Raw genomic sequence first — 115,343 nt, 5'->3', positions numbered from 1 at the left:
GGTCGAGGCGGCGTCGAAGCCGATGTAGGAGAAGAACAGCGAGGCGCCGGCCGCGCTCACGCCGGCGATGCCCAGCGGCATGAACGGGCTGTAGTTGCCCGCGTCGATCGCGGTGAAGGCGACGGCGCAGAACAGCACCAGCGTGCCGACCTTGATGACCACCATGACGCTGTTGATCCACGCGCTCTCCTTGGCCCCGCCGAGCAGCGCGACCATGGCCAGCAGGACGACCGCCGCGGCCGGCAGGTTGACGACCCCGCCGTCCCCGGGCGGCTGGCTCAGCGCCGCCGGGATGGTCAGCCCGATCGTCAGCGACAGCAGTTCGTTGAGGTACTGCCCCCAGCCCACCGCGACGGCGGCCACCGAGACCCCGTACTCCAGCATCAGGCACCAGCCGCACGCCCACGCGACGATCTCGCCCAGCGTGGCGTAGGTGTAGGAGTAGGAGGATCCGGAGGCCGGGATCATGCCGGCGAGCTCGGCGTAGGCGAGCGCGGAGAACAGGGCCGTCAGGCCGGCGAGGACGAACGCCAGCACCACGGCGGGCCCGGCCATCGGGACCGCCTCGCCGAGGACGACGAAGATGCCGGTCCCCAGCGTCGCGCCGATGCTGATCGCGGTGAGCTGCCCCAGCCCGAGCGAACGGCGCAGCCGCCCGCCCTCGCCCTCGCCGCTCTCCTCGACCAGCGCGCCGACCGGCTTGCGGCGGGTGAGCCGCTCGGCCAGCCGCGGCGCGGCGGTCGCGGGCCGGGCGCCCTGACCTGCGGGTCCGGGGGGCGCCTCGGATGTCCCGTGCTGCTCCACTCCTGCTCCTCACGTGAAAAAAGGCATGACGAAGGCACGTCCGCAAGGCCGGCACTCCCCCTGCGCCGTGTGACCCGGAACGCACCGGAGCAAACGCTAGCGACCGCCGACATCGGACATAAGACCGTTTTCTTGCGCATCAGCAGCAAAAATGTGCGTCTATCACGATACGGCGCACGAAACCCCGAACCCGGCCACGCCGAGGAGCCTCCACTCCAACGCGCTCCGCCGACCTTCCCCTCCTGAAGGAAGGATATGGACAAGACCTCTCGCCCAACGCAACTGAAACAGCGCAAAAATGAGTTGAAGACAACGGAAACAGTCGGTGATCGATTTCGCTCCCCACGCAGGACCGACGCATCGAACTCAACGTGCCGAACACCACTCGCCACCGACCGGGAGGAGCGCCGATGTTGTAGTCTAGTCAGACCAGACAGACAGGACTGTTTCCATGCACTGGCAGATCCAAGAGGCCAAACAGCGGTTCAGCGAACTCGTACGCTCAGCCAAGAACGACGGTCCCCAAATCGTCACCCGCCACGGTGATGAAGAAGTCGTCGTCATCGACATCACCGAATACCGACATCTCACCGAGCCCTCCATGACCTTCAAGGACTACCTGCTCTCCGGCCCGAAGGTCGATGACCTGGAAATCCCGCGCTCTCCAGACCTTCCGCGCACGATCGAACCGGGACCCTGAGGATGAGCTACCTCCTCGACACCAACGTCGTGTCGGAACTCCGCAAGAAGCGGCCGGATCCGCACGTCGCCGACTGGATTCAGACGGTTCCGAACAATGAGATCCGGGTCAGCGTGCTCGTTCTGGGGGAGCTCCGGCTCGGTGTGGAGCAGAAGCGGCGCCGCGATCCGGCGCAGGCGGAGGCGCTGGAAAGATGGCTCGACGGCATCGAGACGGCCTATGCCGATCGCATCGTGCCGATCACCGCTGACGTGGCCCAGGAATGGGGCCGGTTGAACGTGCCCGATCCGATCTCGACGGTCGACGGTCTCATGGCGGCCACCGCCAAGGTCCACGGCTGGACGCTCGTCACCCGCAATACCAAGGACGTCGCGCACAGCGGTGCGAAGGTCATCGATCCCTTCACGCCCGAAACGTAGGAGGGGGGAGCGCCGCGGCGCTCCCCCCTCCTCGTCGTGTGTGCCCGTGGGCCGCTAGCCGGCCACGGAGACGGTGGGCTCGCCGGATTCGGTGCCCGCGTCCTGCATGTCCTCGGCGATGCGCATGGCCTCTTCGATCAGGGTCTCCACGATCTTGGACTCGGGCACGGTCTTGATCACCTCGCCCTTGACGAAGATCTGACCCTTGCCGTTGCCCGAGGCCACCCCCAGATCGGCCTCGCGGGCCTCACCCGGCCCGTTGACCACGCATCCCATCACCGCCACCCGCAGCGGCACGTCCATGCCCTGCAGGCCCGCGGTGACCTCCTCGGCCAGCGTGTAGACATCGACCTGGGCCCGCCCGCAACTGGGGCACGACACGATCTCCAGCCCCCGCTCGCGCAGCCCCAGCGACTCCAGGATCTGGTTGCCGACCTTGATCTCCTCGGCCGGCGGCGCCGACAGCGACACCCGGATGGTGTCGCCGATACCCTCGGCCAGCAGCGCACCGAAGGCCACCGCGGACTTGACGGTGCCCTGGAAGGCCGGACCGGCCTCGGTCACCCCCAGGTGCAGCGGGTAGTCGCACTGCTCGGCCAGCAGCCGGTAGGCGTTGATCATCACCACCGGGTCGTTGTGCTTGACCGAGATCTTGATGTCGCGGAACCCGTGCTCCTCGAACAGCGAGCACTCCCACAGCGCCGACTCCACCAGCGCCTCGGGCGTGGCCCTGCCGTGCTTCTCCAGCAGCCGCTTGTCCAGGGAGCCGGCGTTGACGCCGATGCGGATCGGCACGCCGGCGTCACCGGCGGCCCGGGCGATCTCGCCGACCTTGTCGTCGAACTTCTTGATGTTGCCCGGGTTGACCCGCACCGCCGCGCATCCGGCGTCGATCGCGGCGAAGACGTACTTGGGCTGGAAGTGGATGTCGGCGATCACCGGGATCTGCGACTTCCTGGCGATGATCGGCAGCGCCTCGGCGTCGTCGGCGCTGGGCACCGCCACCCGCACGATCTGGCAGCCCGACGCGGTCAGCTCGGCGATCTGCTGCAGCGTGGAGTTGACGTCGGCCGTCAGCGTCGTGGTCATCGACTGCACCGACACCGGAGCGTCCCCGCCCACAGGGACGTTGCCGACCATGATCTGCCGGGATCTACGCCGCTGCGCCAGCGGGCGCGGACGGGCAATCGGCATTCCAAGATCGACGGACACGCGGTTTCACCTCGCCGGCCGCCGGGGTCGGCCGGCGGCGTCATTCGGAGTCATGTGTACCAGGCGGCCGCGATGGGACACGCGGCACCACAACGGGGAACGCGTGACGCGGGCCTCGCGATTCCTTGCGGGCTTAAGGCTACCCGCACCGGTCGGGCCCGCGTGCCGTGTTCGCCGGATTCACCGGCTGTTCAGACACGATGGGGCCTTTTCCGCCGGTCCGCCGCCGCGCCTGCTACGGCGGGCGGGGACCCGGCAGGGTCACTGCATCAGGCGCACCGGGTTGACGATGTCGGCGACCAGCAGCATCAGGCTGAAGCACAGGAAGCACGCGACGACCACGTAGGCCACCGGCATCAGCTGCGCGACGTCGAAGGGACCCGGGTCGGGGCGCTTGAACAGCCTGGCCAGCCTGCGCCGGATCGACTCCCAGACGGCGCCCACGATGTGCCCGCCGTCCAGGGGCAGGATCGGCAGCATGTTGAAGGCGAACAGGAACAGGTTGATCCCGGCGACCAGGTTGACCACCATGGCGAGCCGGTCCACCAGCGGAGCCTCCATGGTCATGATCTCGCCGCCGATGCGCGAGGCCCCCACGATGCCGACCGGCGAGTCCGGCGTCCGCTCGGCACCGAGGAACGCCGCGCCGAAGACGTCGTCGATCTTCGTCGGCAGGGTCACGATCGCCTCGCCGACGGCGAGCACGGTGTCGCCCATGAACACGGCGGTCTCGCCCGCGCTCAGCGGCTGGCGCGCGTCCATCGGCACGAACCCGGCGAAGCCCGCCGGCACGGTCTCGGGGATCTGCCGGCCCTGGGAGTCGAGCACCGGTTCGCCGTCGGCGTCGGTCTTGACGACGGGGTCGCCGTCGGCGTCCAGCTTGACCACCTGGTTCTCGATGAACTCGGTGCGCAGCGTCATCGACTCGCCGTCGCGCACGACGCCGATCGTGCCCGGGCCGATGTCGGCCCGGATGGCGTCCTGCAGCGAGCGCCAGTCGGGGGTCTCCTCGCCGTTGATCGATACGATCCTGTCGCCGGGCAGCAGCCCGGCCTGCGCCGCGGGGGACGGCTCGGCGTCCTCGGGGCAGGTGTCGTCGATCGTCGCCGCGGGCACCACGCACTCGTGCACCGCCCCGACCGTCGTCGTGGGCTGGTAGAGGCCGAGCCCCATCAGCAGGATGACGAACAGCACGACCGCCAGGACGAGGTTCATGAACGGGCCGGCGAACATCACGATCAGCCGCTTCCACGGCGCGCGCTGGTAGAACTGCCGGTCCTCGTCGCCGGGTTCGAGTTCGACGTTGTTCGCCTCGCGCGCGTCCTCGATCATGGCGCGCCAGCGCGACATCGGCTTGCCCGAGGTGTCGTCGCGCTTCTTGGCCGGCGGGATCATGCCGACCATCCGCACGTACCCGCCGAGCGGCACCAGCTTGACGCCGTACTCGGTGTCGCCCTTCTTCGTCGACCACAGGGTCTTGCCGAAGCCGACCATGTACTGGGTGCACCGGATGCCGAACATCTTGGCGGTGCTCAGGTGCCCCAGCTCATGCCAGGCGATGGAGAAGAGCAGGCCCAGGACCATGAGAAGGATCCCGAGTGCGGTCAGTAACGCGACCATCTAGACGTCCCCTTAAACCTGCCGGGCGATCAGCTCCCTGGCGCGGATCCGGGCCCATTCGTCGGCCGCGTGGACCTCGGCCGGCGTGAGGACGGACCCCGTGTCCGCATCCGGATGTTCTGAGACTACCTGGGACACGGTGTCCACGATCGCGGGGAATGCCAGCCGGGAGTCCAGGAAGGCGGCCACGGCCTCCTCGTTGGCCGCGTTGTAGACGGCGGGCGCGGTGCCGCCGGCGGCGCCGACCCGGCAGGCCAGCTCCACAGCGGGGAACGCCTCGTTGTCCAGCGGTTCGAACGTCCAGGTGTGGGCCTTCGTCCAGTCCACTGCGGGCGCCACGGCGGTGGCCCGATGCGGCCACCCCATGCCGTAGGCGATCGGGATCCGCATGCTGGGCGGGCTGGCCTGGGCCAGCGTCGAGCCGTCCACGAACTCCACCATGGAGTGGATCACCGACTGCGGATGCACCACGACCTCGATGCGGTCGAACGGGACGTCGAACAGCAGGTGCGCCTCGATGACCTCAAGGCCCTTGTTGACCAGCGTGGCCGAGTTCACCGTGATGACCGGGCCCATGCTCCACGTCGGGTGGTTGAGCGCGTCGGCGGGGGTGACCCCGGCGAGCTCGGCGCGGGAGCGGCCGCGGAACGGGCCGCCGCTTGCGGTGATGACCAGTCGGCGCACCTCCTCCGGTCGCGCCTGCACCTGGCCCTGGGCGAGGCTGGTCAGCCGCTCCTCGGGCACCCGGGGGAAGCACTGGGCGAGCGCGAAGTGCTCGGAGTCCACCGGCACGATCTGCCCCGGCCGGGCGACCTGGCGGACCAGGGGACCGCCGACGATCAGGGACTCCTTGTTGGCCAGCGCGAGCAGCCGGCCGGCCCGCAGGGCCGCCAGCGTCGATTCCAGGCCGAGCGCCCCGGTGATGCCGTTGAGCACGACGTCGCACCGCCAGGCGGCGAGCTCGGCGATCCCTTCGGGGCCGGCCAGCACCTTGGCCGCGCTGCCGCGCTCGGCCAGGCGGCGGCCCAGCTCGACCGCCCTGGCCCGGTCGGCCACCGCCACGGCCTCGACGCCGAGCGCGCACGCCTGGTCGACGAGCAGGTCGAGGCGGCCGCCCCCGGCCGCGAGCCCCACGACCCGGAAGCGGTCGGGGTTGCGGGTGGCGACATCGATGGCCTGGGTCCCGATCGAACCGGTGGACCCGAGGATCACGACCTCACGGCGCGTGGGAGAGGACACGGTGGTGGACACCTCGTCAGGCTGTTCCGCGATATGCACGCCCCCATTGTCGCGCACCTCGTCGGCCGGAAACGGCCACAATCGGTCCCGCCGGGTCCGGCGGCCCGGAGGCGGCCGCGGCGGGCACGTTGACCGCGCCCTTCGGCCCGTTCCGCGGTTTCCGCGCCGGTGGAGCGGCCGCGCCGACGACACAAAGGCAGCCCCGCCGCCACTACCGGTGGGCAGCGCGGGGCGGTGAGACTACGTGGGCGGCCCGACCGCACCCGCGGTCCCCGCCGGGACAGCCGCAGCGACGACGATCAGCGAGGACATCCATGCGCCGGACGCCGCTGGTGACACTGCTCACCGCCCTGTTCATCGCGCTGTGCGCACCGGGGACGGCGTGGGCCGAAGAGGGGGCGGCGGGGACGGCGGGGACGGCGGAAAGCTCGACGGCGGCGGGGGAGGCAGAGGGCCCGACGGCGACCGGGCCGATCGCCCCCGGTCCGCACGCGGACTGCCCGGAGCGCTGGATCGCGGTCGAACTGCCGCCGGAGGTCGTGCGGGAGAGCCAGGAGCGGCTGCGCGAGGAGCGCGCGGAGGAGCGGGCGACCGATCCGCACGCCCCCGCCGCCCGTCGGCCCGGGCCGATGGCATCGCTGCGCGATCTGGCGCGCCTCCTGGCCCTGCGCACCTGCGCGGACGACTGACCCTCCTCGCCCGCTGCCGAGCGGGGCGGAATGCGTCTGGATCCGGCTCCTTACCGAGTTCTGCACGAGGCGGCCGGGCCCGGGCCGCCTGCGGCCACGGTCTGCCGCGCGGCCTTCTCCGCTGCCCGGCAGATTCCGAAGCCCCTTTACAAGCGGGGGCTCCCCGGCTTAACTTGACTCCACAGTAAGTTACTCCCCAGTTAAATAGAGAACGTGACGGTAAGGCGCGGCCGTCCACGGGATCGCGGTCCGGTCCGTTCACTCGGTCACCGACCGCCCGATCGATCCCTCCCCCGCTCACCCCGCTCCCCCAGAGGTCCCCCCATGCAGAAACCGTGGACGGCGCTGGCTGCCGCCCTCGCCTCACTACTCCTCGTGATGCTCGCGCCACCTCTCGCGCACGCCGATGACGTCGGCTCCACCACGGAGTACGTCACGATCTCCGGCGCCGACGACACCGACCTGAAGGCCCTGGTCATCACCCCGACCGGTAGGCCGGGGCCGCACCCCCTGCTGGTGATGCCGTCGGCGTGGGGCACCAACAACCTGCTGTACGTCGGGGCGGCCCGCAGGCTCGCCTACGAGTCCGGCTACCAGGTGGTCAGCTACACCTCGCGCGGCTTCTGGGATTCCGGCGGCGGCATCGAGGTCGCCGGCCCCAAGGACGTGACGGACGCGCGCAAGGTCATCGACTGGGCGCTGGACAACACCGACGCCGACCCCGACCGCATCGGCATGGCCGGCATCTCCTACGGCGCCGGGATCAGCCTGCTGACCTCGGCCGTCGACGACCGGGTGAAGGCCGTCGGCGCGATGAGCGGCTGGAGCGACCTGGCCGCGTCCATCTACCCCAACGAGACCGTCAGCTTCCAGACCGTCGAGATGCTGCTCGCGGTCGGCAGGATCACCGGACGGCTCGGCGACGACCTGGAGCACGTCGAGGACGAGTACCGCAGGGGCAACCTGCAGCCGGCCCTCGACATCGCGCCGGAGCGGTCCGCCGCGACCAAGATCGACCTGATCAACGCGAACGACCCGGCCGTCATGATCGCGCACGCCTGGAACGACGGGATCTTCCCTCCGGGGCCGCTGACCGACTTCTACTCCGGGCTCAGCACCGACAAGCGGCTCATGCTCACACCGGGCGACCACGCCACCCCCGAGGCCTTCGGCGCCTTCGGCCTGCCCAACGAGACCTGGGAGTCGCTCACCCGGTGGTTCGACCACCACCTGCGGGGCGTGGACAACGGCATCGACGCCGAGGACCCCGTGCGCCTGAAGCCCAACAACGGCTCCGGCGGCTGGGTGACCTACCCCGATTGGGAGTCGGTCACCGCGACCACCGACACCCACTACCTGACCGAGCCCAGGCGCTCGTTCGAACGCTGGCAGTCCACCGGCGGCCTGAGCGGCGACCCGGCGACCGGCTGGGACTACGACATCCGCACCGGCGTCGACACCCTGGCCAACAGCGGCACGCTGCTGGCCAGCGGCGCGCTGCAGCAGTTCGCCGACATCCCGACCGGTGTCTCGCTGCCCTTCGTGAACCGCTACCGCGCCGGGGTGTGGACGAGCGAACCCTACGAGGACGGCGCCACGGTCAGCGGTGCGCCACTGGCCCACCTCACCGTGACCCCGAGCAGGGCCGACACCTCGCTGTTCGTCTACCTCTACGCCGTCGACCGCTACGGCACCGGCGCCCTGATCACCCACAAGCCCGTCACGCTGCGCGACGCGGCGCCGGGCGAGCCGGTGGCGATCGACGTGGAACTCGACCCCGTGGTCTGGGACGTCCCGGCCGGGCACGAGCTCACGCTCGTGGTCGACACCAAGGACCCCCGTTACACCAGCGAGAGCCGGATCGGCGGCGAGGTCGAGTTCGGTTCGCCCGAGGACGATCCGTCCTGGCTGAGCGTGCCCATGGCCTGAAAGGACGCGCACGTGGGCTGAGGAGCGCCCGCCGCCGCGGCGCCGTCCCCGTCGACGAGGGGCGGCGCCGCGGCGGCGCGGATCGACTCCCCCACCTGCCCTGCAAACACAAAGTGACTGACCTGCTACTGAAAGTATGGCAGAATTCCGGTCCATGACACCGTCCGTCGCCCACAAGGTCCTCGGTCCGCTCGCCGGGATCGCCATCGCCATGGCCGGCGTCCCCGCCGACGGCGGTGGCGCCGACCGGCCCGCCGCCACCGCGACCCGGGCGCACGAAGGGGTCGTGCGGCAATCGGCGGCCGACGGCCCCGGCGAGCGGCGCGACGTTTTGGCCTACTGGACGGCCGAGCGCATGGCCGCGGCCGAGCCGATCGGGCCGTCCCTCGACGAGGCGCCGGACGCGCGGCCCCTGACGGCCGCCCAGGAGGCGGATTCCCCCGCCTCCCCCGGGCACGGCGGAACCGAGCACCAGGCCGCGCCCCGCTCCGGCAGCACCGGTAAGCGCTGGACGGGGGGCGGGAAGGTCACCAGGACCACCGGCAGGGTCTTCTTGACCATGAACGGCAGGGACTTCACCTGCTCGGCCTCCGTCATCCCCGCTGAGAACAAGGACACGGTCATCACCGCGGGCCACTGCCTCAAGGACGGCACGGGTCCGTGGGCCCGCAACTGGGTCTTCGTGCCCGGCTACGACGACGGCGACCGCCCCTACGGCGACTACACGGCGCGCGAGATGCTGGTCGCGCCGCAGTGGGGGCGCGAGGCCGACGACAGCTTCGACTTCGGGATGGCCGTGCTCGACACCGGCTCGGGCGGCGCCCACGTGGCCGAGAGGACGGGGCACCAGGAGATCGCGTTCGGCACTGGCCACAGTGATCGGGTGTACTCCTTCGGCTACCCCTCGGTGGACCGCTACGACGGCCGCCACCTGCACTACTGCTCCGGCCCGGTCCGCCCCGACCGGGGCGGCACGTCCGCCTCGGGCATGGCGTGCAGGATGAGCGAGGGCTCCAGCGGCGGACCGTGGCTGTCGGGCTTCGACCCCCGCACCGGAACGGGCACCATCACCTCGGTGATCAGCTTCAAGTACGCCGACAACCCCGGCAGGCAGTACGGCCCGCGCCTCGGCTCGGCGGCCGAGCGCGTCTACGACACGGCGCAGGCGCTCTGATCGGCATGTGACGATCGGGGGCGCACAGGGGATCGGCTGCCGCAGTGCGCGCAAGCCGCCGACGGCACAGCGGATCCGCGCCTCGGAAGTCCCGCCTCGCCCCGTGAACTCGACGGTCAGAGCTCGATGAGGGCCGCCGGAAGGTTCTCCGGGGCCTCGGCGCCCCGGGACTCGGTACTCCTCGCGGGGACGGCGAGCGCGAGGACCCGGGAGGGGCGACTCCCGGGTCCTCGCCTTCGCCCGCCGAATCGGGACCGGGGCCGCTACAGCGGGACCCCGGTCACCACCATCACCCGCTCGTAGGTGAGGTCGGCCATCGCCGAGCGCAGGCCCTCCTTGCCGACTCCCGACTTCTTGACCCCGCCGTAGGGCATCTGGTCGGCGCGGAACGACGGGACGTCGCCGATGATGACGCCGCCGACGTCGAGCTCGCGGTGCGCCCGGAACGCGGTCTGCAGGTCACGGGTGAACACGCCGGCCTGCAGGCCGAAGTCGCTGTTGTTGACCTGGGCGAACGCCTCGTCGACACCGGAGACCCGCTGCACCACCAGGACCGGGCCGAAGACCTCCTCCCGAACCACCTTGGAGTCGGCCGGCGCCGCCGCCAGCACGGTCGGGGCGACGGTGACGCCGTCGCGCTTGCCGCCGGCGAGCAGCTCGGCGCCCGCGCTCACGGCCTCCTCGACCCATTCGGTGACGCGGACCGCCGCGGCCTCGTCGATCAGCGGGCCCACGTCGGTCGCCTCGTCGCGGGGGTCGCCGGTCGCCAGCGCCTCCACCTTCTCGACGAGCCGGGCCGTGAACTCCTCGTGGACGGCGTCGTCGACGATGACCCGCTGCACGCCGATGCAGACCTGGCCGGCCTGGTTGTTGCCGAACAGGGCGACCCGCTCGGCGGCCCACTCGACGTCGGCGTCGGCCAGCACGACGGCGGCCGCGTTGCCGCCCAGTTCCAGCGTGACGTGCTTGTGCGGGGCCCGGCGCTGCAGCTCCCAGCCGAACTGGCCGCCGGTGAAGGAGATGACGGGCAGCCGCTCGTCGGTGATGAGGGAGGCCGCGCGCTCGTTGGGCATGGGCAGGACGGAGAACATGCCGGCGGGGAGGTCGGTCTCGGCCAGGATCTCGCCGAGCACCAGCGCCGACATCGGGGTGGCCGGAGCCGGCTTGAGGATGATGGGCGCGCCCACGGCGACGGCGGGCGCGACCTTGTGCGCGACCAGGTTGAGCGGGAAGTTGAACGGCGAGATGCCGAGCACCGCCCCCTTGGGCACGCGGCGGATCACGGCGATGCGTCCGGTGCCGGCGGGGTCGGTGTCCAGGCGCTGCATCTCCCCGCTGTCGCGGCGCGCCTCCTCGGCCGCCCAGCGGAACACCGAGACGGCCCGGCCGACCTCGCCGCGCGCCCACTTGACGGGCTTGCCGCTCTCGTCGGTGATGATCCGCGCGATCTCCTCGGTGCGCTCGGCGAGCCGCCGGGAGACGTGCGCCAGCGCCTCGGCCCGCACGTGGGCCGGCAGCGCCGCCGCCCGGTCGAGCACGCCGTGCGCGGCCGCGACGGCCTCCTCGATCTGGGCCTCGGTGGGCACCGACACCGCTCCCACGACCTGCCCGTCGTAGGGGTGGGTCACCGTGATTTCATCGTCGCCGGTAGCAGCAGTGCCGGCCAGCCAGAACGGACGCGTAGACATGCCAGTGACGCTACTGGCCGCATCCCCGTCCGGCTTTGGCCGAAACGTCCAAATCCGAAGCCTCGGACTGGCCCGGATGGATAAGGCTAGGACCTGCTCCTCCCCCGCCACCAGCGCAGGACGCGGCTGAGCAGGTCGGTGGGGCCGGTCTGGTCCTGCCGTTCCGGTTCGGGGGGCGGCGCAGGGGCCTCCGGGGCCGGGCGCTCGGGGGCCGCCACCGGGGTGAAGGAGACGGGGAGTTCGATCAGGCCGCGGACGAAGACCTCGCGGCGCCAGCGCAGCTCGGCGGGGTCCACCGCCAGCCGGATGCCGGAGAGGCGGTCGATCAGCCGCTCCACCCCGATGCGGACGATCTGCTGGGCCAGCGGCTGGGCCGGGCAGCGGTGCTCGCCGGCGCCCCACATCAGGTGGGCGCTGTTGTGGCCGGTGGGCAGGGCCGAGTCCGGTGCGTGCCGGGTGAGGCCGAGACGGGGGTCGGCGTGCGCGGCGGCGAAGCCGATGACGAGCGGCTCGCCCGCGCCGATCGCGGTGCCGTCGATGGTGACGTCGCGGGTCGGGAAGCGCGCGGCCAGCGCCTGCATCGGCGGCTCGGTCCAGATGACGTGGTTGACGACCTCGTCCAGCAGCACCCCGCCGCTGGCGTACTCGCGTGCGACGCCGGGGTCGGTCAGCAGCAGCCGCAGCACGTTGCCGAGCAGGTTGGAGGTGGGCTCGTGCCCGGCGCCGGCCAGCAGGATCAACTGATCGGCCATCTCGGCGTCGGTCAGCTCGGCCGGGTGGTCCATCATCCAGCTCGTCACGTCCGCGCCGGGCTCGGCGCGCTTGTGCTGCACCAGACCGACGAAGTAGTCGCGCATCCGCGCGACCGCGTCGGCCGCGACCGCGCCGTCGGTGGTCCACAGCGTCGTCGACAGGTGGCCGAGGACGTAGCCGTAGGCGTCCTCCAGGCCGAAGAACCGGTTGATCAGCAGTGGGGGCAGCAGTGCGGCGTAGTCGCCGACGAGGTCGGCCTCGCCCCGTTCGCAGAAGGCGTCGATGAGCTGGTCGGCGACCTCGCCGATGTCCTTGCGGACGCGGGTCTCCGACAGCTTGGACAGCGCGTCGGCGATCGGGGCGATCAGCCGCGCGTGCTCGGCGCCGTCGCAGTAGAGCGCGCTGGAGCGGTAGGCCATGGTGGGCCGCAGCTCGGCGCCGAGTTCACGGCGGCCCTCGCGGATCTCCCGCCACCTGCGGGTGTCGCGGGAGTAGCCGCTCCAGTCGCGCAGCACCGCGAGGTTCTCCTCGTAGCCCAGCAGCAGCCAGGCCGCGAGGTCGGGCTCCAGGCGCACCGGGGCCACCTGGCCGAAGCGTTCGCGCAGGCTCTCCCAGAGTTCGTGGCGGTCGGTCCCCTCGTATCCCTCGTACAACGGGACGGCGGAGTCCTGCCAGGGGCATCGGGAGGCGGCGTCGGCGCGGTTATCGGTCAAGGTTCGCAGTTCCAGAAGGAATAGGAGGTAAACCGGGCTAGATGAGACTAGCGTCACTTTACTCATCTTTGCCAGGGACGGCGCGTCACGGCCATATCACCCTTCGCGGTCCTCCGGGCCCGGAACGGGGGAGACCGCACGGCCGCGAAGGCCCCCGGCCCCTCGCCCCGGGCCGGGGAGGCGCCGCCGCGCCGCTCGCCGTCCGGCCGCATCGCGCCTGGTCACGCCTTCTTCACCCGACGCGGCCGCCCTCCGCGTCCCGGCCTCCGGTGCGCCGGAAACAGGTCGGGCCCCCACGCGGTGGCGTGGGGGCCCGGAACTCACGACCGGGAGTCGCGAGGGATGTCTTAGATGCCGACGACGTTCTCCGCCTGGGGACCCTTGGGGCCGGCGACGATGTCGAACTCGACGCGCTGGTTCTCCTCAAGGTTGCGGAATCCGGCACCCGAGATGGCGCTGTAGTGCACGAACGCATCGCCGCTGCCGTCGTCGGGGGCGATGAAGCCGAAGCCCTTTTCGCCGTTGAACCACTTGACGGTTCCCTGAGCCATGTTCTCTCCTTCAGCTCGGTGGCCCGGACGCGCACGTTGCGGCGTCCGAGAGCTGTCGCGAGCCGATTCCAGAAACAGAAAACGCCCGCCGGCCAAAAACTCCGCGGGCGACAAGAACCATCAACTGCGAAATCAAAGACTAACAACCGATCCTGACATTAGCACACCGCTCCCGCGCCATCCGGCCACCTGGCAGTGTCTTGCGTCGCCTTCCGTCGCCTCCCTTCACCACCGGCGTCATCCGGTGGTGAAGGGAGGCGACGCCGCGGGCGCCCCTCTCCGGGCGCGCGGAAGGTCAGCGCCGCACGGTCCGCATGCCCGCCGGCGCGTAGCGCTCGCCCGTGGTCACGCCGACCGGCGCGACCCTCTCGATGGCCTCGATGTCGGCCCGGGTGAACTCGACGCCGGAGGCTCCGGCGTTCTCCTCCAGGTAGCGGCGGCGCTTGGTGCCCGGGATCGGGACGACGTCCCCGCCCTGGGCGAGCACCCAGGCCAGCGCCAACTGGGAGGGCGTGACGCCCTTGGCCTCGGCGAGCCCGCGGACCTCGTCCACGACGTCGAGGTTCCTGGCGAAGTTCTCCCCCTGGAACCGCGGCGCGTTGCGCCGCCAGTCGTCCTCGGGCAGGTCGTCGATACCGCGGATGTTCCCCGACAGGAACCCGCGCCCCAGCGGGCTGTAGGCGACGAACCCGATGCCCAGCTCGCGGACGGCGGCGAGCACGCCGTCGTCCTCGACGTCGCGGGTGAACAGGGAGTACTCGGTCTGCAGCGCCGAGATCGGGGCGGTCGCGTGCGCGCGCCGGATCGTTTCGGGCGCGGCCTCCGAAATGCCCAGGTGGCGGACCTTGCCCGCCTGGACCGCCTCGGCCAGGGCGCCCCACGTCTCCTCGATCGGCACATCGGGGTCGACCCGGTGCTGGTAGTAGAGGTCGACGCGGTCGGTGCCCAGGCGGCGCAGCGAGCCGTCGAGCGCCCGGCGGACGTAGTCGGGCCGGCCGTTGACCCGCCCGGTCATGGCGCCCCCGGAGTCGACCTCGTTGCCGAACTTGGTGGCGATGACGACCTCGTCGCGGCGCCCCTTGACCGCCCGGCCGACCAGCTCCTCGTTGGCCCACGGCCCGTACATGTCCGCGGTGTCGAGGAAGGTGATCCCCAGCTCCAGCGCCCGCTCGATGGTCCGGAGCGATTCGGCGTCGTCCCCGGTCCCGTAGGCGAAGGACATCCCCATGCATCCGAGCCCCTGCTCGGAGACGGTGAGTCCCTGAGCGCCCAGCTTCCGCTGCTTCATCGCGATACCTCCGCGTCCGGCGTCGTCGGGGCCGACGGCTGTCCGGCCCGCCCGGTCGTCCTGCCCGCGCTGGGCGCGTCGAATCGTGCGCGAGTCGTGCGGGCCGGTGCGGGGAAGTCGGTGTCTTATATACGCAAGGACATCACTCGATCACTCAGAGAGAGGAACTCGCATGATCAGGAAGCGCACCCCGGTGGCCGCTCTGGCCGCCACCGCGCTGGCCCTCACATCCGGCGCGATGGCGGCGGCTCCGGCGGCCCTGGCCGACGGATCGAGCACGCGGCCCTCCGCGTCACCGGCGGTCGAGGCACGGCAATGGCCGGTGCTCGAAGAGGGGCAGGAGGGGTTCCGGGTGAGCGTGGTGGAGTTCCTGCTCTACGAGTACGGCCATTACGACCAGTCGGAGGCCGAAGGGGTCTTCGACGAAGAGGTCACCGCGGCGGTGGAGGACTACCAGAGCGCCAGGAGGCTGCCCATCACCGGCAAGGCCGACGCCGAGACCTGGAACGACATCCGCGACGACTTCGGCCTGATCGGCCCGGGGCACCACGGCCTGAAGGCGAAGGCGGTGCAGGTCGCCCTGATCGACGGGTACGGCTACGACCTCCACCTCGACGGGATCTACGGTCCCGAGACCAGGGGCGCCGTGGCGGAGTACCAGTCGGTGCAGGACATCGACGCCGACGGGTGGGTCGGCCCGGTCACCTTCCGGGCCCTGATCACCGGCGGGGACTGAGCGGACCCGCGGCCCGGCCCGCGCGGGGCCGCCGGGCCGGGACTGCGCATATCCTGGGGCCGATATGAGCATCGGCATCCCCGCGGCCGCCGGGTGGCGGGTCCTGGAGCAGGCGCGGTGGCGGGAGCGCGAGGCCCGGCACCACGAGCGCGCCGACGCGCTGCTGGCCGGCCACCTGGAGCGGCGCCGGCTCGGCGCCGCGCACCCGGTCGAGGACTTCCTGTTCACCTACTACAGCCACAAGCCGGGCCGGCTGCGCCGCTGGCACCCCGGCGCGGGCGCCGTCCTGCTCGGGGAGGCCGCGCTGGACCGCCTCGACCGGCGCTGGTACCGGGAGTTCACCGTGCCGGACCCCCGGGGCGGGTCCGCGCGCGGCGTGGGGTTGGACGCCGAGGCGTTCTACGCCGAGCGCGGGGCGACCGTCGACTTCGTCTCGGCCCTGCTGCGGGCGGTGAACGCCCGCCCGGCGCACCTGGGCTGCTTCGGGCTGCACGAGTGGGCGATGGTCTACCGGCTCTCCCCCGAACAGGTGCGCCACGCCCGCGTGCCGCTGCGGCTGGGCTCCGAGGGCACCGACCGCGTCGTGGAGTCGCACCGCGTCCACTGCTCGCACTACGACGCCTTCCGCTTCTTCACCCCCGAGGCCCGCCCGCTCAACCGGCTCCGGCCCACCAGGCGGGACCAGGTCGACCAGGACCAGCCGGGCTGCCTGCACGCCACGATGGACTGCTACAAGTGGGCCTACAAGCTCACTCCGGCCGTGCCGGGCGAGCTGGTGCTGGACTGCTTCGAGCTGGCCAGGGACGTCCGCGAGCTCGACATGCGCGCCTCCCCCTACGACCTGAGCGGGCACGGCTACTCCCCCGTCCGCATCGAGACGGCCGAGGGCAAGGCCGAGTACATGGCGGCGCAGAAGGAGTTCGCCGAACGCGGCACGGCGCTGCGCTCGCGCCTGCTGGAGGTCTGCGAGGCCCTCGCCGGCGGACCGGCCCGCGGCGGCCGCTCCCGCTGAGACGGCCGGTCCCGCTCGGGCGGCCGTCCCATCCCTCACGCTCGCCCGGGGCGGTGGACCCTACCACCGGAAAAGGGCCGCGGAAAGGCCTGACAGCCCTTTCCAGAATGGATTTCCCGGCCGAAACGCATTTAGGTGGCCCGGTTTACAGCGGGAGCGCCTGAATTCCGTCACCCGGAGGGCGAAGAATGCCCACCCGGACACCTCTGTACGGAACTCCCGGGTTCCATGAGGATGGGTTCCGCCATGCAGGTGAATCGGCGGCCGTACTTACGGTAGGCCACCCATCGAGTCCGCCGGAATCCGGCACCGACATTGAGCGAGAAGCCCATGAGGATCACCTACTGCGAGGCATGGGACGTGCTGTCCCAGCGCCCCCGGACGCCCGTCTCCCCGCAGGAGGCGGAGCGCCGCTACCGCTTCGGAGAGCCCTTCACGGTGCTCATAGGCACGCCGCACTCCTCCGTGATCATCGAGATCGACTGGGAGGAGGGGCGCGCCGGATCGACGTTCATCGGGCGGTACGGGCGCAAGGAGATCTCGTACGGATTTCACTCACTGGGAGAAGACTCCCTTTTTCTCGGCGCCACGACGTCCTGGGACTATCCGCAGAATTCGCGCTCGCGAATGCTGAGTGACACCGTGCGCGTGGAGACCTGCGACTACCATCCCGACGGATACACGAAGAAGACCGTCCGGGACAGCGCGACCCGTGGGGAATCGGTCAGCGAGCACCGGGACGTCCCGGTGGACCTGCACTGGGAGCCCGTCCCCCGGTTCGGGGACTGGGCCTCCCTCGCCCGCCTGCACCGGGACCTGCCCCCGGCGTGGTGAGCGGGGCCCGGCCGGCCCTTCGCGGGGCCGGCCGGGCGCGCCGGTCAGTCCAGGTACACCGCGTCGTGGAACCGGATCTCCTCGCGGAGCATGCCGGTGAACCACTCCGCGAGCGCGGAGTCGCCGACGTCGGCGGGCAGGGCGTCGACCTCGGCCCGCAGGAAGGCCACCTGGTCGGTGAACGGGGCGCGGGCGTGCAGGTCGACCCAGTTCTGCACCGTGGCCGGGCGCGCCGCGCCGGAGGCGGCGGCGGCCGAGCACCAGGTGAGGTAGAGGTGCTCGGCGGCGAACATCGCGGTGACGATCGCCGGGTAGCCGTGGTCGGCCGCGCCGCGCAGCACGTGCTCCGCCAGCCCCTCGGCCTGCCGCAGCCCCGCCGGGCCCGGCTCGGCGCGGACCGGCCAGTCCGCGCGCGCCCGGGCGAAATAGGCCCGCTGCTCGGTGACCAGCCCGTGCAGGGAGCGCGCGTGCCCGACCGTCGCCTCCCAGCTCGGCGCGTGCCACACGGCCGCGCCCAGCACGCGGGCCGCCGCATGCACGAACCCCTCCTCGATGAGCAGGTAGCGCGCGTAGGCGACCTCGTCGACCCGCCCCTCGGTGATCTCGGTGATCAGCCGCGCCGCCGCGGCGTCGGCGAGCGCGCCCCGCGTGGCGGCGAGCAGCCGCTCGCTGCGCGAGGCCGCGGTCAGTTCGCCAGCCATCGCACCAGCCCGTCGAAGAGGCGCCCGTAGCCGCTCCACTGCTCGCAGAACGAGGGCGGCGCCCAGTGCGGCGAGCAGTCGGAGGTGAACACCGCGGTGCGCCCCCGGCCGTGCTCGCCGACGACGACGAGCGGGTCGCCGTTGATCGTGGCCAGCGTCGCGGCGCCGTCGCGGGCGGCGACGCGGTTGTAGCCGAGCAGGTGCGGCCACTGCCCGCCGGCGCCGCCGAGGGCGGGATGCCCGGCGTCGAGCACGGCCGGGTCGGCTCCGGCGGGCAGCTCGACCCGGTCGTCGTCGGGCAGCAGCTCCACCGGCAGGGCCGGGGCGATCGGGGTCTGCCGGAACGCGGCCTTGGCCTGGAAGCCGGTGAAGGACAGGTAGCCGCCGATCATCATCAGCGCACCGCCCTCGGCGACCCATCCGGCGAGGTTGGCCAGGCGGTCCTCGCCGCGCTCGGAGCGCTCGAGGACGGCGGGGTCGAGTTGGATGGAGTTGGCCCCGATGTCGGAGAGCACCACCAGGTCGTAGGCCGAGAGCGCCTCCGCGTCGCCGGGGAACCGCGCGGGGACCAGGTGCGCGGGCAGGTGGGTGACGGTGTGCCCCGCGGCCTCCAGCGCGTCGCGCAGCGGCCCCACCCCCTCCACGTAGGAGTGCACGGTGAATGAGTCGACCCCCTTGACGTGGGTCGATTCGGTCATCCAGCTCTCGCCGGCGATGAGGACGCGGCTCACGACGGCTCCTTCCTCGCGATGGTCGCGTTGTTCGTTGTCGGGTCGGCCGCGGGTCGTGCGCCGCGGCCGCGGGCTGCGGCCTCGAAGAGCCGCCGCGGGTTGCCGGCCAGGAGCAGGTCGACGGTGGCGTCGTCCACGCCCAGCCCGCGCAGCCGGTCGGCGAAGAGCACCGGAACGTAGCCGAAGCCGTTGCCGCCGTGGCGGGTCAGCATGCTTTTGAGGAAGACGTCGTGGCTGAGCAGCAGCCGGCCGGCGTGGCCGGCGCGGACGAGCGTGCGCACGGCTCGGGCGGTGTCGGCCGGCGCCGGCGACTGCCCCTCCCCCGGGTAGCGGAACGGCATGCCGACCATGTCGAACTCCAGCCACGCCCCGCGTTCGGCGACGGCGAGCTGGTACACGGGGTCCTCCCCCGAGGGGTCCATGTGGCACAGCACGACCGCGCCGGGATCGACGCCCTGCTCCTCCAGGACGATGTCGAGCACCTCGAAGGCGCGGCGCCGCCACCCGGGCAGGTGCACGAAGAGCGGGACGCCGACCTCCCGCTGGGCCGCGCAGGCCGCGCGCAGGGCGGTGTGCTCGTCGGCGGTGAAGTCCGGCGACACCCCGATCTCGCCGATGACGCCGGGGCCGGCCGCCCCGGGCCCCTCGGCGCGGAACTCGGCGACGAGCTCGGCGGCGAGGTCGTCGACGCCGGTCCTGGCGAGGTGGGCCGGGTGGAACCGCTGGAGGTACCACCCGGAGCCCATGATGACGTTGAGCCCGGTGCGCTCGGCGATCCCGCGCAGCGCCGCCGGGTCGCGGCCGATGCCGGGCGGCGTGAGGTCGATGACGCTGCGCCCGCCGGCCTCGGCGAAGACCGCGAGGTCGGCCACGACCGCGTCGACGTCGTCGAGCACGCAGTGGTCGCGGCAGGCGTAGGGGTCCTCCCGCAGCAGCCACGCCAGTTCCGGCGTGACCGCGGCGTCGGTGAGGAACGCCCGCTCGGGCCGGGTCGGCGGCACCACGGCGGAGCGCAGATCGTTGACCAGGTGCTCGTGCGGGAGGGTGAGCCCGAGCCGGTCGCTGCCGATCACGCCCGTGACGGTGCCGACCCCGACGGCGCCGCTCACCCGCTCCTCCCCAGCATCCTGGCGGCGAGCTGACCGATGTCGCGCCCGCGCAGGTTGATCCAGATCGCCAGGATGAGCACGCACCCGGTGATGATCGGGGTGAGGAAGGGGCTCATGCCGAGCAGGGTGAGGCCGTTGGCGATCGCCCCGGTGATGACGGCGCCGATGACCGTCCCGACGATCGTGCCGCGCCCGCCGAAGAGGTCGGTGCCGCCGAGCACGACCGCCGCGATGACGGTCAGCTCGAACGCCTGCGCCGAGTTCGCCGAGCCCGAGCCCAGCCGCGCCGCGATGAGCAGGCCGGCGACGCCGGCGGCCATCCCGGTGAGCATGAGCGCGAGCATCTTGATCCGGCGGGTGTTGACCCCCGCCCGGCGCACCGACTCCTCCTGGGAGCCGATGCCGGTGACGTACTGGCCGAAGCGGGTCTTGTGCATCAGCACCGCGCCGAGCACGGTGATGGCCAGCGCGATCCAGGCCAGGGCGGAGAAGCCGAGGAACTCGGCGTTGCCGATCCTGGCGAGCAGCAGCCGGTTGTCGATCGGCACGGAGAAGCCCTCGGTGCGCAGCAGCGCGATGCCGCGGATGACCGACATGGTCGCCAGCGTCACCACGAACGGCGGGATGCGGTTGTAGGCCGACAGCCAGCCGTTGACCAGCCCCCAGAAGGCGCCGGCGAGGATGCCGATCACGATCACCAGGGAGGAGTCGAGCCCGGAGACCAGCAGCTCGGCGCTGACGGCCGCGACGAAGGCGATGGTGGAGCCCACGGACAGGTCGATCTGCCCCGAGGTGATGACGAAGGTCATCGCGACGCCGACGATCACCACCGGGGCGATCTGGGTGGCCAGGTTCGAGAGGTTGTCGAAGGTCAGGAAGGTCGGCGACGCGAAGCCGAACAGGGCGAAGAGCGCGACCGTGACGGCGACCATGAGCAGGGTCGCCTTGTTGGCCTCCTGCCACAGGGCCGCCGTGCGGCCCGGGGGCCGGGGCGGTGCGCCGGTCGCCGTGGAGACGCCGGGGGCGGTGTCCGCGGTCACGAGCGGACCTCCTTGTCGGTGTCGGACCGGGTGATCATCGCGACGAGCCTCTCGATGTCGAGGTCGGAGATCGGCGCGTCGTCGACGCTGCACCCCTCGTACATGACGGTGATGCGGTCGCAGACCCGGAACAGGTCCTGGAGGCGGTGGGTGATGAGGATGACGCCGACGCCCCTGGCCGCGACGTCGCCGATCAGTCGCAGCACCGACTCCACCTCGGCGACGGCCAGCGCGGCGGTGGGCTCGTCCAGGATGAGGACGTCGGGCCGGGTGGAGACGGCGCGGGCGATGGCGACGGTCTGGCGCTGCCCCCCGGAGAGGTGGCCGATCTCCTGGCGGGTGGAGGAGACGCGGACGTGCAGGTCGTCGAGGATCCGGGCGGCCTGGGCGTGCATGGCGGCCCGGTCCAGGAAGGGGCCCTTGCGGGGTTCGCGGCCCAGGAACAGGTTGCTCGCCACGTCGAGGGTGTCGCACAGGGCGAGGTCCTGGTAGACGATGCCGATCCCCTCGCGCCGCGCGCCGGCGGGACTGGCGAAGCGCACGCTGCGCCCGCTGACCAGGATCTCGCCCTCGTCGTGCTGGACGGCGCCGGCCAGGACCTTCATCAGGGTGGACTTGCCGGCCCCGTTGTCGCCGACGAGGCCGAGGACCTCGCCGCGCCCCAGGGTCAGGTCGACGCCGCGCAACGACCTGACCGCCCCGAAGGACTTGCGGATGCCGCGGAGTTCGACCAGCGGCGTTTCGTCGGTCATGGTCACTTCTCCAGGTAGTAGAGGTAGTCCTCGACGTTGTCGGGAGTGACGATCTGGATGGGGACGGGGATGTCCTCAGGGGCCTCCTCGCCGCAGGCCAGCCGGATGGCGGAGGCCATGGACGCGTAGCCGAACTCGAAGGTGTTCTGCTGGACGACGCCGCTGATCCAGCCCTCGCGCAGCCCGTCGACGGCCGGCTCCGACATGTCCCAGCCCACGACGGTCACCCGGTCGGCGGCGTTCTGGCCGCGCACGGCCGCGGCGAGGCCGATGAGGGCCGGTTCCCCGGTGGCGTAGACGTACTCGGTGTCGGGGTCGCCGGTGAGCAGGTTCTCGGCCGCGGTCTGGGCGTCCTCCTGGATGTTGCGGCCGTCCACCACCGTTCCCGCGGCCATGCCGCCGTCCTCGACGGCCTCGGTGAAGCCCTCCTGGCGCTCCAACTGGACGGTGCTGTTGAGGGCGCTGACGACGTGGACGGTCCCCTCGCCGCCGGACTCCTCCAGCAGGTGCTCGCCGATCTGCGCGCCGCCCTCGGCGTTCTCCACGCCGACCTGGGTGGAGACCGCAGGGTCGTCGACGGTGGCGTCGACCGCCACGACCGGCACGCCGGCCGCGTCGGCGCCGCGGACGGCGGGCCTGATGCCCTCGGTGTCGACGGCGTCCACGACGACCGCGTCCACGCCGCTCGCCACCAGGTCGTTGATCGCGTTGGCCTGGGTGACGGAGTCGTCGTCGCCGTTGACCACCTGCAGGTCGGCCCCCGCCTCGTCGGCGACGCGCTGGGCTCCGGTGATGATCTGGTTGAAGAAGAGGGCCTGAAGGTTGATGGTGACCAGGCCGATCTCGACGGGTTCGCCCTCGACCTCGCAGGCGGTGGGCACGTCCGTGGGGGCCGGCGGGCCCTGGGCCGCCGCCTGCTCCTCGGCCGCCTGCTGCTCGCGCACCTCGGCGTCGCAGGCCGCGGTGGCCAGCAGCAGCATGGCGCTCAGCGCGGCGATCCCCGCGTTCTTGGTCATGGTGTGCTCCGAATGGGTGTGGTCCGGGTGGGGCGGTCGGCCGCCCCGGCCGACAGCGCCTCGACGGCACCGCGGTCCGGGGCGCCGCGGGCACCGGTGACGGTGCAGGACAGGGCCGCGGCGGCGGCCGCGGTCCCGGCGGCCGCGACGGGGGCCAGGCCCTCGTCGAGACCGGCGAGGTAGGCGCCGGAGAAGCAGTCCCCGGCCCCGGTGGCGTCGACCGCGTCGACGGGCAGCGCCGCCCCGTGCTCGACCCGACCGCCGGGCTCGGCCAGCCGCCAGCCGTTCGCCCCGTCGGTGGCGAGCAGGACGACGTCGTGCCGCCGGGCGAGCGCGGACAGGGTCTCGCCCGTGGCCCCGAAGAGGGACTCCAGTTGGGCGCGCCCGGCGACGGCGTGCCGGGCGCACGAGAGCGCGACCCGGGCGGCGTCGGGGTCGGCGCAGCCGTCGAGGTCCACGAAGAGCCGGACGGTCCCGGCCGGGTCGGCCTCGGCCAGGGCGTCTGCGGCGTGCGGCCAGCGGTAGCCGTCCAGGTAGAGCCAGCCGCCGCCGCGCGCGGCCAGCCGCCGGACGCCCGCGGCGATGCGCGCCGGGTCCAGTCCGTCGTCGCGGCTGATGATGGCGCGCTCGCCGTCGGGGGTGACGAGGACGATCGCCGTCGCCACGGAGGCGTCGGTGTGGCACCAGTCCGTGTCGACGCCGTCGGCGGCCAGCGCGGCGAGGAACTCCCGGTCCATCGGTGCGGTGCCGACGGCGCCGCCGAAGGCCGCGTCGGCGCCCATGCGGGCGGCGGCGACGGCGGCGTTGGCGCCCATCCCGCCGTGCCGGTACTCGATCGCCGCGGCGTGCACCCGGTCGCCGCCGCCCGGCAGCCCCGGGACGCGCGCCACGACGTCGACGTTGGCGTAACCGCAGAACAGGATCACCGGAGGTCGGCTCCTGCCCGCTCGGCGGCCGCGGCCAGCGCGCGGACCTTCTCCGGGGCCACCCGGCCCCACCAGCGGCCGTTGTCCTTGAGCGATGAGGCGACGATGACGCCGTCGCAGGCGGGCAGCAGGCCGCCGATGTTGTCCGCGTCGATGCCGGAGCCGATGACCACCGGGAGCCGGGTGTGGGCCTTGATGCCCTCGACCTCGTCGGGGGACGCCGCGTCGCCGGTGCGCGAGCCGGTGGCGATGAGCACGTCGGCGTCGAAGAACTCCGCGTCCTCGGTCTGCTCGGCGAGGGTGCGGTCGGCGACGATGGCGTGCGAGCCGTGCTTGACGTGCACGTCGGCGAAGACCCGGACGCCCTCGGCGCCGATGCGGTGCCGGTAGCGGGTGGCGCGGGCGGCCCGGCCCTCGATGATGCCCTCGTTGGCGACGTAGGCGTTGGCCCACTGGTTGACGCGGACGAAGCCGGCGCCGGCGGCGTGCGCCGAGGCGATGGAGCACTCCGCCGCGTTGGACAGCACGCTCACGCCGACGCCCCCGGCCGGGTCCGCGGCAGCGGACTCGCGCACCCGCGCGGTGACGACGGCCATGGCGGCGGCGGTCTCGTACCCGTGCTCGCCGGGCTTGAGGAAGGGGATGTCCCAGTGGTTCTCGACGATCACGCCGTGGCAACCGTTTGCATGGTAGGCGGCGGCCTCCTCGATCGCGAAGCGGGAGATCTCGTCGAGGGACCGCCCGCGGTAGTGCGGGCTGCCCGGCAGGGGCGGCAGATGCACGGCCCCGATGATCACCGGCGACGTCCCGAAGAGTTCGCGGACGGCATCGGGCTTCGGCGGGAAGACACCCGGCTGCTGATGGCTGCTCATGAACCTCTCGCTGATGTAATCGATTGCCGAGAAAGTACCCAGAATGTACGGGCACTCCAACGAGGCGGTCAATACCTATGCTGTAAACCTGCTGTTACGGGGGAGTCTGCATGTCACCAAGGAAGGCAACCGATTGCATCGCATAACGATCGCGCAGGTAGCGGCCAAGGCCGGCGTCTCCACGGCGACCGTGTCGCGGGCGCTCTCCGGCGCCCGCCCGGTCTCGGACGAGATCCGCCGGCGCGTCGACGCCGCCGCCCGGGAGCTCGGCTACTCGGGCAACACCATCGCCAGCGCGCTGCGGCGCAGCCGCACCGACACCGTGGGGATGGTCGTCCCGAGCATCGCCAACCCGTTCTTCACCTCGCTGGTGGAGAGCGTGGAGCACGTGCTGCAGGCGGAGGGCCGGCAACTGTTCCTGTGCGACTCTCGGCAGGACACCTCGGTGGAGGAGGGGCACCTGCGCTCCCTGGCCGCGCGGCAGGTCGACGGCATCATCATCAGCCCGTGCCACGGCACCCGCAGCACGCCGGCGGTCGAGGCCGCGGCCGCCGCGATCCCCCTGGTCCAGCTCGACCGGCACGTCGCCGGCACCAACACCGACTGGGTGGGCGTCGACGACCACGAGTCCATGCGGCTGCTGCTGGAGCACCTGCACGGGACCGGGGCCCGCTCGGCCGCCTTCATCAGCTCCACGCTGACGAACTCCTCGACCGAACTGCGGCTCGCCGGCTTCCGGCTGCAGACGCAGCGGCTCGCGATGCGCACCCGCCCGGACTGGATCCTGCTGGGCGAGTACTCCGTGGACTGGGGCCGGCGGGCGACCGCCGTCCTGCTCGGCGACGCCGACCTGCCCGAGGCGATCGTGTGCGCCGACGACCTCATCGCGCTCGGCGCCCTGCGGGCCTGCCGGGACCACGGGGTGGACGTGCCGGGCGACATCCGGATCACCGGCTACGACGACATCGACTTCGCCGCCCTGTTCGAGCCCGCCCTCACCACGATCAGCCAGCCCCGCGACCGGATCGCGGCCGAGGCGGTCCGGCTGCTGGCGACCGCGGCGCAGGGGGGCGCCGCCGCCGCCCACATCGCGCTCGCCCCGAGCCTGGTCGTGCGCCAGAGCACCGGGGCGGGCGGGCAGACGGGGCCTCAGCCCATGTCGAGCAGGTCCGAACCGGGCGAGCACCAGGAGTCGAGCAGCCGCCCGTAGACGTCCACGGCCTGTTCCAGGCGGGTCAGCGAGCACCACTCGTCCACGACGTGGCACTGGCCGGGCTCCCCGGGACCCAGCACCACCGTTCCCGCGGCGTCCAGCGCCCCGGCGAGGACGGAGGCGTCGGTGAAGAAGCGCGCCGGCGCCGACGGCTCGTCGGCCAGCCCCGCGTCGCGCAGCACGGCGCGCACGGCCGCGACGAGCGGCGAGTCCAGCGGGGTGCTCACCATGGGCAGGTCCACCAGGTCGGCGATCTCGACGTCGGGACCGACGATCGCGCGCACCCGCGAACGCAGCTCCTCCGGCCCGGAGCCGGGGACGGTCCGCAGGTCCAGCAGGAGTTCCGCCGCGTCGGGCACCACGTTGGGCTGTGTGCCGCCGTTGAGCAGCCCCACGTTCGCCGTCACGGCGCCGAACCCCTCGGCCTCGGGCCAGTCGGCGGCGTCGTGCAGCGCGACGGCGGCCCGGGCCAGCGCGACGACCGCGTTGCGGCCGAGTTCGGGGGCCGATCCGTGCGCCGAGACCCCGCGCGCGGCCAGCCGCAGCCACAGCGCGCCCTTGTGCGCCGGGACGACGCGGTTGGCGGTGGGCTCGCCGACGAGCAGCCAGCCGCCCGGGCGGAGCAGGTCGGCGGGGATGCGGGCGGCCCCGTCGCAGCCGGTCTCCTCCCCAGCGGTCAGCACGACCTGCACCCCGCGGCAGCGGTGCGGCCGGGACCGGTGGTCGCGCAGCGCGGCCAGGAACGCCGCGACGCCCGACTTCATGTCGCTGGCTCCGCGCCCCACCAGGTGGTCGCCGTCGAGTTCGGCCAGCCAGGGGTCGGTGCGCCAGTCGCGGGCGTCGGCCGGGACGGTGTCCAGGTGCCCGGTGAAGGTGAGGGGAGGCGTCTCGGCCGGTTCGGGCGTGACCGCCACGACCTGCTCCCGGCCCGGCTCCCAGCCGACCGTGCGGGTGGACAGCCCCGCGTCGTCGAGCAGCCCGGCGGTCAGGGCCGCCGCGGCCCCCTCCCCCGCCGCGACGGTGTCGAGGGCGATCAGATCCCGCAGCAGGTCGTGGGCGTCGCGTCCGTCAATCGCCATGATCTCTCCGTTCAACGCCCGGACCTGCGCAGACCGGGCGAGGGATCATCATAGGGACACCGCGGCGGCCCGAAGGCGGCCGGGCCGCCGACCACGAGGCCGCACATCAGGCCGTAGCCACCGGACGCGGCACACAGACAACGCGAATACCGAGGTCTGCAGGAGTCGCGTCGAGTGATCGGTGGTCAGGCGGCCAAGGTGCGCTGTGCGGCCTTGTCCGCCGCCGAGCGGCGGGTGGCCCGCACCGAAAAAGCAGGAGCAGGGGCAGGCTCGGGTCGGCTGCTCGGGTATCCGTTCTGCAGTGGTTCTCCCGGCGATCTCGACCTTATCGGGCCTGAAAACGCTGCGATAACCCCCACAACGCCAACGTGAGTTTCAACCTCGACCATCGGGGGGTGTGAATCTCAGCCGAAGGACGCAAGCCCGCGGTGACTGGGCGATGGTGCACGCTCCCCGGCCCCAGGGGGTCGAGGTCGAGGGGGCCCACCCGCACGCCTACTCCATTCCATCCCGGGGCCGAGGCGAAAACGCAACGTCAAGATCGGCGAAAGCGCGTCGGCAATGATCTTATATCACCCGACGATGATCATTAATCTAATCTGGAATATCTCACCTGCGGATTCGCGAAGCGAGCAATTAACGCTATTGACACTCCCGAATCCGGTCCGTAATATTCCGGTAACGGAAAGCGCTTTCCCTCTGCGGTGCTCCACGGGCTCGGACCGGTGGGGCACCGCATCCCGCCGTCCCGATTCCCCCTTGGCGGACCACTAAGGAGGTCCGTCATCGGGGCGGCGGGTTCTACGAGAAAGGTGAATTCCTCATGCACGTCCCGACGACCGAATCACCGGCCCCGCGCGCCTCGCGGCGGTGGCGCACCTGGACCGCGATCGCCGCGGCGCCGGCCATGGCACTGGCCGGCGTCACCGCCATCGCCGGGCCCGCACCCGCGGCCGGCGCCGGCGACCCGGTCCCGATGGACTCCCCGATCGGCTGGGCGAGCCAGAACGGCGGCACCACCGGCGGCGCGGGCGGCGACACCACCACCGTCACCAACGGAGACGACCTGGTCTCGGCCATGCAGAGCGACGGCCCCCGCACCGTCCAGGTCAGCGGCACCATCGACCTGTCCGGCATGAACGACGTCGCCTCCGACAAGACGATCATCGGCCTCGGCTCCGACGCCACCATCACCGGCGGCGGGATCGACGTCGACTCCGCGCACAACGTCATCATCCGCAACATCAACTTCCGCGACTGGGACGACGACGCGATCAACATCCAGGACGCGTCCACCAACGTCTGGGTCGACCACAACAGCTTCACCGGCGGCCACGACGGCGCCGTGGACGCCAAGCGCGAGTCGGACTACATCACCGTCTCCTGGAACCACGTGTTCGACCACGACAAGTCCATGCTGCTGGGCCACTCCGACGGCCACACCGAGGACATCGGGCACCTGCGGGTGACCTACCACCACAACTTCTTCGACGGCAGCGACACCCGGCACCCGCGGGTGCGCTTCGGCAACCCGGTGCACGTCTTCAACAACTACTACCGCGACAACGCCGAGTACGGCGTGGCCTCCACCATGGACGCCGGCGTCCTGGTCGAGGGCAACTACTTCGAGGGCGTCGATCACCCCACCCACGTCGGCTACGGCTCCTCCGACGACGGCGCCGTCGTCGCCCGCGACAACGTCTACGACGACTCCGGCGACCCCGAGACCGGCGGAAGCGTCGACCCCATCCCCTACTCCTACTCCCTGGACGACCCGGGCGACATCCCCTCGATCGTCTCCGGCGGCGCAGGCCCCGGCAACATCTGATCCCTTCCCCATGGTGGGCACGGCCCCCTTCCGCGCCCATCAGGTAAGCGCTTGCCCCCGTCCGGACCCGTGCCGGGCGGGGGCGGCGCCCGCGGTCACCGCGCCGGGTCGGGGGCCGTGCGGACCGCCTCGTTGACGCAGCGCAGGACCGGCGGACGCAGCACCGCTTCGGGGTCCAGCGCCGCGCCCCCTTCGATGGTGAAGGTGTGCGACTCCTCCGGCAGCAGCGTGACCAGCGCCTCGTCCACCTCGGCCGCGCCGTCCAGCCGGTCGGGGAAGAGCGCGAGGTCGCGCAGGAGGGTCCGCGCCGTGACGGTGACCCGCAGGTCGCCGCCGCGCACCAGCGCCTCGGCGTCGTACTCCGGTTCGGGCAGGGCCAGGTCGACGTCCTCGGCAAAGAACCACCAGGCGCGGTCGACGTCCCCGTCCGCGGTGACGTCGGCGGTGACCAGTTCGCGCGCGGGGTCCTCGGCCCGGGCGACCGGCTCGGGCACGGCCAGCCGCAGCAGCCCGCGCGGGCCGACCTGGAACCCGGCCTCGACCTCCTCCAGCACGGCCCCGGCGAGGTCGCGGCGGGCCAGGCGCACCCGCCCCTCCCACGTCCGGCCGGTGTCGTTGCACAGCACCACCGACAGGCCGCCGTCGGCTCGCACGGTGACCAGCCGGTCCCGGTGCACCCGGCGCAGCGCGTACCACAGCGGTTTGCGCCGCCCGGCCCCGTCGACGGCCGACCACGAGGTCACCGGCCAGCAGTCGTTGAGCTGCCAGACCACGGTGCCGGCGCACAGCGGCCACTGGGCGCGGAAGTGCTCGATGCCCAGGCTGATGGCCCTGGCCTGATTGACCTGGGTGAGGTAGTGCCAGTCGTCGAATCCGGCGGCCGGGCCGAAGTGCGGGGCGAGGCCGCGCGCGAGCTTGCCGTCGCCGTCCTCGGCCTTCTGATGGTGCCGGACGCCGGGCGAGTCCGGTGCCAGGGGCTCGTCGCCGACCGCGGCCCGCAGCGTGGCGTGGGCCGGCGGGGCCTGGAAGCCGAACTCGGCGACGAAGCGCGGCCGGTAGTCGAGGTAGCCGGTGTAGTCGCGCTCGTTCCACACGTCCCAGATGTGGACGGTGCCGTGGGCGGGGTCGTTGGGATGGCGGTCGGGCCGACCGGAGTAGGGGCTGCCCGGCCAGTAGGGGCGGGTCGGGTCGAGTTCGGCCACGATCCGCGGGAGCAGGTCCAGGTAGTAGCGCTCGCCCCAGGTGCGGGCGCCCAACTCGGCCTTCCAGCCCCAGTCCTCGTGCCCCCAGATGTTCTCGTTGTTGCCGTTCCACAGGACCAGGGCCGCGTGGTGGGCCAGGCGAACGACGGCCTCCCTCGCCTCGGCCTCGACCTCCTCGGCGAGCGGCGGCTCCTCGGGGTAGGCCGCGCAGGCGAACAGGAAGTCCTGCCAGACCAGCACGCCGCGCTCGCCGCAGAGCTCGTAGAGGTCGTCGCTCTCGTAGCGGCCGCCGCCCCAGATCCGGAGCAGGTTCATGTTCGCGCCGACCACTTGGTCGATGCGTTCGGCGTAGCGCTCGCGGGTGACGCGGGCGGGAAAGCAGTCGTCGGGGATCCAGTTGGCCCCCTTGACCAGGATCGGCTCGCCGTTGACCCGGATGGTGAACGGGGTGCCCGCCGCGTCGGGACGGGTGTCGAGCTCGACGGTGCGAAAGCCCACGCGGCGCCGCCACGCGTCCAGCTCCCCGCCGGGACCGTCCAGGCGCAGACCGAGGTCGTAAAGCGGCTGGTCGCCGTGGCCGCGCGGCCACCACAGCCGCGGATCGGGCACTCGCACCTCGACGACGGCCGCGGACTCCCCCGGGGCGACGGCGACCTCGCGCCGCTGTCCGGCGACCGCTGCGGTCAGGGTCAGCGGCGCGTCGGCTCCGGCCCCGGTGCGCTCCAGCTCCACGTGCAGCCGCGCCACGCCCTCGGTCCGGCCGTCGGCCCCGGTGCGCACCGTGATCTCCGGGCGCACCCCGGCCAGGCGGGCGGTGCTCCAGGCGTGCAGGCCGATCGGCCGCCAGATCCCGGCGGTGACGAGGGTCGGCCCCCAGTCCCAGCCGAAGTTGCAGGCCATCTTGCGGATGAACTGGAACGGCTCGGGGTAGGCGCCCGGCCGGTCCCCCAGCCGCAGCCGCAGGTCCTCGGCGTAGCGGTAGGCGGAGGTGAAGGTGACCGCGAGCTCGTTGTCCCCGGCGCGCACCGCGTCGGTGACGTCGAACCGGTAGGAGCGGTGCATGTTGGCGGTGCGGCCCACGACCCTGTCGTTGAGGCGCACCTCGGCGACCGTGTCGAGCCCGTCGCAGACGAGGTCGAGCCGCTCGGCCCCCTCCAGCAGGCCGGTCAGCGCGTCCTCGGCCAGGACGGTCGCGTAGCGCCAGTCGGTGCGGCCGATCCACCCCAGCCGGGTCTCGTTGTCGTCGGCGTAGGGGTCGCCGATGAGGCCAGCGGCCAGCAGGTCGGTGTGCACGCACCCCGGCACCGCGGCCGGGACGCCCTCCGGCGCCGTGACCGCTTCGGCCGCCTCCTCCGGCGGCCCCGCGGGCGGCACGGCCCGCACGGTCCAGTTCTCACGCAGGTCGAAGTGGACTGCCACATTGCTCCAGACGTCGCTCGGATTCAGAACTTGTGCACCGCGGTGGGCGAAGGGGGCGGGCTGCCGCGAGAGTGCGCGCCCGTCATTCAGACCCGTGCCGTCAGGGGCCCGGCGCGCGCCTCGCGGCCGAAGCACGTCGGTGACCGTACGCACCGGACCTCAGCACCGCTTCGGTGTCGAGGCGCGGCCGCGGCCGGTTTGCAGGCCATCCGCCGGCGAAACGGGCCGCGCTCTCGCCACAGCCTCCCTGGCGGGTCACGCCGCCCTCAGCACGATCCGTCCGCGCCGTCCCCCGAGCAGCCCACGAAGTGGCCCTCCTCGGCCTCCACCAGCCGGACGCCGCCGCCGTCGCCGCCGCCCGGCCCGTGCACCGGGCAGCCGCCCTCCGCGTCGGCGGCGCGCTCGGCGTCCGTCTGCGCCCAGGTGCGGTGGAGCCGCGGCACGGAGGCCAGCAGGCGGCGGGTGTAGGGGTGCAGCGGGTTGGCGAAGACCCGGCCGGTCGGCCCCGACTCCGCGATCGCCCCGCGCCGCAGGATCACCGACGTGTCGCTGACGTAGTTGCCCAGCGACAGGTCGTGGGTGACGAACAGGATGCCCATGCCCCGGGCCTTCAGGTCGCCGAGCAGGTTGAGCACGTCGATGCGGGTGGAGGCGTCCAGCATGCTGATGACCTCGTCGGCGACCAGCATCCTGATGTCGAGCAGCAGCGCCCTGGCGATGAGGAGGCGCTGCAGCTGGCCGCCGCTGAGCTGGTGCGGGTACTTGCCCAGGACCTGGGCCGGGCCGAGGCGGACGACGTCCAGGGACTCGGCGATCCTGCGCCGCCATTCGGCGTCGCCCGCCTCGGGGAAGTACTCGGCCCGGATCAGCGCGAAGACCCTGTCGGCGGGGAAGATCGGGTTGAAGCAGCTGAAGGGGTCCTGGAAGACGCCCTGCACCCGCCGGTAGTACTCCTTGCGCCGCCGGTGCCCGCGCAGCCGCGAGACGTCGGTGCCCTCGAAGGTGATGGTGCCCTCGGTGATCGGGGTGAGCCCCAGGACCATCCTGCCGATGGTGCTCTTGCCGCTGCCGCTCTCGCCGATGAGCGAGACCACCTGGCCCGGCCGCACCTCGAAGCCGACGTCGCGGACGGCGCGCAGCCGCTCCCCGCCGAAGGCGCCGATCCGGTAGACCTTGGACACCCGGTCGAGTCTGAGCATCGTCGCTACCCCGCCTTCCAGCAGGCGGCCCAGTGGCCGCGGTCGACTTCGACGAACGGCGGCTCCTCCTCGCACTTGGCGAAGGCCAGCGGGCAGCGGTCCTTGAACCGGCAGCCCTTCGGCGGGTCGAGGAGGCCCGGAGGGCTGCCCGGGATCCCGGCCAGCCGCTGCTCGGTGTAGGTGACGCCGACCTCGGGCAGCGAGGAGATGAGCATCCGGGTGTAGGGGTGGCGGGGCGCCTCGACGACGGAGCGGGCCGGCGCCTTCTCCACCGGCTTGCCCGCGTACATCACCATGATGGTGTCGGCGATCTGGTAGACCAGCGAGATGTCGTGGGTCACGAAGATCATGCCGGTGAGGTAGCCGCGGTCGCGGAACTCCACGAGGGCCTCCGACACCGCGCGCTGGGTGGAGACGTCCAGCGCGGAGGTGACCTCGTCGGCGATGAGCAGCGACGGGTCGAGCAGGGTGGACAGCACCATCACCACCCGCTGCTTCATGCCGCCCGACAGCTCGATCGGGTAGCGCTTGAGCACCTCGGCCGACAGCCCGACCAGGTCCAGTCTGCGGTGCAGCTCGCCGCGCACGGAGGTGAAGCGCACCCCCCGCGATTCGAGGAGTTCGGCGATCATCCTGCCGATCCTGCGGGTGGGGTTGAGCGCGCTCATGGCGTACTGCGGGATGAGGGACACCTTGTGGTAGCGGAAGGGCGCCATCGCGGCCTGGTCGCCGACGGGCAGCTCCTCCCCGTCCAGGCGCACGGTGCCGCGGACGTGCTTCATCCGGGCGTCCATCCGGATGAGGCTCTTGCCCAGGGTGGACTTGCCGCTGCCGGACTCCCCCGCCAGGCCCATGATCTCGCCGTCGGCGAGGCTGAAGCCGACGCCGTCGAGCGCGTGCACGTCACCGCGCAGCGTCCGGTAGTGGACCGTGAGGTCGGATACTTCGAGGCTCACGCCGCTCACAACTCCCTCAGTCGCGGATTGAACACCTCGTCCAGGCCGACGTTCATGATGTAGAGCGACCCGACGATGGCGGTGATGCCGAGCCCCGGGGGCACGAACCACCACCACATGCCCAGTTGCAGGGCGCTCCAGCTCACCCCGTTGTGCATCATCAGCCCGAGCGAGACGCCCTGGGTGGGGCCCAGCCCGATGAAGTCCAGGCCGGCCGCGATCAGGATCGCCCCGCCGAACAGCAGGATGAAGGTCATGAACAGGTAGGAGCTCATGTTCGGGGCGATCTCGCGGAAGATGATCTTCCAGCCGCGCCGGCCGCTCAGCCGGGCCAGGTCGACGAAGTCCCGGGTGGCCAGCGAGAGGGCCTGGGCGCGGATGGCGCGCGCGGCCCACGGCCACGACGTCAGCCCGATGAACAGCGACTGCACCATGATCCCGCGGGCCTCCAGGTAGGCGGCGGCGATGATCAGCACGACCAGGGCCGGCAGCACCAGCACGATGTTGGTGATCATGTTGAGGACCTCGTCGACCAGCCCGCCCCGGTAGCCGGCGGTGAAGCCGATGACCATGCCGACGAGCGCCGCGACCCCGCCGCCGAGCAGGCCGACCAGGAAGGTCGAGCGCAGTCCGTGGGCGAACTGGGCGAAGACGTCCTGGCCGAAGTTGGTGGTGCCGAACCAGAACTCCCCCGAGGGGGGCTGCGCCTGCGGCCCGACGTAGGTGTTGGGCCCCTCCTCGATGAACATCGGGGCGACGACGGCGGTGGCCAGGAGCACGGCGATGACCGCGAGCCCGGCCAGCAGCTTGGGGTTGCGCCGGGCGAAGTAGAGGGTGTCGCCCCGCCCTCGCGCGCCGGCGTCGACTTCGGGGGCCGTCGCCGGATCGGGCCCGGGGACGCGGTCGCGGGGTGCCTGCTCTGCGGTCATGCGGTCCCTCCCTGCATCTGCATCCGGATCCGCGGATCCACCAGGACGTAGAGGACGTCGATGACGAAGTTGGCGATCAGCACGCCGAGGACGATGAACAGGAAGGCGCCCTGGAGCAGGAAGAAGTCCCGGTTGTTCAGCGCCTCCAGGATGAGGTTGCCCAGCCCGGGATAGGAGAAGACGATCTCGGTGAGCAGGGCGCCGGCCACGATGGTGCCCAGTTGCAGGGCCAGCCCGGTGAGCTGGGGCAGCATCGCGTTGCGGAAGGCGTAGCCGCGGATCAGCCGGCGCGGGGCGCCGAGCGCCTCCAGGTAGTTGGAGTAGTCGGCCTCCAGCTCGTAGATGATCATGTTGCGCATGCCGATCGCCCAGCCGCCGAACGCCACGAGGAAGAGCGACAGGAACGGCAGGAACCAGTGCAGCAGCAGGCTGGCGAGGAAGGGCCAGGACCACGACGGCTGCAGCGCGAACCCGTAGGCGCCCGCCGTCGGGAAGATCCCCGCGACGATCCCCAGGCTCCAGGCCAGCAGGATCCCCAGCCACATGTAGGGCGTGGCCGTGAGCAGGTAGCCCACCGGCAGCACGGTGTTGTCGAGCCATTTGCCGCGCGCCGCGAACGCGCCGAACTTGTTGCCGGCGAACCAGCTCAGCAGGATCGCCGGGATCAGCAGCCCGAGCGTGTAGGGGACCGCCCCCATGATCACCTCGGAGACCGGCGCGGGGAACAGCCACACGCTGGTGCCGAGGTCGCCCTGGGCCAGCGAGCCCCAGAAGTTGAGGTACTGCCGCCAGACGGGCTGGTCGAGGCCGAACAGCGAGGAGTAGTAGTCGCGCATCGACTCCAGGGCCTCGGCGTCGCCCACCGAAGCCCGGGCCAGCATGCTGCGCACGGGGTCCCCCGGCATGAACCGCGGGATCATCCAGTTGATCGTCACCGCCACGAAGAAGGTGAGGGCGTAGACAAAGAGCTTCCTACCGAAATAGCGCCACACACGCTCCTCCTGACAACGGAATCCATGCGGACGTCCGCTCCCCTCCCCCGGTCGTGAAACGGGGGGAGGAGAGGGGAGCGGACCGATCGAACGGCCGCACGGGCTATTGGGCCGGTTCGATCTCGGTGAGGGTCAGAATCGCGCCCAACTGGTTGTAGTTGCGCCACGTGGTGGGCAGGTGGTCGGGCGTGTCCTCGGCCGCGGAGGGCCAGTTCGTCCAGGTCCCGTTGTTGACCTGCGACCACAGGCCGTTGTACCAGAGCGGGATCACCGGCATTTCGGTGAGGTGGATCTCCTGCAGTTCGGAGATGATCTCCTGCATTCCCTCGCGGTCCTCGACCGGCGTGCGGGCGAGGTCCTGGACGAGGCCCCACGCCTCCTCGTTCTCGTAGCGGCCGAAGTTGGTCCTCGTCTGCCGCTCCTGGACCGGCAGTTGGAAGAGGTACTCGTAGTAGGTCCACGGCGTGTTGCTGAGTTGGCGCTCGTTGTTGATCAGCATGTCGAACTCGCCGGTCTCCCTGGCGTCCTGCAGCGCCGCCTCGTCGGGGAACTCGGCATCGAGGTCGATGCCGACCTCCTGGGCGCTCTCGCTGATGATCCGGATCGCCTCCATCCAGTCGGTCCAGCCGGAGGGGACGATGATCGTCAGGTCGACGGGGTCGCCGTCGGGGGTCTCGACGAGGCCGTCGCCGTTCTCGTCGGTGTAGCCGGCCTCCTCCAGGAGCCTCCTGGCCTCGTCGGGGTCGTGGGAGAACCCGTGCTCGTCGACCACCGACCGGTCGACGAAGTCCTCCCAGGCCGGGAGCAGGCCGGTGGGGTCGGCCGGCTCCACCAGGTTGCTGTAGGGGCCCTCGACGATCCGCTGCATGTCGATCGAGTGCGCCAGCGCCCGCCGGAACTCCGGATCGTCCATCGGCGCCCGCTCCATGTTCATGACCAGCCATGCGGTGTTGGCCGAGAGCATGTAGGGGGGTTCGGGGTGGTAGCTGGAGATCTGCGGGTCGCCGTCGATGGTCTGGTCGACGCCGGGCAGGAAGTTGTTGCTGATGTCGATGTCGTTCTGGGTGAGCAGGCCCAGCGCGACGTCGTTGCTGGAGTTGACGATGTCGACGATGTGGTCGGGCCGCACCTCGTGGCCGAGGGCCTCGGTGGCCCACCAGTCCTCGTTCTTGGCCCAGACCATGCGGTCCTCGTCGTGGGTCTCGTAGACGTAGGGACCGGTGCCGATCGGGTCCTCGTTGGCGCCGGAGGACACCTCCTCCTCCGAGCGGTCCGCCCACAGGTGCTCGGGCACGATGGCGTTGCTGTAGATCCAGTTCGCCCATTCCTGGCGGCGCGGGTCGGAGAAGGTGAAGCGGACGGTGTGGTCGTCGACGGCCTCGGCGCCGTCCAGCCAGTCCCACAGGCTGCTGTAGGGGACCGAGTCCATCTGGCCGAGCTCGACGGTGAAGACGACGTCGTCGGCGGTGAGCGGCTCGCCGTCGGTCCACTCGACGCCTTCGCGCAGCTTCAGCTCGTAGGTGTCCTCGCCGGTCCAGTCCCCGCTCTCGGCCAGCCAGGGGGTGTACTCGTCGGCGTAGGGATCGTAGAGGAACAGCGTCTCGTAGGCGTATCCCACGGTTCCGGTGGCATAGGTCCAGTTCATGATGGGGTTCCAGTTGGCGGGGGGTCCCCACTGGGTGCCGGTGGTGTAGAGGGTCTCGTTCCTCGGGTAGGCGCCCGCGCCGCCCCCACCGCCGCCCTCGCCGGTGCAGGCCGTCGCCGCCAGGCCGATCGCCAGGAGCGCGGCCGGCGGTTTCATCCGGTTTCGCATTACGACTCTCCCTCCTCCGTCCGGAGCACCCGCTCCCTGACCGCGGATCAAACTCATGCGGTCACTCCTCCGCCCGGGTGCGTGAGAGCGCTCCCAGACACCCGGCGGATCATCGACTTAAGCGGATAAGTTGGGAAGAGTGAAACACGAGGGAGGCATGGCGTCAATGAGGCCTTAACGCGCCGTTACCCCTCTGTGACAAAGAGGAGAAGACCCCCGGTGGCTCGGCCACCGGGGGTCTTGAACCTCAGCCATAAGGGCTCGCGGAGAACGGGCGGCCCGTCGCGTGGCCGAAGGCCCGTGTTCCCGGGGTGCCCGGCTCCGCGCGAAACACATCGGATGCCCTGCGTCCAGACCGAAACCCCCGGTGTCGGCCCGCACCCAAGGCAACAGCTCCGCTTCGCGCACGGGTGCGGCGTTCACCCCCAACGGGCCTGCGGCCACACGAGAGAACCGCACCCGCACGAACCCCCTCCAGGGGCTGAGGTGGCAAACCCCTGAAGCCAAGGTTTCCGCCAAGCCCCTTCCCGGGCCGATCCCACACACGGCGCTATCTCCGCACCGGGCCCGTGCTCGCCCTCGGGAAGAGCTCCGCCGGGGCCGTGGCCTGGTCGGCGACCGGGCTTCCGGCCACGGCCCGCGCCGCCATCCGGGCCGCCTGCCTGCCGTGCCCGGCCACGTCGCGGCCGACCGCCGTCAGCGCGGGGCGCACCAGGCGGCACAGCACCGAGTCGTCCCAGGCGACGATGGAGAGCTCGGCCGGCACCTCCACCCCCATCTCGTGGGCCACGCCCAGCCCGGCCACAGCCATCAGGTCGTTGTCGTAGACCAGCGCGGTGGGCCGCGCGGCCGCGGCCAGGAGCCGGCGGGTCGCCTTGGTGCCGGCCTCGCCCGTGTAGTCGGCGTGTACGATCTCGGCGTGTTCGAGGCCGAACTCCGCCGCGGCCGCGGTGAAGGCGGCCGAGCGCGCCTCGGTGTGCGCGAACTCCGGCGGTCCGGCCACCCTGGCGACGCGCCGGTGCCCCAGCGCGGCCAGGTACTGCACGACCTCGCGCATCGCCGTGTCGTCGTCGGAGTACAGGCAGGGCAGCGGCCCGACGCCGCCGGGCCCGCCGACCACCACGGCCGGCAGCCCGAGCCGGGTGACGACCTCCACCCGCACGTCGTCCACCCGCAGGTCCACCAGCAGCATGCCGTCCACCCTGCGCTCGGCCGACCAGCGCCGGTAGGTCAGGATCTCGGCCTCCCGGTCCTCGCAGACCTGCAGCAGCAGGGCGGTGCCGGTTCCGGCCAGCTCCGCCTGGACGCCGGAGATCAACTGCATGAAGAACGGCTCGACGCCCAGCACCTGGGCCGGCCGGTCCACGATCAGGCCGATCGCGCCCACCCGGCCCTCCGAGAGGGCGCGCGCCGCGGTGCTGGGCGCCCAGCCCATCTCCGCCGCGACGGCCAGGATGCGCTCGCGGGTCGGCTCGGAGACCCCCGGCCGCCCGTTGAGCGCGTAGGAGACCGATCCCGTGGAGACACCGGCCGCCTTGGCGATGTCGACGATCGTCGGGCGTCTCATCGGCGGTCCCCACCTCCATGACCGACCTCCGGCCGGTTAACCGATTAAGTTCCCTCTGAGGATACCAAGCCCCCATCGTCCCCGTTCAACGGGCGAGGTGAGCGGCATCGGGGCCGCCCGATGCGGTAGAACGGCGCCATGACCGAAACAACGGACACCGTGCCGGGCTGGCTCTCCGGCGAGGAAATGGACGCGGCGCGCCAGCGGCTGCCCATCGTCTACGTCAACGCCGTCCCCGTGCGGACCGACGACTCCGGCACGGTCACGCGCGTGGGCCTGCTGCTGCGCGCGGCCCCGGACTCGACGATCAGCCGCGCCCTGGTGGCGGGGCGGGTCCTCTACCACGAGCGGATCCGCGACGCCCTCGTGCGCCACCTGGAGAAGGACCTCGGGCCGGTGGCGCTCCCGCGGATCCCCGCATCACCGCAGCCGTTCACCGTCGCCGAGTACTTCCCGACCCCCGGCATCACCCCGTTCCACGATCCGCGCCAGCACGCGGTGGCCATGGCCTACGTCGTCCCGGTCGCCGGCGACTGCCGGCCCCGGCAGGACGCGCTCGACCTGGAGTGGTTCACCCCCGAGGAGGCGGCGAGCCCCGAACTCCAGCAGGAGATGTCGGGCGGTCAGGGCGTGCTGCTCAAGCAGGCGCTGGCCCACGTCGGCCGGCTGCCCTGACGGCGTGCCGGGGCCGCGGCGCCCGCGAGCAGACGCGGGCGCCGCGGCCCCGGCGCGTTCCTCAGCCGTCAGCGCAGCCCGACCCGCACCCTGCGGGTGCCCGCCTCCACCGCGACGCGGACGCCGGCCTCGGTGTCGGTGACGCGGGAGGCGCCCTCGACCGTTCCCGTGCCGTGCACGCCCACCAGGAGTACGTTCCAGGCGGGCGGGTCCTCGGCGTGGACTTCGACGGTGACGGCGCCGTCGCCGGCCCATGTCCTGAAGGCCGCCGCCCGGTGGCCCTCCGCGGTGGGCACCACGGCCCGCCTCAGCTCCCGCCCGCCGCTCTCCGCGGCCTCGACGGCGCCGTGCACGCGCAGGGTCAGCCCGTCCAGGTAGTCGTAGTCGGGCCGGGTCGCCACCGCGCCGACCGGGAGCACGGCCCCCGGGCGGACCAGCAGCGGCAGGGAGTCGTAGCCGTGCGTCTCGCGCCGCCAGGCCGGTCCCCGCACGGTCTCGCCGGTCAGCAGGCGCGTCCACTCCCCCTCGGGGACGTAGTACTCCACGGACCCGTCCTCGCTCAGCACGGGCGCGACGAGCAGGTCGCCGCCGAGCATGTACTGGGTGTCGAGGTGGTGGCAGGTCGGATCGTCGGGGAACTCCAGCAGCATCGCCCGCATCACCGGCACCCCCTGCTCGTGCGCCTGCACGGCGGCCCCGAACAGGTAGGGCATGAGCTCGCACTTGAGCCGGGTGAACGCGCGGGCCACCGCGACCGACTCCTCGCCGAAGGCCCACGGCACCCGGTAGGAGCGGCTGCCGTGCAGCCGGCTGTGCGAGGAGAGCAGGCCGAAGGCGAGCCAGCGCTTGAACAGGCCGGGGTCGGGGGTGCCCTCGAACCCGCCGATGTCGTGGCTCCAGAACCCGAACCCGGACAGGCCCAGCGACAGCCCGCCGCGCAGGCTCTCGGCCATGGCCCCGTAGGTGGAGCCGCAGTCGCCGCCCCAGTGCACCGGGAACTGCTGGCCGCCGGCCGTGGCCGACCGGGCGAACAGCACCGCCTCGCCCTCGCCGCGCGCCTCCCGCAGCACGTCGAACACCGTCTGGTTGTAGAGCTGGGTGTAGTAGTTGTGCATGCCCTCCGGGTCGGAGCCGTCCGCCCATCGCACATCGGTGGGGATGCGCTCGCCGAAGTCGGTCTTGAAGGCGTCCACGCCCATGTCGAGCAGCGCGCGCAGCTTGTCGGCGTACCACTCGCGGGCCTCGGGGCTGGTGAAGTCGACCAGCGCCATCCCGGCCTGCCACTTGTCCCACTGCCACACGTCGCCGCCGGGCCGCCGCACGAGGTGCCCCAGGCGCGTCCCCTCCTCGAACAGTGCGGAGCGCTGCGCGATGTAGGGGTTGATCCACACGCAGACGCGCAGCCCCCGTTCCTTGAGGCGGGCCAGCATGCCCTCGGGGTCGGGGAACACCTCCGGATCCCACTCGAAGTCGCACCAGTGGAACTCGCGCATCCAGAAGCAGTCGAAGTGGAAGACGCTCAGCGGGATGTCGTGCTCGGCCATGCCGTCGACGAAGGTGCTGACGGTCTCCTCGTCGTAGGAGGTGGTGAACGAGGTGGACAGCCACAGGCCGAAGGACCACGGCGGCGGCAGCGCCGGGCGGCCGGTGAGCGCGGTGTAGCCGGCCAGGACCCCCTTCGGCGTCCCCCCGTAGACGACGTAGAAGCACAGGGACTGGTCCTCGACGCTGAACTGCACGCGGCCCACCGCCTCGGAGCCCGCCTCGAAGGAGACGGCCCCCGGGTGGTCGACGAGGACGCCGTAGCCCCGGTTGGTCAGGTAGAAGGGGACGTTCTTGTAGGCCTGCTCGCTGCTGGTGCCGCCGTCGGCCTGCCAGATGTCCACGGTCTGGCCGTTGCGGACGAACGGGGTGAAGCGCTCGCCCATGCCGTAGACCAGTTCGCGCACGCCCAGGGAGAGCCGGGTCAGCATGTGGTGCGCCCCGTCGTCGGTCTCCACGAACCCCATGCCGCGCTCGTCGACGGAGGTGAGCGTGCGCCCGTTCGCGCGGAAGTCCAGGCGCCAGGGCCCCTCGGTGTCGACCCGCAGCGACAGCGCCCCGCTGGACAGCTCGACGATCGAGCCGTCCCTGGCCGTCTTGGCGACCACACCGGTGCCGGGAGACAGCGCGAAGGCCGGGTTCGGGCGCACCCCTCCGGCCAGGTGGGTGACCCGCACCCCGATCACATTGGGGGCCGGCGACCAGCAGTCGACGGTGAGCAGCGGCGTGTTGAGGGTGTCGCCCCGGTGGGCTGTCTCCCGAACGGGGGCGTAGAGGGTGATCCTGTCGTCGAGGACGCGGGCGTCGCGGGCCTCGCGCGCGTAGTGGGCGCGCACGCCGTCCCGCATCTGCCAGAACCCATCGGTGAACTTCATCGGCCGCCTTCGTGTGGTGTCGCGCGGGTGGTGCGGGCCCGGGCCGAAAACGGCGGCCGGTGGCCGCCGCCCCGACCCGGGCCCCTCTCGTCGGTGCGGTTCCGGCCTTATGAGGCCGTCGCGGCGCCGTGCCGCGCCGCGTGCCGCCCGATGAGTTCCTTGAACCAGTGGTAGCTGTCCTTGGGGATGCGCTCCAGGGTGTCGTAGTCGACCCGGACGATGCCGAAGCGCCGGTCGTAGCCGTAGGCCCATTCGAAGTTGTCCAGCAGGGACCACACGAAGTGGCCGCGGACGTCGACCCCGGCCTCGATGGCCGCCGCGACGGCGTGCAGGTGGTCGCGGACGTAGTCGATCCGGTCGGTGTCGCGGACCCGCCCGTCGGCGTCCACCCGGTCCTCCTCGGCCGACCCGTTCTCGGTGACGAGGACGGGCGGCAGGTTCGGGTAGCGCCGGTGCAGGTCGACGAGCAGGTCGGTGAACGTGGAGGGGACCACCGGCCAGCCCATGGTGGTGTGGCGCACCCCCTCGAAGGGGACCTCCTCGGTCCGGATGTCCATCGCCGTGCGGCGGGCGGGGTCGGGTTCCCGGTGCGGCGCGTCGCGCAGCTTGGTCGGCCGGTAGTAGTTGACGCCGAGGAAGTCCAGCGGCTGGGAGATGGTCGCCAGGTCGCCCTCGGCGCGGTAGGACCCGTCGGCGAGCTCGCCCCAGGTCTCGGCCTCGTTGTCCGGGTAGCAGGCGTTGAGCAGCGGTTCCGTCCAGACGCGGTTGTGCAGCGTCTCGGCCCGGTCCACGGCGGCGCGGTCGGCGGCGGAGTCGGTGGCCGGGACCAGCCGATCGAGGTTGAGCGTGATGCCGACCTCGACCGGGCGCCCGTGGGCGGCGGCCGAGGCGCGCAGCTCCCGGGCCGCCAGACCGTGCGCGAGCAGCAGGTGGTGCGCTGTCGCCAGCGCCGGGGTGCCCTCCCGGGTGCCGGGGGCGTGCCGCCCCACGGCGTGGCCGACGAAGGAGGAGCAGAACGGCTCGTTGAGGGTGATCCAGCGCCGCACCCGGTCGCCGAGGTGGTCGGCGGTGATGCGGGCGTACTCGGCGAAGCGCTCGGCGGTCGCGCGCACCCGCCAGCCGCCGCGGTCCTCCAGCGCCTGCGGCAGGTCCCAGTGGTACAGCGTCACGATCGGTTCGATGCCCGCGGCGAGGAGCTCGTCGACGAGGCGGTCGTAGAAGGCGAGCCCCTCGGGGTTGGCGGGGCCGTCCCCGGCGGGCCTGATGCGCGGCCAGGCGGTGGAGAAGCGGTAGGCGCCCACCCCCAGCTCCTTCATCAGCGCGATGTCCTCGGGGTAGCGGTGGTAGTGGTCGCAGGCCGTGTCACCGGTCTCGCCGCGCGCCACCCTGCCGGGCGTGCGGCAGTAGGCGTCCCAGATGGAGGGCAGTCGGCCGCCCTCGGTGACGGCCCCCTCCACCTGGTAGGAGGCCGTGGCCGTGCCGAAGAGGAAGTCGGCGGGCAGGGCGGGCGGGTCGCTTGCTGTCATGGTGCGCTGTCCTCGTGTCCGTGCTCGATGTGCTCTGTCGAAGGGGGCTGGGATCGTCGATGGGGGTCGGAGTCGTGGCCGCACCTCTCCGTGCACCACTGATGGCGTGGGAAGGCTGCCGTCAGCGCGCCGACGACGGCCTCACCGGGCCGACAGGGGTGCAGCAGGGCCTGTGAACGGCACCCGGCTTCTCCCCGTCGAATGATCCGAGGTGGCCGGCTCACTTGATCGACCCTCCCGATATCCCGGCCGCCACGTACTTCTGCGCGACGACGAGCAGGATCGCGGCCGGGATCGAGGAGAGCGTCGCCACGGCCATCACCGCTCCCCAGTCGCCGACGTGGGCGCCGATGTACTCGTAGATGCCCAGCGTCACCGGCTTCACCGCGTCGGTGGTGTTGAGCGTCAGGGCGAACAGGAAGTCGCTCCAGGCGAAGAGGAAGGTGAACAGCCCGCCGGTGATGAGCGCGTTGCGGCTCATCGGCACGACGACGCTCAGCAGGACGCGCAGCCGCCCCGCGCCGTCGACCATCCCGGCCTCCAGCACCTCCTCGGGGATCGACACCATGAACGCCCGCAGCAGGATGATGGTGAAGGGGATGCCCAGCGAGGCGTCGGCGAGGACCAGGCCGAGGTAGGAGTTGACCAGGTCCAGCTCGACGTAGGCGTTGTAGAGGGCGTTGGCGACGACGATGCCCGGCACCATCTGGGTGATCAGGGTGCCGAAGACGACCGTGCGGGCGCCGCGCAGCCGGAGCCGGGACAGGGCGTAGGCCGCGGGTGCGGCCACGACCAGGCACACGGCGACGGCGCCCAGCGCCACCAGCATGCTGGTGAGCAGGTTCCCCGCCTGGGACTCCCAGGCGCGGCCGAAGTTGCCGAGGTCCAGCGTCTGCGGGACCCACCTGAGTTCGGCCATCGCCGCGCCGGGCTGGAGGGCGGTGTTGATCATCCAGTACAGCGGGAACAGCAGGACGGCCAGGACGATCACGCCGAAGGCGAGGCTGAGGGCGTTCAGCCGGTCGGTGCGCGTCATGCGCATGCTCATCATCTCCCCAGCCCGTCGCGGTTGGCCCGCAGGTAGATCACCGCGAAGACCATGCTGATCAGGATCAGGACGTTGCCGACGACGGCGCCCTGGCCGAAGTCGAGTTGCAGGAAGGACAACTGGTAGGTGTGGGTGCCCAGGGTCTCGGTGGCGTGCGCCGGGCCGCCGTTGGTGAGCGCCAGGATCAGGTCGAGGATCTTGACCGTGGACATGAAGCCCAGCACCAGCACCACGGTCACCACCGGCCGCATCATGGGCAGGGTGACGCCGAAGAACGCCCGCAGCGGGCTCGCGCCGTCCAGGACGGCGGCCTCGCGGATCTCCTTGGGGATCTCCTGCAGCCCGCCGTAGAGGATCACCATGTTGAACGGGATGCCGATCCAGATGTTGACCAGGACCACCGACAGCAGCGCGAAGTCGGGGCTGCTCAGCCACGGGATGGTGGACGAGGTGAGCCGCAGCCCCTGCAGGGCCTCGTTGAGCACCCCGGTCTCCTGGTCGAGCACGCGGCGCCAGACGGTTCCGGCCACCACCATGGGGATCAGCCAGGGCAGCAGGAGCAGCGAGCGCATGATCCCCGACAGCGGGAAGCGGCGGGAGAAGAACACGGCCAGCGCCATGCCGATGGCGAACTGGCCGGCCAGCGAGCCGACCGTGAACAGCAGGGTGTGCCACAGCGACGCGCCGAACAGCGCGTCGGTGAAGACGGCGCGCCAGTTGTCCAGGCCGTTGAAGGGCGCCTCACCGGTGAAGTAGGTGGCCGGCGTGTACTGCTGGAAGCTCATCACGACGTTGCGCACGAGCGGGTAGCCGAAGAAGGCCAGCATGTACAGCACCGCGGGGGCGATGAAGAGCCACTGCGAGAGGATCCGGCGCCGGCGGCGCGCGGCGGCGACGCCGGGGTCCGGGGTCCGGGAGCGCTCCCGGTCAGCGGAGGCGGGCGCGTTGGAGGCGATCGTCGTCATGTCCGGCTCCTCAGCTCCGCCTCGACCTGGGACTGCGCGCGGGCGAGGGCGTCCTCGGGAGCGGCCTCGCCGGTCAGCGCCGCCTGCAGCGCGGTGCCGATGGCCTGCGAGTAGATGTTCCAGTCGGTGCCGACGTACTCGGTCCGGCTGCGCGCGGTCTGCACCTGGTCGGCGAAGGCCGCGAGTCGGGGCACCGCCTCGCGGTACTCCTCGGCCGCGCCCGGGTCGACGGGGACGTTGCTGCCCTTGGTGGACCAGTCCAGTTGCGCCTCGGGGGTGGTCATACAGGCGACGATCCGCGCCGCGACCTCCTCCCGCTCCGGGTGGTCGCGGTTGACCGGGACCGTGAAGGTCACCCCGCCGATGGGGGCCACCGGGGTGCCGCCGGCCTCGGGCACGGGGATCTCCACCACGGCCCAGTCCAGCTCGGGGTGCTCCTTGAGTACCGGCATCTGCCACGGGCCGTTGATCATCATGGCGGTGTTGCCCGCGATGAACTGGTCGTTGACGTCGGCCTGGGTCCAGTTCACGGCCGACCGCGACGCCGAGCCCCCGTCGATCAGCGACGTGACGTACTCCAGCGCCTCGACCGCCTCGGGCGAGTCGAGCTCCCGCTCGTCGCCGCCGTTGGACCACAGCCACGGCAGGAACTGGTAGACCCCGTCCTCGGTGGCCAGGGCGCTGATCGCGAGGCCGTAGCGGTCGCCCTCGGTGAGCCCGGCCGCCGCCGTGCCGAGCTCCTCCCAGGTCTCCGGCGGTTCGACGCCCGCCTCCGCCAGCATCTCCTCGTTGTAGAAGAGCCCCAGCGAGTTCACCGCGCGGGCGGCCCCGTAGTAGGTGCCCTCGTAGCTGCCGAAGGAGACCGCGCCCTCGGACAGCGTCTCCGTCGACAGGCCGAGTTCTTCCAGGGGGACCAGCCCCCCGGCAGCGGCGAACTGGGGCAGGTCCGAGCCGTCGATGGTGAGGACGTCGGGCAGGGACCTCGACGAGGCCATGCGCAGCGCCTTGGGGACGAGCTGGTCGGCCGGGACGCTGATCTGCTGCACGCGCACGCCGATCTCGTCGCCGCAGCGGTCCATGGCCTCCTGGTCCCAGGTGGCGTAGGGCTCGTCGGTGTTGGAGTTCATGACCGTGTAGACGTCGGGGTCGGGTTCGGCGGCGCAGCCCGCGCCGATGAGCACGAGCGCCGCGGCGGCCGCGATGACGGGCGCGGCCGGCGGCGGGCGGAGGGGGCGGTCTCTCATGGGGGTTCTCCGTCGTCGGGACGGGCGGGCGACCGGCGGGCCGCCCGCGTCGACCAGCGGGGTCTCTCGGATCGCGATGGGGGATGGGGGCTCAGGGCGCGGGCGCCACGGTGCCGCCCCGGGTGATCCGGGGCGGGATCAGCACGTGTCCGGCAGAGGAGCGGGCGGCGGGACCGGGGTCGCCGGCCCCCTCGATCGCCGCCACGGCCAGCCGGGTCACGGCGGCCGACATCTCCTGGACGGGGAGTTCGATGCGGGTGACATCGAGCCCGCCGAGGTCTTCGGGGAAGTTGCCGATGGCCACGAGCGAGACGTCCCTGGGGACCTGCAGCCCCCGCCCGGCCAGGTGGCGCAGGATGCCCGGGATCGCCGCGGGGTGCTGGACGGCGAGCGCGGTCGGCGGCCGCTCGGCGTCGAACAGGGCGTCCAGGCGGCGGCGCAGCTCCTCGGGGTCGCCGCTGGAGGGGCACACCGGGATCTGCGCGCCGAGTTCGGCGGCGATCCGGTCGGCGCCGTCGATGCCGCGCACCGAGTAGCTGCGGCGGCTGCGGATGTCGTCCTCGACCGTCGCGAGGTAGCAGATGCGGCGGTGGCCGGCGTCGTGCAGCGTCCGCACCGACGCCGCTGCGGCCTCCTCCCAGTCGAGGTCGGCCCACGGGGCGGCGGACTCGTCAGCGGGGCGGCCGAGGACCGCCACAGGGAAGCCGAGGGCGCGCATGGCGCCGATCCGGGGGTCCTCCATCTCGACGCCCATGAGCACGGCCGCGTCGGCGAGCCTGCTGCGGGCGACCCTCTCCAGGCCGGGCCCCCTTGACCCTCCTCCGGCCGCCGTGATCAGCAGGAGGTCGTAGCCGTGCTCGCCGGCGGCCTCACCGAGGCCGTACGTGAAGCGCCCGCCGACCGGCAGGTAGCCGCGCGAGGGCAGGGGCAGCGCGAGGGCGATGACGTTGGTGCGGGTGCTGCGCAGCGACCGCGCCCCGGCGTTGGGGTGGTAGCCCAGCTCCTCGATCGCGGCCTGCACCGCGACGCGGGTCTCGGCGGAGATCTTCCTCGAACCGCTGAGCACGTAGGAGACCGTGCTCGGCGCCACCCCCGCCGCACGGGCGACGTCCTTGATCGTGGCCACGGCCGCACCTCTCTTCCGCAATCGAATCGATTCGACAGATGCCCGCACGGGTGCGTCGAATCGATTCACCTTGCGTGGAATGTTAAGAACGCGCCGCCACCGGGTCAATCCCCCGCGTCCGGGAGATTTCCGCGGCGGCCGCCGCCGGCCCCGCCCGTGCGGGCCCTGAGACCACCGCCCGATGGCGACGCGCCTCTCCCGCCGCAATCTGTGTCGCGGTTCGGTCTCGGCGTTGAGGCGCGGCACAAGACGTCCGTACCGCCGGCGACCGGCTCCGGCCACCGGGGATCCCGCTGCGGCGGGCGATTGTCGGTGTCGCGTGCTGTACTGGCGGACGTGTTCCCCTTCCCCTGATCGAAGGAGTCCCGCCCGTGCACGTATCGGCCCTGCTCGACTTCGACGTCGTCCCGGTGGACTCCGCCGATGCGGTGACCGCCCTGCTCGGCGTCACCGCCCCGGAGAAGCCGACCGCGAAGCGCCCGCCCGCGACGCTGCAGATCGTTCTGGACCGCAGCGGCTCCATGGGGCGGGGACGCCTGGCCGGCGCGGTCCGCGCCCTGCTGGAGCTGGTGGACCGGCTCGACCCGACCGACGACTTCGGCCTGGTCAGCTTCGACCACCAGGCCCGGGTCGAGGTCCCGGCCGGGCCCCTGACGGACAAGGCCGAGGTCAAGCGGCGCATCCGCGCTCTGCAACCCGGCGGCGCCACCGACCTGTCGAGCGGACTGCTGCGCGGAATCCAGGAGGCCCGGCGCGCCTCCGGTGATCGGGGGGCCACGCTGCTGCTGATATCGGACGGGCACGCCAACCGGGGCATCACCGACCACCGGCGGCTGGCGGAGTGCGCGCGCTCGGCGCACGGGCACGGGGTGGCGACCGGCACCCTCGGCTACGGCCTGGGCTACGACGAGGAGCTGCTGGGCGCGGTCTCCGACGGCGGCACCGGCAGCGCGCTGTTCGCCGAGGAGCCCGACACCGCCGGGGAGCTCATCGCCGGCGAGGTCGACCACCTGCTCGACAAGACCGCCCAGGCCGCGTCGCTGCGGGCAGCACCCGTCGGAGCGGCGCGGTCGGTGTCGGTGGTCGGCGAACTCCCCTCGGCCCGGCTGGACGACGGGTCGGTCATGGTGGAGCTCGGCGACCTCCACTCCGGTGAGCAGCGGCGGCTGCTGCTGCGCGTCGACGTCCCCGGCACGGCGGCGCTCGGTGCGGCGCAGGTGGCATCGGTCGAGGTCACCTACGTCGATCCGGCGTCGCTGACGACGTACACGGTCTCGCTGCCGGTCTCGGTCAACGTGGTTCCCGGTGACGACGCGGCGGGCCGGATCCCCGACCCGACGGTGCGCACCGAACTCGCCTACCAGGAGGCGCAGACCGCCAAGCGCGAGGCGGCCGCCTCGCTGCAGAGCGGGGACAGGGAGGCGGCCGCGGCGAAGCTGGAGTCCGCGCGCCGCAGGCTCGCCGAAGGGCGGCCGAGCGCCCCCGCGGGCATGCGCGACGACGTCGACGCCCAGCTCGACGAGCTCGGTGAACTCGCCCGCCGGGCCCGGCGCGACGACGCCAAGCGCGTCTCCAAGGCCGCCTACTCCAGCCAGTACCAGGCCAGCCGCAAGCGCGGCCGCGCGCAGCAGGGCCCCGAAGTCCGCCCGCCTCAGGCCCCGGGCGGGGACGACCCCGGTCGGCGGCGCTGACCCGCGGTCCTCTCGCCGCTGTGGTCGCGTTCGGGCCGGGCGCGACCACAGCGGCGGAACCGCCGCGGCACACGGGGATCCTCGACCATTATTCTAAAGTTCGTTAGATATATAGCCATGGAATCCGAAGCGCGTGACCGGCCGGTGTGGATCTGCCCGACCTGCGGGGGCCACTCCCCCGAGGCCGAATCGCCGCCCGACACCTGCCCGATCTGCGCGGACGAACGCCAGTGGGTGCCTCCGGCCGGGCAGCGGTGGACCACCATGGCCGAACTCGCCGCGTCCGGATACCGCACCGACATCCGGGAGGTGGAGCCGGACCTGATCGGCATCGGCGTGCGGCCGGACCTGGGCGTCGGCCAGCGGGCGCTGCTGGTCCGCACGTCAGAGGGCAACCTGCTGTGGGACCCGCCCGGCTTTATCGACGACCAGGCCGTCCAGGCGGTGCGGGACGCGGGCGGGCTGCGCGCCGTCAGCTCCAGCCACCCCCACATGTACGGCGCGATCACCGACTGGAGCAGCGCCTTCGACGCCGAGATCCTGCTGCCCGAGGTCGACGTCGCCTGGCTCGGCCGCCCGACCCCCGCGGTCCGGACGTGGTCGGGCTCGCTGCCGGTGCTGCCCGGCGTGACCCTCGTGCAGTGCGGCGGGCACTTCCCCGGCAGCTCGGTCCTGCACTGGGCCGAGGGGGCCGACGGCGCCGGCGCTCTGCTCGTCGGCGACACCGTCTTCGTGACCCCGGGCGAGGACCGGGTCACCTTCGCGTGGAGCGCGCCGAACCGGCTGCCGATGCCGGAGCGCGGGGTGCGCGGCGTGGTCGAGGCGGTGCGCCCCTACCGGTTCGACCGCGTCTACGGCGGCTGGTGGGGGCCGGTGCTGCGCCGGGACGCCAAACGGGTCGTCGAGGCCTGCGCCGAGAGGTACGTCCAATTCCTGCGCGGTGAGGTGCCCATCGACGGCCGGGGTCGCTGAGGAGCCGGTCTACGCCCAGCTCGCGCGGATCGGCAAGGCGCTGTCCCGCCCGGTGCGGCTGCGCCTGCTCGACCAGAAGGAGTACACCGTCGAGCAGTTGGCCGAGGAGGCCGGGATCCCGCTGAAGAACACCTCGGCGCAGTCGCAGCAGCGGCTGCGCGGCACGAACCTGGTGACCGGCCGGAAGGAGGGGACGCGGGTCCACCACCGGACCGCCGACCCCGGGGTGTCGGAGTTCCTCGGCCGGCTCCAGGACTTCGCCGAGGACCGGCTGGCCGACCTGCGCGACGCGGTGGCGGCCCGCCTCGGCGACCCCGCGGTCATGCGCCCGATGAAGGCGGCGGAGCTGCGGGAGCGGTTCGGCGACCCCGGCCTCGTGGTCATCGACGTGCGCCCGGCGGAGGACTACGCGGCGGGCCACGTGCCCGACGCGGCGTCGGTCCCGATGGAGGAGCTGCACGAGAGGCCGGCCGGGCTGCCGCGGGACGCCGAGATCGTCGCCTACTGCCAGGGGCCCTACTGCGTGGTCTCCCCCGAGGCCGTGCGGCTGCTGCGCGAGCACGGCTACCGGGCGCGGCCGCTGGACGGGGGCTTCACCCGCTGGAACCGCGCGTGAACCCGCGACCCGCACCGGCGGGGGCATCGACGCCGACTTCGGGCCGCTCACCCTGGACGGCCTGGCCGACGCGCTCGTGCGCACCGCGGTGGACGCCGGGGCGAGCGCTCCACGATCCCGGGGTACTCGCTGGGCACCCCCGTCGCTGTCCGGGGCTCGGCGGCCGTGCGGTCTGCGCCGTGCTCGCCCCGTCCGGGTGGCACCGGCATCACGGCCACCCGAGGTCTCCGGCTCCCGGCGGCGATCCCTACCGAACCGGCGACCCGGCACATCAGCGGCCGCGCAGCGGGGTCGCGTCGGCGGCGTCCCGGCCCGAGATCCAGCCCTCCCGGTCGTGGACGCCGCGCACCCTGCTGCGCACCGTCTCCGGGAACATCTCCTCGGCGGCCGCCTCGACCGCCCGCTCCCGGACCGCGAGCACCGGCAGCAGGTCCCGTCCGGCCGACTCGGCCGCGGCCTGCTTCGCGGCCGAGTCGGCGGCTCCGGCCAGCCGTTCACCGATCCGCTGGGCGAAGGAGTGCAGGAACGACCGGCGAAACGTCCTGGTCCGCTTGCGTCCTTTGGTCCGCTGCGCGGCCTCGGCCTTGGTCATCGCGGTGGTGGCCTGGACCAGGAGCGAGGTGAACAGCAGCTCCACCGCGTCGGCGTCCTCGGCGAAGCCGATCACGGTGGACAGCCCCAGCCGCTGGTCCCAGACCGCGCGGCACCGGTTCGCCTCGGCCACCGCGTCCAGCAGGACCGCCTTGGACTCGGGGTAGGGGTCGTCGACGGGCACCCGGCGCCCCGCCGGGCCGTCCCCGTCGTCCCCGGCTTCGGCCGCCAGCAGCGCGTGGTCGATGCTGTGCCGCGCCATCAGCTCCTGCGCCCGCGCGGTCAGCGCCTCGGACTCCCGGGGAAACTCGGTGGACTCGGCCTTGGCCAGCAGCGCCCGGACCCGGTCGAGCATCCGCTGCTCCACCGGGGCGCGCCGCGTCGGCTCCGCCGCCGGACTCCGGCGGGCCCTGCCGGGAGGCGGGCACAGCGGGGCGAGCGGAGGGAGCGCGGAGAGCACGTGCAGCGCTTCGAGCGCGTACTCCACCCATTCGGCGCGCCGGGCGCCCTCGCGCACGCTCCACTCCCGCACGTAGTCGTCGTCGGAGGCCCACCACACGCGCGCGTCGAGGGCGGCCAGCTGCGCCTCCCAGCGCTCGTCGACGGTCGCGGCGTCGTAGCGGCGCATCTGCGCCGCGACCGCGTCGGCGGCCACCCGCCCGTGGACGGCCCCGTCGTCGGCTCCGGTGCCGCTCTCCCGCCGGACGTGGCGCACCAGCTCGGCCGGCTGCCACCCGTTGTGCCACGCGTAGCCGACGGTGACGACGAGCCGGGAGAACAGGGCGCGGTCCACGGCGCCGCGCGCCGCCTCATCGGGCCGCGCGACCAACTGGTCCGCCCGCCACCGGAACCCCGCGCCGTCCCGCCGCCCCAACGCCGCCAGCGCCCCGGCGATCAGCTCGTCAACCGAGTCCCCGTGCCGCCCGGCCTCACCCACGACTCCCCCTCGCCCGTTTCCCGCCCCGATCACGCATGGCAGGCCCACCCCATACTCACGCATGCGCGCCCGAAGCGGTCTCGTCACCACGCGAAAAGCTGTGCGAGCCGGCCTGGGCGTCCCCGTCTCCCGACCCCGCCGAGGCGGACGGCCGCCGATCGCCCGTGCACCGCCCCGGCACCTCTGGTCCGCGGCCGCCGTCAGCCCAGTGTCCGCGGCTCCCAGGCGCGGTCGACGACCCGGACCAGGCCTCGGTCGGTGATCTTGACCTGGGGGGACACCGCGAGAGTGAGCGTCGAGACGCTCATGAACACGTTGCGGTTGCGCCATCCCCAGGAACGCAGGGCCGCGCGGACCGCGCCGCAGGCACGGGCGACCTCGTCGGCGGAGCGCTCCGACATCACGCCGCCGATCGGCAGCGGCAGCAGGACGGGCTCCGCCCCGCCGATCGCCGCGCACAGGCCGCCGCCCGCCTCGATGACCGCGTTGACCGCGGTCCGCAGCGCCGCACGGGTGGTGGCGACGGCGGTGAGGTTGTGGCTGTCGTGGGCGTAGGTGCCGGCGTAGGCCCCCTCTCCCAGGTCGTGGCCGACCACCGGGGCCACCGACATCGCGGCGCGGCCGGTGTGGCGCTCCAGCACGGCGACGACCGCGGTGCGCCCCTCCCAGTCCACGACGCCGTCGCGCACGGGCAGCACGACCTCGGCCGGTTCGGTGTAGGTGTCGACCTCGTTGACCCGCAGGGCGCGGAAGACGTGCTCCCCGTCGGGCAGGTCCGCCCGCCAGAGCACGTCGTGCTCGCTCCGCGCCTCCAGGTGCACGGTCGCGGCGAAGGGGTTGCCCGTGGGAGCCGCGGGCGCGTCGTCCACGGGACGTCCGCCGCGGCCGCGCACCGCTCCGCCGGCGATCACAACCGCGGGGGTGAGGTCGGTGAGGGAGCGCAGCAGCACCAGGTCGGCGCGCTTGCCGGGGCTCACCGCTCCGCGGTCGTGCAGGCCGAGCCGGCGCGCGGGGTGCACGGTGAGGGCCCGCAGCACGTCGATCGGCGCCATCCCGCGTTCGAGGGCGACGTGGCCGACGCGGTCGAGGTGGCCGGAGTCGAGGATGGCGTCCGCCGCGACGTCGTCGGTCACCAGGCACAGGTCCGGCAGGTGCGGCAGGGCGAGCAGCGCGTCGACGACCTCGGGGGTCAGGCACTTCTCCTGCAGCATCAGCAGCATGCCCAGCCGGGCCTTCTCCACCGCGACCTCTGCGGTGTTCTTGCAGTGGTCGGAGTCGATCCCCGCCCACAGGTACTCGTTCAGGTCGGCGCCGGAGAGGTTGGGGCAGTGGCCGTCGAGGCGGACCCCGCGGGCACGGGCGACCGCGACGATGTCGCGCATCCGCCGCTCGCCGGAGACGACCGCCCGGTAGTCCATCACCTCGCCCAGGGTCGTCACGCCGTCCCAGCCGAGCATCTCGTCGATGTCCTCGGCGCTCAGCTCGGCGCCGGCGGTCTCGAACCCGGCGAGCGCCGGGACGCACGAGGGGACCGCCCAGCGCATCGTCTGGCCCGTGCCGCGCCCCTGCTCGATCATCCAGGCCTGGGCGTCGCGTCCGGCGACGTTGACGATCTCGTGGGCGTCGGCCAGCACGGTGGTGGTGCCCCGCGGCAGGGTGATGCGCGCGAACTCGCGCGGGGCGAGCATGGAGCTCTCGATGTGCATGTGCGCGTCGATGTAGCCGGGCGCGACGACGAGCCCGGTGGCGTCGAGCACCTCGGCGGCCTCGGCGGGCGTTCCGGGCGGCAGTACGGCCCGGATCGCGTCCGAGACGACGGCGACGTCGGCGGCCCAGACCTCTCCGGTCTGCACCGACAGCACGCTGCCGCCCCGGATGAGCAGGTCGACGGGGGCGGAGTGGGGCACGGCGGGTTCCTCGGTCCTCATGGTCGGTCGGTGGTCGCGGTCGGGTCGGCGTAGCCGGCGAGGCGGTCGGCGAGCAGCCGGGTGAAGCCCTCGGCGTCGACCCCGAGGGCGACGCGCACCGCGCGCGTGCGCTCCGGTCGGCGCAGGTCGGCGACCAGGGCGCCGCGGGAGACCTCTCCGGCGCACTCGACCGTGGCCGCCCCGCTCTCGAAGTCGAGCAGGCCGGGGTGGGTGACGGCGGCGACGGCGAGCGCGTCGTGCACCGGGACGGCGGCGACGCCGAAGCGCTCGCGGTAGCGCAGCACGAATCCGCGCAGCAGCGTCCCCGCGGCCCCCGCCGCTCCCGGCAGCGCGGCGAGCCGGTCGGCCCGCTCCAGCGGGAAGAGCGCGGCCCGCGTGACGTCCAGGCCCACGACCCGCACCGGCAGCCCCGATTCCAGGACGAGGCGCGCCGCCTCGGGGTCGGCGAAGAAGTTGAACTCGGCGGCGGGGGTGATGTTGCCCTGGCAGTGGGCGGCCCCGCCCATGACGACGATCTCGCGCAGCGCCGGCCCCGCCTCGGGGTGCAGGGTGAGCATCGCCGCGACGTTGGACAGCGGGCCCAGCGCCACCAGGGTCAGCTCTCCCGGCGCGGCCAGCGCCTGCTCGGCCAGCCACCCCGGGGCGTGGCCGCTCACGGGGACCCGGCCCGTCTCGGGCAGGTCAAGTCCGCCGAGGCCGCCCTCGCCGTGGATCGGCTCGTCGGGGATGCGCGCGGGCCGGGCGACGGGGCCGGTCAGGCCCGGAACGAGGGGCAGGTCGTCGCGGGCGCCGGCCAGGTCGAGCACCCGGGCGGCGTTGCGGTTGGCGTGGGCCAGGGAGACGTTGCCCGCGACCGTGGTCACGCCGCGCACGTCCAGCTCGGGGGAGGCCAGGGCGTACAGCAGCGCTATGGCGTCGTCGACGCCGGGATCGCAGTCGACGAGGACCGGTGTGCTCATCTGGCGACCTCCTCCACGAAGCGGTCCAGCCAGGCCGTGCGCTCGGCGGCGATGAGCTCCAGGTCGCCCTGGTGGTAGCCGGTCCCGGCCGGGTCCAGGGCCGACTCGCCCGCGACGTCGGTCATCAGGTCGGTGACCTCGGCGTCGGGGTGGACCGGCTTGTCGTAGATGACCTCGGCCACCTCGGACTGGACCTCCGGGTCGAGCAGGAAGTCGACGAACTCCTGCGCGCCCTCCCGGTTCGGGGCGCCGGCCACGATCTGGGCGGTGTTGGCCGTCATCACGCGCCCCTCGTCGGGCACGGCGAATCCGATGGGCTGCCCGGACTCCACCGCGTTCATCGCGAAGTTGTCCAGGCCAGGGGCCATGGCGACCTCGCCCCGCTCCAGGAGGCTGGTGAGCTCGGTGGAGCGGGTGTAGAACTGCAGCGCCTCGGGGCCGATCCCGGCGAGCCGCTCGAACCCGGTGTCGACGTCGGCCGGGCCCGTCCCGTAGGCCTCGGCGGTGGCCTGGACCAGCATGGGGCCGGCCGAGACCGAGATGTCGGGCAGCGCGAATCCGCCGGGGACCTCGGACTCATAGAGGTCGTCCCAGGAGTCGGGCGGCTGCCGCACGGTGTCGGTGCGGTACATCAGGCCGAGGAGCTGGAAGGTGTAGGCGGGGCCGTAGCCGTCGGGGTCGACGGCCCACGGGGCGATCTCGGCCATGGCGGGCACCGCGGTCGGGTGCACCTTCTCGAACAGCTCCATCTCCTTGCCGATCTGGGCGTAGTAGTCGGAGATGAGCACGACGTCGGTGTCGGGCCGCTCCTTGTTGATCCGGAGCTTGGTCAGCCGGGTGGCGTTGTTGCCGGTGTCCAGCACCACCTCGATCCCGGTGGCCTCCTCGAACGGTTCACCGATGACCTGCATGAACTCCTCGGTCGCAAAGGCGAAGGTGCTCACGACGAGGGTGTCGGTGTCGTTCTCGCGGGTGGGAGCGCACGAGGTCAGTGCCATGGTGGCGGCGAGGGCGCCGGACACGGCGGCGACGACCCGCCTCACCGCGCACCCGCCGGCGCGGCGCCGTCGGCCAGTTCCACCAGGCGGTGCCGGGGCAGCAGGACGCGCACGGCGTCGCCCGGCCGGAACTCGTCGCCGGGGTGCACGCAGGTGACGCGGTCCGATCCGGCCGTCACTCCGACCAGGCAGTGGCTGCCCTGGTAGGTGACGTCGGTGACCGTGCCGTCCAGCTCCGCGCCGTCCGCTCCGCCGCCGGTGCCGACCGCGGACAGCACGACGTGCTCGGGGCGGATCGTCACCGGGCCCATGCCGGGCACATCGGGGAAGTTGTCGTAGCCGAGGAACTCGGCGACGAAGCGGTTGGCCGGCGCGGGGAAGACCGCGCGCGGGTCGCCCTGCTGCTCCAGCCGGCCGCTGTTGAGGATCACCATGGTGTCGGAGAGCTGGAGCGCCTCGTCCTGGTCGTGGGTGACCAGGACGGCGGTGACCCCGGTCTCGCGCTGCACCCGCAGCAGCTCCCGGCGCATCTGCACGCGCAGGCGGGCGTCGAGGTTGGACAGCGGCTCGTCCAGCAGCAGCACCGACGGCTCGATGGCCACGGCCCGGGCCAGGGCGACCCGCTGCTGCTGCCCGCCCGACAGTTCGGCGGGCTTGCGGTCGGCGGCGTGGGACAGGCCCACCAGCTCCAGTGCCTCGCCCGCGCGCCGCCTGACCTCGGCGGAGGGGAGCCTGCGGGCGCGCAGGCCGAAGCCCACGTTGTCGGTGAGCGACATGTGCGGGAACAGGGCGTAGGACTGGAACACCATGCCGATGTTGCGGCGTTCGGGCGGCGTGCTCGTGGCGTCCTCGCCCTCCAGCAGGATGCGCCCCGAGGTGGGCCGGATGAATCCGGCGATCATGCGCAGTGTCGTGGTCTTGCCGCACCCGCTCGGGCCGAGGAGCGTCGTGAAGCTGCCGCGCTCGACGGTGAGGTCGAGGCCGTCGACCGCCGCGACGCCGTTCTTCGCGCCGCCGAACCGCCGCCCCACGCCGTCGAGCCGGACTACTGGTGTCATTTCGCGATGCCTCCTTGAACCCGGCCGCTAGCGGCCGAAGACCTTGTTGAACCCGACGAGGCGCTCGGTGAGCAGTGCCACCCCGACGCTGAGTGCCAGCAGGATGACGCTGACCGCCGCGACCACCGGATCGAACGAGGACTGCACGTAGTTGAGCATCTCGACCGGGAGCGTGGCCACGCCCGGGCCGGTCAGCAGCAGCGACAGCGGGACGTTGTTGAGGGAGGTGATGAAGGCCAGGATCGTGGCCGAGATGATCCCGGGGCGCATGACCGGCAGCGTCACCGTGAAGAAGGTGCGGACCGGGCCGGCGCCGAGGCCGCGGGCGGCCTCCTCCAGCTTCGGGTCGGCCAGGGCCAGCGAGGCGCCCACGACCCGGACCGCATAAGGCAGCAGCAGGACGGTGTGCCCGATGATCAGCGTCCCCAGCGCTGTGATGTGCAGCCCCACCATGAACTGCTGGAACAGCGCCAGCCCCAGGACGAGCTCGGGCACGATGATCGGGGTCATGAACAGGTTCTCGACCACCGCCCGCCCCGGCACGGCCCCGCGCTGCAGCGCCAGCGTGGCGGGCACGCCCAGCACCAGCGCGGCGAGCGTGGAGGCGACCGCGACGACGAGGCTGGTGCCCAGCGTGTCGATGAAGGGCCGGTACTCCACCGCGGCGGCGAACCACCGCAGGGACAGGCCCTCGGGTGGGAAGGTCAGGGTGCTGCCGGCGGTGAACGCCACCCCCAGCAGGATCACCACCGGGCCGAGCATGACGGTGAACGCAATCGCGCTCAGCAGGGACAGCAGCGGGCGTCTCAGGATCATGAGGTGGTGCTCCCTCGCTTGCTCAGCCGGCCCGACAGCGCCGCCACCGCGAGCACCAGCACCGTCATGACCAGCGCGACCGCGCTGGCCGAGGGCCAGTCGAGGCTCACGTTGACCCTGCTGTAGAGCAGGGTGGACAGGATGCGCTCGCGCGAGCCGCCGAGCAGCTGCGGCGTGGTGAAGGCGGTGATCGATCCGGCGAACACCAGGGTGCAGCCCACGAGGGCGCCGGGGAGCGCGAGCGGGAACACGACCTGGCGGAACACCCGGCCGGGTCCGGCTCCCAGGCCGCGCGCGGCGTCCTCCAGCCGCGGGTCCTGCTGGGAGAGGCTGGAGTAACTGGACAGGATCATCAGCGGCAGGAAGAGCTGCACGAGGCCGAGCACGATCGCGGTCTCGGTGTAGAGCAGCTGGACCCGGCCCAGCCCCAGGGCCTGGGACGCGGTGCTGAGCACGCCGTTGCCGCCGAGCACGGCGATCCAGCCGTAGGTGCGCACGACCGTGTTGAGCATCAGCGGGAAGATCGCCAGCGCCAGCAGCTTGCCGGACCAACGGGCCGGCGCCCTGGAGACGAGGTAGGCGGTGGGGAAGCCCAGGAGAAGGCAGATCAGCGTGGTCATGACCGCCACGCGGATGCTGCGGGCGATGACCGGCAGCAGGTGGGGGTCGCTGAGCAGGGTCCCGGTCTCGCGGGCGACCGTCGCCGGGTCGCCGTCGGGCGGTGCCGCGAGTGTGAGCGCCACCGGGTAGAGGAAGGCGAACAGCAGCACGGCCAGACCGGGGAGCAGCAGTACGCGCATGGTGACGCGGCGGGTCACATCCACCCCCGGGAGGTCGGCGTCCGGCCGCACCGATACGCAGATTGCAAATTACATCCCTGTCGAACAGGCGAAATACGTGCAAGCGCTTCTGCAAGCGCTTGCAGCATCGTAGCCTGTGACCGCACCCCCGGCCAGGGGTGGCCGTGTTAAGAACCGATGACGCCGTGCCGAGACGAGACGAAGGAGCCGGAGTGGCCGGACTTGAGGAGGTGGCGCGGATCGCCAAAGTGTCCGCTTCAACGGTGTCCCGGGCCATGAGCCGGCCCGACATGGTCTCCCCCCGCACGCTGGAGCGCGTGCGCGCCGCCGCCGAACAGGTGGGGTTCCGCGCCAACCCCGCGGCCCGCGCGCTCACCACCGGGCGCACCGGGTTCCTGGCCATGCTCGTCCCCGGCCTGGACAACCCCTTCTACGCCGGCAGCATCGCCGGCGCCCAGGCCATGGCCAAGGAGACCGGGCGGTGGCTCATCATCGCCGTCACCGACGGCTCGCCCGAACGCGAGGCCGCCGCCCTCGGTGAACTCGAAGGCCAGGTCGACGGGTTCGTGCTGCTGATGCCCGTGGGCACGGCCGCGGAGCTGAAGAAGGTCCACGACCGCAGGCCCGTGGTGGTCGTCAACCGCAAGGTCCCCGGCCTCACCTCCTACACCGTCGACACCCCCGGGGGGCTGGCCCGCGTCTACGACCGCCTGGTCGAACTCGGCCACACCGACGTCGCCTACCTCGCGGGGCCGCCCGGCTCCTGGATGGACCGGCGCCGACAGCAGACCCTCTCCGACCATGCGAGCCGCCCCGACCTGCGAATCCGGGTCCTCGGGCCGATGCCGCCGGAGTTCACCGAAGGCGCGGCGGCCGCCGACGCCGTCCTGGCGTCGGGATGCACGGCGGCACTCGCCTACAACAGCTCGGTGCTGCTGGGCCTGGTCTTCGAACTGAGCCGCCGCGGCGTGCGCGTCCCCGAGGACATCAGCGTGGCCGCGGCCGACGACATGGCCTTCGCCGACCTGCCCGGCGCACCCCTGACCGCCGTCCGCGTCCCGGTCGCCGAACTGGGCCGGCGAGCGGTGTCGGCCCTGGCCGACATCATCGAAGCCACCCCGGAGACCCCCCGCCCGCCCAGCCGAACGCTCCCGACGACCGTCCACCTCACCGGCTCCCTGGCAGCGCCGCGGAGAGAGTGAGAGCCGGAGCCGCTCATTCTCCGCCGCGGTGCTGATCGCGTGTACGAGACGGCGAGCGGGCCGGTGCGGGCACGGTCGACGGCGCAGTCTGCGGTACGCGTGCAGACCGTAAGGTGGCCTTGTCTCGGGTTTCCCCTCCCCGTAGGAAACCCGGCGTTCTTCCGCGACCGCGTTCCAGACGCCTGGAGAGGACTTCCCCCATGCCTCAGCTCGCGATCGACAAGGACTTTCTGACCCGATACGCGAAGCTGGAGAAACGGGTTCAGAAGGCCGTCGACGAGGCGCTCGACAAGTTCGCCGACACCTACTACGCCGGGGGCCACCTGGAGAAGGTCGCCGACGCGCGTGATCCCCGTGCCCGTTCCCTGCGCATCACCCAGAACTATCGAGGAGTCGTGCTCGCTCCCGAGCAGGGTGACACCTATCTACTGGTGACGGTCCTGCCGCATGACGAGGCCTACGCCTACATCCGCAACAAACGCTTTTCCGTCAACCGGGCGCTGGGTGTGCTGGAGATCCGTGACGAGGCGCAACTGCAGACCATGAGCGATGTTCTCGCACCGGTCGCCGCAGCGGCCGAGAGCAGACTGTTCGACCACGTTCCGGACAAACACCTGACCCAGCTGGGCATCGACGACCGGACTCTGTCGATCGTGCGGTTGCTTCCCGACGAAGGCCATCTCGACGCCATCCAGTCGATGATGCCCGCTGCGCAGCACAACGCCCTGGTGGCGCTGGCCTCCGGTATGACCCCGGAAGAGGCTTGGGCCGAGGTCAGCAAGGATCTGGTGGAAGCGGTCGCACCTGAGGAGATCGACCCGGAGGACCTCACCGCGGCGATCCGCCGCACCCCCGGCCAGGCGGTCTTCGTGGAAGGCCCCGAAAGCCTGCGCGAGATGCTGGACACCCCGTTCGATCTGTGGCGGGTGTTCCTGCACCCTCAACAGCGCAGGATCGCCTACCGCCGGAGCTACAACGGGCCGGCGATGGTGACGGGGGGCGCCGGCACCGGTAAGACGGTGACCGCAGTACACCGCGTCGCCCACCTCGCCGCCGGATACGACTCCGGCCCACCACAGATCCTGCTGACGACGTTCACCAAGACGCTCGACGCGGCACTGCGCTCACAGATGGAACTGCTGATCAAGGATCCGGGACAGCGTGATCGCATCGATGTGCGCAACCTCGACAAGGTCGCCTACGAGGTGGTGAGCCGGGAGCGGGGAACGACGCTGAAGTTTCCCCGCTCCCGTGAGCTGGAACGACTCTGGGACGAGGCCGGCGCGGACAGCGGTTTTTCCGGGGCCTTCCTGCTGTCCGAATGGGAGCAGGTCGTCCTCGCCCAGGATCTGCGTACCGAACGCGGTTATCTGGAGGCCCAGCGGCGCGGACGCGGCAATCGGCTCAGCGCCGACCAGAAGCAGAGGGTATGGCGCGCCGTCCTGGCCGCCACCGAGCGGATGGCACAGGCGAACCAGTGGACGTTCACTCAGGTGGCCGCCGAGGCCGCCGACATTTTGAACCGCACCGGGGAGCGGCTGTACACGCATGTGGTGGTGGACGAGGCCCAGGACCTGCATCCGGCGAAGTGGCGACTGATCCGGGCGCTGGTCCCCGAGGGCCCCGACGATCTATTCATCGCGGGCGATCCACACCAGCGGATTTACGATCATCGGGTCTCACTGGCCGCGCTCGGTATCAACGTGCGCGGCCGCAGCCGCAAACTGACCGTCAGTTACCGCAGTACCCAGGAGATCCTGTCCTGGGCGGTGCGTCTTCTGGGAGCCGCGCCCATCACCGGGCTGGACGATCTGGAGGACGGCCTGGAGACCTACATCTCCCCACTGCACGGCCGCAGGCCCGTCGTACACGGTTTCACCGAACGCACGGCCGAACTCGACGCCCTGGTCGGTCAGATCAACGGATGGCTGGAACAGGGGGTCGAAGCCGACTCCATCGGAATCGCCGTGCGCACCCGCTCCGTCGCCGACTCGGTGACGGCTCGCCTTCGTGAGGCCGACATCGACAACGGCCCGCTGGTCGACGGCCCAGGGGTACGGGTGGGCACCATGCACGGGATGAAGGGGCTGGAGTTCCGATGTGTGGCGGTCGTCGGCGTGGACGCGGACCTGCTGCCGCTGAAGACCCAGGTCACCGATCGCACCGAGGACCCCGTCGCGCACGGCCACGACCTGCAGCGCGAACGCAATCTGCTGTTCGTCTCATGCACCCGGGCGCGCGACGCGCTCTACCTCTCCCATGGCGGTGACCCCAGCCCGTTCCTGCCCGCGAAGTGAGCATCGGGGCGGGTCGGATCTCCGGCCCGCCCCTTCGGCCGCTCGGAACGCCCCTGCTACCGGTGCCGCTCGATGCGGCTGCGAGCGATGTCGAGTTCCTCGGGGGTGAAGAGCCGGGCGTAGGCCGGATGGTCGAGCACGACCCCCTCCACGGTCAGATCGAGCCGCCCGCGCTCCCACAGTTGAACGAAGCCGTCTGAGATGGTCGGCTTGGCCAGCAGCAGCCGGGCCGTCGCCAGCGCGCCGCGGTCCTCAAGCATCCGCCGGAAGTATGCCGCCCGGTACCCGGCCTCCGTCTGCGCCCGGTCGCACGCCGAATGCAGGGCCTCGTCGAACGCGGCCAGGACCTCCGGGGCCTCGGCGCCCTCGGCCGTCGACTCTTCTGTGGCCGGTACGGACGGCTCCTCACCCTCCACTCCGGCCGCCGCGGCGTTGCGCAGCCGCGCATACTCCAGCAGCGCCTCGCCGGAAGTGAAGACCCGGAAGCCGAGCCCCTCCAGTGCCGCCTCGTCGGCCTCGTCCGGGTCGAGCTCCAACACCACCGGATCGTCCTGCCCGGTCTGCAATCCGTCCGGCCAGTAGGCCTCGGCCACCGCGAGAGGACGCCCGCCGGACGGATCGGTGATCTCGACGTCGCGCCGGGGAGCGGCGCAGCCCAGTGCGATCAGCTCGTCGATGAGGTCGGTGATCTGCGCGGCGCGGGCGTCGTGCTCGGTGTCGTCTTCCTCGATCACCGCGACCCGCCTCAGATCTGCTCCCACCGTGGCCGTACCGCCCTCGCGGAGTTCGTCCAGGAACCGGTTGGCGGCATCGGCCAGCAGTTCCGTGCGTTCGCGCAGGAAATCCTCGTAGCGGTCGACACCGCGCAGCTCCGATGCGAGCGGAATCCACTGGGACTCCAGAACTCCCGGATTCTTCTGCTCGGCTTCGGTGAAATACTTCTCCGGGGCCTGCTTGCCCACCTTGAGGTTGGTGTCCTGGGTGAGGAAGCAGAAGTTGGCTACCGCGTTCACCTGCCTGCGGTCGTAGTGGTCCTTGAGCAGGGCCTTGGGAAAGATGTGGTGCACCTGGAGGCTGGTCAGATGACCCAGCATCTCCGCGTGCAGCGGCAGGCCCGATCCGAAGTCGCGGGCCTGTCCGACCCGGGTCAGCAGGTACAGCAGCGGGTAGAAGCGCGATCCCTTGGTGGATCCGGCGAAGTCGACGGGCCGAACCGCCAGCGGACCGCCGCGCCATTTCTCCAGCGCGCGGAGGAGCCCGTCGACCCCGTCGGCCTGGGCCGCGGCATAGTCCTGGGCGAGCATCGTCTCGGTGGAACCGGAGTGCCGGCCCCACAGCGCCGCATGAACGTACCAGTAGAGAACGCGGTCTCGGTGCCCGGCATCATCGAAGTCGCCGCCGTTGAGGTGGAGCAGTCGGCACACCACCGGAATGGCGTAGCGCCCCATGAGCACACGGTCGTGGTCGAGGCCCAACCGCCCCGCGAGGGCGTCGAGGAACCTGCCGATGTAGTGGACGGCCGACTCCAGTGCGGCACGGAAGTCCTTGGTGTCGACGTCCTCCAGGGAGGAGAAGAAGGGCCTTCCGGTGGCGACCGCGGTGACGCAGCGCAGCAGCCAGTCGAGGCTGAACGAGAGACCGGCCTCCTCCCATCGGGCCAGGTGCTCCCGCATGACGGAACGCGCCTCAGGCCACTCCGAACACACCTTCGCCAACGCGAGGTCACCTTTGGACAGCTTGGTTCCACCGGAGTTCACCCGGTTGAAGATGTCGACGACGACATCGACGGTCTTGTCCCTGCCGGTGATCTTCTCCTCGTGGAAATCGCGCTCCTGGATCGCGTGGAGCTTCATCAGGCGGCGGGTGAAGACCCGCTCGTCTGAACGGGGCATGTCGTCGTCGAAGCCGTCCAGCACCGCGTCGACTCCCCGGCGGAACAGGCGCGACACATCCACCCAGCGTGAGTCGCCCTGCATCTTGTTCGCCATGTGGAACTCGAAGACCTCGGTCTCGACGTTGAAGTGCAGACCGGTGAAGGCGTTGGCGTCGCCCTCGAAGAACGCGGGAGGTCGGCCGCGCATGACCCCGTACAGCGAGGTGATGCGCTGCTGGCCGTCGAGCAGCAGGGCTCTGGACCCGGTGGCGTTGTACTCGCCCCGGACCGATGAGGGTTCCACCTCTGTCTCCCAGACCAGGAGCGAGCCGACCGGATAGTTTAGATAGAGGGAGCGCATCAGTCCTCTGACCTGGTCGCGGTTCCACACGTATCCGCGCTGGAACTCCGGCAGCAGCATCGCTCCGCTATCGATGTGGTCGAGGAGGGTGGAGAGCTTCGTCATCGTCGTCCTCTACGGGGGGATCAGGACCGGTACGTGCTCCGGACCAGTATTCCGCACCTGGAGGACAGGCGCTTTCCTCATGCGCCGATCGACACGAACCGTACGAGCACGGTTCCACTACCGGCGGTTCACTCAAGAGACGGAGAGCGAGAAAGCGACCATCGCCCAATCGGAGCTCGATGAACATTCACTTCATCAACTCTGATCATCCCGGTTCACTCACTTCCCTTTCCTCCTATATATCAGCCATTGACTTATTTCATTCCAAAGCGTCTCCTGGTAGGTGAAGGGACAGGTCTCACCCCCGGAGACGCGATGACGGCGTTGCCGTACGGTCCAGACGAAGCAGTGAACCTCCAAGGCCGGATACCCCGCCAACGCAAAGTCGTCGAACGGATCGTCGCGGACTTCGCCACGTCGGTGACGAATTCCCTGGGACGCGGCGGCCAGGACGAAGAGCAGTTGCGCGGACCGTTCAAGGTACTGATCGAAAGCATGGGCGGAACCCTGGGAATTCCCGCCCGCGCCTACGGCGAGGTCTCCCTCCCCGCATTGCAGGCACGTCCGGACTTCGGGGTGGACGCCACCGGCGTCTCAGCCGGCCCGAACAACCGAATCGGCTATGTGGAACTGAAGAAGCCGTCGAAGCCGATCCCGCCCAGCGACTTCCTGGACAGGCACGACCGTGAACAGTGGGAGAAATTCCAGAGACTGCCCAACATTCTCTACAGCAACGGAACACAGTGGGCACTGTTCCGCTACGGCGTACAGCAGGGACCGACCGTTGAGATCTCCGGCCTCTTCGGCAGGCGGCGGCCGAAGCATGCCGTAGGAGCGGAGTTCGAGCGGCTGATCTGGGATTTTCTTTCCTGGGAACCCGAACCTAACTACACCCTCGACCAGCTCATCAGCCGAACAGCCGACCTCTGCCGGCAGTTACGCGACGAGGTGGCCGAGATCATCGCCGAAGAGCGGGCCAACGGCGGCGACAGACCGTTCACCCGACTGGCCGAGGAATGGCGGCAACTGCTGTTCCCCCAACTCGCCTCTGGACGGGACTTCGCCGACGCCTACGCCCAGACCATCACCTTCGCCCTGATCCTGGCGCGGGAGTCCGGTGCCCAGTTCAGCGGCCGCAGCGTCCATGAGATCAGCGAACTCCTCGGCAAGCGCCACCCCTTCCTCGGAGAGGCGTTCGGCATTCTGACCGGTTCACGCACCGCGCAGGAATCGACCATACTCCCCACTCTCATCCGCGTTCTGGAGCCGATCGACTGGCAGCGCATGATGCGTGGGGAGCAGACCGCCTACGTCGACCTGTACGAGACGTTCCTGTCGCGCTACGATCCCGAACTCCGCAAGGAGACCGGCTCCTACTACACCCCCGAACCGGTCACCCGATTCATGGCCGACTTCGTCGACGACGTTCTCAAGAGCCGTATGGCGCGGCACCGCGGTCTGGCCGACGAGTCCGTGACCACGGTCGACCCGGCGATGGGCACGGGAACCTTCCTCGCCTCGGTGATGAACTCCGTCGCGGGAACCCTGAGCGACACGTTCGGCGAGGTGCACGCCCGAACCCACCTGAAGGAGCTGTACCGCGATCGCCTGGTCGGCTTCGAACGCAGCACCGCCCCGTTCGCGGTCGCCGAGCTGCGTCTGCACCAGCAGTTGAAGGAGCAGTACGGCACCGAGGTTCCCGAGGAGCACCGGCGCTTCCTGGTCAACACGCTCGACGATCCGCATCACGCCTATGAACGGTTCGGGCTGCGCTACGAGGAGATCGTCCGCTTCAGGGACGAGGCGAACCGGATTAAGAAGGCGACCCCGGTGATGGTGGTCATCGGGAATCCGCCCTACATCAAGGATGCGAGGCAGCAGGACCCCGCACCGTGGCTTGAGGCACGCCGGTCGGATCCGGTCGCCGACCCGATCACCGCCAGGCCGTCCATGGACGAGTTCCGCGAATCCGGCAACGGCCGACTCGAATACAAGCTGTCGGCGGTGGGCACGTACTTCTGGCGCTGGGCCACCTGGAAGGTGTTCGACGCCCACCCCGAGCAGCCGAGCGGAATCGTGGCCTTCGTCAGCACGTCCGCGTACCTGACCCAGAGCGCGTTCGCCGGTATGCGGCGCTACCTGCGCACGACCGCCGACGAGGGCTGGGTGATCGACCTGTCGCCGGAGGGACACCGTCCGCCGGGACGCACCCGGATCTTCGGAGGCGTGCAGCAGCCCGTCTGCATCGGCATCTTCGCGCGGTACGGACGTCCGCGCCCGGGAGAACCCGCACGCGTCTGGCACACTCGACTGGAAGGTGAGCGCGCGGCCAAGTTCGGTGCGTTGGACGGTGATCCGGAACTGCGGTTGGACGGCGCACGCTGGCAGAAGTGCGAGGCGGAGTGGACCTCACCGTTCGTCCCGGAGGAGTCGCTCTGGCGTTCCCACCCCGCCATGGACGATCTGCTGCCGTGGCGGCAGACCGGCGTGAACCCGAATCGGACCTGGGTATACGCCCCGGACCGGAAAACCCTGCTGCGGCGGTGGAATCGACTCGCATCCGCGGCCCCTGAGGACAAGAACCGTCTTTTCAAAGCCACGCAGAGCCGATGGATCGAAAGACCCGCGCCCCGACTGGGCTCCTTGGAGAAAGCGCTCACTCCCCCTCCGATCGCCCCCGTTTCCTTCCGTTCCTTCGATCGCCAGTATCTCTTCAACGACGAGCGTTGTGTGGACCGGCTCCGCCTTTCGCTCTGGAACGCCAGCGGTGATCGACAGATCTACACGGTGGAGCAGCACGCACACCCGTTCGCCACGGGTCCAGGGCTGGTGTTCAGCTCGCTGGTGCCCAACGTGCACTGCTTCAACGGCCGAGGCGGCCGGGTCCTCCCCCTCTACCGCGATCCCGAAGGGCTCTCCCCCAACCTCGCACGCGGTCTGCTCCCCTTCCTCTCCCAGAGCCTGGAGCTCGCCGTCTCCCCTGATGACCTCATCGCCTACATCGCCGCCACCGTCGCCCACCCCGGCTACACCGCTGCCTTTCGCGGTCACCTGACCGTTCCCGGCATTCGGGTCCCACTGACCCGCGATCCGGCCATGTGGGCAAGCGCCGTCGAACTCGGCCGCGAGGTCATCTGGCTGCACACCTACGGGGAGCGGTTCGCCGACACATCGGCCGGACGGCCACCGGGACCGCCCCGTCTGCCGAAGGACCGCCGTCCCGAAGTGATCGTCGAGATCCCCGACTCGCCCACCGCGATGCCTGACGTGATCCGGCACGACAGCGACAGCGGCGACCGCGGTCGGCGACTGTACGTGGGCGGCGGGGTCATCTCCCCGGTGCTCCCCGAAGTGTGGGACTACGACGTCGGCGGCATGCGGGTGGTCAAGAAGTGGTTCTCCTCCCGTCAGCGCAATCCGCGCAACAAGCGCCGCGGATCACCGCTGGACGACATCCGCCCCGAACGCTGGACCCCGCGCTTCACCGACGAACTGCTGGAGCTCCTCACCGTGCTCACCCGGCTGGTGGAGCTGGAACCGCGCCAGGCCGAGTTTTTGGACGAGATCCTCTCCGGCCCGCTGGTCACCGTGGACGGCCTCACCACAGCCGGTGTCCTGCCCATCAAGCCTGGGTTGCGTAAACCGCCCCGCAGACTCGGGCAGACGGAACTACCCCTTGATTAGACCTCAGCCGCGGCCGCTGTGAGAATACTACGCTCTGGTTCCTGTGGAATCCTGGCACATGCCCGCAACCGATGAGCCGCTGCCCTGAAGACACCGGGAAAATTCACCACCGTTACGACAAATACCAGAACTTACCGTCCATATTCATGAATAAGGGCCTTATCGGCGAAGAGGGCCGCTCACTGTTCTGAGCGGGCAGCGGCGGGGCGGCGTTCCCTGAACACCCAGACATCGGCGATCTCCTGCGCACCGAAAAGCCGTGAGTCCCCCAAAAGCCACTGATGGTATTCCTCGTGCTGGCGAAAACCGCCGTTGCTGACGATCGTGGCCCCTTTGGCTTGGGCGACATCGAGGATAAAGACGTCCGCTCCCCCCACGGTTCCCGCGGGCACACGGTGGATCTCCCCCTCGGCAATAGCGCGGTCGACCTCGGCGTACTCGTCTTCCGGTACCAGGTGCCGGAAGTTGGCGTCGACGACCACGTGGGCGTCCGCGTTCGGATACTTCTTCCGCAGAGCCGCGACCGCGCTCTTGAGGCGAGCGTAGCTGGGACGCCCTCCCATGGCGCGATTCCCATTGCCCCACGCGATGTTCGACCCGTCGATGACGAAATTCGCCGGTTGCACGACCACATCGGAATCCTGATGCGGGGAGGCAGGAGTCTCTGCTTCCGCTTTCGGCCGCGTCCGCGCGGCGACCTCCGCGGGAGAGGGTGCTGTGTCCTGTCCGGGATCGGCGGCCGGCACCCGCATTGGAGGAGCAGCGCCCGGAGAGTGCTCCTGGTTCAGGACCACGCCGTCGTCGTCCGTGGTACGAAAGGCCCGGCTTCCCAGGTCAGGAGCGAATTCCAGAAAGTCGTGCAGACTCTTCCGGCTGACCCCCACCCCGGTGCTGGAAAGACCGAAGGCGTTGATCTCCTTGTCGATGAGAACCGTACCGCCGTGATCAGCGACCGCCTTGACGCGCAGGATTCCACTCACGTCATATTCGTAGGTCAGCGTGAACCCGCTGTCCTGGGAGCCGGCTGTTCGAGGCAGATCGATCGCGAGTTCGGTCAGACAGACATTCCCATCGTTGTCAGCATCCGGCTCCCGTGCGACGGGATCATCAGGGTTGCCCTCCCAGATCTCCAGGTTGATCCGGCGCTGGTTTTCGCTGTTGGGCGTGTAGTGCTTGTGTTCGATGCGCGGCAGCGAAGCGTTGCGCGGAATGATCTCACTGAACGTGCGCACTCTCTCACTCTTGGTCTTTCGGGTGGAGGCCGTGCCCAGCGCGTGGGTGGTGGTGACCGCCAGGTCGATGTCGATCTCCCCGTCGATGACGGCGGCCGCGATCGCCGCACCCCGCGCGACGGAGGTGAGCGAATCGCACACATCGTCGGAGACGAGCCGATCACCCATGATGTCGCCGACCATCGACCTGACCAGGGGAATCTGGCTGCTACCGCCGATCATCAGCACCGCGTCGATGTCTTCGGGGGTGATCCGCAGATCGTCGAGGCAGGCACGCAGCGGCTCGATGGCCGACTGGACGACATCGGCGATCGCGTTCTCCAGCTCGCCTCGGGATACCCTGGCGTTTGAGCCTCGGTCAGGGGTCGGGATGGTGACGATGTCCTCTGACGACAGCCTGATCTTGGCCAATTCGATGTCGCGGGCGAACGCCGCTTCTTCCGCCGGGGTCTGCGGGCCTTGCTTGATCCGTCCCAGAACCAGCTTGGCCAGCCGGGCATCGACCTCGAGTCCGCCCAGCTTGGCGACTCCGCGCGACGTCTGCTCCTCGAAGACCCCGTCCACCGCCTCCAGAACGGTGACGTCGATGGTGCCACCGCCCCAGTCGAAGGTGAGGATGCGCTCAGGGCCTTCCTCCCGGATCAGGTACTTGTAGTAGACGGCGGCCGCCGTCGGCTCGTTGATCAGGGAGTCCACTCGGATACCGGCTTCGCGTGCGGCTGCGCGGGTGCGGTAGCGGGCCGCGCCGGCCGAATTCGCCGGGACCGTGACCACAGCCTTGTCGACGTCGAGAAGCTGTTCGGTGCTCGCCCGCTCCCGGATGGTGTGCAGGATTCCGGCGGAGACCGTCGAGGCGGGCCACTCCCGGTTCGCGATGGGGATCATCGCGTCTCCACCGAGCAGCCGTTTGGCCGCCGGAACCGAGAGCTCCGAGCGAAGCTTGGCTTCCCAGCCGAACAGCAGCCGTGGCCGGGTGGAGCTGGCCCCGACATAAGAGGGGAACAGTTCGTCGAATCCCGGATAGCTCCAGTCATCGAGGTTGCCCGCCTCCATAGAGACGACCTCGACATCCTCTCCGTCCCAGTGCGCCAGCACCGAGTTGGTGGTCCCGAAGTCGATTCCGAAGCTCACTTGCGTCCTTTCCGCTGCCTACCGCCACCCTGCCGCTTGCCCGCGCCGCCCCGTTTCGGCAAATTTGATGGACGTTGTCCCTGCCGTTTCGTCACGCCACTCCGCTCCGGAGGAATGCTGGTCAACCTGATCTCACCGACAATGACCAGCCGTCCATCAGCGCTGTCAACGTAGGCTGGCCTCTCGACCACCGCGTATTCTCCACTTCCGGAGACGACTCGGAATAGGGAAGGATCGTCCATATTCGTGACTTGTAGCAGCCCTGCTGACTGACAGAAGTCGTGGACCTTCCGCTCCAGTGCCCCGCTGCGATCCGACTCATCACATAGTTGCCGGAGCTGGGCAAGCTGGGCCAGGTGGGTCTGACGGGCCTTCATGGTCTCCACCAGCGCGCGTCGCACGGTGTCCTTGGCATCAGCCTTACTCAGCGCGGTCACATCCAGGTCGGCGAGGAGCTGCTGGACCTGTTCGGCGAGGGGTTCGGCGATGCGGCGTGGCTCGACCCTGGTGGCCAGGAGCGTCATCAGCCTCCGGCGCTCGGAAGAAGGAAGCTCCAGCAGGAACTCGGTCAGGTCTTGGTCGCTGACCGAGCGCTCCGGCATTTCTTGATCGGATTGGGGCACTTGTCGGTCCTCGCTCACTGCATCCTCGTCAAAAGATCATCGGCAGCAACCGCCCTCAACCGCTCGACATCCACGTCACGCAGCGGAGGCGTCCGGCGCGTGAGGATCGTGCCTTCCGGCACAAGACATCGGGGAATCCGCGGTTGAGGAAGCAGGAAACCCTGATCCAGCGGCACCTGGAAGAACCGGTGCTGCCCCAGACCGCCGGCGGTCTCCATGTCCCTCAATCGGTCACGTGCCAGGTTGATGTCGGAGAGGTCTCCTGTGTTCCCGCGGAGTTTCCGGCGCAGTGCCCGCCAGGCGGACTGCCATTCCGCAGCGGGTGCGCCGTGATGGACCCCCAGTTCGAGGTAGGGGTTGGGCACCGGTTCCCTGTCATTGACCGAAGCGGCCTTGCGCTCGGCGATCCAGCGAAGGTTGGCGGCCAGCGTCGGATTGCCTCTGCCCAGGTTCCGCAACCGGGACTCACCCCACGACAGCACGCCGGAATCGGTCGGGGCGGAGAACCGGAACCGCAGGTAGACCTGCATATTCACCGCCTCTTCCCTGACTTTGGGGTCCGGAGCCCGCTCGAACAGGCCGAACACCTCTTCGGCTCCGTCGTCGAGGTCGAGCAGCATGTGGTAGCCGTCGCGCAACCCGCACCAGGAGACGAAGTCGGAGGTGTGGTCGTCTGTCGGCACCGCCTGAGCGTCCGGTTTCCACACCTGCCCCAGGGCCGGCCACATCCCGGGGTCGCGGACGAGTTCCTCAGGCCATGTGTCCAGGTGCGCCGGGGAGTCGAGCACGCGCCCGATCATCTCCGCTTTCTCGTCGGGGAGCATGTGCGCGGCCTGCGCCAGAGCATCGGCGTCTCCGGCGCCGACCGCGTAGAGGAGCCGCGTGAGTTCGGGTGCGTCCTCGGGTGGAGGCTGCGGGGCCGCGTCGATCATCCGCCTGCGCCAGATCTCATCGTCCCACTCGAGGTCCAGTAGATCTGCCTCGGTGAGCTCGTGTGGATCGACACGGGCCAGGAGGTAGACCCGCTCGGCGGCTTCCCTTTGCGACCAATGCCGTGCCACGGATTCTCCGCCGTTGTCGAGGTAGTCATCGACGGCTGCGAGCGGCGCCGCTCGTGTGAAGCCGGCCGGGTCCATCGGCACCGACCCGTGCCGCACGAGCAGGACGTCCCGCCAGAGCCGCCACGCGGGAGAGTCCGAATCGACCGACGCGAGACCGTCCGGAGTCGCCGAGCCGGCGGCAGCCAGCAGAGCGGCCTGCGCTCCGACTCCGGCCACCATGGGGAGTCCGATCGCATAAAGATCCGCGATATGCGGGATGGCGGCAAGGGGAGGCATCGCGCGAAGGAGCCGCCTCAGTTCCCGTGGCCCACCCTCACTGGGCGCACCGTCGAGAAGGCGTCGCAGCACTACTGCCTCATCTGGCTCGCCGCTCGCGGAGACCACAGTGGCGACGATGTCACGCAAGGCATCGACCCGCTCCACGGCGACACCGAACTCCGCCCAGATCCGGGCGGCCTCGGTCCGCCTTCGCTCCCCCTTGAGGCGAGCCCGTCGCTGTCGCTCCGCGAGCACGGCCGCCTCGTGGCGAGAACGCGGACCATTCGGTTTTGGGGGATGGGGCTCCTGCACGATGGCAACCATAGAACACTCGCGTTCCTTGCGCCTCGATACGTATAGGGATTGAACGCCCAGCTCGCTTGCACTCTAGAACTCGTGAACAACGAAGAGTCTCTGATCACTCGCGCAGCCGGAGGCGAGGCAGAACGTCAGAGGTGAGCACGGCATACCGCTACGGGACCGGACGAGAGCCGCTCAGCGTCCGGCCGCCCCTCGATCACTGGTATGTCTGCTTGCCTCAGCATGCATATCGTTAACTCATCTTTCCACACTTCATGCCGTTGACGATGTTTTCATGCTATATTCACTCCTGCGTCGAAAACACCCGGTCGCCGTGGAGGGCTGTTCTCCAGCCGACGACTCCGGTCAGGAAGACAGCCGTTGGGCCCTACCAGGCCACTGGAAGTAGTAACCGGACAGCGGTCCGTAGCAATTGGACACCTTCCCACTCACAATCCGCACACACTCCGACACTCTTATTGCCACTCACATGCCGAGCGCAAGACAAAATAGCCTGTGAAGGATTGTGGGTCCTGCATTTCTATGCAAAACTACCAAGTTGCCGCTTCTAGAGAGGGGAGCTGCGCTTGCCCCAGGAGAAGCCGTGGGCGGACATCCTTGGAATACTCCGCATACGCGAGGAAGATTGGCGCGGCAGGATCGCTCCCGTCTCCATCATCGCCGAGGCCGAGCTGGCCCCCGACGAGGTGGCCGAGACAGCACGCTCTCTGGGGAGCCTGTTCCATCGGAAACTGGACCGGGAAGGAGAGCGCAGCGCTTCCCGGACTCTCAGCGGGTTTCCGGCGTGCGTGGCCGGAACTATGGCGGGGCTGGCGACCGAACACTACAGCGCCGAAGGCCACGGTGAATACTGGAGCGCCTTCTGGAGCGCGACCGGAATATCACATCGGCAGAAAGACAGAGAGATCTGGGGAGATGCCTTCCTCGATTCACTCAGAGCTCTCGGCAAGCAGCAAAGAGCACAGCGCAGCGGCCGCTATTACGGCCCAATTCTCGCACACGCGGGAATGCCGAGCCACTGCTTGAAGGACTTCTTTACGCTACTCATCGAGCGTGACGCCCGGGAAGTGAATATGGACGCGGAGTCCTTCCGCTCTTGGGCGCTCGCAGGAGAGCACCGGCTCAACGCTCTAGCTCTCCCCGCCCAGGATTTCATCAGATCGGATTCGGACTACGCCCTCGAAATCGTCGATCGCTGTCTCGTGCTGTTGGACCGGCTGCGCAGTGGCCACCAGACAAGCGCTGAGGAGGTCGGACTCCCTCAGCGTTTCCTGTCCCCTGCGCGCCAGGTTCTCGACCGCTCTCACAAGAACCAGGAGGCTGATCCGGCGAGAGCGCGACTCCTCCATCCCCACATCCGGCTTTCCCCATACGACCTCGGAGTCCATCTCGTCCTTCCGATCGATCCGGACGAACTGGTTGCCGTTCCGCAATGGCAGGTGGAGATCGACGGCGTCAGCGCCACAGTCGAAAGCGCGGACCCATGGGACCTGTCCGACGAGCGGCCCGAGACCACACACCCCCTTCCCGGCCCGGCGGGCGTCATCATGGTCTCCCCCCTGGACGGTCTCCACTCTCCGGAGGAGTTGACACTGGTCGACTCCGCGAACCCGCTCCTGGTCTTTGAGGCTGACAGTGGGGCGTTCATCCCCTCTGGCACCCCCCTTCCCAATGCCCTGGTATGGATTCTGCATCCGGACGGCAGGCGTCTGAAGGCGGACACCGCTTCGCCTCGGTCTCTGGCCGAGGCGGACCCGCCGTTCGGCTGGGAAGGCTGGTGTCTGACCCAGATCGACCTGGGCAAGGCGCGATGGATTGCGCTGGAAGGCTCACCTTCCCGATTCACCTCTCAGCGTCCGCGCCCTCGTTGGGAATACGGTCCGGCACTCACAGGTGCCGCCGACCATGCGGGGCGACCGGTCTTCAGCACGCTGCCAGAGGTCTGGCTTCCCTCGTCAAAGGCTGCCTGGGCCATTGAGATCAGGAACGACACGCATCAGCTCCTCACCGCTTTCACCGCCGATGGAGACGGCAGCGTGAGCCCTCTCGCCGAGCTGCCCCGTCCTGTCCTCGGAGCCTTCCATGTCACGGTGCGTGGTCAGAGAAGCCGGGGAACACAGACCTTGTTCACCGTCGCCGAAGGTCTGGACATCACCTACAGCCCTGAGGTCCGCAGGCCGCGACCTGAGGGCCCCGCCGAGGGACGAGCCGAACTCTCCGTCCCCGCGGGTATCCGAGCCGAACCTGGTCGACTGACGTTCACTCCCGAAACGGTGTCTCGCTCTCTGCGGTTGCGGAGCCGCACCAGCGCTCAAGCAGACATCGTGGTAACACCTCCGCATGTACGCCTGCGCACAACAGCCGGCACATCGCAGTGGAGCGCCCATCCCCTTCCGCTGGAGATCGAGTCACTCGCAGACCAGGGGGATCTACTGATCGATTTCCCCGGCGCGGATCCGCTTCCTCCCCTAGAGGCACGCGCAGGGCGGGAGACCGTCCAGGAGATCCGCCCATCGCGTCGGCGCGGCGATTCGCCGGTACGTTATCCACTGGCGCAACTGGTGGACACCGCACGCACCTATCGATCCCTCCGGCTGATGCTTCCGTTCGGGGAGAACCTCATCCCCGTGGCCGACGTCCGCCCCCGGCGACTGGCGCACGGCGCGGCCTATGCGAACGGCCGGCTACACCTGCGCGGCTTTGTCAACACCGGGAAGGTGGACGCGGCCTGCTACCTGGACCATGCTCCATGGCGGGTCCCGTGGATCACTGCGGTCGGAGCCGATGGCGTCATCGACCTGCCGCCCGAACTCCACGATTCCGGGCCGGGACGTCTCCTGCTGAACGTCAGCGATCCGTGGGCGGGTGAGCCGGACTGGCCCCGGTGGCCGGATCCGTCATCGCCGCACTGCCTGACCTATCGGGCTCCGGGACTTCCTACGGCTCACGATCCCGGGGAGAGAAGGCTGATCGAATTCCTCTGCGGTGCGCTCGGCTCAGCGGACCTCCGTCTCACGGTGACCGACGCGGCCAGGTTGTGGTCGCTGCAGGCTCACACCCCGAAGCTGCAACACCCGGGCATGCGCAGTGGTCTGGCCGACGAATGTATCCAAACGCTGCGGGCGGAACCGGAGACCGCGCTGCTGGGACACTGCGACGCCGACCTCGATCCGGCCGACAGCACCCGTCTGCTGGTCCTCAGCGGCTTGGCAACGGCCCCGCAAGGAGGCGAAGTCGACATCCACGACGCCGTGTTCCTGTGGCGGAGAGCCCCCGCGATCGCGGCCGTGGTCACCAGTGGCACGCTCCCCTGGCTGCCCGTCGATCCGGCAGAGTGCACCGGGAACGCACAACGGCTCCTCGAATGCGTTGTCCGGTGCTGCGGTGAGGTTGCCCTGCCGATCCTCTGCGGACAGGGAGATCCACACGTTCGCGACTCCGTGCTGCACACGAATGCCGTCTCTTCCCTCGCTTCTGCGCCGCCACGTTCAGCACGTGCCGACGGGACGGCCCTGCCGCGCCCTCTTCTCACCCTCGCAAGCCGACGGCGCGCCGCGCGAGGACTTCAACGTGTCTTCTCTGACGAGTCCTACATCGGACTACGACGTTGGGCCAGGCCGAATGTCACGGTGCTGGACCGGGAGTTCACGCGGCTCCCCGCCGTCTACCGGGGACCGGCACTTGCTCTGACACATGGTCGAGGAGTTTCGTCGCACGCCGATGATCTTGAGGCGCTGTCCGCCCTGTCGATCGAGCTGGCACTGCTCGCGCGACTGGCCGCACGGCGCGACGCCGATTTCGACTTCCTTCCGGTCGGCTGTCTGGCAGGAGCGGCGGACGTGGCGGACAGGGCCGGAAAGTGGTGGCTGCAACTCGCCGAAATCGTTCCCGAACTCGTCGCCACCGATCTGGTGCTCGCCGAACTCTCGCTCGCCGGAGCCGAGCGGACCGAAATCCACAAGGAGAGCCGTTGACCGTTCCCTTGGACACCCTCGCGACCAGCGAGTTGATCACCACCACCTACCGCCGCTATCTGCGCTCCCTGCTGCCTGTCCGCGATCCCGCCATCGCACAGGCTCTGGACCACCAGGTGTCCACGAGCGCGCTGCTGAGCAAGGGGCCCTTTCTGGAGGCCACTCCGCCTTATCTGACCGGTGCCACACTGCGTCAGCTCATCGATGAGGAAGTTCTGCATCCCGGCTTCGCACGGCTCTTCAGCGAGGAGCTTCCCGGTGATCGACCGCTGTACCTGCATCAGGAGCACGCGATCCGCAAGGCCGCCAGGGGCCGCAACCTCGTCGTGGCGACCGGGACCGGATCGGGCAAGACGGAAAGCTTCCTGCTGCCCATCCTCAACGAGCTGTCCCGCCAGCACGATGCGGGCGAGCTGGGTCCCGGCGTCCGCGCGATCCTGCTGTACCCGATGAACGCCCTGGCCAACGACCAGCTCAAGCGGCTGCGTCTGCTGCTGAAGGACACACCCCACATCACCTTCGGCCGCTACACGGGTGACACGCACGAACGTCCCGACAGGGCCCGGGAGGAGTTCCGCTCCCTCCATCCCGATCAACCGCTGTTGGAAAACGAGCTCATCAGCCGGGTGGAGATGCGCAAGACCCCTCCTCACCTGCTGCTCACCAATTACGCGATGCTGGAGTACCTGCTGCTGCGCCCTGCTGACCTCGACCTCTTCGAGGGGGAGCACGCGGGCCACTGGCGCTTCATTGCGCTTGACGAGGCGCACGTCTACGACGGCGCCAAGGCCGCGGAGGTCGCGATGCTGCTGCGCCGGCTACGCGACAGGGTCGCCCCCGGCACAGCGCTGCAGTGCATCGCCACCAGCGCGACGGTCGGCGACGACGGGGAGAAGGCCACCGCATTCGCGCAGCGGCTGTTCACCGAGCCTCTCGAATGGATGGAGGGCGATCCGGACCGCCAGGACCTGATCGGTGCGGCCCGGCGCAAGGACGCTCCTGAACACACGTGGGGGCCGTTGGCCGCCGCAGAGTACGCTCGCATCGCTGACAGCGGGAATCCGGAAGAGCAGTTGCTGGTCGCCGCGGGCCGGCACGGTCGGCAGGCGCGGTCGGCCTTCTCCGTTCTCGCTCAGGAGCGCCGCATGGCGGCCATGCGTACGCTGCTGGAGAATGACGGCCCGCGAACCCTCCAGGATGTCGCGCAGCGGCTGTTCTACGAGGTCCCCGACGCCGATCCCGCCTTGGACGAGACCCAGCAGGTACGCACCGTAGCCGCACTGGTGGCATTGGGCAGCCGGATCCACGATGACGAGGGAACACCGCTGCTGTCGGCGCGTTACCACCTGTTCGCGCGGGCATCGGAGGGTGCCTTCACCTGCCTCTCGGAGTCTGGACCGCATGTGGCGCTGGCCCGCCATGAAATCTGTCCTGATTGCTCCGCGGCGGTGTTCGAGTTCGGGTCCTGCCAACGTTGCGGCGACGTTTACCTGGTGGGAACGGTCAGACCAGAGGAGGGCGCATCCCTCTTCCGACCGCAGAATGGACTGCAGGAACGCCCCCAGTGGCTGAATCTCGGCGGTGAGGCGGAGATCGTCGATGACGATGACGACACGCTGGAGCCGCCGCAGCAGGCCGTGAGAAGCATGGAATACCACCTGTGCGTGTCGTGCGGCGCGCTGGGCAAGACGCCGGTCGTACGGTGCGCCGCCTCGTGCGCGGGGAAGCGCCTGCGTCGGGTATGGGCCATGCGCTCGGGGAACGCAGGCGTCAGCGGCTGCCGCGGATGCGGTGCTCGATCGACCAACATCATCCGGCGCTTCGAGAGCGGCAATGATGCCGCCGCGGCGGTCATCGCCACGGCTCTGTACCAGGCTCTGCCCGAAGACGCGGACACGACGGTGGCCGACCGTCCGGGAGGCGGGCGCAAGCTCCTGATGTTCAGCGACAGCCGGCAGGACGCCGCGTTCTTCGCCCCCTATCTGGAATCCACCTACCAGAAGGTTCAGCACCGCAGCCTCATCCTGGCCGGGCTGCACGCCGGCCACACCCCGGGGAACGAGTTCTGGACCGACGATCTCATCGAGCACACCACCACCGCCGCGGCCAAGGCCGGACTCTTCCGGAGGCGAACCTCCCGACAGGACCGGGCCAAACAAGCCGCCCGGTGGGTCATGCGGGAGCTGGTCGCCACCGATGAGCGGCAGTCCCTCGAAGGGCGCGGACTGCTCAGGGTCGGTATGGATCGGCCGGAGGAGGCCCCGCCCGCGAGCGGTATCGGAGCCGAACTCGGCCTCGATGCCATGGAGACCTGGGACCTGCTGAGTGAACTCGTCCGTACCCTCCGGCAACAGGGCGCCCTGACCATGCCGGAGAACGTCGATCCGCGCGATGAGATCTTCGCTCCCCGGCTCGGCCCGGTGTACGCGCGCGAGTCGGGTGCCGACCGTGCGCGCAAAGTCCTGAGCTGGATGCCGACGAAGGGGGACAACCGCCGACTGAACTACATACGTCGCCTGCTGAAGACCCTCGGTGCTTCGGTCGAACCGACGACGGTACTCCAACAGTGCTGGCGGTTCCTCCGCGACACCAGGGACGGGTGGCTGGTGGGTGGCCGCGACCATCGCAGTGGCCTCGTCTACCAAGTGGACTTCACCTACCTCGTGCCGGAGCCGGTGACGGCCGAAACACGGCTCTACCGGTGCGACCGGTGCAAGAGGTTCGCGCCGGTCTCCGTACGCGGCGTGTGCCAGACCATCAACTGCGAAGGAGCCCTGGTCCGCTACACGGCTCCGGCTCCCGAGCAGGACGAGGACCACTACCGTCGGCTGTATCGCGGCCTGTCCCCCGTGCGGCTGCGAGCGATGGAGCACACCGCCCAATGGTCCAATCAACGGGCGGCCGAGATCCAGCAGGAGTTCATCAGGGGCGACGTCAACGCCCTGTCCTGCTCCACGACGTTCGAGTTGGGTGTCGACGTCGGTGAGCTGCAGTCGGTGCTGCTGCGCAACATGCCGCCGACCACAGCCAACTACGTGCAGCGGGCGGGTCGCGCCGGACGCCGGGCGTCCTCGGCGGCGTTGGCGGTGACCTACGCCCGGCGACGCGCCCACGACCTCTTCCGCTATCAGGATCCACGGGAGATGATCGCCGGAGCGGTGCGCGCGCCCTTCGTCCCTCTGGGCAACGAGCGGATCGACCGCCGGCACGCGCACTCGGTCGCACTCGCCGCGTTCCTGCGGTACCACAGTCCGGTGGAGACGTGGACGACCGCTGGAGCATTCTTCCTGCCGGGCGAGGACGGCTCCTCCGCGCCGGTGGAGCGTGTCGCCGCCTATCTCGATTCGGTCCCCGACGAGCTCACCGAGGCACTGTCGCGGGTTCTGGAACCGAGTGTGGCCGAAGAGATCGGTCTGGCCTCGGGCCAATGGGCCAAGGACCTGTGCGCGCTACTCGAAGACGTACGGCGCGAGATCACCGAGGACGTCCAGGACTTCGAACGCCAGCGGGTGGAGGCGTTCGAAGCGCGCAGGGACGGTTTGGCCGCCCGTTTCCTCCGCACCGTCAACACGATCAAGAACCGGCCGCTGCTGAACTACCTCGCGACCAAGAACGTGCTGCCCAAGTACGGGTTTCCCGTGGACACGGTCGAACTGCGCACATACTTCGCCCAAGAGGGGCGTGACCTGGAGCTCGCCCGGGACCTGACCTCGGCGATCTATGAGTACGCTCCGGGGAGTTCGGTCATCGCGGGCGGAAAGCGGTGGACCTCGGGCGGTGTCTACCGCCTCCCCGGGCGGGAACTGCTGTCCAGGTACTACGCGGTGTGCGACAGCTGCGGCTACTACCAGGAGAGCAGCCAGAAGATCGATCCGGTCTGCGCCTCGTGCGGGGCCCAGCGTCGTGGTGTGCAGAAGCACTACTGTGTGCCGGAGTTCGGATTCGTCGCCGATTCGTCGGTCGGTGAGGCGGGTGAGACTCCGCCCGTGCGCAGTTGGATCGGGGCGACCCATGTGCTGAGGCTGGCGGCGGACCCCTCCGAGTTCGCGTGGCCGATGCGAGACGGCGGCACCATACGCTGCCGGTCCGGTAGCCGCGGTGAACTCGTCGCCGTCTCCGAAGGTGTGGGGAGAGCGGGCTACCTGATCTGCGACCGATGCGGTCGGGGTCTGAGTGGCTCAGCGCATCGGGACCCGCCGAAGGAGCACGACCACCTGTTCCGCAACCAGACCTGCACCGGGCGGTTGGCACCGTACTCGTTGGCTCACCGCTACCAGACCGACCTGGTGGAGGTCTCCTTCGACGGCCGTCTGGAGCGCGGCGCGATGCCGGAGACCGCACGGTCCTCCCTGCTGTACGCGCTTCTCGAAGGGGCGTCGTCGGCTCTGGAGATCAGCCGGGACGATATCGGAGGATCGCTGTATCGCCGTGCGGAGGGCGAAACGACGCTGGTCATCTTTGATACCGTCCCGGGAGGCGCGGGCGGTTCCCGGCGCATCGCGGAGTCGTTCGACCTGGTGGCAGCAGAAGCAATGCGGCGTATGCGCGACTGCGACTGCGGCTATGAGACCTCGTGTTATGGCTGCCTGCGCAACTACCGAAACCAGACAGTGCACGACCGGCTCCAGCGTGGGACCGCACTGGAGGTACTGGAGGCGCTGATCGGCGGCTGAAACTCAAGGATCGATGGCGAACTCGGCGATCGCTGCGGCTGCCTCAGCGGGGCCGGGTTCCTCTCTTCACTGATCTGCGCTCACGCCGCCACTGCCCGATCGTGTTCGCCGGTTGGATCGATCCCCATCAGGCGCATCACACGACTTTTGCAAGCCTCAGTGGAAGTATCACTACAATAGCGGACGCACGACGCCTAGGGTGATATCTGCGTCAACCTCAATTTCCTCCCCGGCGGGAACCGACTGCTCTACTACCACCCAATTTGCGCGCATCCACACACTGCCGTCTTCAGATGGGTCGATGTTTGCAAACCGAAGCTCAGATGTAGTCCCCGCATACCCCGCGTCCTGGAGCATGGTCACCGCCAGATCTCCACGCTTACCTGAGAGATCAGGCATCGTCATGGACGTCCGCTCGGGTATATCAATCTTCTCACCAGTCTCGGAGTCCACCAGTTCCCAGGTGTATTCAGGCATACCCTGAGGATCTCCCGCCATATTCCCGTACCATTTGGCGAGTCCTCTGAGCGTGTCGTCCGGTATATCCAGCTCGCCGTCTATACCGACAAGGACTCTCTCTTCATCGACGTGGACTCCGGCGTAGGCCTCAGTCCCCCAGTAGACGTTGGCGTCTCCTCTCTGACCTGCTCCTCATCTTCGGAATCAGGGTCATAGAAGTTGGCCCTGATGTTCTCATCGAACTCCTTCTCTTTTTCGGTCTGATTGGGCCCTATTCTTCCGTTACCTCCTTCCTCGCCATCATCCTCCCTCTCGACTGAAGGCGATGAATAAGGGGCGTCCTCTACAGTCGGCGACTCACTCGTTTCCGGAGCCGCCTGGCTACTTCCTTTTTCATCATCAGAGACGCCGCACCCGAAGACGATCAGTCCTAAGACGACCGCTACAGCGACGCACCCGGTTCTAATACTCAACAGAGAAACTCCAGTTCATAGATAAAAAGAGAGGTAGATCGGGGTGTAGTCAGCTCTTCGCTCTATGCAGCATTACTGTGCGCAACCAACGAAAAAGGGGATCCGCTACCTACGACCAGAGAGACACGAATCAAGGACAAGAGCCCAAAAAACATACGTAAGGGAACTTTAGGAAGATAAGGTTACGGATCTAAATCAAGATCACTTCCGACAGGCCACAGATGATCTTGGATTCCTTGCGCGGGGATCGACCGCACCTCGCGCCTCATCAATCGGTGGCGCTGCCGAGCCTGTCGCTTACCCGACGACGAACCTCGTCGGCTCCCCCAGCAGCCGTCGTGCGCCCTCCACGTCGGCCAGTCTGGCCGCCAGGGTGCGGGCGGCCAGGTGGGACGGGAGTGCCGCGGTGAACTTCAGGCCTTCCAACGCCTTCTCGCTGACCTCGGGCAGCGCGATGCGGTCGGCGGCGCCCTCTCGGACGGCCGCCCACCTGGCGGGATCGACGTCCTCGCGGAGCCGGAGGTAGCTGTCGTGCGCCTGCTGAGCGGGGTCGACGAGGCCGGTGAGGGTGGCGCGCAGGGTCAGGTTGGTCCTGGTCCCGGCCCAGGTCCACCAGCGGACGTCACCGGAGGTGCGGGTGACGACCGAGCCGTCGGCGTGCACGTGCTCGATGTGGCGCTCGCGCGCCTTGCCCAGGGCCTTGACCGCGCGCCGGGTCAGGCGCACCGGCGGGTCCGCTCCCAGCAGCACCTCGCGCACGGCACGGGTCAGCGCGAACGATGAGCCCGCCCGGTCGGTGGAGTCCCAGCGCGCCTTGCCGCCGCCGTCGTCGGCCGGTTCGACGAAGCACTTCTGCCGCTTCCAGTCCACCCAGGTCACCGCCCAGCTCCGGCCGGCGAGGAGCAGCCGCCGGGGTCCCTCCCCCTGTTCCCTGGACGACAGCAGCGCCGGGTTGGCCCGCCCGATCTCGGTGCGCCCGTGCAGCACCGTGAACTCCGGCGGCGCGGTGAAGACCGTGGTCAGCTCCATGAAGTGCCGCCACCCGAACCTGCGCTCGGCCTCGGGTCCGATCATCAGCATGCCGCCGTCGCGGTCCACGAACCCCTCGCGCAGCAGGTGCGCCACGATCGGCTCGCCGTGCTCGAACGGCTCCAGCCCGTCCCACCACTCCGGCCACAGGTGCTCGCCCACCTGCGACTCCTGCAGGCACAGCGCCAGCAGCTGCTGGGCGATGATGTGCCGGGGCTCGGGCGTGGGGACGACCGGCTCGACCCAGTGCCGCCCCCACAGCCGCAGCAGCGCCGCCGCACGCAGCAGCCCCGGTTCGTCCAGCGCGAGGAACAGGCAGTTGCGCCGCGTGCCGGAGCGCCGCCCGGTGCGGCCGATGCGCTGCAGGAAGGAGGCCACCGTTCCGGGCGCGTTGACCTGGACGACCCGGTCGAGGTCGCCGACGTCGATGCCCAGCTCCAGCGTGCTGGTGGAGACGATCACGCAGTCGCGCGCCTCGGCGAAGGCCTGCTCGGCGCGGCGGCGCTCGTCCACCGCCAGGGAGGCGTGCGACAGGAATGTGGTGACGCCCCGCACGCGCAGCGCGGCGCCCAGATGCTCCACGGCCTGGCGGGAGTCGCAGAACACCAGCCGCTTCTCACCGGCGTGCAGCGCGGCGACGACCTTGGCGGCGTTGTCCAGCGACCCGACGTAGTCCAGTTCCACGTCCCCCGGCGGCGGTTCGGCGGGCGAATTCGCCCCGGGCAGGCTCACCCCGGGTGCGATGACGCGGCCCGGCCGCTTCCCCGCACCGCTGCCCTGCAGCCAGGTGAGCAGGTCGTCGGGGTTGCCGACGGTCGCCGACAGCCCGACCCGCTGGACGGGGCGCCCGCAGATCCGGGTGAGCCGCTCCAGCACCGCCAGCAGGTGCCAGCCCCGGTCGTCGCCTGCGAAGGCGTGCACCTCGTCCACCACGATCGCCCGCACTCCCGCGAACACGTCCCGGTGGTCGACCTTGGTGCTGACCAGCATCCCCTCCAGCGACTCCGGCGTGGTCAGCAGGATGTCGGGCCGTCGGCGCAGGAGGCGCCGCCGCGCGGCGGTGCCCACGTCGCCGTGCCACAGCCCGACCGAGCGCCCCATCCATCCGGCGTAGCTCTGCAGACGCGGCAGCAGGTTGTTCAGCAGCGCCTTGATCGGGCACACATACAGCAGCGAGACTCCGGTCCACCCTCCCGCGGCCATCGCCGACAGCAGCGGGAAGGCCGCGGCCTCGGTCTTGCCGCCCGCGGTCGGCGCGAGCAGGACGGCGTCCTCACCCCCGACCAGCGGCGCCAGCGCCTCGCGCTGCAGCGGCCGCAGCCCCGGCCAGCCCAGCGTGTTGACGACGTGGTGGGCCAGCGTGGGGTGCAGCAGGTCGAGGCTGCCGGTGGCGGTCACAGGTCGAGTTCCACCTCGTCGGCGGATCCGGCGCGCTGGGTCCAGGCGTTGCGCTCGACGTCGTTGAGGTCGGCGGCCTTCACGGTGAGTCGGTAGTGCAGCCGGGGGTCGAAGTCGTCGATGTCGTTGACCCGGTCGATGACGTCGACGAGCTTGCGCAGGAACATCCGCGGCGCGACCCCGACCTGCCCGCCGAGCTCTCCGGCGATCGCCTCGGCGAGCTCCATCAGGTAGGCGTCGCCGACCCGCGCCCGGATCCGCTCTGGCTCCTCGGCGCCGTCGACGTAGAGCTCCCTGATGGCGATGCCGAGCCGGTGCAGCCTCTCCAGGTCGAACCCGCCGAGCCGGATCTGGGCCGCCCGCAGGTTGTCGTGGCGCGGGTCCGGCATGAAGTCGGTGGCCAGCCGCTGCGCCAGCGGCGCGAGGCGCTGGACGCCCTGCTGCCCGTCGTAGAAGGCGGGCGTGCCGGTGATCACCAGATAGAGCCCTGGGAAGCGGCCGGCCGCGATCTCGTCCAGCAGCTGGCGCAGCGCGTTGAGCGCCTTCTCCCTGGTGTCGGTACGCGCCCGTTGCAGGGTCTCCAGCTCGTCCAGCACCACCAGCAGGCCGGGGTGGCCGCACCCCTGCAGGAGGGTGAGCAGGCCCTGGAGCGCGGAGAGGGCGCCGAAGTGGTCCAGGTCGCCCTTGATCCCGGCGTAGCGCTTGGCCGCGGCCGAGACGTTGGGCTGCCCGCCCAGCCAGGCGATGAGGGCTTCGGCGATCGCCGGTTCGCCCTCCGTCTGCGCCCGGTGGTAGCCGCGCAGGGCCGCGGCGAACCCGGGGTTGCTGCGCGCGACCTCGGCCAGGCGGCGTTCCAGGAGCTCGCCGACCGCCGCGGCGAGCCGCTGCTCGTCCGGGCCGTCCGGCCCCTCGGGGATGCCGCCTTCGTCGAGGACGTCCTCCTCCAGGGTGTAGACCCAGTTGTCGACGATCTCGCGCAGCGCGCTGGGCGGTTGGGTGGCCGTGGCCAGCCGCTCCGTGAGCCGTCGGTAGACGGTCTCCAGCTTGTGCAGCGGAGTCTCGGTCTCCGAGACCTGGATCTCGGTCACCGCGAAGTTCGCCCGCTTGGCGCGCTCCCCCAGCCAGCGAGAGAAGAACGTCTTGCCGGACCCGTACTCGCCGCGCACAGCCTTGAACCCTGCGCCGCCCGCGGCCGCGGTCGCCAACTCCTTGTCGAGGACGTTCCCGAACCGTTCCAGGCCGACCGCGAACAGGTCCAGCCCCGACTGTGGCACGGTCCCGCGCCGCAGCGCGTCGATGACTTCGCCGCGGCGAGCGGCGCTGACGTTGCTCAACTCACTCGTTTCCGGACAGGAACTGCCGCCTGAGCAGTTCGACGTTGAGTTCCACGGCCCGTTCGCCCTCGGGCAGATCCAGCACCGGGAACCCTTCGATGTTGAGGACCTTCTTCACCATTTTCAGGAAGCGCACCGCCCGGTGGGAGGTGGTCGACTCCCCCGCGGCCCGCGCGACGTGCGCGACGGGCAGCCGGGGAGTGGCGCCGCCCGCACCGGCCAGGGTGTCGATGACCGCTGCGACCTTCGACGCGTCGGGGGCGCGTGAGATCTGGGAGCGGCTGAGCTCGAAGATCTCGGTGTCGGTCACGAGGGTGCCGAGAGAGTCGTCCTTGAAGAGAACGGTGTCCTGCGCCGGACGGCTCTTCTTCGGCTTCCTCGCGGGCTTGGCCGGTTCCGGAGCGGCGGCCGTTCCCGGTTCGACGGTCAGCGGTCGGGCCCACCAGGACGGCTCATGGTCCGCCGGACGCAGTGCCGCCCATCCGGCGGGGACGAGCGCGGTGTCGGGAACGAACACCAGGACCGGAATGACCATCTCGGCTGTTGAGATACCGCCGTGGTAGCCCTCCTGGCGGGCGGTGTAGCGAATCCGCTCGTCCCACGGCACCACGATCTCGCCGCCTCCGGCGAGCACCCGGTCCCCGGTGACGAGCAGTTCCCGCTCGCCGGGCTCCCCCGTGCGGTAGCGGGCCGACTCGCCCTTCTCGGTCTTCCTGTTCTCCCGCCGGTCCCACACGTGGCCGTGGTCGGAGGTGAGGACCACCGGGCGCCCGGCGCGTGCGGCCGCGTCCAGGAGCGGTCCGAGCTTGCCGAGCTGGTCGACCCGCCAGCTCACGTCGTCGGCTTCACGGCCGTCGGCCAGTGCGTCGTCCACGGTGTTGATCACGGCGGCGACGACCCGGCCCGTGTCGTCGACGGCTTTCTGGACGCTCTCGGGCAGCCGGTCGCCCGCTCCCGTCTGCAGGTCGGCCTCATACAGCAGAGTGCTGTCCCGTGGTCCCCACGACGGCTGCTTCCACAGTGCGGTGAACCCGGCGCGCTCCTGGCTCTGCCCGCCGGTGGTGAGCCGCCCGGAGAAGAGCGAGGCGCGTGAGCAGCCGGTGATCGAGGGGAAAGTGGCCAGGGCCCCCTCTCGCCCCTGCTCGGTGCGGGCGATCTCCTTGAACCGTCCGCCGCCGGCGATCTCGGCGCCGATCTGGACGGCGATCTCCGCACTCATCCCGTCGAGCAGCACGATCAGCGGCGCACGCTCGGCCGAGAGCGGCCGGGCGACCCGCTGCAGGAGGTTCTCCGCGAGCAGCAGCTCGTCGGTGTGCGACGACACCTCGGTCCACGCGGCGACGCGTTCGGCGAACGCCTTGTCGATCTCCGCGCGCCGGTCGCGCACCCGCGCGTAGAGGTCCTGGTAGGCGTCGTGCAATGCCGTGATCTCGGTGTGCGACGCCCACAACCGGCTCGCCGCCCGGTCCACCCAGGCGGTGCCGGCCATGTGATCGGCCACCCCCTCGGCGGCGGTACGGGGGGTAGGCGGTCCGGAGGCGAGCCAGCGCACGAGCCGTACTGCGGCGATCGCGTCCGCGCCCTCACGCGAGTCGGAGTCGAACCGCCGGTGCTCCCACAACCGGGTGAGCGCCTCCTCGGCCTGCACCGTGTCCCGGGCTTCGGGAGCGGGCATCTGCGGCTGGATCGCGGTGCTGATCTCGGCGCCTAGGGCAGCAAGGCGGGCCTGCAGCCCGGTGCTGAGCACTCGGCTGGTCGCCGCGACTCCGTCGGCACCCAGCGCGGTGAGGATCTCCTCGGCCCGATCGCTCGCGTGGACCGCGGCGTCGTGCTCATGGCCGTCCATCATGCGCAGCAGGGCCGCTTCACTGCTGTCGGCGAACCGCGACAGCGCCTCCGTTTTGGGTGCGGGGGTGCCGACGAACCGCTCTTCGGCCCGGACCCGGGCGTCGCGCACACCGGGGATGCCGGCGTTGTCGGGGTCCAGCAGTTCCCGGAACACCAGACCTGCTGGAAGTGCGTCGTAGACCTGCTGCTTGTCCAGCATCTGGAACACCACCTGGGCGACCGGGCCGATGCCGTGTTCGAGTTCGGCACGCAGTCCGTGGCGCTCGTCCTCGTCCAGCTCACCGAACCGGGTGACCAGCTCCGGCTTCCTGGTCCAGTCGAGCAGTGCGGCGGCGTCGAGCCGGTCGCCGGCCTCCCGGCCGAACCGGATCGCCGCGAGCCGCCGCAGCGCGTCCTCGAGCTTGAGGACCGATGTCCTCTTGTGCCACTCACTGCCGACACCGACCTCGCGCAGTCCGCGAGCCAGCCAGGCCCACTTGCGGGAGTGCAGCCGCGGGTCGAGCATCCGGATGCCGAGCTCATCGGCGAGCAGCTCCCAGCTGTTCACGGTGAAGACCTCGTGGCCGAGCAGCCGCCCCAGCAACGAGGGGCCGAGGTCGGTGTCCTCTCTGCAGGGGGTGAGCAGCACGAGGTAGTCGGCTTCAGTGAGAGGGCGGCTCAGTTCGGTGAGCACCGCCAGCACCGTGGGTGCCACCGCGACTCGCGCGCGCACCTCCTTGCCCCGGTGCTCGACGGCGATCTGCTCCGGTCCGCTCCACACCGGGGCGGCCTTCAGCGCGATCGCGCGTGCCACCGACGCCGGCCGTCCCCTGCTGACCCGGTGCTCGTCCTTTTCCAGCGCCCGCCGCAGCCCGCCCTTGACCGCCTCGACCGTCACCTGCTGGGCCGAAGCGGTTCCGGTGGCCGTCATGGTGCTGCTCCTCCTGTGCTGGTTCACCGATGCGGATCATGTTCCGCCGAGTCGACCGCCCGGATCACCGGGTGGTCTCGAGCGTTCGACGCTATACCCGGCTGACGACGGCGCGGCGGCGGACGAATCCCTTGTGCTCCCTCTGCGCGGCTCGCGCGCCCGGAGTATCGGGCGGCGCGGCGACCGTGCTCACTCGACCGCCCGTACCGTGATCTCGATGGTGGCGTCGGCGGGGATACCGAGCTGTTCTCTCAGTTTCGCGACGACCGCGCCCGGGTCGTCCGCCGCCGTGATCTGCCCGACGGCCACGGCACCGGACGACGTGACGCGCTCGATGCTCCCGCTCACCGATGTCGGGCCTGCATCGGTCGGCTGCCCATCGGCTCCGGCCGGGCCTACGACCGGCGGCTGCGGCGCGGCCGGCCGTGCCGTCGCCTTTTTGATGAGGGCGAACGCCTCGCGGGACACCGCTTCCAGTTCGGTGGCGAGCTTCTTCTGCTGCTCGTTGAACCGGGCGGTGCGCCCCAACCGCTCCAGCAGCTCGGCGGCCTCGCCCGCGTACTCGCTCCCGTCACCGGACAGCTGGGCCAGCAGTTCGAAGGTCTCCCACCGGGTGGCCTCCAGCGCCGCGGCGACAGCAGACGCCGCCGCCATGCTGATCCGGTAGATCTCGGGTTCGCGCGGCAGGTCGGCCTGGGCCAGCGCGGTGACCAGCGCAGTGTCGTCGGTGAGCCCGCGCAGCCGTCCCAGCAGTTCGTAGGCGGCCCGCGCGGTCTGCATGCGCGGCGCCTCCTCGTCCAGGCCCAGCAGTTCGGCGTGCCTCTCCAACTGGGTCAGCAGCCCTTCGGTGCCGGCCAGCCAAACGCCGCCCTGCTCCTTGAGCTGCTCGGCGAGCCGCTGCACGGCGCGGGCGTTGAGCACCGGCTGCCTGGAGAGCTTGAAGAGCTGCTCGGCGCGGCGGTTGGCGAGGTCGAAGTCCTCTTCGGAGGGCAGCGGCTGGCGGCGCAGGACGATGTCGCCGTCGAGCCGGCCGATACCGACGTCGGTGTAGCGCTTGCCCGCCCGCATCCAGGCCCGGTCCGACTGCACCGCGTACACGAGCACCAGCAGGTCAACGATCTCGGGGGGCAGTCCTTTGCCCTCTTCCCGGTCGAGGATCCACTTCTTGAGGTCGCGCACCCGAATCTCGGTGGTGTCGGCCTGCGCGGAGCGGGCGGCGTCGTCCAGGATGCCCAGCCAGGTGTCTTGTAGCAGGAAGACCTCGGTGACCTGGGCGATCTGCAGGTTGTGGGCGACCCGGTACAGCGCGGCGGTCTCGCCCTTGGCCGGCTCGTAGCGCTGCAGCTTGTCGGCCTTGGCCGCCTCCACCGCCTGCAGCACGGCGGTGAGGTCGGTGCGGCGGACCTCGGGCATGGCCCCCGTCTGGGACGCGAATCTGGGATGCTCGGGGTAGAGGTGGTCCAGCAGCTGCCCGGCGATGCGCTGCAGCGCGTCGGGGAGCTGGCTGCCGGCCTCGATCCGGATCCGCACGTTGGGCGGCAGCGCCTCGATGTGCTCGTCGATGGGGTACCCGAAGTCGGTGTCGTTGCGGGCGACGGCACCGTAGGCTCCGCGCATCAACCCGCGCAGCTGGCCCTCGATCTGGGAGCGCTGGTTGTCGAGCTGGGCACGGGCCTCCCGGCGGTCCTCCGAGCTCCAGTTCGGGGCCTTGTCCTCGATGACGCCGGGCTGCACCAGATGCTGCATCATCAGCAGCCGCCGGGCGTCCTGCTGGCGGTTGTCGGAGAGGAAGTGCGGGATCCAGGCGAGCGTGGCCGGGGGCTCGCCGAACTCCTCGCGCAGATCCTGGACCCGCTGGCGGTCCTCGGCGGGGTTGTGGTCGCCTTCGTCGAAGGGGTAGTCGATGACGATGCGCAGCGCCCCCGGGGCCTCGGGCTTGAACCGCTGGCGCATCAGGGAGTCCTCGGAGCGGATGTTGCCGAAGTCCAACTCCACCAGGCGGCGGGTGCCGCGCCAGACGATCCAGGTGCGCGCGGCGTCGGGTTCGAGGCCGAGCTCCTCCCACAGCAGCCGCTTGAACAGCTGCCGCAGCGCCTGGTCGTTGGCGGCGGTGTAGACCTGGCGCATCAGCGACTCGGTGTCCACCCGCAGCAGGTTGAGCGTGATGGTGGGATTGCCGGCTTCGGGCCCGACCCGGACCTCGCCGAACTGGGTGTTGAGTTCCTTGAAGAACTGGGTGACCCTGGCGATGTCCTGTCCGGTGCGCCGGGCGGGGATGATGCCGTGGTTGAGGGCGATCAGCCGGCTCGCGGTGAGCTCCTTGACCGCGGGCACGTTGGGCACCAGCGCCGACAGCAGCAGCGTTTTGACCAGCAGGTCCTCGGCCCGGAACGGGTGGCGCACCTCCAGGTCGACCGCTGCCTCGTCGTCGGTGAGGCTGTGCCGGCGCAGCAGCCAGGGCCGGACCTTGTCGCGGTAGAAGTTGCGGATCTTCTCGTACTCGGCGCTGAGCCGGTCGCGGAACGGCTTGTCCTCGCCTTCGACCAGGACGTCCAGGACCGCGCCCATGGGCACGAGCTGGCCCACCGGCAGGGTGGAGCGGTGGTTGATCATCAGCTGGCGCATCAGCTTGAGCGCGCTGCGCTGGCGCTGCAGCGCACCGGACAGGTCCACCATGACGTGCAGCAGCGCGGGACTGAAGGGGTAGAGCGCCCGGAAGTCGTCCCAGGTGTCGGCGTCGCCGCCCTCGGTGTCCAGGAGCGTGTCGCGCACCTCGGGCCGGGCGTTGACCATGCGTTTGAAGGCCGCGCTGATCTCGGCTTCGGCCTCGGGGGTCTTGGCGCGCAGCAGCCGGTGCCGCACCACTTCGGTGAGGTTCTTGTCCTCCAGCCCGATGTGGCCGAATCGCCCGTCCCAGTACTTCAGGGTCTGGCTGACGCCTTCGGTGCCGCCGGAGATCCCGACGAGGTCGCGCAGGTCGCGCTGGCGCGGCACGAAGCTGATGATGGGCGCGGGCCGGTGGCTTTCGGAGGACTCCACCAGCTTGGCGACCTTCTGCACCTCCTCGCTGATCTTCGACTCGTTGCCGATGAACTTGGTGAAGCGCAGGATCAGCTCGTCCAGCAGCAGGATGACCGCGTCGCAGCCGAGCTCCTCCTTGGCGTGCCGGCTGATGACGGACAGCCCGTCGTCCAGGGTGACGAAGGCCTCCTCCTCGCCGTGCATTGTGTCGGCGTAGCGCTTGAAGTGGCCCTTCAGCAGGGCGCTGATGAGTTTGCGGCGGAGCTTGAGCTCCTCCTCGTCGGTGCTGCCGGGCGAGACCGCGAACGCCTCGTCGAGCTGCTCCGACGTCCACGCCAGCGAGGTGGACCACCTGCCCCAGGTGCTTCCGCCGCTCGCCCCCGAGCCGCCGGAGCCGGGCAGGCCGGCGATGAACGCCTCGTCGCCGAGCGCCGACCGCAGGTCGCGGGCGTCGGCGAGCAGTCCTTCGGTCCGGTAGACCGGCGGGACGGGCGCCTCGGGGTGGTGCTTGTGGACGTAGCGCACGTACCCGCCGAGGACGGCGGACTCGATGGACTCGGCGTCCACGAGGTGGCTGGTGACGAGCAGGAACCTCTTGCCCTCCAGCCAGTCGTCGTGCTTGGCGAGGATGGTCGGCATCCGCTCCAGGTCCCTCACGGCCGGGTCGTGGCGCAGGACGGCGTGCAGCACGGCCATGAAGTGGCTCTTACCGGACCCGAACGACCCGTTGAGGTAGGTGGCCCGCGACTGCCCCTTGGCGATCCCGCCCTTGATGGCGTCGAGCGCCTCGTCGAAGCACGCCTCCAGCTGCGGCGTGACGACGTAGTCGCGAACCGCCTGGGCTTGCTGCTCCTCCACGCCTTCGGCGACCTTGAACACGAGGTCGCCGTCGTGGACCGCCTCGGGGATCTCGATGAGGTCCCCGATGAACCGCTTGCCGCCGGAGCCGGCACCGGAGGGGGACGAGGAGGAAGTCGCCATCGCCGAGGGAGACCCTTCTACTGCTGGGTGGAAGTGTGGTGCATACCGTGGATTTTCCAGCGTGAACCAGGTACATCGTCAAGGGTATTGCCGGAGTGGGAGCCCCGGCACGGGAGCTTCCCTCTCCCCGGTGCGGGGCAGTCTGGTCCAAGATCGCCCCGCGCCGGGCGGGGCCGAGCGGGACCGGCCGTGAAGTTCGTACCAATGATCCGGGGATTCGACGGCCGGAACTCCACGGCGGCCGCCGCTCCCCTTACCCCTTCTTCCTGCGGCCCCGCGTCGGTGCCGCGGGCCGCCACGCCGCCATCTCCGAGGGCGTGATACCCGTGGCGTTGGTGAGGCCGGTCAGGTCGGTCTCCGCCTGGTCGGCCATAACCAGCCCGTACTCGTTCGCCTCGGAATGCCACTGCCTCACCCATGGCAGCAGCTCCGCGATGCCCGCGATCAGCGGAGTCATCCTCTCCTTGTCCTGATCCCAGTTGTGCTCCTCCACCCGGTTGTGCGCGAGCGTCGCCAGGGCGTCGGCCTGCTCCGCGTGGTTCCACCCGGCCCAACCGAGCACGAGCGAGGAATCCTGCTCGGTCTCCGCGCCGGGGTAGGAGATGAAGCGCTCCTTGGGGAGGTCGAGCTTGCTGCGGTTGGCCCAGTAGGTGGTCTTGCGGAAGTCGGCGGAGGTGTACTTGGGCGGGACCGGGATGGGCGGGGAGAGCCGCTGCTCGGGCTCCCCTTCAGCTCGGTCGGCATTGAGCGCGTCCTCCTCACGCTGGAGGTCCCAGACGCGCTCCCACTCCCTGCGCTTGCGCAGGCCGCTGTCCTTGTAGCGGAATGCGGCGAGGTAGGGGACGTGCTCGGTCTCGACGATCTCCGTGATGACGTCGGAGAAGTCCTTGTCGCTGTCATAGAGCGCGGCGACTTCGACCGCCTCGGGGTGCAGGTCGCGCAGCCGGTTCGCGAGCGCGAGGACAGAGAGCGTGTACGGACGCTGCTCACCGAAGTCCTCTTCCCGGAACCAGATGTCCCGGTCCTCGCACTTGTCCAGCAGCCAGGACTTGAGAGCGGCCCTTTCCTTCTTCTCCCACGGCTCCGACTGCCAGCGCCGCTTGCACTCGGGACGCTCGATGAGGGCGAGGTCCTTGCGGGAGGAGATCAGCTCGATACGCCTTTCGACGACCTTCTTGTAGGCGTCGGGCCAGTGGGACGGGATCTCGGTATCAGTGATGGGAGTAGAGCCGTGCCGCTTGAACCACTCGGTGTCGGCCTCGCCCATCTTCATCTTGCGGGCAAGAACGATCTCGAAGGCCCGTTCGCCGAGGTTGATGTCGGGGACGTCGGCGGTGTCAGGAAGGACAAGGGCTGCGTGCTCCTCATCGGAGATGAGTCCATAGCGGTGGTAGACGTCCCAGTCGAGTTCTTCCTGAAGAGCGATCATCCGGGCGCGGGTGGCGGTGTGCTCTGTCTGGGCGTCGTTGAGGCGGACGCGAGTGGGGGTGCTGGCGGCCACGACAGCGGAGGGCTCGAGGGAGGAGAGATGCTGGGCTAGCTGGTCGAGTTCCTGTGCACGGTCGAGAGGGAGGCTTGCGGGGAGTGGGAATTCCTGGAGTTTGGTACCGGTAAATTCGAATCGGTGCTCCCACAGCTCGTCTGAAATCCCACCCCCAATACCGCCATTACCCTTGCTTTGACTGACCTGCTTCAGCCAGAAGCACGCCGTCGAGGAGTTCAGCACCCCAAGAAGCTCCAGATGCTGCTCCTTCGTGGCCTCCTTAGGCAGCTTGATCACCGGCGCATGCCGGTTAAAGACCGTATCACCTCGGTCGAGCACAAAATGAGCATGCGTAGCAACACAGGCAAACGCGATTAACTGCGGAGCAGCAACACGACTCCAGTTAAGCATCGTGTGCTCATGCCAGGCCATCCCTCGCTCTTCGCGGTTCTTACCGAAGGTCAGGCCAGACTTCATTAGGGTGCGGTACGGCCAGAACAGCAGACTGTTCTGCAGAGACATATCTGGACGCTGCCCACAATAAGGCCACAATACGTAACTTGATGTCGATACCCAATCTCTGACATCGTCTCCGGTTGCAAAACGCCGATACCGCCCTTCTATCCCCCAACTTACAGGCCGCCACTCCTTGCGAACGAAGACTTCGTCATCGCCTGTGATGTCATAGAATCCGACCCCTCCATCAATCCGGGAGTCGAGCTTATTTCCGGTATCCAGCCGACCAAATAGATCAATTGCGCCACCACCCGTAAGACTCCAAGGAAAGCTCGCAAGGTCATTCCGATTAAGGTCGACAGAGTTAACCCACCCACTCTCACTTCCCGGGAAATCAATCTGGTCGACAATTGACCGCCAAACCAAGCCATCAGCGGGGGCGTCCGGTTGGGAGGGTTCTCCTCTAATCCCGAGAATTGCACGAACCTTACTTCCAGGACTCCAGACGCTATTGCGCCCGAAGAGGATGATCGTTGGAGTCCCGTGGCCAGGCATGTAGGCACCAGAAGTATCAATAACGTGGGTGAGATTAACCTCAGAATGAAAGTAATTCTGGATCAGCTTCTTACCAAACTCGCGCTTCATGAAGGAGTTTGCGGTAATCTGCCCTATGAAGCCAGACCCCTGCATGCTTCGGTCTCCCCGACTCACGGCCAGGTCGAAGAACCGCTGGGAAAATGGAACGGAAAGCGCATATTTTCCGGAGCAGACCTCGGGATACGCATCCCGATAGTTCTGATTTTCCTGTTTATCCTTGACTGTAATGTAAGGCGGGTTTCCCACCACTACATGATAGCTACCGGAACCAAGCAAGTCATACTCGGCGGTGTAATCGTAGATGTCTTCGGTGATGTACCGGTGGACCTCTTCGGTATCGAACAGGCTGGTCTTGCGACCCGGTGCGCCACGTCCATGAATCAGCGAATCCCCCGTTGCCACCACGATCGGCCAATCAGGGTTGCCCGCTGACAGCCTGGTAATTCCGCCCTCCTTCATCGCCGCGATCAGCAGCCGGAACCTGGCAATGGCCACCGCAAATGGGTTCTTGTCAACACCGTGGACGCTGCGCAGGGTGCGGGCGATGAGGTCCCAGTCCGACACGCCCGGCTCGGCGTCGCGCCACTTTTCCAGGAGTCGGTGGAACGCGCCCAGCAGGAAGTGTCCCGAGCCGCAGGTGGGGTCGATCAGCCGGAAGCCCTTGCTCTCGGCCTGGAAGATCCGATTGCCATCGAGCCCGAATTCCTTGATGGCGGGTTCGAGGGTGTAGTCGAGGATGAACTCCTCGACGAACTCCGGGGTCTGCAGTAGGGCGTAGGTCTTCTTCGCCGCGTCGGAGAGGTCCTGGTAGAGGTCCCCGAGGAAGCGGGTGTTCCAGACGGGATCGGTGAAGTCGTGGACCAGGTGCCCGTCATCGCCCACCGTGCGCCAGAAGCCGATGAGGTTCTTGGCCGCCTGGTGGGACGGGGTGATGGTCCACATCGGGTTGTGCGCCCGGTCGAACAGCCCCTCCATGACTGCCGAAACGCTCATCTGCTCGAACGTGTGCACCAGCCAGTCCCGGTCGGTGCGCTCGGAGGCCTCCGGGTTCTTGCGCCGTTCTTCCAGGATCCAGGCGTCCTTGAGCTCCTGGGCGATGTCGTAGCGGTTGGACTCGTCCCGGGGGCCGGCGATGAAGGGCTGCTCCAACAGACCGTTGTCCTCGCAGAACCGCACGAACACCGTCGCCAGCACCCACGCCACCGCGGCCTGCGTGATGCGCCCTTCGCGCCACTCCCCGTAGGTCGCCGCCGTACGCTCCGCCTGGAACGCGCGGTGGTACTCGACCTTCAGCTCCTCCTCGAAGGTCTTACCCGTGTGCTCGTTGACCGCGGTGGGATCCTCGCTCCGCTCCCGCAGATCCTCCTCAAGAGCACCGACCTGCTTCTTGAGGTCCTTGAGCAACGATGCGTGATCGACCACTGACACTCCCGGCGATGAAGGGGGAACCGATCCAACCATTCTCGCCGATCCCACCGACGCTTCGAGGCCGTTGGGCTCCGATTACTCTCCGCTGAGGCGGCATGCACGGACAGGGCCCATGGCAAGCCCACAGAGCGAGTCGGCCCCCAGTCCGACAAGATGTGTGCATGGCATGCACAGCATCGAGCCGTCGACAGCCAGGAGGAGTCTCAGCCGTGAGCCAGTCCGCCCCCGGCGCTGATGCGCCTGACGAGGCCTCGGTTCCGCTGGATCAGGCGGGATACAGCTCAGACATCGAGATGGAGCAGATGGCGTTCGACGGCTTCGAGCCGGAGGCGCCGACGACCGAGATCAGCGACCCGTTCGACCCGGAGCAGATCAACGTCAAGACCAAGACCATGACGGTCGATCTCATGCTGTCCAGGCTGCGGCGGAAGGTCCTGTTCCTCAACCCTGACTTCCAGCGCAACGCAGGTATCTGGAACCAGGCCAAGCAGAGCCAGCTGATCGAGTCGCTCCTGTTGCGGATTCCGCTGCCGACCTTCTATGCGGCCGAGACCAACGCCCAAGAGTCCTGGGAGATGGTCGACGGCGTCCAGCGTCTGACCACGATCTCCCGCTTCATCGAGCCTGAGCTGGTCGGCGAGCCGCCGTTAGTCCTCAAAGGGCTTCAATATCTTCGGAAGTTGAACGGCCTCACCTATGACCAGCTCCCCGGCGGGTTGAAGACGCGGCTGCACGAGACCGAGTTCGTGGTCCATGTGATCGGTCTGGGCACCCCCGAGGAGGTGAAGTTCAACATCTTCGCCAGGATCAACACCGGCGGCATGCCTCTGACCTTGCAGGAACTCCGGCATGCGTTGAACCCCGGTAAGGCCCGGGAGCTGCTGGGCGAGCTTGCGGCTGCGGAGTCCTTCCAGCTCGCCACCCTGGGCCGGGTCTCCGACAAGCGGATGTCGGACCGTGAAATGGTCCTGCGGTTCCTCGCCTTCCGGTTGTCGAATCCGAGCGACTACCGAGCCGCCGACCTGGATGAGTTCCTCCGAGAGGCCATGTCGGACATCAACCATCTGCCTGATGACCAGATCGACGCGCTTCGCCAAGAGTTCGACCATGCGATGGACGCGTCGCGAGCGATCTTCGGCGACAACGCTTTCCGCAAGCAGGTCCGCGGCAAGGACCGACTCTCCCCGATCAACAAGGCCCTGTTCGAGACGGTCGCCGTAAACCTTGCGACCCGTTCGGCACCGCAGATCGCAATGCTGCGCAGGAACTCGCAACAGGTGAACGACGGGTTGATCAGCCTGCTGGAGAACGTCGAGTTCGACCGTGCGATCTCCATGAGCACCGGCGACAACGCCAAGGTACGGCTGCGCTTCGCGCTCGTCGACGCCTTGTTCGAACAGCACCAGGGAGACGTGGATGCTTGACCGGATTCAGCTGACCAACTTCAAGGCGTTCCGGCAGGCCGAGATCCCACTCCGGCCCCTCACCTTGCTCACCGGGTTGAACTCCTCCGGTAAGAGCACCGTGATGCAGTCCCTCGCCCTCATCAAGCAGTCGTCCTTGGCCGCGATGCTCGGCCCCGGGGGCGGACTGCTACTCAACGGTTCACTGATCGAGCTGGGGGCCGGGCGCGACGTCCTGCACGCCGACTGGGTCGAAGACGACGAGATCGATGGGGAGTACATCCGCGTCGGTGTGGACGTCGACGGCGTCCCGTACCGCTGGACGCTGGCCTATGAGGCCACGACCGACAAGCTCGACATGTTGTCGGCCGACATTTCCGGAGCGGCCGAGCACAGCCTGCTCTCCGCCCAGCCGGGCGGGTTCCAGTACCTGCGCGCCGACCGGGTCTCCCCCGCCGCCATCTACGAGCGGTCGCACGAAGTCGCCATCCGGCAAGGCTTCCTCGGGGCGCACGGGGAGCACACCGTCAACTACCTGCGCCACCACCAGGACGACACCGACGTCACGGAGCCGCTCCAGCACCCGGCGGCCCGCTCGGCGACCCTGCTCAGCCAGGCCGAGGCGTGGCTTGGCGAGATCAGCCCCGGCGTGAACCTGGAAGCCGTCGGTATCGACGGCACCGACCATGTCCGGCTCAGCTACGGATTCGGCGGCACGGCCGGCCTGTCGTCGTCGAACCGGCGCCGCCCCACCAACGTCGGGTTCGGCCTGACCTACACGCTGCCCATCGTGGTCGCCTGCCTGAGCGCGCGTCCGGGGACCCTGCTTCTGCTGGAGAACCCCGAGGCGCATCTGCATCCCCGAGGGCAGACGCAGATCGCCTTCCTCCTCGCCAGGGCCGTGGCCGCCGGTGCGCAGGTCATCGTCGAGACGCACAGCGACCACATCCTCAACGGCGTGCGACTGGCCGTGAAGGAGCAGACCCATCCCATCTCTGCGGACGACGTCCAGTTGCACTACTTCCGTCAGACGCAGCCGGGCGGCGTCGAGATCCTGAGTCCTGTGATCGCGAGCGACGGCATGCTCAGCGACTGGCCCGAAGGGTTCTTCGACGAGTGGGACACCACGCTGGACCGCCTGCTGGATTGAGAACCCGGACCGACTGATGTTTGACGATCGCCGTTCGCACAGGGGGTTGGCTGTCGCAGTGCGCGTAGCGCCGGCGGCACAGCAGGACCGAGCCGTGAAAGCCCTACCTCGCCCCGCGAACGCAGCGGCCAGAATTCAATAAGAACACCGCTGCTGTCCTCCTCTATCTCCGCCCCCCGAGTCAGATAGGGACCCTCGGTTGACCCTCCACCTCTTCCTCAACGAGCTCTCCTGCCGAAGCACAGCGACCCATGATGACGTCAACACCGGTATGACGGAGTTCGTCCGCATGCTCCGCTCGGTCTACAAGGCCCGTCCGGGAACCGCCCTGGTCACCGACGAGCAGTTCGGGGATCTCGAACTCGCTCAGGGACTGTCCGTACGCCAGTGGGGCAACCGCGGACGCGCCAGGGAAGAGTTCCGCTACCTGAAGCTTCTGCGGAACAAGAAGTCCCCGCACGTTTCGGTACTGCCGCCGGATGCGATGGCCCTGGTCGACTACCGCCACAAAGGAGTAGCCGCGCTAGGCATCGGCGCGGCCCACATCCGCGGCGGGCTCTCCGTCAGCCTTCCCCTGTGCGACGACTGGCAGACGGCGCACGTAGCCGTCGAGCGGGAGATGCTGGTCGAGGCAGAAGACGGGGAGGGCGTGCCCCTCACGGACACCGTCGAGGTCGAGCACGCGTCCGATACCACCCATGTGGAGACGCACTCCGAGTGGCTGACACGCGCCGGCACCGACTCCGTACATACGGGGGTGGATCTCTGGGAGGCTCGGGGCGATCTCTTCCCGAACCTCTCGTTCCTGCCCCGGGTCGAGAAGGACCTCGGCTCTCTCGAACACGCGTGGGTGCAGCCGGTCCGGGAACGGCTGACCGAGCTACAGGAAGCCGTGGCGGCATGGGGTCCCACAGAAACTCGCACGCCCGCCTACAAGACCAGGACCACCCCGGAGTCGGCCACCCGCCGCAACCTCTGCTGGTGCGTCGACCTCGACGGCGAGAAGCGGCTGTTCGAACTCCACTCGCGTTTCACGCCTGGCAAGGGCCGCCTGCACTTCCGCCTGGTCCCGGAGTCGTCCGAAGCGAGGATCGCCTACATCGGCCCCAAGCTCGACCGCCCCATCGAGTAGCGGGATCGGAGGCTACAGTCACTGCCCTACAGCCGCGTCTCACGCATGGCGAGCAGGAATGCCGACCACTCAGCGGTGGAGAAGACGAGGACTGCAGCATCAGGGCGCTTGGAGTCGCGGATCGCGGAGGCGTCAGGGAGATCGGCGACCTCGATGCAGTTTTCGCGGCCGCCGCTGTAGCTGCTCTTCCGCCAAACTCGCTGGTCAGGCACTCGGCTCACTCTTCTAGAGACTGGATGATGTCGTTGATGAGCTGCAAGGACTTAGCCGGATCCAGCGCGGAAGCCTGCGCCCGGCTCAACATGGAGTTGTACTCCCTCAGCTCATGCTCCTCTTCGAGGTACAGCGTAGAGGTCGCCGTGTCCACATAAACGATGCTCCCATCCAACAAGTCGGGAAAGTCCATGATGGCGAAACTTCCGAGCGTTGCGGCATGGGCGCCGGCAGCGAACGGCAGCACGTAGATGTCGATGTTGTGCCGTGCGGCCATGTGCGTGAGGTGGCGTAGTTGGGTTCGCATGATCTCCACGGAACCCACTACCCGCCGCAGAGCAGCCTCGTCGATAACAGCGAGGTAGTCTGGCGGATCCACCTGGTTCAGGATGTGCTGGCGTTCCATGCGCGCCTTCACGAGCCGTTCGGTCTCCTCGTCGGACCGCAGCTTGTAGGCACGGAAGACCGCTTCGGCGTAGCCGGGGACCTGTAGGAGCCCCGGGATCACCTGCGCCTCATAGGCTCGGATGACTGAAGCCTCAGCCTCGAAGTCCGGCAGCCCGCCGGGGAACGCATCCTTGTACTTCGACCACCACCCGCGTTCTTTGGCGAGCCTGGCGCAATCGTGGAGAGCAGCACGCACCTCTGGGTCTTTGACCTTGTAGGCGTCGAGCAACGCGTCCAGTTCAACGGTCGGTATCCGCTTCTGCTCGCCGCTCTCGATCTTGGAAATCTTCTGTTGGGGCCAGCCCAGCTTCTTACCTGCCGCGGTAGCTGTCATCCCAGCCTGTTCACGGTATCGGCGTAGCTGGGAGGAGATCCGGCGGCGCCGGACACTCGGGCTGTAGCTCCTTTGCATGCGTCGCAGTGTAGACCTCCAGAGAAAGAATCCGGGTAACACTAGGAAGCGTATTGATGTCGAGGGTGACCCGACATAGAGTCATGTTTGTCAGTGACACCCACATCGTCGCAGATAGGCGGCGGGTTTTCTGGAGGTTTCCGCATGCCCGTTAACACTCCTCATGGCGACCACCCACCCACCCACGGCGACCCCAGGAGGACACTCCTCACCCACCTGCTCACCGCCATCCGCGCCCGGGGCGGCACCGCGCTCCTCGCGCTCGCGTCCACCTCTCACCCCGTGCTCTACGTCCGGCACCACGGCCGCACGGTCCCCGTCGTGGTCGTCCAGGCCGTCACCGGCGGCCGGTGGTTCATCTGGGGGCGGACGGCCTATGCCGACGTCTCGCAGGTCGAGGCGGCGGCCGAGCGGCTCGCCGATCCGCCGCCTTCTCCCGTGGAGCCCGAGACCGAGACCGGGCGGCCGTGGTACCGGCCCGCCGTCCCCCAGGCCCGCCGGGCCAACCTGGTCACCGAGCGGCGCACCGGGCTGAAGGCCGCATCCCTGAAGCCTGCGGGTTCCCTGAGGGCCACGGGCTGGAAGGCGGTGGCGGTCTGATGCCCGGCTACGAGTTCGGCCGCCTCAACGCCGTAACCGAGTTCAAGGAGTTCCCCGGTGAGATCGGCTGCTGCCCGACCGTCCGGGAGATGGTCCGCACCGCGCTGCGCGAGCACAGGCGGATCGTGGACGACGCCGAACTGGCGGTCTCCGAACTGTTCGGCAACGCCTGCCGGCACACCCGCAGCGGTGAGCCCGGCGGTACGCTCGCGGTCAGCGTCAGCGCGCTCGTCACCGGGCTGGCCGTGGTCTCGGTGACCGACCAGGGGCCCAGGAGTGCCGACCTCGCGGCCGGACGCCACCCACTTCCCGAAGTCAAGCCGATGGACCCCGACGCGCTCGGCTGGCGCGGCCTGCACCTGGTCGCCGAGGTCACCGACGACTGGGGCCACACCCCCACCGACGAGGGCGGTCTGACCGTCTGGGCACTGTTCGAGTCCCCCGCCTTCACCCCGGCCAACCTCCTCCGCTGAGGCGGCCGTCCCACCACCCTCACCCCGGGCGAGCCTCCCCACGCCGCGCAGCCAGACGCGGCCGTCACTCCGCTCGTCCGCCACAGGCGGACTCCGGCAGTAGCCCCAGCGTGAGCCGCCGAATCCTGGAATACTGGCCTTTGGCACAGGTTTTGCGGTAGCGATCCCCCTCTGTCGGAGCATATGAAGAACCACCCTGAATCAGTCATGCCCTGGCCCTGCGCTTGCGCTCCGGCTTCCGCGGAGGTCGACGCATGACGGGCAGGGATATCAGCCCTTCCGACCACCAGGACAAAGAGGTCCGCAAGGTCCTCAAGAAGCTGGTCGAGCAGGGATGGACCCTTCACAAGGAGGGGCACTGGGGGCGGCTGTACTGCGATTGCGGGTGCTCATGCGTCCAAGTGCCCGGGACTCCCAAGAACGCCGACCGAGCCGCCCGCCGCATCAAGCAGGAAGCCGGCCGCTGCCCGCTTCCCGAAGACGATCCGCGACGCAGCCTCGCCGGATCACGCGACGAGCACGCTCCTTCGCAGGAGTAGGCAACAGCCGCGACCAGAGGCGGTTTTTCACGTTTTCGCTGCTCAGCGCAGTACTCTCACGCCACACCAGTACTCTAACCACGTTGACGTTTGTCAACAGCGGTGCAACACTGAAGATGCACGGAGTATCTACGGCACTCCCTCTACGCCGTACCGCGCAACACCCCGGAGAGGTAGCGATCGATGTCCGAGTACGAGTTCATCTTCGTTCTGGACGGGATCAGTATCGACGACCACGACGCCGTTCAGCTGCTCACCGAAGAGCTTGACGCCTTGGTCTCCTGCTCGCACGGCGTGCACAGGATGACCGTGGTCGGTGAAGGGCCGGACGCGGTCACCGCCGCGAAGTCCGTCGTCACCCGTGCTTTGGGTCTGGTCCCGACGATGCGGATCGTCCGCCTTGACCGGGACCTCGTCGGGGTCTCCGACATCGCCGAGCGGACCGAACGGACACGCCAGAACGTCACCCAGTGGGTCCGTGGACAGCGGCAACGGCAGGACGGCGTCCCCTTTCCTGCGCCGGAAGGCACCGTCGGCCACTCCCTGGTCTGGCTGTGGTCCGAAGTCAACGACTGGCTGCGCGGGATCGGGCTGGACGACGGCGAGCAGCGCCCCACACGCGCGGAGACGACAGAGATCGATTGGCGCTTGCAGACGTTGAAAGCGGTCCGGTTGAATCTGATAGAGGGTTCCGACCGCGCTGACGTGCACCGGGTGGCCGAGCAACTGGCCGAGCACGCCCGCACGAACCCGCGGTTCACCGATTACCTGGCTCGGAATCCGCAGGTGCGCGAATCGGACGGGAGATACACGATCCTGGTGTGCTCTCCGAAGGACGAGGCTGTTGAGGTCTTCCGCCGGCTCGAATCGTTCACGCATCCCGTCGTGCTCGCCACCGTTACGACGGATATCCACGCGCTGGTCATGACCCCCGGCTCCGGCGACAAGCAGAACACCTCGGAGCTGGACAGGGGAATGACGGTACGCGACTGGCTGGAACTGATCACCATGTTCCCCGACCGCGAGTTCACGGTCTCCGCCGAGGACAGCGGTCCCGCCACGATCGCGGCGAAGTCACCCCTGGACCTGGTCTCCAGCTAAGCCCGCGCTCCCCGCCTTGATGAAGCAGAGCCCCGGAGAAGCCATATCGGGTTGGCGGCTACCGGTAACCGGAGCGCCCGGGAAGCGGTCTCCCTGGGTGTCCCGGGCTGGTGTGCCATGTCCACTTGCCAGATAATGTGTCGGGCGTAGGCGCCTGGCCACGGCCGTGTGTCCACAGGTGGGAAATCCGGATCGCCGGGCGGCGTCCGTGCGGCCATGCTCGGGCGTATGGATCCGATTCAAAGGGCGCACGACATCGCGTCCGGGCAGTACGGAGTGCTCAGCAGTGCGCAGGTGCGCCGATGCGGACTCGGTCGGCGCGAGGTGCGGGGCCTGCTGCGCCGAGACACGTGGAGGTGCGTGCACCAAGGGGTCTACCGGGTTCGGGACCATGAATTCCCTGGCCTCAGGCACCGGCTGCTGTCGGCGGTGATGGCCGCCCAGCTGGCGCTGGGGGCCGCGGCCTTCGCCAGTGCCGAGACCGCCGCCCGCCTGTGGGACATGCAGGGCCTGCCGCTCTGGGACGGGGCGGTGCACATGACCATCCCGGCCGCGGGCACGCAGCGCAAGGTCGCCGGGATCTCGCTGCACACCTGGGCCACCGAACGCTCTGAGACCACCACCCGGGGCGGGTTGCGGTTGACCGTCCCGGGCCGCACGCTGCGCGACGTGCTGCTGCGGGTGGACCGTACCGCGGCGGTGTGTCTGCTCGACTCGGCTCTCAACCGCGGGCTTCTCGATACCGCCGAGCTTTCCCGGCTCGCCGCCGCCAACGCCGGTCGGCCGGGATGCGCCCGTTCACTGCCGTGGTGGCGGCTGGCCGACGGCCGCGCACAGAGCCCGCTGGAGACGAGGATTCGACTCATCTGCGCCGACGGTGGTATCCCGCCCGATGACCTGCAGCATCCCTTCTATGACGCGCAGGGCCGACTGATCGGTGTCGGCGATCTGTGGTGGCAGGGCCGCCGACTGCTCGTCGAAGCCGATGGGCGCGGCCCGCACGAGCTGCCCGAGGCGCTTCTTTACGATCGGCGCAGGCAGAACGCCCTTGAACTCGCCTGTCCTGATCTCCGCATCATCCGGTTCACCTGGGCCGACCTCAGGTTTCCGAGCTACATCCTGACCACCGTCCGCGGGGTCCCGGTTCGGTAGAAGCCGGATCGAACGCGCCGACCGTGAAGTTCCGATACGCACAGTGGCCGGAAACAAGCCGGAACTTCACGCTGCTCGTGGCAGGCGGCCGCACTTCACCCCGCCAGGGCCACTGCCTCGGCGCCGAAGCCTCTGGGGAGTTCCAGTTGCTCGGCTTCGGTGATGGTGCCGGCCGGTTCGTCGTCCAGGGCAGCCGGGCGCTGGGGGTTGCGCATGGGGCACAGCAGCCACAAGCCGTATGGAGCGGTCCCGTTGTCGCGGGCGTCCTGGGACAGGGCACGCAGCAGCTTCCGGCCGGCGGGGTAGCGGGCCAGCGGGGTGGCCCCGTGCAGGAACACCGGGCGGTCGGTGGCCGCCGCGCGAATGCGTTCCCCCAGCTTCGTGCAGGCTTCGGCTGCCATGTTGCCGAACTCTGGCGGTCCTCCCGGGCGGTCGGCGCCGACGACGATGCTCCAGGGTGGGCCGCCGAACTCGTCGATCATCCGGGTCAGGATCGACACGAACTCCGCTGAGACGTCGATGGCGGCGACGTCCGGACGTGAGCTCACCCGCGCGGCGGCGCGCTCGGCATCCTGCAGCCAGGTCTTGACGGCGAGGTAGCCGCCCTTGGCCGCGGCCTGGTCGAGTCGGCGCTCGGCGCGCTGCTGCTCGGAGGGCGCCGCCATCGGGCCGCCGCCGAGCCCGGTCATCGTGCCCGTCGAGGCGTAGCTGACCACGGCCGGCAGGTACCAGTGCACAACGCCGTCGACCCTATGACTGCTGAGTTCGGGGTGCCGGCTCTTCAGCAGCTTCTCAAGCTCGAAGTCGTCGGGCATCGCCAACCGCGGGAAGCGGGCCCGGACCCGGTCGCGGATCTGCTGCGGAGTGATCCCCGGCTCGCCCAGATAACTGACCGCCTGGGTCAGATCCAGCGCCCGGGCGAAGTTCAAGGTCTCCGGATACAGCTCCAGGCGGGCGGTCGCCCTGGCGTGCTCGGAGGCCGCCGCGGCCAGTAGTACCAGGTCGACGTCGGAAAGCGGCGTCATGCCCTCCTCGCAAGGGACGGCACGCAGCGCCGCGCGTACGTCGCTCGGAGACGGCAGTGGAGTGTCGTCGTCGAACTTCACCAACCGGTCGGCGGCCTTGCCCAGCGCCACCGCATAGTCGAGCATGTCGGCCTCGACCGGGACACTGGGATCGTCGTCGATGACCTGGGCGACGAGCACGCTGCTGTTCGAACGGCTGCGCCGCAGCACGAACGCCGGCTCCTCGACGCGCTCCTCGTACTCGGCGACCACACGCACCGCCGCCAGGGCGTGCGCCTGGCGGGCCTGCGCATCCTCAAGTGCGGAGCCGCGCATGCTGAGCAGCTCTTCGGCGATCTGGCGGACTTCACGGAGACGGCCGTGCCGCTCCAGGATCGTAATGACGTCGGCCCGCACCGCCGCGCGGAGGTTGCTCTTCTGCCACTGCCTGCGCGCCCTGGTGAGCTGCTGGGACACATAGACCTGGTTCAGGCGGAGCCGCTGGGCGACCTCCTTCTGAGTGGGCCAGACAGGTGCGGCCGGAGCGTCCTCGGGCAGACCCAGCAGCTCACGCGTGACCCGGACCCACGCCTTGTTCTCCTCCGTGGTCTTGGGGATGAACTGGCGAATGATCTTGTCGAGGCTCGCCTGCTCCTTGGCCTGCCGCTTGGCCTCCTCGTCACCGCCTGCGGGCAGTTTGGCGGTCACCGAGGCGACCGGCTCGGCCTTGTCCAGCCGCTTGCGCCACTGGTTGACCTGGGCGACCAGCTCATTGCGGGTATGCAGGGTGACCCCGCGCACGCGGCGCAGATCGGCCGTTGCCTTGGCGAGCAGGTCACCCACGGTCTCGCAGCGCAGTACGCGGGTGGCCGCGTCGAGCGCGCGCGGGCTGAGGCCCGCAAGGTAGAGCGGGGTCTCGGCGGTGGCGGTCTCGGCGTTGCGTCGCCGGGTCGCCTCGTCGTCCAGGGGACCCGCGGCGAGGCTGTCCGGAGTGGTGACCGGCCGCTCCGCCGGGGCCTGGAAGGCCCGCTCCCAGGCGGCGCGCATCTCGTCCAGCGAGTCGAATCGACGCTCGGGCCTGCGGTGCAGGGCGCGCCGGAAGAACGCGGTCAGCGGCTTGCGCAGCTGATCGGGGAAGCCCTCTTCACGCAGCCGCGGAAGTTCGACGTCGGCGGGCAGGAAGCTGGGGTCGACCCCGTCCTCGTGCCAGACCGGGAGTTCTCCCGACGCCATCTCATGCAGGGTGACAGCGAGGGCATAGCGCTCGGCGGCGGCATCGTAGGACCGCTTGGGCTCGTCCAGATCCAGGAACGGATCAAGGTAGCCGGTGGTGCCCGCCTTGGCGTCCTCGACTCTGGCCCCGGCCAGGGAGAAGTCGAACAGGACCAGTTCCCTGCCCTTCTTCCTGCGCTCGCGGACCCCCAGGTTGGCCGGTTTGATGTCGCGGTGGAAGACCTGGCGGTCCTCCAGGTAGTCGACCACCTCGAACAGGTGGACCCCGAACCGGTGCAGCTCCTCGATACCGAGACTGCCCGCCAGGTGCAGGTACTCGGCGAGGGTGAATTCCCCGGCGAGTTCCAGCTGCAGCGCGGTGTGCTCGCCGATGGTCAGCAGGTCGTCGCCGATCATCGCGACGATGCGGTGGTTGCGAAGGATTTTGAGCTGCTCGGCTTCGTGGGCGAGCTTGCTCGCGGCCGTCTTGTCGATGGCGATCTTGAAGACCCGCTCGGCTCCGTCGCGCTCCACCAGCAGAGCCCGCGAGGTCGCGCCCTTGCCGAGGACGCTCTTGACCGTCCAGCCGTCGATGACCTCCTGGCCCTTGACCGCTGTGAGCGGGTCGGTGACGGCGTCGGGGCGGGTCAGGTACTCCTCGACCTCGTCGATCCGGCGCAGGAAGTCGCGGGGGGATCGGGTACGTTCTCCCGGGGCCCGCCGCGTGGCCTCGCGAACGAGCGTGTCCATGACCGGGGTGACGTCGTCGCTGACCGCGGCGGGGGTAAGCTCGCCGTGCTCCCTGATCTGCTCGCTGACCTCGTAGCGGTCCCTGCCCGGTGCCCGGCCGCTGAAGATCAGATAGGTGAGTGCGCCAAGACCGAACATGTCGAGCGCACGCGGATCGCCGTTGAAGGCGGGGAACTCCGGGGCGAGGTAGGCCTGTGCCGCGGCCTCGACGTGATCGGCCAGGACACGGGCCCCCATGGCATCCTCCAGATGCCGGGTGTCCCCCTGGCGTGTGGTGTGTCCTCCGCTGCTGAACGCGGTGCCCTGGCGTGCGGCGACCTGCCAGTCGGCGATGCGCAGCCGGGGGTAGCGCCCGTCGAGCTCGACCCAGACGCTGCGCGCGGCCAGGGCGCGGTGGAAGAGTCGGTTGCGATGGGCGTGGTTGACCGCCTCGGCGAGCTGGCGCACCATCTCGACCCTGGTGAAAGCGTCGAGATCCTCTCCGTTCTCCTGCATGTAGTGGTCGAGGCGCTGCCAGTTCTTCCGATGCGCGAACACGATCGCCGGCCCGCGGCCGTCGATCACGCCGTAGTGCTCGGCCTTGACGATGCCTTCGTGGGCGATACCGTCAAGAGAGCGGAACTCCCGGTCGGCGGCCCGCTTGATGGACTCCTTGGCGGCGTCGCTACCGGCCTCGCCGTGGTGGTAGATGCGCGTGCGGCTCTGCTTGCTCTTGAGCATCGTGTGCTCGCCGAGGTAGTCGGTCCAGGTCGGGCCGCTGTCGAACGCCCGCCTGTCCAACACGTAGGAGCCGAACTCAAGGTCGCGATCGTTGGGCTGCGCCCCGATCGCCTGCAGCAGTCGGGCGACGTTGCGGAAGAAGACCGGATCGGGCCTGCTCCTCCCCGTCGGCCTGTTGAGCAGGCCGTTCCAGATGCCGTCGAGGCCGGTCTGTTTCTCCAGTCCGTCGCGGCCGTAGACATGCTGCTTCTGATTGTCGTCGAACGCGCAGCGCAGGTCCGGGGCGGAGAGGAAGACCGCGGCCTGGAAGAACGGGGAACTGTAGTCGTGGATCTTGAGCTTCCTGGCGGCCCACTCCAGCTGACTCTTGAGTTCTTTGGCCTTCTGATTGACCAGGTGCAACGGGTTGTCGATGGTGCGTCGGCGCTCACCTTGGAACACCCACGTGCCGCCGAGGTTCGTGGCGCGTCCGGGATGGCTCTTGATCTCGACCAGGAAGGCACCGACCGGCGTGACGACGAACAGGTCGCACTCGCGGATCTGGCCCGTGTTGGCGGTGAAGGAGAAGCATTGCCACGCGCGGTAGGGGTCGCGGTCGGGCATCTGGGCCTTGACGTGCTCGAGCGCCTCCTGCTCCCACACGTATTCGGAGCGCTGTCCCCACCACCGGTCGGCCATCGAAACGCCCTCTCTTCAACTACGAACCGCTCCGGCCAAGGATAGAGGTCGGCGGAGACACCTCCTCCCCGTACCGCCAAGGCCGAGCAGCAGTCTCCGGCTGATCCGCGCCGACCGGTCACAGGCCGGCCGAGCGCCGCCGGGCCTCCTTGGCGATGGACAGCAGCGGTGGCCTCCGCTTCGCCGTGAAGCCGAGCGCTCGACGGTAGATCTCCGGCATCCAGTACTCCCCCTTGACCTGGGCAATGATCCCATTGGCCGTGAGGATTTCGAACTCATCCAGGTTCAGGGGGATCGCCTCGGAGTCGAAGGGAACCGTTCGGCGGTCCTCGTCCACCCCCGCGAAGCGCTCGAAGACCGCACCGACGGCCGGAATCTCCCGGGCCATCGCCTCGGTCTTGGCCCGGCTGCAGGCGAGCAGCGCCTCATGCATCGCCGAAGGAGCGAGCAGTCGCTTCCACTCCCCTGGCTCGGCCGCCGAGAGGCGGGCCGCCTCGGCGAGAAACCGGAAAACATCTCTGGGCTGGATCTGATTGGTGAAGTCGGAAAGGGCCGTCAGAAACCACTCCTGGGAACGCGCCTCCTTCGCCCCTCGGGCCCCCATCTGCTCGCCCCACATCGAGGTCAGATGCTCGGACAATTCGTTCTCTGTTGCCGAGAGCACCTTCTTGTCTCTCGGGAAGGGCAGTGCCTTGGCCCTGTCCGCCGCCCAGGCCACGAGCCGCAGCGCCTCGGTCCGCTCCCACCGCAACGCATGGTTGCGGTACTCGGCGAGGATGCGACCGGAGTCGCCCGGCAGAGCGCGTTGAGCCAGGTCCCGACGGATGTAAACGATCAGTCCCAGCGGGCGGCCGCGCAGCGCGCGCAGCCATTCCTGGCAATCCGTCAGCAGCACGCGCAGCGCCTGCTGTTGGCGTGTGTCCTGGTGCGGTTCGGGGAAGAGGTCTTCCAGCCCGTCCAACACGAACACCGCACGGCTCTTGGCGGCGAGACCGGCCAGCACCTCTTCGGCCATGTGCGGGTAGGAAGTCCGTCCGGCTGCACGCGCGAAGCAGGTGAGCCAGATCTGCCGCCACTCCATATCCGTGTGCTGCCGACTGAGCGCTTCGGTGATGAGGTCGTGCGGAGTCGTGTCGGGGCGGGCGCCTCCGAGTTCTCTGGCGGCTGCGGATCCGGCCGTGTCGACCGTCTCTTTCGCTTTCCCGGCAAGATCACGTGGAGCGAGGACGGGAACGATCGGCGCGTCCAGTTCCGCTCCGGCCCCCCTGACCTCCTTCACGAAGTCCTGCCAGCGCCTGTTCCGGCACAGCATGAGGTACGTGAACGTCTTTCCTGAGCCTTTGGCGCCGGTGATGATCTCGATCGGCAGGTCGGTCCGGTGCGCGGTGGCCAGATGGACCAGTGCGTCCGTACGCAGGAGATCGCCGCCTACGTCCCCGCTCTCCGGAGAGCGCATCCGGTCGGCGAACTCCGCCAGGCGGCCCCGATCCCGTTGCCATTTTTCGGCTTCGTAGGCCGAAAGCCGCCCCTCGGCCGAGTCCTCATGCGGCGGCGTGAGCTCGTCGGCGAGTTCCTCGAGGACGTCGAGGGTCTCGGCGCGGTCGAGAGCGGTCCGGACCGCTCCCCATGCGGCGGGCAGCGCCAGGAGGGCGGAATTGAAAGGACTGCGCAGCGGCGCGCTGATCAACAGGCGGCTCAGCTCTCCGGTTCCGCGGTCGGCCGAGTCCTCCCCTCCTGCGCCGGGAGAGATGATCCCCGCGATGGCATCGCCCAAGTCGTTGGATACGGATTCGACGAGCTCCTCGTGGTCGCGATCGTCGAACTGGGTGATCAGCGCGGTCGGAACGGGGTCGGACTCACGCAGGCTGGGCGCCCGCAGCGCCAACTCGTTCAAGAGGCGGACCGTGCCTCGGACCGACTGATCGCTGACAGTGGTGACGAACACCCGCTTGACCCTCGGGTCCAGAAGGACCGGAGCGCTGGTCTCGCTCATGCCGGCCCTCAGATCGATCAGTACCGTCCTGGCTCCCAGCTCGTGCGCCAAATCGGCCAGCGACTCGGTGAGGAAGTACGGAGAGCGGCCCGGTGAGAGCAGGTGCCGGGGCTCGATGCGCGGCGGCCCGAACTTCTCCGGGTCGCGCTGCGCCGGAAGAACGAAGACGCCGTCCATCTCCTGGTTCACCAGGTAGGGTCGAGCGATCTTGACCGCCTCTGCGCTGTCGCCCTCGATCGAGCCGTGCACCAGGGCGAGGAAGTCCGCGAAGGAGAACTCGCCCCGGAATCCCTGGGAGCGCATCATCCAGCTGACGCCGGGAGCCTCCATGTCGGCGTCGATGAGCAGGACCCGCTCGCGGCTTCGGGTGGCGACGAGATGCGCGAGAGCCACGCAGTGCAGGGTGCGTCCGACACCGCCCTTGAAGGAGTGAAAGGCGCCGACCGTTATTTCATCAGCGAATCGACGTGCTGTCGGCGACGGGAGCGGCCGGCCCAGATCGGAGGTGAGGAGGGTTTCGTTCCATTCCGGACGCCGCCTGGCCGAAGTCGGATCGTCCGCGTCCACGCAGACGAACACGACCGGCAGCACACGTTCCTGGTCCGGGGACTCCAGGAGGATGACGGCGCGTTCAGTGTCGATGCTCAAGCGCCCGAGAACAGAGCGCAGCCAGGCCCAGATCTCCCCCTGGTCCGTTCCCGCAAGGACGGTGAACTCGACGCCGTCCCAGTAGGCGCTCACCTCTCGAAGCCAGCCGGGCCACCGCCTGCGCATCGCCAGCGACCGGAAATGCTCGTCGACGTCGACCCAGGTGAACAGACGGTCCGGCGGATTGATGGAGAAGGTGTCCGTCACAGTCCCGGTTCCCGTCGTACCCAGGTGAGCAAGGCCAAGAGCGTGGCCTCCATCCGCTTCTGGTCCTCATCCCGCAATGCGGCGCCGTAGCGCCACACCTCATGGAGTTCCTCTGGAGCGACCCGGCGACCACTGTCGGACTTGAGCGTACAGTCGATCAGCGATTCGATCTCGTGTCGTGGCAGCCTGAGCCGTATGGCCAGTGCTCGCAGGTCATGGGACCGGTCGCGCTTCTCCAGATCCGCCGTGCTCCGCTTGTTCTCTCTCCGGAGCAGGGCGGCCTTGAGCGCACATTCCACCGCGTAGAAGCGCAGTAAGCACGCCGACACTCCCGAACCGAGACTGTCGGCGGTGTCGCGATGCGTGGCGTAGGCGGCCTTGAGACTGGGGATGCTGACCTCGATCGCCATGCCGCAAGCGTATTGGTCGCTTACGACCGGTAGGCCGCTTTCCACCTCCCTGATCTCGGCCGTGCGCTGCGCCGGCTCTGCGTCTACTGCGCCCAGGCACTCCGGAGGAGAGGCGAGCCGCTGATCCTCGGATTCTTTCGGAACCCCGGGAACTTCCGAATGCCCTGATCAGTCTGATCGGCATGGAGACTTTGGTGTACCGCGGTGAGAGAGCCAATCTCGAAGTCCTGGCCGAGGAGATCGCCGCCGATCCCGTCCTCGGACGGCACTGCACGGTCCGATTCGAGGCCGCCGGCCCGGCCGACCAAGGGTCCCTCCGCCATGACGCGTGGGCCGAGATAGCGATCGCCATCGCGACGGGCATCGCGACGAGTGCGATCTACGACTCGCTCCGTCTCCTCGTGAGTCGTGCACGGGACCGTGGGAAGGTGAGCGAGGTGAAACCCGCCTCTGAAAGTGACGACCGCCCAGCCTCGGAAAGCGGTTCGGAAAGTACTCGATGAGCGTCTGCACGCCCCGTTTGTCCAGTCCGTCCGGAGCAGAACTGAATCTGCGAAGCCAGATGCTCTTCCTGGACCCCACCAATATAGACGCAAATGACATAGTGACCGCCGTTGCATCATGGAATATGCGTTATATCCATGAGAGCAGTCACTGGGCACGTTTCCACGGCTCGACGATCGGAGTCCTCCTTACGCTACTGCGTCGGACCCGGGATGTCCTGGCAGCTCACACACTCCAGAACCTCGATACCCAGGATATTGTGCGCTTCTCTCGTGGGTGGTCAACCGGAGTTCCGATTTTCGACTACTCCGACACGGACCCCGAGAACCGCCTCGGCACTCAGCTGAGTCTTCACCAACAGGACTGGCTGGACCTGCACATGGCCTACCAGATCCTTTTGGAGCCGAGGTTCTTGAGCGTACCGGCCCATTCATGGGCAACGAGGGAATCCGTTCAGTCAGCATTGCACATCATCTGGGTCCAGAGTGAAGAAAAAGAAATGCTTCCGCGTCTCCCATCTGAGAGGGGCGGTCCGAGGATCCTTGGACAGATGAGTCTGGTGGCAGGAAACGAGGGGCTGCTGAGCACCCGGCTACTACTTGAGTGTGCAGCTGTACTCGATGAGGTCACCCAGCAGACGGGCACCTTCAACAGGTACGCCGATCCAGCATTACTGCGAATGCTCGGCAAGGTCTTCGATAGCGAATACGGGATACCGTACAGATTTGCTGAATACCTTGCTGGGCGTGAACTGGATCCGATCACCGTTATGGCCATGATCGATTTCGCCCTCAATCCGGTTGTACCGGGTCTCCACTCCAGGGAACCGGAGGTCGAATGGCAGGAGTTCCATCCACCGTCCCGGTTCATAAGCGCCGCAAGAGCGGCTTCGTCTTTGGACATCAGGTCGTTTACATCATGGCCTTCAGCGCAGTCTGTCAATGCGCTCCACCAGGAGATAGTACACCGCACCGGACTACGCATGGGCAAGGTGGTCCCGACTCTGTCATCCGCTTCTTCAATACGCGAGTGCGCCACACGTGTCCTGCATTATGCACAACGGGTTCCGGAGGTGACGCTGTTCTACTCGGCCGACCTCATGCACGAGCGCAGCAAGGATCCAAGCCTGATCTCTCACTACGGCATGAACTTCGTCGGCCCTGGAGCACTACGTCTTGTGGATCCCGAACAAGACGTCTGGAGTATTTTCCCGCCATTGAGGGTCACCGAAGGCAGATATGGCTGGCCTGCAGAAGACATCGACATCGACGAAGCCACAACACTCCTTATCGGCTCTGCCATTTCGTCTGC

General features: G+C 69.6%; 82 protein-coding genes (2 of these 82 cut by a window edge). 29 read left to right on the top strand and 53 right to left on the bottom strand.

From position 1 onward, the window contains the following. A protein-coding gene (locus tag HDA32_RS05930; RefSeq protein ID WP_179642243.1) for an amino acid permease crosses the window boundary here: on the bottom strand, nt 1–804 show its 5' portion. Its footprint begins 696 nt before the window's first position; only the first 804 of its 1,500 coding nucleotides appear in the window; it begins with the start codon at nt 802–804; its stop codon lies off the left edge, out of view. A gap of 451 nt (nt 805–1,255) precedes the next feature. Here HDA32_RS05930 and HDA32_RS05925 point away from each other — a divergent pair, with 451 nt between their 5' ends. Both HDA32_RS05925 and HDA32_RS05920 read left to right on the top strand, forming a co-directional pair. Beyond that, nucleotides 1,256–1,504 (top strand): type II toxin-antitoxin system Phd/YefM family antitoxin, encoded by a 249-nt coding sequence (locus HDA32_RS05925; RefSeq protein ID WP_179642242.1) that lies wholly within the window; start codon nt 1,256–1,258, stop codon nt 1,502–1,504. A gap of 2 nt (nt 1,505–1,506) precedes the next feature. Beyond that, nucleotides 1,507–1,923: a type II toxin-antitoxin system VapC family toxin gene (locus HDA32_RS05920; protein ID WP_179642241.1), complete on the top strand. Its 417-nt coding sequence runs from the start codon at nt 1,507–1,509 to the stop codon at nt 1,921–1,923. A gap of 54 nt (nt 1,924–1,977) precedes the next feature. On the opposite strand, the gene ispG is transcribed toward HDA32_RS05920, so the two are convergent. From ispG to dxr, 3 genes are all read right to left on the bottom strand, one after another. Continuing rightward, nucleotides 1,978–3,135, bottom strand: a complete 1,158-nt coding sequence (gene ispG / locus HDA32_RS05915) for a flavodoxin-dependent (E)-4-hydroxy-3-methylbut-2-enyl-diphosphate synthase (RefSeq protein ID WP_179642240.1) — start codon at nt 3,133–3,135, stop codon at nt 1,978–1,980. Between the two features lie 261 nt (nt 3,136–3,396). Continuing rightward, complete coding sequence (locus HDA32_RS05910; RefSeq protein WP_179642239.1) at nt 3,397–4,755, bottom strand: M50 family metallopeptidase; 1,359 nt, start codon at nt 4,753–4,755, stop codon at nt 3,397–3,399. Between the two features lie 12 nt (nt 4,756–4,767). Further along, nucleotides 4,768–5,967 (bottom strand): 1-deoxy-D-xylulose-5-phosphate reductoisomerase, encoded by a 1,200-nt coding sequence (dxr, locus tag HDA32_RS05905; protein ID WP_179646491.1) that lies wholly within the window; start codon nt 5,965–5,967, stop codon nt 4,768–4,770. A 341-nt stretch (nt 5,968–6,308) separates the two neighbouring features. On the opposite strand from dxr, the gene HDA32_RS05900 reads away from it, so the two are divergent. From HDA32_RS05900 to HDA32_RS05890, 3 genes are all read left to right on the top strand, one after another. After that, a complete protein-coding gene (locus HDA32_RS05900; protein ID WP_179642238.1) occupies nt 6,309–6,683 on the top strand; it encodes a hypothetical protein in 375 nt (124 codons plus the stop codon). A 324-nt stretch (nt 6,684–7,007) separates the two neighbouring features. Further along, nucleotides 7,008–8,612 (top strand): CocE/NonD family hydrolase, encoded by a 1,605-nt coding sequence (locus tag HDA32_RS05895; protein ID WP_179642237.1) that lies wholly within the window; start codon nt 7,008–7,010, stop codon nt 8,610–8,612. A 154-nt stretch (nt 8,613–8,766) separates the two neighbouring features. Next, nucleotides 8,767–9,786 carry a trypsin-like serine peptidase gene (locus HDA32_RS05890; RefSeq protein WP_179642236.1) on the top strand — a complete coding sequence of 340 codons (1,020 nt, stop codon included), beginning with the start codon at nt 8,767–8,769 and terminating at the stop codon, nt 9,784–9,786. A gap of 263 nt (nt 9,787–10,049) precedes the next feature. On the opposite strand, the gene HDA32_RS05885 is transcribed toward HDA32_RS05890, so the two are convergent. The 4 genes from HDA32_RS05885 to HDA32_RS05870 form a co-directional block, all read right to left on the bottom strand. Further along, nucleotides 10,050–11,474: an aldehyde dehydrogenase family protein gene (locus HDA32_RS05885; RefSeq protein WP_179642235.1), complete on the bottom strand. Its 1,425-nt coding sequence runs from the start codon at nt 11,472–11,474 to the stop codon at nt 10,050–10,052. A gap of 86 nt (nt 11,475–11,560) precedes the next feature. Beyond that, the gene (locus HDA32_RS05880; RefSeq protein WP_246334248.1) at nt 11,561–12,940 is read right to left on the bottom strand and encodes a cytochrome P450 family protein; all 1,380 of its coding nucleotides are present in this window, start codon (nt 12,938–12,940) and stop codon (nt 11,561–11,563) included. Nucleotides 12,941–13,287: 347 nt separating this feature from the next. Continuing rightward, the gene (locus tag HDA32_RS05875) at nt 13,288–13,491 is read right to left on the bottom strand and encodes a cold-shock protein (RefSeq protein ID WP_179642234.1); all 204 of its coding nucleotides are present in this window, start codon (nt 13,489–13,491) and stop codon (nt 13,288–13,290) included. A 295-nt stretch (nt 13,492–13,786) separates the two neighbouring features. Further along, on the bottom strand, nt 13,787–14,779 hold the full coding sequence (locus tag HDA32_RS05870) for an aldo/keto reductase (protein ID WP_179642233.1): 993 nt from the start codon (nt 14,777–14,779) through the stop codon (nt 13,787–13,789). A gap of 172 nt (nt 14,780–14,951) precedes the next feature. On the opposite strand from HDA32_RS05870, the gene HDA32_RS05865 reads away from it, so the two are divergent. The 3 genes from HDA32_RS05865 to HDA32_RS05855 all read left to right on the top strand — a co-directional run bounded on the left by HDA32_RS05865 (nt 14,952) and on the right by HDA32_RS05855 (nt 17,361). After that, nucleotides 14,952–15,515 carry a peptidoglycan-binding domain-containing protein gene (locus HDA32_RS05865; RefSeq protein ID WP_179642232.1) on the top strand — a complete coding sequence of 188 codons (564 nt, stop codon included), beginning with the start codon at nt 14,952–14,954 and terminating at the stop codon, nt 15,513–15,515. Nucleotides 15,516–15,579: 64 nt separating this feature from the next. Further along, nucleotides 15,580–16,527 (top strand): 3-methyladenine DNA glycosylase, encoded by a 948-nt coding sequence (locus tag HDA32_RS05860; RefSeq protein ID WP_179642231.1) that lies wholly within the window; start codon nt 15,580–15,582, stop codon nt 16,525–16,527. A 330-nt stretch (nt 16,528–16,857) separates the two neighbouring features. Beyond that, nucleotides 16,858–17,361: a hypothetical protein gene (locus tag HDA32_RS05855; protein ID WP_179642230.1), complete on the top strand. Its 504-nt coding sequence runs from the start codon at nt 16,858–16,860 to the stop codon at nt 17,359–17,361. 44 nt (nt 17,362–17,405) lie between these two features. On the opposite strand, the gene HDA32_RS05850 is transcribed toward HDA32_RS05855, so the two are convergent. The 8 genes from HDA32_RS05850 to HDA32_RS05815 are packed head-to-tail and all read right to left on the bottom strand — an operon-like array spanning nt 17,406 to nt 24,508. Next, the gene (locus tag HDA32_RS05850) at nt 17,406–18,062 is read right to left on the bottom strand and encodes a TenA family protein (RefSeq protein ID WP_179642229.1); all 657 of its coding nucleotides are present in this window, start codon (nt 18,060–18,062) and stop codon (nt 17,406–17,408) included. Continuing rightward, complete coding sequence (locus HDA32_RS05845; RefSeq protein WP_179642228.1) at nt 18,047–18,793, bottom strand: glutamine amidotransferase; 747 nt, start codon at nt 18,791–18,793, stop codon at nt 18,047–18,049. The genes HDA32_RS05850 and HDA32_RS05845 overlap by 16 nt, the downstream gene beginning before the upstream one ends. Next, on the bottom strand, nt 18,790–19,902 hold the full coding sequence (locus HDA32_RS05840) for a phosphotriesterase family protein (RefSeq protein ID WP_179642227.1): 1,113 nt from the start codon (nt 19,900–19,902) through the stop codon (nt 18,790–18,792). Before HDA32_RS05840 ends, HDA32_RS05845 begins: the two co-directional genes overlap by 4 nt. Beyond that, nucleotides 19,899–20,942 (bottom strand): ABC transporter permease, encoded by a 1,044-nt coding sequence (locus HDA32_RS05835; protein WP_218882346.1) that lies wholly within the window; start codon nt 20,940–20,942, stop codon nt 19,899–19,901. The genes HDA32_RS05840 and HDA32_RS05835 overlap by 4 nt, the downstream gene beginning before the upstream one ends. Then, complete coding sequence (locus HDA32_RS05830; RefSeq protein WP_179642226.1) at nt 20,939–21,694, bottom strand: ATP-binding cassette domain-containing protein; 756 nt, start codon at nt 21,692–21,694, stop codon at nt 20,939–20,941. The genes HDA32_RS05835 and HDA32_RS05830 overlap by 4 nt, the downstream gene beginning before the upstream one ends. Nucleotides 21,695–21,696: 2 nt before the next feature. Next, the gene (locus HDA32_RS05825) at nt 21,697–22,710 is read right to left on the bottom strand and encodes a substrate-binding domain-containing protein (RefSeq protein ID WP_179642225.1); all 1,014 of its coding nucleotides are present in this window, start codon (nt 22,708–22,710) and stop codon (nt 21,697–21,699) included. Next, on the bottom strand, nt 22,707–23,636 hold the full coding sequence (locus tag HDA32_RS05820) for a carbohydrate kinase family protein (protein WP_179642224.1): 930 nt from the start codon (nt 23,634–23,636) through the stop codon (nt 22,707–22,709). The genes HDA32_RS05825 and HDA32_RS05820 overlap by 4 nt, the downstream gene beginning before the upstream one ends. Continuing rightward, nucleotides 23,633–24,508: a BtpA/SgcQ family protein gene (locus tag HDA32_RS05815; RefSeq protein ID WP_179642223.1), complete on the bottom strand. Its 876-nt coding sequence runs from the start codon at nt 24,506–24,508 to the stop codon at nt 23,633–23,635. The genes HDA32_RS05820 and HDA32_RS05815 overlap by 4 nt, the downstream gene beginning before the upstream one ends. A 133-nt stretch (nt 24,509–24,641) precedes the next feature. Between HDA32_RS05815 and HDA32_RS05810 the strand changes: the two genes are divergently transcribed. Then, nucleotides 24,642–25,718, top strand: coding sequence for a LacI family DNA-binding transcriptional regulator (locus HDA32_RS05810; RefSeq protein WP_179642222.1), 1,077 nt, complete (start codon nt 24,642–24,644; stop codon nt 25,716–25,718). Here HDA32_RS05810 and HDA32_RS05805 read toward each other — a convergent pair. After that, a complete protein-coding gene (locus HDA32_RS05805) occupies nt 25,658–26,800 on the bottom strand; it encodes a M20 family metallopeptidase (protein ID WP_179642221.1) in 1,143 nt (380 codons plus the stop codon). The two genes, HDA32_RS05810 and HDA32_RS05805, sit on opposite strands and share 61 nt — an antisense overlap. An 823-nt stretch (nt 26,801–27,623) precedes the next feature. Here HDA32_RS05805 and HDA32_RS05800 point away from each other — a divergent pair. Further along, complete coding sequence (locus HDA32_RS05800; RefSeq protein WP_179642220.1) at nt 27,624–28,628, top strand: pectate lyase family protein; 1,005 nt, start codon at nt 27,624–27,626, stop codon at nt 28,626–28,628. Between the two features lie 95 nt (nt 28,629–28,723). Here the strand turns inward: HDA32_RS05800 and HDA32_RS05795 are convergent, their stop codons facing one another. The 7 genes from HDA32_RS05795 to HDA32_RS05765 all read right to left on the bottom strand — a co-directional run bounded on the left by HDA32_RS05795 (nt 28,724) and on the right by HDA32_RS05765 (nt 38,705). Then, nucleotides 28,724–31,249 carry a glycoside hydrolase family 2 protein gene (locus tag HDA32_RS05795; protein WP_179642219.1) on the bottom strand — a complete coding sequence of 842 codons (2,526 nt, stop codon included), beginning with the start codon at nt 31,247–31,249 and terminating at the stop codon, nt 28,724–28,726. A gap of 266 nt (nt 31,250–31,515) precedes the next feature. Next, the gene (locus HDA32_RS05790) at nt 31,516–32,448 is read right to left on the bottom strand and encodes an ABC transporter ATP-binding protein (protein WP_179642218.1); all 933 of its coding nucleotides are present in this window, start codon (nt 32,446–32,448) and stop codon (nt 31,516–31,518) included. 5 nt (nt 32,449–32,453) lie between these two features. Beyond that, on the bottom strand, nt 32,454–33,404 hold the full coding sequence (locus HDA32_RS05785; protein ID WP_179642217.1) for an ABC transporter ATP-binding protein: 951 nt from the start codon (nt 33,402–33,404) through the stop codon (nt 32,454–32,456). Nucleotides 33,405–33,409: 5 nt separating this feature from the next. Beyond that, on the bottom strand, nt 33,410–34,333 hold the full coding sequence (locus tag HDA32_RS05780; RefSeq protein WP_179642216.1) for an ABC transporter permease: 924 nt from the start codon (nt 34,331–34,333) through the stop codon (nt 33,410–33,412). Further along, nucleotides 34,330–35,325, bottom strand: a complete 996-nt coding sequence (locus HDA32_RS05775) for an ABC transporter permease (RefSeq protein ID WP_179642215.1) — start codon at nt 35,323–35,325, stop codon at nt 34,330–34,332. The genes HDA32_RS05780 and HDA32_RS05775 overlap by 4 nt, the downstream gene beginning before the upstream one ends. Nucleotides 35,326–35,428: 103 nt before the next feature. Beyond that, nucleotides 35,429–37,138, bottom strand: a complete 1,710-nt coding sequence (locus HDA32_RS05770; protein WP_179642214.1) for an ABC transporter substrate-binding protein — start codon at nt 37,136–37,138, stop codon at nt 35,429–35,431. Nucleotides 37,139–37,688: 550 nt separating this feature from the next. Beyond that, complete coding sequence (locus HDA32_RS05765) at nt 37,689–38,705, bottom strand: LacI family DNA-binding transcriptional regulator (RefSeq protein ID WP_179642213.1); 1,017 nt, start codon at nt 38,703–38,705, stop codon at nt 37,689–37,691. A gap of 138 nt (nt 38,706–38,843) precedes the next feature. Here HDA32_RS05765 and HDA32_RS05760 point away from each other — a divergent pair, with 138 nt between their 5' ends. After that, entirely contained in the window at nt 38,844–39,380 is a 537-nt protein-coding gene (locus HDA32_RS05760; RefSeq protein ID WP_179642212.1) for an NUDIX hydrolase family protein, read from the top strand. A 68-nt stretch (nt 39,381–39,448) separates the two neighbouring features. On the opposite strand, the gene yicI is transcribed toward HDA32_RS05760, so the two are convergent. The 6 genes from yicI to HDA32_RS05730 all read right to left on the bottom strand — a co-directional run bounded on the left by yicI (nt 39,449) and on the right by HDA32_RS05730 (nt 47,706). Further along, entirely contained in the window at nt 39,449–41,797 is a 2,349-nt protein-coding gene (yicI, locus tag HDA32_RS05755; RefSeq protein ID WP_179642211.1) for an alpha-xylosidase, read from the bottom strand. Between the two features lie 107 nt (nt 41,798–41,904). Next, entirely contained in the window at nt 41,905–43,323 is a 1,419-nt protein-coding gene (locus HDA32_RS05750) for a GH1 family beta-glucosidase (RefSeq protein ID WP_179642210.1), read from the bottom strand. Between the two features lie 220 nt (nt 43,324–43,543). Next, on the bottom strand, nt 43,544–44,365 hold the full coding sequence (locus tag HDA32_RS05745; protein ID WP_246334247.1) for a carbohydrate ABC transporter permease: 822 nt from the start codon (nt 44,363–44,365) through the stop codon (nt 43,544–43,546). Between the two features lie 5 nt (nt 44,366–44,370). Next, entirely contained in the window at nt 44,371–45,336 is a 966-nt protein-coding gene (locus HDA32_RS05740) for a carbohydrate ABC transporter permease (protein ID WP_179642208.1), read from the bottom strand. Continuing rightward, a complete protein-coding gene (locus HDA32_RS05735) occupies nt 45,333–46,580 on the bottom strand; it encodes an ABC transporter substrate-binding protein (RefSeq protein ID WP_179642207.1) in 1,248 nt (415 codons plus the stop codon). The genes HDA32_RS05740 and HDA32_RS05735 overlap by 4 nt, the downstream gene beginning before the upstream one ends. Before the next feature lie 91 nt (nt 46,581–46,671). Further along, nucleotides 46,672–47,706 carry a LacI family DNA-binding transcriptional regulator gene (locus tag HDA32_RS05730; protein WP_179642206.1) on the bottom strand — a complete coding sequence of 345 codons (1,035 nt, stop codon included), beginning with the start codon at nt 47,704–47,706 and terminating at the stop codon, nt 46,672–46,674. Nucleotides 47,707–48,077: 371 nt separating this feature from the next. Between HDA32_RS05730 and HDA32_RS05725 the strand changes: the two genes are divergently transcribed. The 3 genes from HDA32_RS05725 (at nt 48,078) to HDA32_RS05715 (ending at nt 50,985) form a co-directional block, all read left to right on the top strand. Beyond that, on the top strand, nt 48,078–49,397 hold the full coding sequence (locus HDA32_RS05725; RefSeq protein ID WP_179642205.1) for a VWA domain-containing protein: 1,320 nt from the start codon (nt 48,078–48,080) through the stop codon (nt 49,395–49,397). Nucleotides 49,398–49,514: 117 nt separating this feature from the next. After that, entirely contained in the window at nt 49,515–50,369 is an 855-nt protein-coding gene (locus HDA32_RS05720; protein WP_179642204.1) for an MBL fold metallo-hydrolase, read from the top strand. Beyond that, a complete protein-coding gene (locus tag HDA32_RS05715; protein WP_179642203.1) occupies nt 50,338–50,985 on the top strand; it encodes an ArsR/SmtB family transcription factor in 648 nt (215 codons plus the stop codon). The genes HDA32_RS05720 and HDA32_RS05715 overlap by 32 nt, the downstream gene beginning before the upstream one ends. A 271-nt stretch (nt 50,986–51,256) precedes the next feature. Here the strand turns inward: HDA32_RS05715 and HDA32_RS05710 are convergent, their stop codons facing one another. From HDA32_RS05710 to HDA32_RS05680, 7 genes are all read right to left on the bottom strand, one after another. After that, on the bottom strand, nt 51,257–52,513 hold the full coding sequence (locus HDA32_RS05710) for a DUF2786 domain-containing protein (RefSeq protein WP_312863055.1): 1,257 nt from the start codon (nt 52,511–52,513) through the stop codon (nt 51,257–51,259). Between the two features lie 200 nt (nt 52,514–52,713). After that, nucleotides 52,714–54,420: an adenine deaminase C-terminal domain-containing protein gene (locus tag HDA32_RS05705; RefSeq protein WP_312863054.1), complete on the bottom strand. Its 1,707-nt coding sequence runs from the start codon at nt 54,418–54,420 to the stop codon at nt 52,714–52,716. A gap of 17 nt (nt 54,421–54,437) precedes the next feature. Further along, the gene (locus tag HDA32_RS05700) at nt 54,438–55,400 is read right to left on the bottom strand and encodes a nucleoside hydrolase (RefSeq protein WP_179642200.1); all 963 of its coding nucleotides are present in this window, start codon (nt 55,398–55,400) and stop codon (nt 54,438–54,440) included. Continuing rightward, nucleotides 55,397–56,443 (bottom strand): ABC transporter substrate-binding protein, encoded by a 1,047-nt coding sequence (locus HDA32_RS05695; RefSeq protein ID WP_312863053.1) that lies wholly within the window; start codon nt 56,441–56,443, stop codon nt 55,397–55,399. Before HDA32_RS05695 ends, HDA32_RS05700 begins: the two co-directional genes overlap by 4 nt. Then, nucleotides 56,440–57,456, bottom strand: a complete 1,017-nt coding sequence (locus HDA32_RS05690; protein WP_179642199.1) for an ABC transporter ATP-binding protein — start codon at nt 57,454–57,456, stop codon at nt 56,440–56,442. The genes HDA32_RS05695 and HDA32_RS05690 overlap by 4 nt, the downstream gene beginning before the upstream one ends. Nucleotides 57,457–57,483: 27 nt before the next feature. Continuing rightward, nucleotides 57,484–58,272, bottom strand: coding sequence for an ABC transporter permease (locus HDA32_RS05685; RefSeq protein WP_179642198.1), 789 nt, complete (start codon nt 58,270–58,272; stop codon nt 57,484–57,486). Then, nucleotides 58,269–59,096, bottom strand: a complete 828-nt coding sequence (locus HDA32_RS05680) for an ABC transporter permease (RefSeq protein ID WP_312863052.1) — start codon at nt 59,094–59,096, stop codon at nt 58,269–58,271. The genes HDA32_RS05685 and HDA32_RS05680 overlap by 4 nt, the downstream gene beginning before the upstream one ends. Before the next feature lie 188 nt (nt 59,097–59,284). Between HDA32_RS05680 and HDA32_RS05675 the strand changes: the two genes are divergently transcribed. Then, entirely contained in the window at nt 59,285–60,274 is a 990-nt protein-coding gene (locus tag HDA32_RS05675) for a LacI family DNA-binding transcriptional regulator (RefSeq protein WP_179642197.1), read from the top strand. A gap of 200 nt (nt 60,275–60,474) precedes the next feature. Beyond that, a complete protein-coding gene (locus HDA32_RS05670) occupies nt 60,475–62,571 on the top strand; it encodes a UvrD-helicase domain-containing protein (RefSeq protein WP_179642196.1) in 2,097 nt (698 codons plus the stop codon). Nucleotides 62,572–62,627: 56 nt separating this feature from the next. Here HDA32_RS05670 and HDA32_RS05665 read toward each other — a convergent pair whose 3' ends face one another. After that, the gene (locus tag HDA32_RS05665; protein ID WP_179642195.1) at nt 62,628–64,910 is read right to left on the bottom strand and encodes a GmrSD restriction endonuclease domain-containing protein; all 2,283 of its coding nucleotides are present in this window, start codon (nt 64,908–64,910) and stop codon (nt 62,628–62,630) included. A gap of 420 nt (nt 64,911–65,330) precedes the next feature. Between HDA32_RS05665 and HDA32_RS05660 the strand changes: the two genes are divergently transcribed. Continuing rightward, complete coding sequence (locus HDA32_RS05660; protein ID WP_312863051.1) at nt 65,331–68,594, top strand: type ISP restriction/modification enzyme; 3,264 nt, start codon at nt 65,331–65,333, stop codon at nt 68,592–68,594. A 179-nt stretch (nt 68,595–68,773) separates the two neighbouring features. On the opposite strand, the gene HDA32_RS31710 is transcribed toward HDA32_RS05660, so the two are convergent. Genes HDA32_RS31710 through HDA32_RS05645 form a run of 3 tightly spaced genes read right to left on the bottom strand, consistent with a single transcriptional unit; the run spans nt 68,774 to nt 73,223 of the window. Beyond that, nucleotides 68,774–70,957 (bottom strand): Hsp70 family protein, encoded by a 2,184-nt coding sequence (locus tag HDA32_RS31710; protein WP_179642193.1) that lies wholly within the window; start codon nt 70,955–70,957, stop codon nt 68,774–68,776. Continuing rightward, the gene (locus HDA32_RS05650; protein WP_179642192.1) at nt 70,954–71,598 is read right to left on the bottom strand and encodes a hypothetical protein; all 645 of its coding nucleotides are present in this window, start codon (nt 71,596–71,598) and stop codon (nt 70,954–70,956) included. The genes HDA32_RS31710 and HDA32_RS05650 overlap by 4 nt, the downstream gene beginning before the upstream one ends. Continuing rightward, nucleotides 71,595–73,223 (bottom strand): hypothetical protein, encoded by a 1,629-nt coding sequence (locus HDA32_RS05645; protein ID WP_179642191.1) that lies wholly within the window; start codon nt 73,221–73,223, stop codon nt 71,595–71,597. The genes HDA32_RS05650 and HDA32_RS05645 overlap by 4 nt, the downstream gene beginning before the upstream one ends. Nucleotides 73,224–73,786: 563 nt before the next feature. Here HDA32_RS05645 and HDA32_RS05640 point away from each other — a divergent pair. Beyond that, nucleotides 73,787–77,194: a hypothetical protein gene (locus HDA32_RS05640; RefSeq protein ID WP_179642190.1), complete on the top strand. Its 3,408-nt coding sequence runs from the start codon at nt 73,787–73,789 to the stop codon at nt 77,192–77,194. Then, nucleotides 77,191–81,867, top strand: coding sequence for a DEAD/DEAH box helicase family protein (locus HDA32_RS05635; RefSeq protein ID WP_179642189.1), 4,677 nt, complete (start codon nt 77,191–77,193; stop codon nt 81,865–81,867). The genes HDA32_RS05640 and HDA32_RS05635 overlap by 4 nt, the downstream gene beginning before the upstream one ends. 171 nt (nt 81,868–82,038) lie before the next feature. Here the strand turns inward: HDA32_RS05635 and HDA32_RS05630 are convergent, their stop codons facing one another. The 7 genes from HDA32_RS05630 to pglX form a co-directional block, all read right to left on the bottom strand. Then, the gene (locus tag HDA32_RS05630; protein ID WP_179642188.1) at nt 82,039–82,344 is read right to left on the bottom strand and encodes a PASTA domain-containing protein; all 306 of its coding nucleotides are present in this window, start codon (nt 82,342–82,344) and stop codon (nt 82,039–82,041) included. An 80-nt stretch (nt 82,345–82,424) separates the two neighbouring features. Then, nucleotides 82,425–82,799, bottom strand: coding sequence for a hypothetical protein (locus HDA32_RS05625; protein ID WP_179642187.1), 375 nt, complete (start codon nt 82,797–82,799; stop codon nt 82,425–82,427). 297 nt (nt 82,800–83,096) lie between these two features. Continuing rightward, nucleotides 83,097–85,226: a DEAD/DEAH box helicase gene (locus HDA32_RS05620; RefSeq protein WP_312863050.1), complete on the bottom strand. Its 2,130-nt coding sequence runs from the start codon at nt 85,224–85,226 to the stop codon at nt 83,097–83,099. Further along, nucleotides 85,223–86,560 carry a BREX system ATP-binding protein BrxD gene (gene brxD / locus HDA32_RS05615; protein ID WP_179642186.1) on the bottom strand — a complete coding sequence of 446 codons (1,338 nt, stop codon included), beginning with the start codon at nt 86,558–86,560 and terminating at the stop codon, nt 85,223–85,225. Before brxD ends, HDA32_RS05620 begins: the two co-directional genes overlap by 4 nt. Before the next feature lies 1 nt (nt 86,561). Then, on the bottom strand, nt 86,562–89,318 hold the full coding sequence (gene pglZ, locus HDA32_RS05610; protein WP_179642185.1) for a BREX-2 system phosphatase PglZ: 2,757 nt from the start codon (nt 89,316–89,318) through the stop codon (nt 86,562–86,564). A 189-nt stretch (nt 89,319–89,507) separates the two neighbouring features. Further along, entirely contained in the window at nt 89,508–93,320 is a 3,813-nt protein-coding gene (locus HDA32_RS05605) for a DUF6079 family protein (RefSeq protein ID WP_179642184.1), read from the bottom strand. A gap of 253 nt (nt 93,321–93,573) precedes the next feature. Further along, a complete protein-coding gene (gene pglX, locus HDA32_RS05600; RefSeq protein WP_312863049.1) occupies nt 93,574–97,278 on the bottom strand; it encodes a BREX-2 system adenine-specific DNA-methyltransferase PglX in 3,705 nt (1,234 codons plus the stop codon). A gap of 215 nt (nt 97,279–97,493) precedes the next feature. Here pglX and HDA32_RS05595 point away from each other — a divergent pair, with 215 nt between their 5' ends. From HDA32_RS05595 to HDA32_RS05585, 3 genes are all read left to right on the top strand, one after another. Next, a complete protein-coding gene (locus tag HDA32_RS05595; RefSeq protein WP_218882343.1) occupies nt 97,494–98,708 on the top strand; it encodes a DUF262 domain-containing protein in 1,215 nt (404 codons plus the stop codon). Beyond that, nucleotides 98,701–99,837, top strand: coding sequence for an AAA family ATPase (locus HDA32_RS05590; protein ID WP_179642181.1), 1,137 nt, complete (start codon nt 98,701–98,703; stop codon nt 99,835–99,837). Before HDA32_RS05595 ends, HDA32_RS05590 begins: the two co-directional genes overlap by 8 nt. A gap of 199 nt (nt 99,838–100,036) precedes the next feature. Continuing rightward, nucleotides 100,037–100,969 carry a hypothetical protein gene (locus HDA32_RS05585; RefSeq protein ID WP_179642180.1) on the top strand — a complete coding sequence of 311 codons (933 nt, stop codon included), beginning with the start codon at nt 100,037–100,039 and terminating at the stop codon, nt 100,967–100,969. Between the two features lie 26 nt (nt 100,970–100,995). Here the strand turns inward: HDA32_RS05585 and HDA32_RS05580 are convergent, their stop codons facing one another. Both HDA32_RS05580 and HDA32_RS05575 read right to left on the bottom strand, forming a co-directional pair. Further along, nucleotides 100,996–101,181 carry a DUF397 domain-containing protein gene (locus HDA32_RS05580; protein ID WP_179642179.1) on the bottom strand — a complete coding sequence of 62 codons (186 nt, stop codon included), beginning with the start codon at nt 101,179–101,181 and terminating at the stop codon, nt 100,996–100,998. A gap of 5 nt (nt 101,182–101,186) precedes the next feature. Further along, nucleotides 101,187–102,041 carry a helix-turn-helix domain-containing protein gene (locus tag HDA32_RS05575; RefSeq protein WP_179642178.1) on the bottom strand — a complete coding sequence of 285 codons (855 nt, stop codon included), beginning with the start codon at nt 102,039–102,041 and terminating at the stop codon, nt 101,187–101,189. A 144-nt stretch (nt 102,042–102,185) separates the two neighbouring features. Between HDA32_RS05575 and HDA32_RS05570 the strand changes: the two genes are divergently transcribed. From HDA32_RS05570 to HDA32_RS05550, 5 genes are all read left to right on the top strand, one after another. Further along, nucleotides 102,186–102,641 carry a hypothetical protein gene (locus tag HDA32_RS05570; RefSeq protein WP_179642177.1) on the top strand — a complete coding sequence of 152 codons (456 nt, stop codon included), beginning with the start codon at nt 102,186–102,188 and terminating at the stop codon, nt 102,639–102,641. Next, nucleotides 102,641–103,114 (top strand): ATP-binding protein, encoded by a 474-nt coding sequence (locus tag HDA32_RS05565; RefSeq protein WP_179642176.1) that lies wholly within the window; start codon nt 102,641–102,643, stop codon nt 103,112–103,114. Before HDA32_RS05570 ends, HDA32_RS05565 begins: the two co-directional genes overlap by 1 nt. A 254-nt stretch (nt 103,115–103,368) precedes the next feature. Further along, on the top strand, nt 103,369–103,653 hold the full coding sequence (locus HDA32_RS05560; RefSeq protein WP_179642175.1) for a hypothetical protein: 285 nt from the start codon (nt 103,369–103,371) through the stop codon (nt 103,651–103,653). Nucleotides 103,654–103,836: 183 nt separating this feature from the next. Continuing rightward, nucleotides 103,837–104,754: a hypothetical protein gene (locus HDA32_RS05555; RefSeq protein ID WP_179642174.1), complete on the top strand. Its 918-nt coding sequence runs from the start codon at nt 103,837–103,839 to the stop codon at nt 104,752–104,754. A 228-nt stretch (nt 104,755–104,982) separates the two neighbouring features. Then, nucleotides 104,983–105,906 carry a putative endonuclease domain-containing protein gene (locus tag HDA32_RS05550; protein ID WP_179642173.1) on the top strand — a complete coding sequence of 308 codons (924 nt, stop codon included), beginning with the start codon at nt 104,983–104,985 and terminating at the stop codon, nt 105,904–105,906. Between the two features lie 95 nt (nt 105,907–106,001). Here the strand turns inward: HDA32_RS05550 and pglW are convergent, their stop codons facing one another. The 3 genes from pglW to HDA32_RS05535 form a co-directional block, all read right to left on the bottom strand. Beyond that, nucleotides 106,002–110,270: a BREX system serine/threonine kinase PglW gene (gene pglW, locus HDA32_RS05545; protein WP_179642172.1), complete on the bottom strand. Its 4,269-nt coding sequence runs from the start codon at nt 110,268–110,270 to the stop codon at nt 106,002–106,004. 118 nt (nt 110,271–110,388) lie between these two features. Then, on the bottom strand, nt 110,389–113,118 hold the full coding sequence (locus tag HDA32_RS05540; protein ID WP_179642171.1) for a KGGVGR-motif variant AAA ATPase: 2,730 nt from the start codon (nt 113,116–113,118) through the stop codon (nt 110,389–110,391). Continuing rightward, entirely contained in the window at nt 113,115–113,528 is a 414-nt protein-coding gene (locus tag HDA32_RS05535) for a hypothetical protein (protein WP_179642170.1), read from the bottom strand. Before HDA32_RS05535 ends, HDA32_RS05540 begins: the two co-directional genes overlap by 4 nt. Before the next feature lie 182 nt (nt 113,529–113,710). Here HDA32_RS05535 and HDA32_RS05530 point away from each other — a divergent pair, with 182 nt between their 5' ends. Together HDA32_RS05530 and HDA32_RS05525 are read left to right on the top strand one after the other, a co-directional pair. After that, nucleotides 113,711–114,031, top strand: a complete 321-nt coding sequence (locus HDA32_RS05530) for a hypothetical protein (protein ID WP_179642169.1) — start codon at nt 113,711–113,713, stop codon at nt 114,029–114,031. A 59-nt stretch (nt 114,032–114,090) separates the two neighbouring features. Further along, a protein-coding gene (locus HDA32_RS05525) for a hypothetical protein (protein ID WP_179642168.1) crosses the window boundary here: on the top strand, nt 114,091–115,343 show its 5' portion. Its footprint extends 142 nt past the window's final position; only the first 1,253 of its 1,395 coding nucleotides appear in the window; its start codon is at nt 114,091–114,093; its stop codon lies beyond the right edge, outside the window.

Source organism: Spinactinospora alkalitolerans (genome assembly GCF_013408795.1).
Classification (GTDB): domain Bacteria; phylum Actinomycetota; class Actinomycetes; order Streptosporangiales; family Streptosporangiaceae; genus Spinactinospora; species Spinactinospora alkalitolerans.
The sequence above is the reverse complement of the archived record's forward strand: the minus strand, read 5'-3'. Positions and strand labels throughout refer to the sequence as shown.

What these genes read in the sequence shown, in the direction of transcription:
- HDA32_RS05890 (WP_179642236.1), top strand. Translation starts at nt 8,767, where the DNA reads ATGACACCGTCCGTCGCCCACAAGGTCCTCGGTCCGCTCGCCGGGATC.
- HDA32_RS05870 (WP_179642233.1), bottom strand. Translation starts at nt 14,779, where the DNA reads ATGAAGCAGCGGAAGCTGGGCGCTCAGGGACTCACCGTCTCCGAGCAG.
- HDA32_RS05815 (WP_179642223.1), bottom strand. Translation starts at nt 24,508, where the DNA reads ATGAGCAGCCATCAGCAGCCGGGTGTCTTCCCGCCGAAGCCCGATGCC.
- HDA32_RS05720 (WP_179642204.1), top strand. Translation starts at nt 49,515, where the DNA reads ATGGAATCCGAAGCGCGTGACCGGCCGGTGTGGATCTGCCCGACCTGC.
- HDA32_RS05920 (WP_179642241.1), top strand. Translation starts at nt 1,507, where the DNA reads ATGAGCTACCTCCTCGACACCAACGTCGTGTCGGAACTCCGCAAGAAG.
- HDA32_RS05700 (WP_179642200.1), bottom strand. Translation starts at nt 55,400, where the DNA reads ATGAGCACACCGGTCCTCGTCGACTGCGATCCCGGCGTCGACGACGCC.
- HDA32_RS05565 (WP_179642176.1), top strand. Translation starts at nt 102,641, where the DNA reads ATGCCCGGCTACGAGTTCGGCCGCCTCAACGCCGTAACCGAGTTCAAG.
- HDA32_RS05805 (WP_179642221.1), bottom strand. Translation starts at nt 26,800, where the DNA reads ATGGCGATTGACGGACGCGACGCCCACGACCTGCTGCGGGATCTGATC.
- HDA32_RS05735 (WP_179642207.1), bottom strand. Translation starts at nt 46,580, where the DNA reads ATGAGAGACCGCCCCCTCCGCCCGCCGCCGGCCGCGCCCGTCATCGCG.
- HDA32_RS05605 (WP_179642184.1), bottom strand. Translation starts at nt 93,320, where the DNA reads ATGGCGACTTCCTCCTCGTCCCCCTCCGGTGCCGGCTCCGGCGGCAAG.
- HDA32_RS05750 (WP_179642210.1), bottom strand. Translation starts at nt 43,323, where the DNA reads ATGACAGCAAGCGACCCGCCCGCCCTGCCCGCCGACTTCCTCTTCGGC.
- HDA32_RS05800 (WP_179642220.1), top strand. Translation starts at nt 27,624, where the DNA reads ATGCACGTCCCGACGACCGAATCACCGGCCCCGCGCGCCTCGCGGCGG.
- HDA32_RS05825 (WP_179642225.1), bottom strand. Translation starts at nt 22,710, where the DNA reads ATGACCAAGAACGCGGGGATCGCCGCGCTGAGCGCCATGCTGCTGCTG.
- HDA32_RS05860 (WP_179642231.1), top strand. Translation starts at nt 15,580, where the DNA reads ATGAGCATCGGCATCCCCGCGGCCGCCGGGTGGCGGGTCCTGGAGCAG.
- HDA32_RS05570 (WP_179642177.1), top strand. Translation starts at nt 102,186, where the DNA reads ATGCCCGTTAACACTCCTCATGGCGACCACCCACCCACCCACGGCGAC.
- HDA32_RS05630 (WP_179642188.1), bottom strand. Translation starts at nt 82,344, where the DNA reads ATGCCTGAATACACCTGGGAACTGGTGGACTCCGAGACTGGTGAGAAG.
- HDA32_RS05670 (WP_179642196.1), top strand. Translation starts at nt 60,475, where the DNA reads ATGCCTCAGCTCGCGATCGACAAGGACTTTCTGACCCGATACGCGAAG.
- pglZ (WP_179642185.1), bottom strand. Translation starts at nt 89,318, where the DNA reads ATGACGGCCACCGGAACCGCTTCGGCCCAGCAGGTGACGGTCGAGGCG.
- HDA32_RS05690 (WP_179642199.1), bottom strand. Translation starts at nt 57,456, where the DNA reads ATGACACCAGTAGTCCGGCTCGACGGCGTGGGGCGGCGGTTCGGCGGC.
- HDA32_RS05885 (WP_179642235.1), bottom strand. Translation starts at nt 11,474, where the DNA reads ATGTCTACGCGTCCGTTCTGGCTGGCCGGCACTGCTGCTACCGGCGAC.
- HDA32_RS05850 (WP_179642229.1), bottom strand. Translation starts at nt 18,062, where the DNA reads ATGGCTGGCGAACTGACCGCGGCCTCGCGCAGCGAGCGGCTGCTCGCC.
- HDA32_RS05530 (WP_179642169.1), top strand. Translation starts at nt 113,711, where the DNA reads ATGGAGACTTTGGTGTACCGCGGTGAGAGAGCCAATCTCGAAGTCCTG.
- HDA32_RS05555 (WP_179642174.1), top strand. Translation starts at nt 103,837, where the DNA reads ATGTCCGAGTACGAGTTCATCTTCGTTCTGGACGGGATCAGTATCGAC.
- yicI (WP_179642211.1), bottom strand. Translation starts at nt 41,797, where the DNA reads ATGAAGTTCACCGATGGGTTCTGGCAGATGCGGGACGGCGTGCGCGCC.
- HDA32_RS05740 (WP_179642208.1), bottom strand. Translation starts at nt 45,336, where the DNA reads ATGACGACGATCGCCTCCAACGCGCCCGCCTCCGCTGACCGGGAGCGC.
- HDA32_RS05865 (WP_179642232.1), top strand. Translation starts at nt 14,952, where the DNA reads ATGATCAGGAAGCGCACCCCGGTGGCCGCTCTGGCCGCCACCGCGCTG.
- HDA32_RS05575 (WP_179642178.1), bottom strand. Translation starts at nt 102,041, where the DNA reads ATGCAAAGGAGCTACAGCCCGAGTGTCCGGCGCCGCCGGATCTCCTCC.
- HDA32_RS05560 (WP_179642175.1), top strand. Translation starts at nt 103,369, where the DNA reads ATGACGGGCAGGGATATCAGCCCTTCCGACCACCAGGACAAAGAGGTC.
- HDA32_RS05765 (WP_179642213.1), bottom strand. Translation starts at nt 38,705, where the DNA reads ATGAGACGCCCGACGATCGTCGACATCGCCAAGGCGGCCGGTGTCTCC.
- HDA32_RS05875 (WP_179642234.1), bottom strand. Translation starts at nt 13,491, where the DNA reads ATGGCTCAGGGAACCGTCAAGTGGTTCAACGGCGAAAAGGGCTTCGGC.
- HDA32_RS05590 (WP_179642181.1), top strand. Translation starts at nt 98,701, where the DNA reads ATGCTTGACCGGATTCAGCTGACCAACTTCAAGGCGTTCCGGCAGGCC.
- HDA32_RS05855 (WP_179642230.1), top strand. Translation starts at nt 16,858, where the DNA reads ATGAGGATCACCTACTGCGAGGCATGGGACGTGCTGTCCCAGCGCCCC.
- HDA32_RS05535 (WP_179642170.1), bottom strand. Translation starts at nt 113,528, where the DNA reads ATGGCGATCGAGGTCAGCATCCCCAGTCTCAAGGCCGCCTACGCCACG.
- HDA32_RS05790 (WP_179642218.1), bottom strand. Translation starts at nt 32,448, where the DNA reads ATGCTCAGACTCGACCGGGTGTCCAAGGTCTACCGGATCGGCGCCTTC.
- HDA32_RS05895 (WP_179642237.1), top strand. Translation starts at nt 7,008, where the DNA reads ATGCAGAAACCGTGGACGGCGCTGGCTGCCGCCCTCGCCTCACTACTC.
- HDA32_RS05645 (WP_179642191.1), bottom strand. Translation starts at nt 73,223, where the DNA reads ATGGTTGCCATCGTGCAGGAGCCCCATCCCCCAAAACCGAATGGTCCG.
- pglW (WP_179642172.1), bottom strand. Translation starts at nt 110,270, where the DNA reads ATGGCCGACCGGTGGTGGGGACAGCGCTCCGAATACGTGTGGGAGCAG.
- HDA32_RS05925 (WP_179642242.1), top strand. Translation starts at nt 1,256, where the DNA reads ATGCACTGGCAGATCCAAGAGGCCAAACAGCGGTTCAGCGAACTCGTA.
- HDA32_RS05665 (WP_179642195.1), bottom strand. Translation starts at nt 64,910, where the DNA reads ATGACGAAGCTCTCCACCCTCCTCGACCACATCGATAGCGGAGCGATG.
- HDA32_RS05910 (WP_179642239.1), bottom strand. Translation starts at nt 4,755, where the DNA reads ATGGTCGCGTTACTGACCGCACTCGGGATCCTTCTCATGGTCCTGGGC.
- HDA32_RS05830 (WP_179642226.1), bottom strand. Translation starts at nt 21,694, where the DNA reads ATGACCGACGAAACGCCGCTGGTCGAACTCCGCGGCATCCGCAAGTCC.
- HDA32_RS05550 (WP_179642173.1), top strand. Translation starts at nt 104,983, where the DNA reads ATGGATCCGATTCAAAGGGCGCACGACATCGCGTCCGGGCAGTACGGA.
- HDA32_RS05770 (WP_179642214.1), bottom strand. Translation starts at nt 37,138, where the DNA reads ATGCGAAACCGGATGAAACCGCCGGCCGCGCTCCTGGCGATCGGCCTG.
- HDA32_RS05745 (WP_246334247.1), bottom strand. Translation starts at nt 44,365, where the DNA reads ATGCGCATGACGCGCACCGACCGGCTGAACGCCCTCAGCCTCGCCTTC.
- HDA32_RS05685 (WP_179642198.1), bottom strand. Translation starts at nt 58,272, where the DNA reads ATGATCCTGAGACGCCCGCTGCTGTCCCTGCTGAGCGCGATTGCGTTC.
- HDA32_RS05900 (WP_179642238.1), top strand. Translation starts at nt 6,309, where the DNA reads ATGCGCCGGACGCCGCTGGTGACACTGCTCACCGCCCTGTTCATCGCG.
- HDA32_RS05760 (WP_179642212.1), top strand. Translation starts at nt 38,844, where the DNA reads ATGACCGAAACAACGGACACCGTGCCGGGCTGGCTCTCCGGCGAGGAA.
- HDA32_RS05780 (WP_179642216.1), bottom strand. Translation starts at nt 34,333, where the DNA reads ATGACCGCAGAGCAGGCACCCCGCGACCGCGTCCCCGGGCCCGATCCG.